The following is a 114063-nucleotide window of genomic DNA, read 5'->3' as shown; positions in this document are numbered from 1 at the left end:
TCCCGCCGAGCGTCGACAGCGCCCGCGCCCGCAGCCGCGGGGGCACCGCCTCGGTCAGATAGGACTGCCGGGCCAGCATGATCACGGCGTTGGACGCCCCGGTGACGGTGACCGCCAGCGCCAGTTGCCAGACGTTCCGGGCCAGCGCGCACCCGCTGAGGGTGACCGCGGTGACGCCTGAGGCGACGAGCATCGCCTTGCGGTCGCCCAGCCGTGCCGCCAGCGCCCCGGCCGGCACGTCGCCGAGGATCTGCCCGACCCCCAGCAGCGCGAGCACGAGCCCCGCGGTGCCGACACCCGCGCCGAGCGCCCGGCCGCTGAGCGCCAGTACCGGCGCGAGCGCGCCCATCCCGGTCTCGAAGACCAGCACCGGCAGGAACACCGCCGGTATGAGGCTTCTCAGCGACACCGGCTGCGCGCTCACCTGCTGATTCCCACCCTCGTGCCGACTGCCTCCGGACCAGGGCCCCGCCACGGGTCGGCCGCGGCCCGTACCTCATTCAACAACAGCCCCCTCCCGCCCCAGGTGGCGGGCCCCGCACGGCACCTTGATCAGAGCGCGGCGACGCTGCCGGGCCCGCCGGGGCCCCCGGCCCCGCCGGCGCGTCCTTCCCGACGGCGGCCACCACCGGCGGGCGACCCGGACGCGGTGCTCGACACCGCGGGTGCGGGTTCGCCGGCCGACCTGGTCGCCCTCGCGGGCGGCCCGGACCGGGTCGTGACGATCGCCGACCCCACCGCACCCGACCACGGCGTACGGTTCTCCCGCACCGCGGGCCCCGGCGCCACCTCGCGGCCGGCCCACGCCGGTCTCGCGGTGGCGGTGGCACTGGCCGCCGAGGGCCGTTTCACCGTGCCGGTGCACGCGGTGTTCCCGCTCGCCTGCTGCGCGGCCGCCCACGAGTCGAGCGCCTGCCGTCTCGGCGCCCGATGCCACGATGACCTCCGCGCCGCGCTCGGGGAGCTGGCCGCCGGGGCCGATGTCCAGGACCCGGTCGACGCCGCCGGGGGCCAGGGCGCGCACGCGGTCCGCGAGACCGTCGCCGTACCCGGTGACCTTCGCGCCGAGTTCGCGCATCGCCGCGGCCTTGCCCGCCCGCGGCAAGATCGTCGTGACCGTGCCCTGACCGCGGCCCCGTGCCGTGCCGGCCGCCCCGCCGTACCGCTCGTACCCGCCGTACCGTTGGCGTTCGGCGGCCGGGGCGTGGAACGGTGCCGGCCGGAGGTCGGGTGGGAGGAACCGGGAGTGACGGATCGGGATGGCGGCGGCTGCGAGCCGTGGCGGAGCCTGCCGAGTGCTTTCGTCGGAGAGGCCGTCGCGGACGAGCCGCTCAGCGGAGGGGCCGTGAACGACGTACGGCGGCTGACGCTCGCCGACGGCACCCGGGTCGTGCTCAAGAGCTCGGAGCAGGCCCCTCCCGACCTGTACGCGCAGGAGGCGGAGGGCCTGCGGGTGCTACGGGAGCAGGGTGGGCTGCGCACCCCGCGGGTGATCGAGGTGAGCGCCCGCCACCTCCTGCTGGAGGCACTGGAGCCGGCGCCCGCCGACGGGGACGCGTTCTGGGCGGAGGCGGGCCGCGCCGTCGCCCGCCTGCACGCCGTCCGGGGCGACCGCTTCGGGTGGCACGCCGAGGGATGGCTGGGCCTCCTCCCCCAGACGAACGCCTGGACCGACGACGGCCACGCGTTCTTCGCCGAGCACCGGGTGCTGCGCTACCTCCGCGAGCCGAAGGTGCGCGCCGCGCTCGACCCCGCCGACCTCGCGGGCCTGGAGCGGATCTGCGACCGCCTCCCCCGGCTGATGCCCGGCGGACCCGCGGTGCTGAACCACGGTGACCTTTACCAGGGCAACGTGGTGGCCGCGTCCGACGGCGCCCCGGCCTTCATCGACCCCGCGGTGTGCTGGATGTGGGCGGAGTCCGAGCTCAGCATGATGTACTGCACCGGCCGGCCGCCGGAGTCCTTCTTCGCCGCCTACCACGAGGTCCTGCCGCTCCCGGACGGCTGGCGGGAGCGGATGCCGCTGCTGCACCTGCGCGAACTCATCAGCACGATCGCGCACTTCGGCGCGTGGGGCGACTGCGTGCCGCAGGTCAGGGACGTGATCCGCCGGTTCGGCTGAGCCCGTACGGCGGCCCGGGCGTTGGGCGGCCCGTACCTGCGGCCGCCTCCCGTACACACTGCCGTCACGAGACTGTCGCAGGCGGACCGGAATGCCCGGGCGCGCGGGGCTCGTTGGACACGGCATGACTGTGGGAGTGACACTCAGCGCGACCGGCACCGGCAACCAGATCGACGCCACCGTACGACTCGCCGAGGAGGCCGCGGCGGCCGGGCTGCGGTCCGCCTGGTTCGGGCAGACCTTCGGCGCCGACTCGCCCCAACTCGCGGCGATCGTCGGGCGGGAGGTGCCTGACCTCCAGGTGGGCACCTCCGCGATCCCCGTCTTCGGGCGGCACCCGCTGATCGTCTCCAGCCAGGCCCAGACCGCCCAGGCGGCCACGCACGGCCGCTACCACCTCGGGCTCGCGCTCGGCACCAAGCACCTGACCGAGGCGGGGTTCGGCATCCCCTTCGAGCGGCCCATCGCCCGGCTGCGCGAATTCCTCACCGCGCTGCGGCAGTTGACCGAGACCGGCACCGCCGACTTCCACGGCGAGCTGCTCACCGCGGGCACCCCGGTCTCCGCGCGGGTGCCCGGTGCCGAGGGCGGCGTGCCGCTGCTGGTGGCCGCGATGGGCCCGCAGGCGCTGCGGGCCAGCGGCGAACTGGCCGACGGAATCCTGCCGTACCTCGCCGGACCCAAGGCGCTGGCCGAGCACATCGTCCCCGCCGTCACCGCGGCGGCCGAGGCCGCGGGGCGCCCGGCACCGCGGATCGTGGCGCTCGTCTCCGGCGTGGTGACCGACGACGTGGACGCCGTGCGCGCGAAGGTCACCGAGAACCTCGCGTTCTACGAGCAGATCCCGTCCTACGCGCGCGTCATCGAACTCTCCGGCGGCACGCGGGCGTCCGACGTGGCCGTGATCGGCGACGAGGAGGCGATCGCCGCCGAGGTGCGGCGCTACCGGGACGCCGGGGCGACCGAAGTGGTGTTCTCGGGCACGGACATCGCCGGGGAGGCGGCGCGGCGGCGCACCTGGGCGCTGCTGGGCGAGCTGGCGGCGGGCAGCGCCGGATAGCGCGCCGCCGGCACTGGCGCCGATGCCGATACCGACTCGGGCGCGGCGCTATCCGGCGGCCGGTGCCGGCGGCGCGGCGCGCACGAAGGGATGGGTGCAGGGAGCCGTCCACCGCGCGCTCTCGCGAGCCCACTCGCCCTCGCGGCGGAAGCCGCACTCGCCCAGGGTGCGGTCGAGGTCGGCCGCGGGGAAGTCGTCGCCGGGGCGCCGCGGGGTGACGGTGACCACGAGCGCGTCCACCTCGCCGCGGTCCGGATGGTCGTCCAGGCTCCGCACGTTCAGGTGCCAGTGCCCGTCGCCGCGCACCGCCTCCGCCCGGTACGGCGGCTCCCCGCTCGCCTCCCCCCGGACCTCGTCCTCCCTCCCGGGCTCCGCTGTCCGGGCCGTCGCCTTCTTCCCTGCCGCTCGGGTCTTCGGCACCGCTGCCTCCTCCGGGTCCCACCGTCCTGACCTCTGCCGCCTTCCCCCGACCGACGCGGGAATTCCCCTCCCCCGCACCGGAGTCGGGAGCCCGGGGCGGGTCCGGGCATAGGCTGCCCGGCGGACAGTGCCGGGTGCGAACGGGGAGGGTGTCATGGGGGTGCTCACGGGCAAGGCGGCCGTGGTGACGGGCGGTTCACGCGGAATCGGCCGGGCGATCGTGGAGCGGCTGGCCCGGGACGGGGCCGAGGTGGTGTTCACGTACGCGCGGAACGCCGAGGCCGCCGCGGAGGTCGAGCGGAGCGTCGCGGACGCGGGCGGCCGGGCGCACGGCATGCGGCTCGACCTGGGCGAAGCCGGCGCCGCGGAACGGCTGATGGAGGACGCGGCGGACCGGCTCGGCGGCCTGGACATCCTCGTCAACAACGCCGCGATGAGCTTCGCACCGGCACCGCTCGCCGACACCGAAGAGGCGCTCTTCGACGAGGTGATGGCGGTCAACGCCAAGTCCACGTTCCTGACCATGCGTTACGCGGCACGGCACATGCGCGACGGCGGGCGGGTGGTCAACATCTCGACGCTCAACACGGTCCGCCCCGCGCCGGGCAGCGCGCCGTACGCCGCGAGCAAGGGCGCGATCGAGCAGTTGACCTCGGTGGGCGCGAAGGAGTTGGGGGCGCGCGGCATCACCGTCAACACGGTCTCGCCCGGCGCGACGGACACGGATCTGCTGCGCGAGGCCAACCCGGGCGCGGACTTCGGCGCGGTGATCGGCATCACCCCGCTCGGCCGGCTCGGCCGACCCGCCGACATCGCCGACGTCGTGGCCTTCCTCGCCGGGCCGGACGGCCGCTGGCTCACCGGGCAGAACCTCCGCGCGACCGGCGGCCTCACCTGACACGACGCGGGCGCGGGACGGCTCCGGTACCCGGGGCCGCGCCGCGCCCGCCTCGACGTCAGGTCCAGGGGCGGAGCTTGGCCGGGTTGCGGACCGCCCACACGTGCGTGACCCGGTCGTCCACGATGTCGAGCGCCAGCACCGCCACGGTGGCGCCTTCGTACTGGAGCAGCAGTCCGGGCCGGCCGTTGACCGTGCGTTCCAGGATGGTCAGGCCGTCCGCCTGACGTACGAGGCCGACGAAGTACTCCGCGACCGGCTCGCCGCCCCGCAGCGGCCGCGGCAGGGCCGCGACGACCCCGCCGCCGTCGCCGATCGCCGTGACGTCGGGGTCGAGCAGGCCGATCAGCGCCTCGACGTCCTTGGCCTCCCACGCCTCCTTGAACTCCCTGACGATCCGGGCGCGTCGGGCGTTCGGCGTGCCCGGGCCGCGCGAGGCGCGGACACGGCGGCGGGCGGATGTGGCCAGTTGGCGGCAGGCGGCCGGCGTACGGCCGACGATCTCGGCCACTTCGGGGAAGGGGTAGCGGAAGACGTCGTGCAGGATGAACGCGACGCGCTCGGCCGGGGTCATCGCTTCGAGCACGACGAGGAACGCCATGTTGAGCGACTCGTCGAGGGTGACCCGGTCGGCCGGGTCCACCTCGGCGCCGCCGGTCCATCCGCTGACCCACTCCGTGCGGTCGGGCACCGGCTCCGGAATCCACTCGCCGACGTAGCGCTCCCGCCGGGCCCGCGCCGAGCCGAGCAGGTCCAGGCAGATCCGGCTGGCGACCTTCGCCAGCCAGCCACCGGTGGACTCGATCGCCGCCCGCTGCAGGGGCGCCATGGCGTACCAGCGGGCGTACGTCTCCTGCACGACGTCCTCGGCGTCGGCGAGCGAGCCGAGCAGCCGGTAGGCGAGGCTGATGAGCTGCCGCCGTTCGCTCATCACCGCGTCAAGGGCCCGGTCGGCGACGAACGGTTCGGCCTGCTCGGCCCGGTCGACGGCGAACGGTTCGGCCTGATCGGGTCGGCCGGAGTGATCGGCCCGGCCGGTGCCGCTTCCACTGCCGCCGTCCGGCCCGGATTCGCTGCTCATGGTCCCGCCGACCTCCTCGATCGCGCCTGCTCCCCCGACTGCCCGCACTCATAAGACGACGCGGCACCCCGGACTGTGAGGTCCACCCGGCGGCCTCACAATCCGCGCGGCTGCTTCGTCGGAGTGGTCGGAAGCACACCGCATCACACGGGGGAGACCCGATGAACGCGTTCCTGTGGGTGGTCCAGGCGGTACTCGCCGCCTCGTTCGCCCTGTCCGGGCTGGTCAAGGCCACCCAGCCGAGGGACCGGCTGCTCGGCTGGTTTCCGTGGGCCGAGGACTTCTCCCCGCCGACCGTACGGTTCATCGGCGCGATGGGACTGCTCGGCGCGATCGGGCTGATCGCCCCGGCCGCGAGCGGCGTCGCCCCCGAACTGACCCCGGCCGCCGCGACCGGGCTGGCCGTCATGATGGCGCTGGCCGGCGCCACGCACGTCCGCCGCAAGGAGCCGCCCGGCGTGGCCGTGACCGCCGTCATCCTGCTGCTCGCCGCGCTCGTCGCCTGGGGCCGGTTCGGCCCGTACGCCTGGTGACCGGCCCCTCGCGGCCGGCGACGGCCCCCGACCGACAAGGAGGAAATCCGATGACCGACATCCCGATGACCGATGTCCTGACCATCGTCGACCGCTGCGCGATCGACGCGCTGCGCGGTGAGTTCACCGACGCGGGGACGACCGGCGACTACGACCGCTTCGCCGCGCTCTTCACCGCCGACGGGGTGTGGCGCATCCCCGACGGCCACATCGAGTTCACCGGCCGCGAGGCGATCCGCGCCGGGATCGAGCGGTTGCAGGCCAACTGGGAGTACTTCATCCAGAACGTGCACCCCGGCACGATCCGGATCGACGGCGACACCGCCACGGGCCGCTCCTACGTGTCGGAGCTCGGGCGGATGCGCGACGGCAGCTCCCACCTGAACCACTCGATCTACCACGACCGCTACCGGCGCACCCCGGACGGCTGGAGGTTCACGGAGCGCAGCTACGAGGTCCGGTACGTCGACTCGACCCCGCTCGCGGGCTCGTCGCCCCACGCGCCGGAACGGGACCACCGGGGGTGATACGGGGCCGCCCCGCCGCACATGGGCGGGGCGGTCGCCGCCGCTCACCGCCCGACCCGATCATCCGACCGCCCGCCGGGCAACGCCGGCCAACGCCGGGCACGGGAGCCCGAACGGGCCCCCGGGCAGGAGCGCGGGGTCACCCCGTCAGCAGGCCACCGGCGCGCCCGCGCCCGCCGTCCGCAACTGGTCGCGGTACTCCCGCGCCGTGACGATGAGCCCGTCGAGCGCCGCGCGGGTCCGTACGAGGTCGGCGATGTGCGCCGAGAGCCGGTCACGCTCCTGCGCCATCCGCTCCAGCGCGACGTCGGAGTTCCGCTCGCTGGGGGCGTCCGCGCACGGCAGCAGCTCCAGGATGGTGCGGCTGGACAGGCCCCCGGCGTAGAGCCGCTGGATGAACGCGACCCGCTCGACCTCGTGGTCCGTGTAGTGCCGCTGCCCGCTGGCGCTGCGGGTGCTGCTGAGCAGCCCCTGCTCCTCGTAGTAGCGCACCGACCGGACGCTGACACCGGACCTTGCCGCGAGTTCCCCGATCCGCACCCTGTTCCTCCCGACCGCGTACGGCTGACCGCTGACCGCGTTGCCTCGTACCGTGTTCCGCCGCGCTCCGCCCCGCCTCACGCGTACCGCGGGTGTGGCGTGCGCAACAGAACTTGCCTCTGACGTCAATGTCAGGTTCTAGCGTAATCGACGGGCCCGAGGTCCGGGCCCGTGGACCGCGAAGGAGTCCCGACGTGACGACCCTTTTCAGCAGCTACCGGCTCGGCGACCTGACCCTGCCCAACCGCACGGTGATGGCCCCGATGACCCGGGTCAGGGCCGCCGCGGGCGGGCTGGCCACGCCGTCGATGGCGGCCTACTACGCGCAGCGGGCCAGCGCCGGGCTGATCGTGACCGAGGGGGTGCAGCCGAACGCGATCGGGCAGTCCAACCCGGGCACCCCGGGGCTGCACACCGACGCGCAGGTGGCCTCCTGGCGCGAGGTGACCGGCGCGGTGCACGCCAACGGCGGACGGCTCTTCGCCCAGATCATGCACGGCGGCCGTGTCTCGCACCCCGACACCATCGGCACCCAGCCGATCGGGCCGTCCGCGGTCGCCGCGGTCGGCGACGTGTTCACCCCGACCGGCCCGCAGCCCGCCCCGGTGCCGCGCGCCCTGGAGACCGCCGAGGTGCCCGAGCAGGCCCGGTCGTACGCCGACGCCGCCCGCCGCGCCGTCGACGCGGGCTTCGACGGCGTCGAACTGCACGGCGCGAACGGCTATCTGATCTCGCAGTTCCTGTCCTCCAACGCCAACCTGCGCACCGACGGCTACGGCGGCCCGATCGCGCACCGCATCCGCTTCGCCGTCGAGGCCGCGGCCGCGACCGTCGAGGCGGTCGGCGGGGACCGGACCGGCATCCGGCTCTCGCCGGGCGCGGACTTCTGGGGCGTGCGGGACACCGACGTCCCCGAGCTGTACACCGCGCTGCTCTCCGAGTTGGCCCGGGTCGGGGTGGGCTACGTCCACCTGGAGGCCACCGCCGACGAGGAGGTGCTGATCGCGCTGCGCCGGGCCTGGTCCGGCCCGCTCATCATGAACCCGGTGCTGCCGATGGGACCGAAGCAGACCGGCCGGGACGACGCCGACCGCTGGCTCGGCCTGGGCGCGGACCTGATCAGCTTCGGCCGGGCCTTCATCGCCAACCCCGACCTGGTGGAGCGGCTGCGCGCCGGGCTCCCGATCGCCCCGGTCGACGAGGCGACGTACTACCAGGGCGGCGACGCGGGCTATCTGACCTACGCCGCCCACCAGTACACGGCCTGACCCCGCTCCCGGCACCCGCTCCCCGCCACTGCCCCCCACGCTGCCCCCGCCTCCGCTCACGGCCGGTCCGCAGGGACCCCCAGCAGGAACGTACGGCCGTCGACGCCGCGCAGCACGGCGTCGGCGGTGGCCTCCGGGGTGAGCCGGGAGCTGTCCAGGACGTGGGCCTCGAACTCCTCGATGGCGGCGAACTGCCGGTGCATCGCGCGGACGGGCTCCGGGTCGGTCAGCGCGTCGGCGCCGCGACCGGTGGCCCGCCGCAGCGTGGTGTCCTGGTCCGGGCGCAGCACGACGTAGTGGAGTTCGGTGTCCCGCGTCCGGGCCGCGGCGCGGAACGCGCCCACGAACCAGGGGCCGATGACGCCGTCGCACACCACCTGGTAGCCGCCGTCGGCGTACCCGAAGGCGGCTTCGGCCAGCACGCCGACGACGACCTCGTTCTGCCGCTGGGCGGCGGGGAGATAGGGCAGGACCGCGCCTTGCACGAGGAAGGACCAGAAGTCGTCGCCGTGCAAATGGACGCTGGGCGTGAGCCTTTGGGTCAGCAGGCGCGCCACGGTGCTCTTGCCCGCACCGGGCGGCCCGGTGAGCACGATCACCCGGCCCGCGGCGGCCGGCGGAAGTGCCGGATCGGGCACGGGAGCGGTGGCGGAATCGAGGGTGGGACCGGCCGCGCGCGCGGAGGCTGGATCAAGGGTGGGATCTGCGGCGGGTCCGGGGGTGGAATCAGGCTCGGGATCGGGCGTCGGCCGGGTCATACGGGGTCCTCTCCTCCGTCGCGGCGTGCCGTCACCGCGGTCCAACAGCGTTCAGCCACGGGCCTTCCGGAGCCCGCAGCGCCCGGCGGCACGCCGGTTTCCGGGTGCTCCCGCGCCCCGGGGGGCGGCTCCGGCGCGAGGGGACAAACATCCCACGCGCCCCTTCCGCTTTTCACCACGGTGATTCTGCTCTCAATTTCAGCCGCCGCCAGATCCGCGCGATCGCGACCCGAAACCTCGGCCAACCGATCAGATTCGGCCATCGTTGAACGGTCAACCGGGCAGGGAACACGGCATCTTCGGGCAGCGACACCACCACGAACCGGGCACTGCGGACGCCCAACGGCCGCCTGGGGCCTGTCCCCAGCGGCTCTCGGCGTGTCCACAGGGGCAAGATCGTCCGGTCCGAACGGGCAACCGTCCACGCCGAGCTGTGACGAGGGCAACTGGCCGGATACGTCGTCGGTGCGGAACTCTGAAACGCTTCAACCCCCTCCTACCGATTACGTCCGCGGTGCGACCGAAGGTGGGTACGGGTTGGTATGGGTTCACATGGCGGAGCATGATGACGCGGGAAACACTGACCACAGGAGTGTGCAACTCCCACCTCTGTGCGGGCGAAAGGACTGAGACCGTGGTGCTCTCCACGCCCTCTGATCTGTCGGGTGCCACCTCCAGAATCCCCGTCACGGTCCACGCTCCGGACCCGATCTCGCTCGCGGGAGTCACCAGCCAGCTCAGCCAGCGGCCGGAGATCCGGTTGGTCGACGCGGAGAGCCGGCAACCGGGGACCGTCGCGGTCCTCCTCGCGGTCGCGCTCGACGAGAACACGCTCTCCCGGCTCCGCCAACTCGTCCGCACCGACGGCGTACGGGCGGTGCTGGTGGCGAACCTGATCCGCGAGGCCGAACTGCTCCAGGTGATCGACTGCGGGGTGGGCGCCATAGTCTGGCGCCATGAGGCCACCGGGCAGCGCATCCTGCAGGCCGTGCTCGCCGCCTCGCGGGGCGACGGCGACCTGCCCTCCGACCTGCTCGGACGGCTCATGACCCAGGTCGGCATCATGCACCGCAACGCCAAACACCTGCCCGGTGACCCGGCGTCGGGGCTGACCCCGCGCGAGGTCGACGTCCTGCGGCTGGTCGCGGAGGGCATGGAGACCGGGGAGATCGCCAGCAAGCTGTCGTACTCGGAGCGGACCGTCAAGAACGTGATGCACAGCCTGACCACCCGCCTGCGGCTGCGCAACCGCGCGCACGCCGTGGCCTACGCGCTGCGCGAGGGCTACATCTGACCGCCACCGGCGGCGAACCGCCCGGCGGCCAAACCGGTCACCGGTCCACCCGGCCACCGGACGGCCGGGCCGACTCGTCGACGTACGAGTACGCAACCCACCGTGCACAGCGAAGGGCTCGACCGTGATACACGAGGTGGACGAAGTCCTCAGGGGGCTGCTCTCCGGCGGCGCCCTGGCCGGAACCGGTGTCGACATCGCCTTCGAGGCACCGACCCGCGACTGGGCCGCCCGGCGCAACGCGCCGACCATCGACGCCTATCTCTACGACATCCGCGAGGACGTCGCCCGGCGGGAGCGGGGCGCGGTCGCGGTCCGCGACGAGCGGGGCATCGTGCTGCGCCGGCGCCAACCGCCGCGCTGGTACCGGTTGTCCTACCTGGTCACCGCCTGGACCAAGCAGCCGCAGGACGAACACCGCCTGCTCTCCGCTGTGCTGTCCACCCTGCTGCCCCACGAGGTGCTGCCGCCCGAGGAGTTGACGGGCGCCCTGGCCGCGCTCGGGCTGACCGTCCCGCTCACCGTCGCCGGCTCCCAGACCGACTCCCGTTCGTTCGCCGAGATCTGGTCGGCGCTCGGCGGCGAACTCAAGCCGTCGCTGGACGTCACGGTCACCGCGCCCTTCCCGGCCTACCCCGAGTACGACGCCGGGCCGCCGGTCACCGAAGGCGCGGGCGTGCGGGTGCGCGGCACCGACGGCACCCTCGAAGGCTCCGCCGAGCGCTACCACCGCCCGCGCCACCTCGCCGACCGCAAGGACGCGGCCCCGGGCGCGGCCGAGTGACCGCCGCGATACCCGCCACCGGTACGACCACCGGCACCGGCACGGACCCGGACCCGGACCCGGACGCCCTGGTCCGCAGGCTCGGCCGGCTGCGCGACCGGGTCGCCCTGCTCGTGGAGCACCGCAGCGCCTCCGACCCGACCGCCGCCGATCCGCTGCGCGGCCTGTACCTGACCGACGAAGCGGTACGGCATCTGCTGCGCCCGGCCGCGGCGCAGGAGGGCGGCGCGTTCGCCGGCGAGGGCGCCGACACGTTCGGCGACGGGTCCGACGGCGCGTTCGGCGATACGTTCGACGACGGGTCCGACGGCGACCGGCTGCACCAACTCGCCGCCCGGCTCGGCCTGTCCGCGCTGGACGCCCGCATCCTGCTCACCGTGCTCGCCCCCGACCTCGACCGCACCTTCGAACCGCTCTACGGCTACCTCAACGACGACGTCAGCCGCCGCCGGGCGACCATCGGCCTCGCGCTCGACCTGTGCGGGGTGCCCGCGCACCGCGCCGAGGGCCGCGCCCGCTTCCACCCGTCGGCACCGCTGGCCGCGCTCGGCCTGATCGTGGTCGAGGAGGGCGAACGCCCCTTCCTCAGCCGGTCGTTGCGGGTCCCGGACCGGGTCGCCGCCCACCTCGTCGGCGATGACACCCCCGACCCCGCGCTCGCCGGCCAGGTCCGGCCGCTCGGCCGGCCGGCCGCAGCGGACGACCCGCTGGTGGAACGGCTCGCCAAACGCCTCGCGACCGGCCCGGCCACGGTCTACCTGCGCGAGCAGCGCGAGGGCGACGGCATCGCCTGCGCCGCCGCCGCGCTCGGCGCGGCCGCGCTGCCCGCCCTGCACTTCACCCCCGCGGGCCACTCCCCCGCCCCCGGCGACGACGGCCGGGGCGACGACCCCGCCGGCCACGGGCCCGGCCCCGACCGCGGCGCCACGGCCACCGCCGCGCTCCCCCAACTGCTGCGCGAGGCACGGCTGCGCGGCCACGCGGTCCTGGTCGCCCCCGTACCGGACGAGCCCGGCGCCGCCGCCGCGCTCGTCCGCGCCCTGGCGGTCGACGACGTCACCGTGATCATGACGGGCACCCGGCCGTACGACCCGCAGTGGGCGGATCGCGACCCGCTCGTGCTCGACGCGCCCCGGCAGCGGGCCGGCGACCTCGACACCTGGACGGCGGCGCTCGGCACGACCGGCCCCGGCACGGACGGCGGGGCCGGCTCCGGTCCCGGGTCCGGTGCGCCGACCACCGGGTCCGGTGCGGCGACCACCGGGTCCAGTGCGGCGACCACCGGGTCCAGTGCGGCGACCACCGAAGCCGGTGCACCGACCACCGAGGCCGGCAAGGAGATCGAGGCCGTCGAAGCCGTCGAGGCCGCCGGCTTCGACCTGGCGCCGGTCGTCGCGCCGTACCGGCTCGGCGGCGACCGCATCCGCCGGGTCGCCCGAGTCGCCCGCGAGCTGGCCGAGTTCGACGGCACCCCGCTGTCCGCCGGGCACCTGCGGCTCGCCGCGCGGCAGCAGTCCGCGTCCGGCCTCGAACGCCACGCCCGCCGGATCAGACCCGCCGTCGGCTGGGACGACCTGGTGCTGCCGGACGGTCCGCTCGCCCAACTGCGCGAGCTGGCCATGCGCGCGCGCCACCGCGACCAGGTGCTCGGCGACTGGCGGTTGAGCGCCGGCGGCGGTCGCGGCCGGGGCGTGCTGGCGCTCTTCGCGGGCGGCTCCGGCACCGGCAAGACGCTCTCGGCCGAGGTGGTCGCCGCCGAACTCGGCCTGGACCTCTACGTGGTGCAGCTCTCCTCGATCGTCGACAAGTACGTCGGCGAGACCGAGAAGAACCTGGAGCGTGTCTTCACCGAGGCCGACCGCACCGACGCGGTGCTCCTCTTCGACGAGGCCGACTCGGTGTTCGGCAAGCGGTCGGAGGTGAAGGACGCGCACGACCGCTACGCCAACATGGAGAGCGCCTACCTGCTCCAGCGGCTGGAGTCCTTCGACGGCATCGCGCTGCTCACCACGAACCTGCGGGCCAACGTGGACGACGCGTTCACCCGGCGGCTGGACATGGTGGTCGACTTCCCGTTCCCCGACCCCGCCCAGCGGCTGGCGCTGTGGCGGCACAGCCTGGCCCACGTGCCGTGCGCCGACGACATCGAACCGGACGCGGTGGCACGGCAGTTCGAGCTGGCCGGCGGTTCGATCCGCAGCGCGGTGGTCACCGCCGCGTACGCCGCCGCCGGCCGCGGCGCCCCGGTCGGCACCGCGGACCTGCTGGCGGGGGCGCAGCGCGAGTACCGCAAGGCGGGCCGGCTGGTGCTGGACGACAACGGCGAGTGGTGACGCCCGGGTTCGCCGGTCGGCGGGGCGATCAGCCGGCCGGCCGGCGCACGCGGCGACCGGTCGGCGAAGGCAGCCGACCGCTCAGACCGTGATCCTGATGGCCTCGAGCGAATTCGTCATGTCCGTGGTACCGCCGAAGATCCAGTCCTGCTTGCTCTGGGCGGGGTCGTTGCATCCCTGGCCGCCCCACCCGCCCTTGTGCAGGAAGGCGTTCCGGCACACCTCACCCGTCTTGACGCCGACGGCGAAGCCGGACAGCCGGATGTCCTTGCCGGTGGTGCCCACGTAGATGTCGGCACCGGCGATCGCGCCCTGCCACGGTGCCTTCCACCCGCCGTCCTCGCGGAACGCGTTGGCGGAACCGCTGGCGATCCCGGCGACCGCGATGTTGATGGACTCGATGGCACCGGCGTCGTCGTCCGTCGAACCCGCCGTGACGCCGTCGCAGGAGGGCTTGCTCCAGCCCTTGTCGCCGACGTAGACGCGGTAGCAGATGTGCCGGCCGCCCGGATCGCTCGCGGCGAGCTTCTGCACCGCGGTCGCCGCCGTGGCCGGCGGTGCCTTCTTCTTCTTCGGCTCGCCACCGCCCCCGGACCCGCCCGACGACCCGGCGGGCGACGCCGGGGGCGTCGTCTGCGCGGGGCTGGTGGTCGGCGGCGGCGTCACCGGCGCCGCCGGGGTGGGCAGGGTGCTCGCGGCCGCCTGCTGGACCTTCTCCCCCGCGAGGCTGGCCACCTGCGGCTTGTAGGCGAACCACAGCGCGACCGCGGCGATCACGAGCCCGACCATCAGCCCGAGGAAGGTGGCCAGGAAGCGCGGCAGCACCCCGCGCTGCACGTACGTCCCGTCGACGTCGAGCGGGTTGGCGCCCGAGCGCTGGACCGCCAGCCGGAAGGGGCGGTTCTCCTTGCGCCCGAACCAGGCGATCCGGCGCGGCTTGAGAGTGGTCTTGACGAACGCGGCCCGGCCGGGCTCGATCTGCACGTTGGCCGGGTGGATCTCGTACGAGACCTGGTCGCCGTTGTCGGCGCCGACGATCGAGGCGGTCAGCTTCGTGTTGCCGAGGTTGTCCACCGCGAGCTTGGAGCGGCCCCGGAAGCGGCCCTTGACGGTGTGCGGCACCAGCTCGGCCCGCACCTCGGTGAAGGGCGTGATGGTGATGTTGCCCTCCGGGACCGTGGTGGCCTCGGGATTCTCGGTGGGCACGATCTGGACGCCGTACGGGTTGGGCCCGGCGACGGCGTCCGGGGTGCGCGGCGGCGCGATGGTGAGATGGACGGTGTCCACGGTGCCCGGGTAGAGCCGCAGCAGCGGCGGCTCGACCGTGATGTACGGAGCGAGGTCACCGACCGGCATGAAGCGGTACTCGTCCACGACGTCGCCGGTGTTGCGCAGGCGCAACCGTACGGTCGTGGCGCTGCCCGGGTCGACCGTGGCGGACGGGGGTTCGAGGGAGGTCCAAAGGCTCACACCCCGACGCTACGGTGCCGGGCCCCGGGCCGGCAGCGGACCGCGAGGCAGGGCTGGTGTCCGTGCGGGCGGGGGGAGTTGCCCCCGAGGGGCGGGCGCGGGGCCGTTCAGCCGTAGGCGGCCGAGTCCCACGCCAGGCCGGGCCGCAGCCCCGCGAGCGCGGCCGGGTCCGCGAACCGGACGTGCAGCACCCAGGACGGCACCCGGTCGGGGTCCTGCCACAACTCGCCCCACTCCGCGCCGAACGCGGCGTTCCAGCCGGCCGCGTCGTCGGGAGACAGACCGCGCTCGCGCAGCCCGTCCTCGATCCGCCGCCGGGCGGCGGCCTCGTCGAACGGGACGTTCCGCCCGTCGCTCACCGCGACCCGCACCAGCACGAGACGGGCGCGGCGGGCCGGCTCCACGTCGGTGCCGTACGGGTCAACGCCGTTGAGGTCGATGCCGCCCACCAGCTCCTCCGCGCCCGGCCAGACGGGAGCGGCGTCCGCCAGCAGCCGCAGCACGAACGGCTTGGTGGCGGACGGCGACCCGGCGTCCGGGTGCACCGCGGCGCACAGCAGTTCCACCGCGTCGCCGTCGACGTGGCGCACGCTCGCGTGCCACAGATCGGACATGGCGGTCCTCCTCCTGGGTCGTCCCTGCCGTCCGTCCGGCCGCGGCGCTCCCTCGGCCGGCCGGCACCTGGAGCCCGGACCCTACGGGCCGGTGCTCAGCGGATGGTGATGGACCCGCCGGAGATCGCGAGCGCCAGGTACTGCAGCGCCCGGTCGGCGCCGGGACCCATCCGGTCGGCGAAGGTGGTCGGCTGGGCGGTGGCCCGCCCGGTGCGGGAGCTCACCCGCGGGAGCGAGAACGGGATGTGGTGGAAGGCGTGCAGCACGGACTCGGCCGGGCCGGTGGCGCCGTAGTGGTCGATGAGGCTCTCGAACTCCCCCCGCCGGGGGCCGCCGAGGTCGTTGAGGAAGTCCAGGTCGTCGGCGTTCCAGCCGCGGTGGTTGCCGGTGTAGCGCCGCAGGTCCGCCAGGTCCAGCTGGGAGATCCGCACGTGCGTGCCGGGGTCGGTGGGCTGGCGGTCCTGGAAGGGGAAGTACGTCCCGTCGTGGTGGACCGTCCACATCCTGTTCGCCCCGTCGTACACGCGGTGGTGGATCGTCAGGCCGTCCACGAAGTCCCCGGCCGCGTCGTACTGCCGCTGTGACATGCCCTGCGGCCGGCGCGACGGCGGGCGGGCGTAGTGGACGTCGACGCCGAAGTAGACGTAGTCCTTCTGCTGCCCGCGCCGCACCGTCCGGTTGGTCGCCCGCACCTGGGCGACGGTGGACTTCAGGTCGGCCTCGATGCCGCGCTCGTAGGTCGAGTTGTCGCGCTTCGAGGCGGGCACGAGGTTGTCGGCGGTTCCGATGCCGCCGGCGATGTTGTTGACCAGGTGGAAGCGAATCCAGAAGTTGGTCAGCCTCAGCGCCCGGATGTAGTCGAAGCCGAACGGGTCCTGGGAGGGCGGGGAGCCGGTCAGGCTCCCGCTGTTCAGCATCTCTATCGACTCGGTGCGGCCGCCGCCGCGCGTCACCGTGATCCCGCTGCGGTTGGGCTCGGCGGTCGGCACCGCGACCCGCTGGATGGCGGGGGTGCCGGTCAACTCGGGCGCGGGCCCGGCGCCCTGGGCCGTGCCCGCCCGCTCCGGCGCGGTCCGCACCGGGACCGGCGCCGACATCGCCCGCTCGGCGTTGCGCTCCGCGGCCCGCTCGTACGCGTCGCCCGGGTCGCTGACCCGCAGCCCGTCCCCGGTGGGCGTGCCGGCGACGGGGCCGGTGCGCTGCTGGATGACGTGGGTGAGTTCGTGGGCGAGCGTGCGCTTGTCGGCGCCGCCGTCGCCCACCACCACGTGGTTGCCCGAGGTGTAGGCGCGGGCGCCCAGCTCCGCCGCCGAGCGCCGGGCGGCGCTGTCGTCGTGGACGCGCACGTCGCCGAAGTCGGCGCCGAGCCGCGCCTCCATCTCGGCGCGCAGCGGGGCGGCCAGCGCGCGGCCGGAGCCGCGCAGCACGCTGTGCACCGCGGAGCGCTGGACGGCCGGGCCGCGCCCGCCGTCCGCGCCGTGCGGGTGCCCGTGCCCGTCGTCCTGGAGCATGCGGGCCACCGCGGAGTTGCCCACGGCGCGCTGCAGGGCCAGGAGTCCGGCGGCGCTCGTGCCGGGTGCCGGGCGCGGCCCGGCGACCGCCGGGCGGGGCAGCGCGGAAGGCCGGGAACGCCCGGCCGCGGACACCTCGTCGACCTTGTCGTGCGCGCGCATGACCGCCCTCTCCGTGGCTGACCCTCCCTGCCTACGGCGAACTCCGGGCCCGGCGCAAGGACTACGGGGGCACTCCCGGGGGCAGACCTCACGCGCACCAAGCGCGCCACCCGCCCCCGAGGACCGGCGAACCGCCCGCGGGGGCACCCGGCGTGCCGCCGGGCACCGGCGCGGGTCCCGCCATGCGTGGACATACGGTGACGAGTCGGGCGGGCGCCGGGGCGTCGCGGCGCGAAGACGGCAGGCACGGCCCGACCCCGGCAGCGGCGCGCTGCCCTCGGGGGCAGCGGAACTGCCCCCGGAAAGGCACCGCAGGACGTTTCGGTCACGGGCCGGGCGAGCGAGGGTGAGAGTCGACCCTTTTCTCGTACCCCGAGGAGATCAGCGCATGCCGTCGTATCTGTCGCCGGGCGTCTACGTGGAGGAAGTGGCCAGCGGTTCCCGCCCGATCGAGGGGGTGGGCACATCGGTTGCCGCCTTCGTCGGTCTGGCGCCCACCGGTCCGCTCAACGAGCCGACCCTGGTGACCAACTGGACGCAGTACGTCGCGTCCTTCGGTGAGTTCACCGACGGCTACTTCCTCGCGCACTCGGTCTACGGCTTCTTCAACAACGGAGGCTCCGCGGCCTACGTCGTCCGGGTGGGCGGCGAGACCGGCGGAGTGTCGGGCCAGGCAGCGGGCGTCACCGGCAAGCAGCCGGCCGCCGTTGCCGGCGGTGGCGCCGGCCCGGCCGCCCTGACCGCCGGCGAGGACACCACGCTCGGCACCTTCAAGGTCGCGGCGCTCGCGCCCGGCGAGGCCGGTCCGCTCAGCGTCGAGGTCGCGGACGCCGAGGGCGAAGGCCCCGCCGAGCGCTTCCGGCTGCTCGTCAAGGACGGCGACAAGACCGTCGAGACCTTCGACGTGACCGCCAAGCGCGGCAACCGCAACTACGTCGTCACCCAGGTGAAGGAGCGCTCCAAGCTCATCACCGTCAAGGAGGCGGCCGCCTCCGGCCAGCTGGTCCGTCCGGAGAACCAGACCGTGGCGCTCGCCGCTCCGGCCTCGGTCCCCGCGACCACCGGACCGGCGGGTTCCGACTCCGGCGAGACGATCGGTGTCGGCGAGTACCTCGGCGACAGCGCCGACCGCACCGGCTTCGGCGGCCTCGAGGCGGTGGACGAGATCTCCATGGTCGCCGTCCCCGACCTGATGGCGGCCTACCAGCGCGGCGCGATCGACCTGGAGTCCGTCAAGGCCGTCCAGCTCGGCCTGATCGCGCACTGCGAGCTGATGGGCGACCGGCTGGCGATCATCGACCCGCCGCCCGGGCTCAACGCGCGGGAGATCCGCGTGTGGCGCCAGGAGACGTCCAACTACGACTCCAAGTACGCGGCGCTGTACTACCCGTGGATCAAGGTCTTCGACCCGGCCGGCGGCCAGACCCGGCTGGTCCCGCCGAGCGGCCACGTGGCCGGCATCTGGGCCCGCAACGACTTCGAGCGCGGCGTGCACAAGGCGCCCGCCAACGAGGTGGTGCGCGGCGCGGTGGACCTGGAGATGCAGATCACCCGCGGCGAGCAGGACCTGCTCAACCCGCTGGGCATCAACTGCATCCGCTCCTTCCCCGGCCGCGGCATCAGGGTCTGGGGTGCGCGCACCCTGTCCTCCGACCCGGCCTGGCGCTACCTGAACATCCGCCGGTACTTCAACTACCTCGAAGAGTCGATCCTGGCCGGCACCCAGTGGGTCGTCTTCGAGCCCAACGACCAGGCGCTGTGGGCCCGGATCAGGCGCAACATCTCGGCCTTCCTGGTCACCGAGTGGCGCGGCGGCGCGCTGTTCGGCGGCCAGCCGGACGACGCCTACTACGTGAAGTGCGACGCCGAGACCAACCCGCCGGAGTCGGTGGACCTCGGCCGGGTGATCTGCGAGATCGGCGTCTCCCCGGTGAAGCCCGCGGAGTTCGTGATCTTCCGGCTCGCCCAGTTCTCCAGCGGCGCGGGCGAGTTGGAGGAGTGACCGTGGCCAGGGATGACCACGACCAGCAGCGGCAGGACCAGCACGGCATGACGTACGAGCAGCGCGACGCGAAGGAAAAGCGGCCATGAGTCTCCAGCCAGGTGATGCGCTCACCTCACACAATTTCGGCCTGCAGATCGACGGGGTGATGGTCGAGTACCTCCAGGAGGTCAACGGCCTGGACATGCAGCAGGACGTCATCGAGTACCAGCAGGTGTCGGCGAACGGACAGCCGGTCACCAAGAAGATGCCCGGCGTGAAGAAGGCCGGCGAAGCGACCGTCGTGCGCGGCATGACCCAGTCCAAGGCGTTCAACGACTGGATCAACTCGTCGGTCCGCGGCGACATGGGTTCGGCCCGCAAGAACGCCAGCATCCTGGTGATGGACTACATGAACAACCCGGTGAAGCGGTACCACCTGCGTCAGGCGTGGTGCAGCAAGATCTCGGCGAGCACGGTGAAGGCCGGTGAGGCCTCGGCGCTGACCGAGACCGTGACGATCACCTACGAAGAAATGATCATGGAGTAATGCGCCGAGGAACGGCTTCCAGGTCAGGCGGCCCCCTGTCCGACGACGCCACGGCGGTCCCCGTGACCGCCGCGGCGCCGTCGGCGTCGGCCACCGCCCTGTCCGCGCCGGTCACCGAACCGGCCCCCGTACGGAGGCAGTTGCGCACCGAGTTCGCCTTCGAGCTGCCCCGCGGCTACGTCGACGAGTCGGGCGCGGTGCACCGCGACGGGGTGATGCGCCTGGCGACCGCGCGGGACGAGCTGATCCCGCTGCGGGACCTGCGGGTGCAGGAGAACCCGGCGTACCTTTCCGTGGTGCTGCTGGGCCGGGTGATCACCCGGCTCGGCACGGTGCCGCACATGCACGACGGCGTGGTGGAGAACATGTTCGCCTCCGACCTAGCCTTCCTCCAGGACTTCTACCGCCAGATCAACGCCGAGGGCCACACCAGGGCCGGCGTGACCTGTCCGCACTGCGAGCAGCCGTTCGAGGTCGAGCTCGGCGGGAGCCGCCTGGGGGAATCGTGACGTACGCGACCGACCGGGTGCACGAGGAGATCGCGTACATCGCCTACCACTTCCACTGGAGCCTGGAGGACATCCTGGACCTCGAACACCGCGACCGCCGTCAGTACGCCGAGCAGATCGCCTCGCTCGTCACGCGTGCCACGGCAGAACGGTGAGAGGACGGGGTTACGGCCATGGGAATCCTTGACCGGTGGGCCCCACGGGCCCGCGCACGCGGACGTATGCAGACAGGTGGCGCGCAGCCGGACGGCACCGCGGCGACCGAGGCGGGGCCGGGCACTGCCCCGGGCGCCGCGTCGGGCTCCGTGCACGGTGCCGGGCCGGCTCCGGCCGCCGGTACCGCCGCCGTGCGGCCGAGCGGGCCGCCCGGCTGGTCCGCGCTGCCGCCGATCCAGCGGGCGAGCGCGCACCCGTCCCGGCACACCATCGCGGCCGCGGACTTCGGCGGCACGCTCTCGGCCTGGCAGAACCCCTCCTTCACCGGGGAGTTGGCGCACGTCGTGCTCGACGACGCGCCGACCGGGCTGATCCGCGACGTGCTCACCCCGGCGCCGGCCGCCGTGCACCGCACCGGCCAGCCGCCGGTCGCCCTGCCGGTCGCCGTGGTCGGCGACCGCGGCAGCGGCGACGTCCCGGCGGAGCCGGCGGCCGGACCCGCGGTGCAGCGCGCGGTGTCGGCGGCCCAGGCCACCGGGCCCCGCGTGGTGCCGCTGGTGTCCAGGCCGCCCGCGCCCACCGCGCTGACCAGGGCGCCGGCCCCACAGGTGGCGCGACGCGCGCTTCCGACCGTCACCCCGGCGCCGAGCGCGCCGGTCACACCGGTCACCGCCCCCACCGCCCCCACCACGTCCACCGGGCCGGCCGGTGGCGGGTCCGCCGGCGGAACGGGCGGGGAGCCGGGCGGCAACAGCCCCGGCGGATCAGGCGGGTTCGGCGGACCGGGCGGGGGCACGCCCCCCGGACCGGCACCCGCGCCTGCCCCTTCGCCTGCGCCGGTCCAGCGGCAGGTGGAGCGCGAGGGCGCCGCCACCGGCCCGCTCCCGGGCCGCGGTACGCCCGGCGGTGACAGCGCCCCGGCCCGTACGGCGCCCCTCGCGGCGCCCGACGCCGGCGCGCCCCAGAACGCCTCGACTTCCCTTCCGGTGGCCCCCGTTCAGCGGACGGCCGCGCCCGCGCAGGGCGGCGCCGGCCGCACCGGCGGACTCGGCGCGCCCCTCCAGGGACCCGCCCCCGTGCACCCGGTGGCCCAGGTCCAGCGGCGGACGTCCGCCGCCACTCCCCCGGCGAGCCCCGCTCCCGCGCGGCAGAGCCCGATCGGGCCGCCGACCGGGCGGAGTTCGGCGGGCACCGGCGGTTCCACGTCGGTACCCGTACCCGTACCCGTACGACCGACCGGCCCGGGTACGCCACCCGCGGCCTCGGCCGCGCCCGGGGCGACGCCCGCTGCTCCCGCGGCCGTTCAGCGCCGTGCGGTGACTCCGGCGAACCCGGCGAACGCGGCGACCCCGGCGAGCGGCACGACCCCGGCGGGTCCGGTGCCCCCGGCGACCGGGCTCGGGGCGCCCATGTCCTCGGCCCAGGGCACGACTTCGGCGCTTCCGGTCTCCGCGCCGCGCGGGGCCGACGGGCCGTCCGTGCCCCCCGGCCCCTCGGCCGCGCCTGCGGGTGCGGGTGCGGGTGCGGCACCCGCCGGACCCGGCGCCGTCCAGCGCCGGGCCGCTGACCCGACGACCCCGTCCGCCGGGCTCGGCGCACCCGTGCCTTCTCCCGGGCAGGCCGCGGGTCCCGCCGCGGCGACTCCCGTCCAGCGGGCGGCCACCGGTCCGGTGGCCGGCCCGGCCGCGCCCTCGGGCGGCACCGGATCGCGGCCCGCCACCACCCCGGGCGGCTCGGCCCCCCGGCAACGGCCGCTGCTCGGCGCCCCGATGTCCGCGCCGCCGCCCGGCGCGGCGCCGCTCACCGGACGCGCGGTACAGAGGTCCGCCGCCTCGGCAGCGGTCCGGCCGTCCGCCCCGCAGGCGGGTACAACCTCCGCTGTCAGCAAGGGTGTTGCGGGCCCGTCCGGCAGCACCCCGGCCGTACCGGTTGTGCCGGCCGCCCCGGCCGGTACGCCGACGCGCCCGCAGACCGCGGTGCCGTTCCCGCAGCCCTCGGCGGCCTCGAACCCGCCCTCCGCACCGGACCGTTCGCCCGGCGGCGCTCCCCCCGTGAGCCAGTCGCCCACCGCTCCCGTCCAGCGCGCGTCCACCGCGCCGAACACGCCGAGCGCGCCGAACGCGCCCTCCCCATCGGCCGGTTCGGCAAGCGTCCCGGCCGGCCCGGCTCCCGTGCAGCGCGGCGCGGCCACCCCCGCCGGCCAGAACAGCACCACGGGCACCGCCGGTGCACCGGTCCCGCCCTCCGGCGGCGACCGCGCGACGACCACGGCGACCACGGCGGCAGCGGCCCCCGCCTCCTCTCCGGCCCCCGTGCAACGCGCGGTGGCCGCAAGGCCGTTGGCGTCCGCACGTCCGGTGCGGACGACCCTGCGGCCCGTGGCGGCCACGGGCCCCCGGCAGCCCGCCACACCGGCGGCGGTGCCCCTGCGCCCCACCGGGCACCCCGAAGCGTCCACAGCCCGCCCCCAGCCGTCGCCCCAACAGCCGTCCGGCGCGAACCCGTTGGGGACGGCGGCCGTCGCGCAGCCGGCCACCGCGCCGGTGCAGCGCCGTACCGCGGCCGGAGGGCCGGCCCCGGCGACCGGAGCCGTTCCGCCCGCCGCCCCCCTACCCGCACCGGCACCCGCACCCGTACGCCCGGCGCCCGCGACCATGTCCACGGCCGCGACCACGGCCGGGCCCGGATTCGTCCAGCGCTCGATGGCCGGACCGCTCGCCACCGCACCCCTCGGCACCGCCGCGCCGCTGACCCCGGTGACCGGCAACCCGCCGGCGGCCCGCTCCGCGCACCCGCTCCCCGCCGTGCAGCGCATGGCGGTCCCCGGGGCCGCGCCGACCGCCGCGCTCCACGCGCCGGTTCCCGCGCCCGCACCCGCGCCGAGCCCGGACGTACGCCCCGACAGCACAGGACCGGTCCGGCACGGCACCGACGCGCTGCCGCTGAACGGCGTCGCCGAGGCGTTCCCCGCCGCAGCGCCCGCGACGCCCGCGCTCGGCGTGTCCGGCGCGCCCACCGGGCAGTTGCCGGTGCAGCGCGCGGTGCTCGCGCCCGTAGCGGCCGGCACGGCCACCGGCGGCGTACCGGCCGCCGTACAGACCGCCGTACAGGCCGCCGTGCACCAGACGGTCCCGACCTCGGCGCAGGCCGCCGTCTCCCTCGCCCCGGTCACCTCCACGTCCGCCGCGGAGCTGCCGGTGCAGCGCGCACCCGCCACACCGTCGCTCGCCTCGCGGATGACGAAGTTCGTCTCCCCGCAGCGCACCGCCGAGGCGCGGGTCACGCCCGTCACGGTGGGCCGGGACGACGGCGGAAGCAGCGGCGGCTCCCGCGCCGCCAAACCACCGGCCGACCCGCCACCCGCGTACAGCCGTTACGACACCCGCCGCACCAACCCGACCCGCGGGAACGGCGGGAACAGCGGGAGCGGCGGCAACGACGCCGCGGGCGGCGCCGACTTCGACGCCCGCACGCTCTCCGACGGCCAGGTGGACGAGTTGACGCACCGGCTGATCGGCCCGCTGACCCGGCTGCTGCGCACCGAACTGCGGCTGGACCGGGAGCGGATCGGCAGGTTGCGTGACTCCCGCCGCTGACCGCGCCGCCCGGCGGGCGGCCCCCGCCGGGCCGACCCGTCCGCCCGCCCGCGCCACTTCGGCCCGCACCCCGGGCCCACCCGACTCGTCCGCAGAAAGGCAGTGATCGATGGCCAGCGACCTTGACCCCGGCTCCACCATCTTCTTCAACCTGACCATCGACGGCGAGAACCTGGGCACGTTCAACGGCTGCGAGGGGCTCAGCTCCTCCGTCGAGATCCACCAGCACCAGGAGGGCGGCAACAACGGCTTCGTGTGGAACCTGCCCTCCCGCGTGACGTTCTCGAACATCACGCTCACCCGGCCGCTCACCAAGGACACCTCCAAGGTGGCGGCCTGGATCACGTCCATCACCACCGGGGTGACCCGGCCCACCGCGCAGATCGCCGCGCTGCGCGCGGACGGCTCGATCGTCGCCCGCTGGGGGCTGATCGACGTGCTGCCGGTGAGCTGGCGCGGCCCGTCGCTCGACCCGTCGAGCCCGTCGGTGGCCACCGAGGTGCTGGAGATCGCGCACCACGGCTTCACGGACGCGGGGGCGGCGTAGATGGCGAGCAGCAGCGGCGGCGCGGGCAAGAGCCTGGTACGGGCCTCGCTCGCCATCCACCAGGCGCCGATCGGCTACAGCACCACGCCCGGCGGGCTGATCAAGACCTTCGACTTCGACTTCAACCCCTCGGAGCTGTCGCTCAGCCGGCGCGCGCAGTGGAAGACCACGCCGACCGCCGCCGTACGGGACGGCGCGGTACCGGAGTTCATGGGGCCCGAGCCGCGCGAGCTGTCGGTCGAGGTCTTCCTGGACCGCTCCGACGACCCGAACAGCAACGACGTGCGCAAGAACGTGGAGGCGCTCTTCTCCTGCTGCGAGGTGACCTCGGCGAGCATCGAGGCGAAGCAGCCCTCGACGCCGTGGGTGGTCTTCCAGTGGGGGTCGTTCTCCACCGCCCGGTTCACCGCGTACGTCAGCTCGGTGGACGCGTCGTACACCCTCTTCGGCACCACCGGCGTGCCGATCCGGGCCACCTGCCGGCTCCAGCTCAACGAGATCCCGAGCAACACCCTCGGCCAGAACCCGACCTCCGGCGCGCTCACCGCCCGCCGGGTGCACCGGGTGGTGGCCGGCGACTCGCTCCAGTTCCTGGCCTGGCGGGAGTACGGCGACGCCACCGTCTGGCGGGCGATCGCCGAGAGCAACGACATCGACGACCCGACCCAGCTGGTGCCGGGCACCGAACTCATCCTGCCGGCAGCCGAGGAGGTCGGCCTGCGATGACCAAGATCGGCTACTCCAACGTCCTGCACGTCACCATCGCCGGCCGGCCGCTGCTGCCGTACCACGCCACGCTGCTGGTCGGCGGCTGGGTGGACTTCGGCGTGGGGGTGCCCGGCGCGTTCCAGCTCACCTTCCGCGACCCGAAGCGGAAGCTGCTCGGCGAGGCGGGCGCCAAGATCGGCGCGGACGTGGTGCTGGCGCCGGTCTCCGACGGCCAGGGCGCGCAGTCCCCGCTGCTCACCGGCGAGATCACCGGCCTGGAGACGGACTACGACGGCACCGGCACGTTCAGCGTGATCCGCGGCTACGACCTCGGGCACCGGATGCTGCGCCAGCGCCGGGTGGTCGCCTACCGCAACATGACCGCCTCGGACATCGCCCGCAAGCTGGCCGGCCAGGACAAGGTCCCGATCGGCCAGGTCGAGTCCACCAGCACGCTCTATGAGTTCATCACCCAGGCCAACGTCACCGACTGGGACTTCCTGAACCGGCTCGCGGACGAGAACGACATGGTGATGTCCCTGAGCTCCAAGGGGAAGTTCCAGTTCGTCAAGCCCGACCCGGCATCGGGCGCTCCCCCGGTGAGCACGCCGAGCGACAAGAGCCCGTACGTCCTGGAGGCCGGCGTCGACATCCTGCGCTGCCGGGCGGCGGTGACCTCCGCCGACCAGGTGGCCCGGGTCGAGGCGCGCGGCTGGGACGTGACGACCAAGCGCGACCTGGTCGGGCGGTCCACGGCCGCGGACAACCCCGGCATCAGGATCGGCACCAGCCCGGCCGCGGCGGTCGCCGCGTTCGGGACCGCGACGCTCGTCGAGACCGACATCCCGTACGACAAGCAGGGCGAGGTGAAGAACGCCGCCGACTCGCTGGCCGCCGACGTCACCGGCTCTTTCGCCGAGCTGGAGGTGACCGTCCACGGGAACCCGAAGCTGCGGCCCGGCGTCCCGGTCGCCCTCGCCGACGTCGGCACGCCCTTCGAGGGCAAGTACACGGTGACCGCCGCCCGCCACACCTTCGGCGAGGGGCGGCACTACGAGACCTGGCTGACCGTCAGCGGCCGGCAGTGGCGCTCGCTGTACGGGCTCGCCTCCGGGGGGTCCGGCGGGTCCGGCGGCGGCGCGGGCGCCGCAAGGCTGCCGGGGGTCGCCAACGCCCTGGTCACCGACATCAAGGACCCGCTCAAGCAGGGCCGGGTCAAGCTGCGGTTCCCGTGGCTCGACGACACCTACGTCAGCGACTGGACCAGGACCGTGCAGTTCGGCGGGACCAGCGGCGGCGGGCTGATCGGCCCGGACGTCGGCGACGAGGTGCTGGTGAGCTTCGACCGCGGCGCCCTGGACCACCCGTTCGTGATCGGCGGGCTCTACAACGGCAAGGACAAGCCCGGCACCGTGGACGTCCCGCCGTACGACGGGACGTCCGGCAAGGCCGTGCGGCACACGCTGGCCGACCGCAGCGGCAACCGGCTGGACCTGCTCGACCAGCGGACCGGCGGCAAGCGCGGGGTGCGGCTGAGCTCCGGCGACAACCGGCTGGTGGTCAACCTGGACCGCACCCGCACCGAGATCACCGTGGACAGCAAGGGCTCGGTGAGCATCAAGGGCACCCGGTCGGTGTCGATAGAGGCGGGCGGGAGCCTGTCGCTGAAGGCGGGCGGGAACCTGTCGCTCAAGAGCGGCGGGGTGCTCAACATCGAGGCGTCCACCATCAGTGCCCGCTCGCTGGGTGCGGTCGCCATCAACGCGCTGGCCGCGCTGGAGCTGAACGCGGTGGGCGTCACGACAGTGTCCGGCGAGGGCGCGCTCATGCTCAGCTCGCCGCTGGACGTCACGGTGGACGGCACCAGTGTCATGCTGCTGGGTGTGGTCACCGCCAACGGGATGCCGGTGGTGTGATGGCAGAGCAATTCGTCGGTACCGGCTGGGCGTTCCCGCTGCGGATCGGCCCGGGCGGCGGCATCGCCATGGTCAGCGGGCAGCAGGAGGTCGAGGAGGCGATGCGGCTGGTGCTCGCCACCGCGCCGGGCGAGCGGCCGATGCGGCCCGAGTTCGGCTGCGCCATCCACGACATGGTCTTCGCGCCCGTCAACGAGGCGACCGCCGGTCGAATCCAGCACGAGGTGTATGCCAGTCTGGACCGCTGGGAGCCGCGGATCGAGGTGGAGGACGTCGAGGTCACCGCGGGGGACGGCCAGGGCGTGCTCTACATCGACGTGCGCTACTCGGTGCGGGGCACCAACAACCCGCGCAGCCTGGTCTTCCCGTTCTACACCATCCCCTCGCACGACTACCCCGACCTGCCCGATTCGTCCAGTTCCGCCGGCTTCCCCGGTTCCGCCGACTTCCCTGGCGGGTCGTCCGCGGACTCCCGGCCGGCCCCCGAAAGCGACCGCTGATGGCCCTGCCCTCGCCCAACCTCGACGACCGCCGCTTCCAGCAGTTCGTGGACGACGCCAAGCGCTACATCCAGCAGCGCGCCCCCGAGTGGACCGACCACAACGTCTCCGACCCCGGCATCACCCTGGTCGAGACGGTCGCCCACATGGCCGACCAGGTGGTCTACCGGCTCAACCGGGTGCCGGAGAAGAACCACCTGGCCTTCCTCGACCTGATCGGGATCACCCTGTTCCCGCCGACGGCCGCCCGCACCGACGTGACGTTCTGGCTGTCCGCGCCGGTGGGCGAGCCGGTCCGGCTGCCCACCGGCACCGAGGTCGCCACCGCCCGCACCGAGAGCGAGGAAGCGGTGGTCTTCGCCACCGAGGCCGAACTCACCGTGGTGCCGTGCGAGTTGGAGTACCTGGTGGTGCAGCACGGCGAGAAGGCCGCGGTGGACCGCACCTCGGACCTCGCCGAGGGCGGCGACCTGATGTGCTTCAGCGAGTCGCCGCGCCCCGGTGACTGCATGCTGCTGGGCCTGAGCTCCGCCGTCCCGCACTGCGCGGTCGCGCTGACCCTGGACAGCCGGGTCGACGGTGTCGGCGTGGACCCGCGGCAGCCGCCGCTGGTCTGGGAGGCGTGGACCGCGGACGGCTGGACTCCCTGCGAGGTCGACCGGGACGGCACCGGCGGCCTCAACCGGCCCGGCGAGGTGGTGCTGCACGTCCCCGGCGGCCACACGCTGTCCAGGACCGGGCGGCGCGAGGCGGGCTGGCTGCGCTGCCGGGTCACCGAGCCGCTGGCCGGCCAGCCCTTCTACACCACCTCGCCCACCGTCCGGTCGGTCGAGGCGTTCACCATCGGCGGCACCACCGGCGTCGTGCACGCCGAGACGGTCCGCGACGAGGTGCTGGGCGAGTCCACCGGGCTGCCCGGCCAGCGGCTGCGGCTGGCGCACTCCCCCGTGGTCGGCGACGTGCCCGCGCTGCTGCTGCAGGTCGCGGGGGACAACGGCTGGACCGACTGGGAGGCCGTCGGGCACTTCGCCGCGTCCGGCCCGTACGACCGGCACGTCACGCTCGACGCGGCCACCGGGGAGATCGCCTTCGGCCCCGCCGTCCGCGAACCCGACGGCAGCCTGCGGCAGTACGGCGCGGTGCCGCCGATGGGTGCCGCGATCCGGGTCCGCCGCTACCGCACCGGCGGCGGCCGGGCCGGGAACGTCGCACGCGGCGCCATCCAGGTGCTGCGCAACTCCGTCCCGTACGTCGCCGAGGTGGTCAACCGCGAGGCCGCCAAGGGCGGGGTGGACGGCGAGACCGTCGAGGAGGCCAAGGCCCGCGCCCCGATCACCCTGCGCGCCCAGGACCGCGCGGTGACATTGCGGGACTACGAGGAACTGGCCCGCCGCGCCGCGCCCGAGACCGCCCGCATCACCTGCCTGGCCGCCGACCCCGACGAGCACGGCGCCCACGCGGTGCGGGTGCTGGTCGTCCCGCAGGCGGTCACCGACCCCGGCGGGCGGCTGCGGTTCGAGCAACTCGTCCCGGACGACGCCCTGCTGGAGCGGATCACCGACTACCTCGACGACCGGCGGCTGATCGGCACCCGGCTCGCGGTCGGCCCGCCCTACTACCAGGGCGTGACCGTGGTGGCCACGCTGCACGCCTTCCGCGGCACCGACACCGAGCTGGTCAGGCAGCGCGCGCACGACGCCCTCTACCGCCACCTGGACCCGCTCACCGGCGGGGCCCGCGGCACCGGTTGGGCCTTCGGCCGCCCGGTGCAGGCCGGCGAGGTCTTCGCGGTGCTACAGCGGGTGCCGGGCGTGGAACTCGTCGACCAGGTGCTGCTGCACCCGGCCGACCCGCTCACCGGCAAGCGCGGCGACCCGACCGAGCGGATCGACCTCGAACCGCCGTCCCTGGTCTTCTCCTTCGACCACCGGGTGCGCGTGATCGGGGGCCAGGAGTGACCGCGGCGGCGGACCTGGGGCAGGTGGCGCCCGGCGGGCGCGGCTCGATCGACGGGCTCGGCTCGTCCTCGCCGCTGGGGGCGATGCTGCCCGCCGTCTTCGCCGAGGACGACCTCGCGCAGCGCTTCGTCGCCGGGCTCGACGAGGTGCTCGCCCCGATCCACAACGTGCTGGACTGCCTGGACTCGTACTTCGCGCCGTCGCTGGCGCCCGCGGACTTCACCCGCTGGCTGGGCGACTGGGTGGGCGCGGAGACCGATGGCGTCGAGGACATCGCCGCGCTGCGCCGGGCCGTCGCCGCCGCCGCGCACCTGCACCGCATCCGCGGCACCCGGCGCGGCCTGGCCGAGGTGGTACGGCTCGCCTTCGGCGTGGAGCCCGAGATCAGCGAGAGCGGCGCCGTGGCCTGGAACGCCAGGCCCCTCGGCCCGGTGCCCGGCGAGCGCCGCCCGCACCTGCACATCTCCATACGGCTGCCCGACCCGCACCCCTCCGACCAGGTGCGGCTGGACCGCCTCGTCGCGGCGGCCCGCCCCGCTCACATGCCCTACACGGTCCAGGTGACCGCGGTTGAAAGGACCTCCGAAGGTGACCGGACGAAGCTATGACGCCGAGCCGCCCCGGCCGCGGGCGCGGACCTGCGCGGAGTGCGGCACGCAAGCGGGTCCCGACCAGTCGTTCTGCGACGGGTGCGGGGCAGTGCTCGGCTGGGCGGAGCCGCCGGCCGCAAGCTCCGCGCGGCGCCCGTCCGAGGCGCCGCTGAGCGCGGCGGCCGGTCCCGCGCCGGCTCCCGCCGCGGCGGGAGCGGGCGCGGGACCGCTGCCGCCGGCGGCGAGCGAGGGCGCGGGTGCGGCGGGCGCCGGCGGCTTCCCGCCGCCGTCCTCCGGCGGCGGCTCTCCGTACGCCCCGCCGGGGTCCGGCGCGGGTTCGGGCGCGGGCGCGGGCCGTCCAGGAGCCGAGGGCGCGGGGCCGACGCCCCCGCGCGCGGGCGAGGGGACCGGCGGCCGCGGCTTCGGCGGCGGCGCGGGACAGGACGTGATCGAGGACCCGGGCGCCAAGTCCGCGGCGCCGATCGGCGGGACGGGTGGCGGCCAGGAGTCGTGGGGCGAGGTGCCACGGCAGGGGCAGCCCCCGGTCGCCGAGTGGCAGGCCGCGGCCGCCGGGCCGGCCCCGGACGCGGGTGCGGGTGCGGGCGTCCCGGGCCCGGGCCCAGGTCCAGGTCCAGGTGGCCCGGGTGCCCGTACGGACCCCATGGAAGACACCCTGGAGCAGCCGCCCGCCACCGACCCGCAGTACCCGCAGGCGCAACCGCCCGCCACCGACTCGCAGTACCCGCAGTACCCGCAGGCACAGCAACCGCCGCATGCGCAGCAACCGCCGCAGCCCCAGCAACCGCCGCAGTCGCCCTCCGCCGAGGAGCGGGCCCGCGCCCTGCTCATCCCGGTCGCCGACCCGCAGCAGCGGCCGGCGGCGGCCCCGTCGGTGGGCGCGGTCATGCCCGGCCGTCCGGTCGCGGCGCGGCCCCTGGTCCGTACGCCCGGCGAACTGCCCGACGACGACGGCCCGGCGGGCTGCCCCTGGTGCCAGACCGGCAACCGCGTGGAACGGCACTTCTGCCGGCGCTGCGCGATGCCGATGTCGGGGCGGCCGCAGGACGACCTGGTCCGCCGGCCGTGGTGGCGGCGGCTGCTGGACTTCTTCCGCCGGCGGGAGACCCCGTGGGCCGGGGACCGGCCGCGGCTGGGCCGCAACCTGGGCCGGGTGGTGACCTGGCTGGTCGGCGCGGGCGCCGCCGCGCTGGTGGTGGTGGGCGCGATGCACATCGACGACGGGGTGCGGGCGACGCAGGACCACTTCGCCAAGCGGGCCTCGGTCGTCCCCGACTCCATGTCGGCGTCGCACTCCTACCCGGGCCACGGGCCGAAGCTGGCGTTCGACGAGTACAACAACACCTGGTGGGGGCCGGGCATCTCGGAGTCCGGGGCCGGGGAGTGGCTGGAGGCGAAGTTCATCCAGCCGGTGCACCTGCTGGACCTCGTCATCACCCCGGGTGAGTCGACCCAGCCGGCCGACCTGCAGAAGTCCGCGGAGCCGCACCAGCTCGACGTCACCGTCACCACCGCCGACGGCCGCACCATCGTCCGCCACATCACCCTCGACCAGGGCAGCGGCGGCCAGACGGTCTCCTTCCGCGCCACGAAGGTGACCTCGGTCCGGTTCACCGTGCGCTCCTCCTACGGCATCGACAAGAAGAAGCAAGTGGCCATCGCCGAGATCGAGTTCTTCGGCCCGAAGCACTCCAACTGACGGCCGCGCGCAAGCCGACGGGCCCGTCCCCCGCCCGGGGGCCGGGCCCGTCCGCGCGCCAGCCGCCGCCCGGGACCACCGCCGTCCGCGCACCGTCCGGCCCACCGGCCACAGCACCCACCGGCCACGCACCCTTCGGCCCACCGGCCGCGCACCGTCACTGCGACGGCAGCGGCCTGCGCAGCAGATACGCCGCCACGGTGCCCGACATCGCGATCACGCACGCCACGAAGATCAGGCCGGCGCTGCGCAGTCCCACCCCCACCGCCACCGCGCCGATGCCCACCACCGGCAGCGCGATCCCGACGTAGGCGGCGACGAACAGCGCCGAGATCGTCGCGCCGCGCTGCTCCGCGGGCGCGACCCGGCTCACCGTGGCCACCGCGCCGCGGAACGCCAGGCCCTGGCCGACACCGCTGACCACCGCGCCCGCGACGAGCAGGCCCAGCGACTCCGCCAGCAGCGAGCAGCCGATCAGCACCAGACCCGCCATCAGCACCAGGCAGCCGAGCGGCAGGGAGCGTGCGGCGCCGAACCGGCCCATCAGTGACTGCCCGACCATCGAGGCGAGGAAGACCGACAGCACCACCGCCCCGGAGACCGCGAGGTTGTGCACGCCCAGGTACTCGGCGACGAACGACGGGGCGACCGCGGTGAACAGGCCCAGCACGGAGAACCCGGCGAACGCGGCGAGCGCGGCGGGCGCGAAGACACCCCGCACCTGGGCCGGCACCGCCATGCCCTGCGGGCGCAGCCGGGGCCGTGGATCGCGGCGGCGCACCGTCTCCGGCAGCCGCCAGACGATCGCGCAGCTGACGGCGAGCAGGCCCAGGTGGACCAGGTACGGCAGCCGCAGCGGGTAGGGCGCGTACTGCGCCAGCACCCCGGCGAGCATCGGCCCGCAGCCCAGCCCGCCCATGTTGGCGGCCGTCGCGGCGAGCGCGGCCCGCCCGCGCTGGGCGGGCGCGGCCAGTTCGGTGACCGCGGCGGTGCCGGCGCCGCTGAACAGGCCGGCCGAGAAGCCCGACAGCAGCCGCCCGACGAACAGCAGCGGCAGCCCGCCCTCGGACACGAAGCACACCGCGCTCAGCGCGGAGAAGCCGAGCCCGGCCAGCAGCACCGGACGGCGGCCCAGCAGGTCGGAGAAGTCGCCGGCGATCAGCAGCGCGGTGATCACCCCGCAGGCGTAGACGGCGAAGACCACGGTCACCATGAACTCGGAGAACCCGAGTTGCTGACGGTAGAGCCCGTACAGCGGCGTCGGCAGGGTGGTCCCCGCCATGCCCACCGCGAACACCACGGCGGCCAGGGCGTACCAGGGCCGGACGGGGCGCGCTCCGGCGCCGGGGGTCGTCATGCTCACAACCTAGGCCCGCGCCCGGCGCCAGGGCCGTCGCCGCCACCGCCCGCGCGCCGCGGACGGGTGCCGGGGATGCCGCCATGTTCACGCAACATCCCTGTCGTAATCCGCCTGCATGGTTGTTCCTTGAGTCGGCGTGAAGATCGTCGGCCGGACAGGGCGACGACGGGAGACGCGAGATGACGTTCAGCCGCAGACGACTGCTCGGTGCCGGTGGCGGCCTCGCCTTCACCGGCGCGCTGACCGCGGCGTGCGGGTCCGACACCGGGCGGGGCGACGGCGGGGGCGGCAAGGGGGGCGAGGTCACCCTCCAGCAGTGGTACCACCAGTACGGCGAGGCGGGCACCGAGCAGGCCGTCCGCCGGTACGCCGCCGCGTACCGCCCGGCGAAGGTGAAGGTGCAGTGGCGGCCCGGCGACTACGACCAGCAGACCGCCGCGGCGCTGCTGACCTCCTCGGGCCCGGACGTCTTCGAGGGCAGCCCGACGCTGGACCAGATCCAGGGCGGCCAGGTGGCCGACCTCACCGACCTGGTGGCCGCGGTGAAGGCCGACTTCAACCCGGCGGTGCTGGCGCCGAAGACGTACGACGGGAAGATCTGGGGCGTCCCCCAGGTCATCGACATGCAGATGCTCTACTACCGCAAGAGCCTGCTCGCCGACGCGCACGTCCAGCCGCCGACCAGCCTGGACGAACTGATCGACGCGGCCGGCGCCTTGACCACGAAGAAGGTCAAGGGCCTGTTCCTCGGCAACGACGGCGGCGCCGGGGTGCTGGGCGGCACCCCGCTGTACGCCGCCGGGTTGAGCCTGGTCACCGCGGGCGGCCAGGTCGGCTTCGACGACCCGGCCGCCGCCCGCACCCTCGGCAAGTTCCACCACCTGTACGCCGACAAGTCGCTGCTGCTGGGCGCGCCGGCCGACTGGTCCGACCCGTCGGCCTTCGTCCAGGGGCTCACCGCGATGCAGTGGTCCGGGCTGTGGGCGCTGCCCGCGGTCCAGAAGGCGCTCGGTGACGACTTCGGGGTGCTGCCGTTCCCCGCGGACGGCGCGGCCGGCAAGCCCACGGTGCCGGTCGGCGCGTACGGCTCGGCCGTCAACGCGCGCGGCAAGCACCAGGCCGATGCCAAGGCGTACGTGAAGTGGCTGTGGGTCGACCGCACCGACTACCAGGAGGACTTCGCGCTCTCCTACGGCTTCCACATCCCGGCCCGGATCTCGCTGGCGAGGAAGGCGGCCAAGCTGCGCCAGGGCGCGGCGGCCGACGCCGTGTCGTACACCACGGACCACGGCTACGCCCAGCCGCTGTTGTGGACGCCGGCCAGCCAGACCTCGTACCAGGACGCGCTGAGCCGCATCATCAAGGACGGCGCGGACCCCGGCTCGGAGCTGAAGGCGGTGGTCCGCACGACCGCCGCGGAGCTCCAGCGGGTGCGGAAGAAGCCGTGAGGCACCGCACGCTGTGGTTCTGGGCGTTCGTCGGACCGTTCGCCGCCGGGCTGGCGCTGTTCACCTACGTTCCGCTGCTGTGGAGCGTGTACCTGAGCTTCTTCGACGCGCACAACACGGTCTCCCCGCACCACTTCGTGGGCCTGGACAACTACGCGTCGATGCTCCGCGACCGGGCGTTCACCGACAGCCTGGGCACGTTCGGGCTGTTCGCGCTGCTGATCGTGCCCGCCACCTTCGCGCTGTCGCTGGGCCTGGCGCTGATGGTCAACCGGCTGCGGTACGCCCGGGCGTTCTTCCGCTCGGTGTTCTTCCTGCCGACCGCCTGCTCCTACGTGGTGGCCGCGCTGATCTGGAAGATGTCGATCTTCAACGGGGTGCGGTTCGGCCTGGCCAACACCGTGCTCGGCTGGTTCGGCGCCGACCAGGTCGCGTGGCTGTCCACCACCCACCCGCCGTGGTACTGGCTGGTGATCGTGACCGTGCGGCTGTGGCTGCAGGCCGGCTTCTACATGGTGCTCTTCCTGGCCGGCCTGCAACGCATCCCGGCGCCGCTGTACGAGGCGGCCGCCGTGGACGGCGCGCGGCCCGGCTGGCAGGTCTTCCGGCACATCACCTTCCCGCAACTGCGGGCCACCTCCGTGGCGGTGGCGCTGCTGCTGGTCATCAACGCGTTCCAGGCGTTCGACGAGTTCTACAACCTGCTCAGCGACTCCCGCGGCTACCCGCCCTACGCCCGGCCGCCGCTGGTCTACCTCTACTACCTCGCGCTCGGGCAGGGGCAGAACCTCGGCGAGGGCAGCGCGGGCGCGGTGATCCTCGCGCTGATCATCGCGGTGGTCACCGTCGGCCAGGCGCGCTGGTTCGGGCTGGGCAGGAGGGAGGACTGACGTGGACAAGGCCCTGCTCGCCCTCGGGCGCGCGATACGCGTGGTGCTGCTGGTGGTGCTCGCGCTGCTCTTCCTGATCCCCTTCTACCTGCTGGTGCGCAACGGGCTGTCCACCGAGCAGGACATCACCTCGCCGGAGTGGACCTTCTTCCCGGCCCACCTGCACTGGTCCAACGTCACCGAGGTGTTCGACGATCCGGCGCTGCCGATGGCCCACGCGCTGCTCACCTCGGCGCTGATCGCGGTCACCACCACCCTCGGCACGGTGCTGCTGGCGTCGCTGGCCGGCTACGGCCTGGCCCGTATCCCCTACCGGTACGCCGACCAGGTCTTCTACGCGATCCTCGGCACCATGATGGTGCCGGCGGCCGTCACCTTCCTGCCGAGCTTCGTGCTGGTCTCCTCGCTCGGCTGGATCTCCACGCTGCGCGGCCTGATCATCCCGACGCTCTTCTCCGCGTTCGCCTGCTTCGTCTTCCGGCAGTACTTCCTCGGCTTCCCCGGCGAGTTGGAGGACGCCGCGAAGGTGGACGGGCTGGGCTACTGGCGGACGTACTGGCGGATCGTGGTGCCCAACTCGCGGCCGGTCTTCGCGGCGGTCGCCACGATCGTCTTCATCGGCGCCTGGAACTCCTTCCTGTGGCCGCTGGTGATCGGGCAGGACCAGTCGACGTGGACCGTCCAGGTCGCGCTGTCCACCCTGACCACCGCCCAAGTGGTCAACATCCACGAGCTGTTCGCCGCGTCGGCGGTGTCGATCCTGCCGCTGCTGCTGGTCTTCCTGCTGCTCCAGCGGCACATCGTGGCGGGTGTCGAGCGCTCGGGCATCGACGACTGACGCCCTGGGCATCATTCCCCTGAACCACCGGACCCCCTTCACCGACAGCGCCCGACCCCTCACTCTGCGCCCACGCGGCGCCCCGCCGGAGCCGCCGCCGCGGGGCGGGCCCGCGGTGGTGTGGGATCGCTCACGTGGGCCCCGGGCGCCCGGCGGCGATCGGGGGCCGGATCGGCAGGCGGGGCCCGGGATTTGCGCGCCCCGGGCGGCACCCGGTCTTCACCGCGGGGAGGCGGGGAGTTTCGACCGGCTATAGGGAGACGTGCCCCTAGTGTCGTACTTTGCCTGGAGGCCAGAAGGTACGAAACGGGCCCCCGACGAGGGCCCCGGAGGGAGCGACCGTGTCGGAACGGAGAATTCCGGCGCCCTCGGGGCCCGGTGCGTCGCGCGGCCTGAACCGCCGGGCGCTGCTTCAGGCGGCCGGCATGGGGGCCGGGGTGCTCGCCGCCGGCGCCGCCACGGTGGGACGGGTGGTCGCGGCGACCAACACGTCGGACAGCGCGGCGCCCGCGCCCGCCGCCGACCTGCCGCTCACCGGCGGACCGGACTTCCCGATCGGCCTGTACTGGCCGCCGCACCCGTACCAGACCACCCTCGCCCGCTACCGGGAGATCACCGACGCGGGCTTCACCTTCCTGATCACCGGCAACTACCAGCTCGACGAGGCCAGCGCGAACCAGGCGCTGGGCATGGCCGACCAGGTGGGCCTGAAGGTGCTGGTCGCCGGGGACCCGCGGGTGAGCGTGGTCGCGCAGCACATGACCGTCACGGACGACCGCAGCGTGCCGACCTCGATCACCACCGCCGACGCCACCGAGTGGATACGGTCGGCCACCGGCAGCTACGCGCGCCACCCGTCGTTCGCCGGACTCAGCCTCTACGACGAGCCCGGCACCGACCGCTTCCCCACCGTCGGCGCGCTGACCGGCATCGTCCGCACGGCCACCCCCGGCCTGCTGCCGTACGCCAACATCAACCGCGGCAACGGCGCGCACTACACCCGCTTCGTGCAGAGCTACCTCGACACAGTCAAGCCCGCGCTGATCTCCTTCGACCGCTACCCGTTCCTCACCGAGGGCCTGGACACGGACTACTTCGAGACCTGGGCGATCGTCCGCAAGGCCGCGATGGCGGCGGGCGTCCCGGCCTGGACGTACATCCAGTCCGCCGGCTTCAACGGTCATGTCACGCCGACGGCCGCGCAGATGTCGTGGCAGGTGAACGTGAGCCTGGCGTACGGCTGCAAGGGCATCCAGTACTTCACCTACTGGACCCCCGACCCGGCCCGCGGCGAGGGCTACACCCAGGCCCTGATCACCACCGACGGCGAGCGCACCCCGCTCTACGACGCCGCCACCAAGCTCAACGCGGGCTGGCTGCGACCCGTCGGCCGCCAGCTCAAGCCGCTGGTCTCGGAGTCCGTGCAGCACCTCAACGACGCCCCGGCGCCGACCGGCACCACGCCGTTCGCGCCCGGCGCGCACCTCACGAGCGCCACCGGCGACCCGGCGATCCTCGGCGTCTTCAAGGGCGCCACCGACGACGGCACCCGCCACCTGCTCGTCGTCAACCGCGACCCGGACTCGTCGGCCACCGTACGGATCGGCCTGAACTCGTCGACGGTGGAGGCGGTCTCCCGCTTCGACCCGTCCACCGCGACCTATCCGCGGGCGAGCCGCCCGGCGGACCTCTCCCTCACCCTCGACGGCGGGGCCGCCGCCCTGTACCGGCTGTCGCCGCACCGGTCGTCCTGACCGCCGCGGGGCCGCCGGGGGCGGGTACGGGCGCTCCCGCGGATCGCCGGCCGGCCTCAGGAGGAGGTGAGCGCGGCCGCGCGGCGGAGCTTCAGCGTGTTGTCGCGGCGCATCCGGGTACGGCCCTCGGGGTCGGTGAACTCGCGCTCGTACTCGGTGGCGACCAGGAGTTCCCACCCGCCGGGCGGCAGCTCCAGGCTCGCGTGGACCTCCTCCGGGGTGGGGAAGTGCACGTCGAGGTCCGGGGGTTCGTCCCCCGCGGGCCAGCCCGCGTGCCCGACGACCAGCAGCACCCCGCCGGGGGCCACCGCGGCCGCCGCCGACCGGAGGATCGCCTCGCGCGGCATCTCGACCGGTGAGTGCAGGAAGTGCGCGGACACCAGGTCGAAGCGGCCGGCCGGGAAGTCCACGGCCAGGTCGTGCCGGCGCCACTCCACCCGGTCGGCCACCCCGGCCCGCTCGGCGTGGCCGGCCGCGCGCTCCAGCGCCCGCCGGGAGACGTCCGTCCCGACCACCCGCCAGCCCTGCCCGGCCAGCCAGATCGCGTCCCCGCCCTCCCCGCACCCCAGGTCGAGCGCCGTACCCGGCGCCAGTCCGGTCACCTCGCGGACCAGCGCCACGTTGGGCCGGCCGCTCCAGATCCGTTCCGTGCCGCCGTACCGCTCGTCCCAGTACTCCTCCGCCGATGCCACCTCGCCCATCCGGACGGCTCCTCTCCCTGTCGCGAGCACCGCTTCCGGTGCACCGCCGAGCATGGGTCGCCCTCTGCCGTAACGCCAAGCTTCGTTGCCGGAACGGCAAGCGGGGTGAGAGGTGTGCGCGGGAGGGGTGCGTGGGATCGGGGAAGGGATCGCCGGGACGAGGAGCGCACGAGGACGCGCGGAGACGTACGGCTGCGGCGGGCGATCAAGGGCAGACGGTTCCGCAGCAGCCCGCCCGGCCGCCGCGGCCGAAGCGGAACCCGGAACCAGGACGAAGAGGTGGACGCGTGAGCGGCTTGAGGGTGACGACCACGGCCGAGGTCTCGATGGAGCTGAGCACCTACGACGCCGAGCGGCAGCGCGAGATCCACGAGGCGCTGGACCGGCTGGCGGACGCCTCCGCCCAGGGCGCGGGCACGCCCGACGGGGTGGGGCGGCGCGCGGAGCTGCTGCCCGGGATGGCCTTCCACTGGGTGGTGCTGGAGGCGCCCCGGCTGGCCATCGTCTGGCAGATCGTCCTACGGAGCTGACCTGGGCGTTCGGCGCTCCGCCGCCCTTCAGGACGGGTCGTCGTTGAGGTGGTCGACCAGGCGGAACAGGGCGGGGAGCGCGGCGCGTACGGCGTCGCGGTCCGCGTCGTCGAGGGCGCCGAGCGCGCTGTCGAGCCGCCGCTCGTGGGCCCGGGTCCACGCGGCGAGCTGCTCGCGGCCGGCGTCGGTGAGCGCGACGGCGGCGGCGCGCCGCTCGCCGGGGTCGACGTCCCGGGTGACCAGGCCGGACGTGATCATCTGGCCGACCAGGCCGCTGACCGTGCTGTTCGCCAGCCGCTGCCGGGTGGCCAACTCGCTGACCCGGGCCGGCGAGCGCTCGGCCAGCACCTGGAGGAGTTCGACCTGCGCCATCGGCAGCGTCTCCCACGGGTAGTCGGTGCGGATCGACGCCCGCAGGGCGCGGCGCAGCCGCGTCACGGCCTCGGTGAGCCGGCGGGCGTCCGAGGCGTCACCGGACGCGGCGAGTTCGGGGGTCGGCTGCGACGACATGGCCCAAGCCTACGGCGCGGGCCGGTGGTTCGGATCACCGTGCCCGGAAGGAAGCACGCCATCGGCACACCCGGGTACGGCGCCCGGCGCGCCGCACCCGCACGCGCCCGGCCGGAACCGCCGCCCGCCGCTCCTCAGCGCCGCGGCGCGCCCTCGCCCGGCACCCTCCCCGCGCAAGCGGAACCGCCGCGCGCCCCGTCCGCATCCCCGGCCTCGTTTCCGTTTCCGTCCGGGCGCCGGCCCGGCGCCCGCGGGCCGAACCACGCGGCGGCCGCCGCCACCGCCGCGGCCGCCACCAGGACCGCCGCCGCCCAGCGCGCCGCGCCCGTACCGCCGGCGAGGGCGCCGCCCGCGGGGCCGTACCGCTCGCCGAGGTGCAGCGCGAGGGTGACCAGGGCGACGCCGAGTGCGGTGCCCAGCCCACGCGCCATGTTGACCAGGCCGCCGCCGGTGCCGGAGGACCGGCGCGGGATGGCCGCCATGATCATCGCGTTGTTCGCCGGGGTGAAGGTGCCCAGACCCAGGCCGACGACGGCGAGCACCACGGCCAGCAGGCCCGCGGTCAGCGGCACCACCAGCAGCGCGGCCGTCGCGGCGGTCAGCACGCCCGCGCCCAGCACGCACCGGCCGCGGTCGGACAGCCCGCGCGGCAGGACCCGGTCGCCGCCGGTCGCGGCGGCCGCGAACCCGGCCGGGAGCGCGGTGAGCACCAGCCCGGTGATCAGCTCGGACGAGCCGGACCCGGTGAGCACGACGGGCACCAGCACCAGGGGACCGAAGAGCACCAGATACCCGCTGAGCGCGCCGACCAGCCCGAGGGAGACCGTACGGCCGCGGACCAGCGCGAGGTCGAGCAGCGGGGTACGCGCCCGGCCCTGCCGCACCACGAATCCCCAGCCCGCCGCTGCCGCCACCGCGAACAGCGCCACGACCGCCCAGCCCGGCACCGGCAGGCCCGAGGCCGCCGACACCCCCAGCAGGCCGCCGCCCGTCGCGGCGGCGAGCAGCGCGAGCCCGGGCCAGTCGAAACCGCCGCTGCCGCGCCGCTCCCTGGTCCGCGGCAGCAGGTAGTGCCCGGCGACCAGCGCGAGCACGCCGATCGGGACGTTCACCCCGAACACCCAGCGCCAGCCCAGCGTCGAGACCAGCACGCCGCCGACCGTGGGCCCCAGCGCCAGGCCCAGCGCCTGGGCCGCCGCCTGCACGCCCAGCGCGGCCCGCATCCGCTCGCGCGGCGCGCTCGTGGTCACCAGCGCCACGCTGTTGGCCTGCATCAGCGCGGCACCCACCGCCTGCACACCGCGGAACACCACCAGCATCAGCAGCGAGGGAGCCAGCCCGCACACCGCCGAGGCCGCCGTGAACACGGCGAACCCGTAGAGGTAGAGCAGCTTGCGCCCGTGCGCGTCCGACAGCCGTCCGGCCGGCACCAGCAGGGCGATCAGCACCAGCAGATAGGCCAGGGACACCCACTCCACGGCGGCCGGCGAGGCGTCGAACCGCTGCCGCAGCCCGCCGTAGGTGAGCGTCACGATGCTCGCGTCGAGCTGCCCCATGAACGCGCCGAAGCAGACGGTCGCGACGGCCAGCCGCCATGCGTACGGGCGGCCGCGCACCGCGTCCGGCCGGGCCCGCTCGTGCAGCAGCAGCGCCGGCCAGCGCGTACGCCCGTCCGCCGGCCGGGTCCCCGCACGCGTCGTCATACGGCCGAGCATACATCGGTCACCGAACTGTTCGGAGACCGTCCTTGGCCGGGGCCGAGGCGGCTACCCTCGGCACATGAGCGGTACATGGGAGCCGGCGGCCACCGGCGTGCTGAGGCTGCCGTCCGGGCGACTGGTGCGCGGCCGGGGGCTGCGCAACGCGCTGCCCGAGGGGCCGCCGCCGGACTTCGCCGTCCATCTGCTCGGGCGCCGGCCGCCGCCGGTGGAGTGGGAGGCGCGGTGGGTGCGCTGGCCGGACTTCCGGCTGCCGTCGGACCGTACGGCGTTCGCCGAGGCACTGGCCGAGCTGTGGCGGCGGGCGGAGGACGCACGCGTGGAGATCGCCTGCGGGGGCGGGTTCGGGCGCACCGGCACCGCGCTGGCCTGCCTCGCGGCGCTCGACGGCGTCCCCGGCGACGAAGCCGTCGGCTACGTCCGCGCGCACTACTCCCGCCGGGCCGTCGAGACGCCGTGGCAACGCCGCTTCGTGACCGCCTTCGCCCGCTCCCGCCGACCCTGACGCCCCTCCCACCAGCTCCGACGCCCGCTCCCCCTCGGCTCCGACGCCCGTCCCCGGCGGCTCCGACGCCCGCTCCCGGCGGCCTCGGTACCGAGCCCCGCACGCTCGGCTCTCCGCGTCCGGCGGCGCTGTCCGGTTACGATCCTTCGGGGAATCGAACAGTCGGACGGAGGAGAGTGCGCGTGAGCAGCAAACCTGACCTGGTCGGCGTCGTCGGATCGGCCCGGGCCCTGGGCTCGCTCGCGGTGCTGACCGGTGCGGCCGGGGCGCTGCCCGTGCTGCTCGGGCACACCAAGGGGCTGAGCGGCGCGGTGGTGGCCGTGATCGGGGCGCTGCTGTTCGCCATACCCTGCGCGTGGTCCGCCGGGCCGCGGCGCGCCTGGTACCGGACCCGGCTGGAGGCGGCGGTACCGGCGCCCGACGAGTCCGTGGTGACCGCGCCGGAGGAGACCTTCGAACGCGTCACCCGCCCGATGACCTCCACGGTGATCGTGTCGATCGGCGTCGGGCTGCTCATCGCGTACACCACCGGCATCCCCGCGGGGCTCGTGCTCAGCGGTGTCGGCGCGGGCATGCTGAGCCAGGCCCGGTGGGTCGCCCGGCAGGAACGCGCCCAGGGCGTACGGCTGCTCTGCCCGGCCGCCCCGAGCCGGGTCTCCGCGGACGACCCGAACCTCGCCGCGTACCAGGAAGTCCCCTTCTACACGCTGCCCCCGCGGGCCTGACCCCGGCGGCGCCGCCGCGCGCGGAACCCCGCGCGGACGCGCCCCAGGCGGACCCGACCGTCGCGGGCATGGCGTCGCCCCGGCCCCGGCACGACCGGGGGCGGGGCGACGCCGGCCGTCACTCGGAGTCGCCCGGCGCGGAGCCGCCCCCCTTCGTCCCGGTGACGATCTCGCTGATGGACTCCAGCGGCAGCTTCGGGGTGCCGTCGTCGAAGAGCAGCCCGTTGGTCTCCTGGGCGGTGTCCATGAACTGCGTGTAGCAGAAGCCCGCGACGAGCGGGCTGCGCAGAAGCGCGCCGAACATCTCCCGCAGCAGCGCCGCGTACTGGGTGTCGGAGCTGGTGTACGTGTACGCGAAGTCGCCCTCGTCGGCGCGCAGCGACAGCCCGCCGAACTCGGTGACCATCAGCGGGGCGTCGCCCGCGGCGAACCGTTCGGCCTGCGCCGCGGTGAGCGAGAGGACACGGCCGGACGGGCCCGGGCCGGCCAGCACCGCGTCGAAGGCGGCGGCGTCGCCGTAGCGCGCGGTCAGCCGGGCCGGGTCCGCGGTGTAGTCGTGCACGCCGAGGATGTCGCTGTCGGCGTGCTCCCAGCCCTCGTTGGAGACGACCGGCCGGGTCGGGTCGAGGGCGCGGGTGAGGTTGGCGAGCGCGACCGAGAAGTGGCGCTGCGCGGGATCGCGGGCCAGGTCGGTGATGCCCCAGCTCTCGTTGATCGGGACCCAGGTGACCACGCTCGGGTGGCTGCGGTCGCGGTGGACCAGGTCCAGCCACTCCCGGGTCAGCGTCTCGACGGCCTCGCCGCAGAAGTCGTACGTCGCGGCGGTCTCGCCCCACACCAGCAGGCCGAGCCGGTCGGCCCAGAACAGGAACCGCGGGTCCTCGGCCTTCTGGTGTATCCGGGTGGCGTTGAAGCCCATCGCCTTGGTCAGCTCGACCTCGCGGCGCAGTTCCCCGGTGCCGGCGTTGGCCAGCAGGGTGCGCGGGCGGTAGCCCTGGTTGAGCACCGAACGCACGTAGTAGGGGTGGCCGTTGAGGAGGAAGGCGCCGCGCCCGACGCCGACGGAGCGCACCCCGACGTAGCTGTCCACCTGGTCCACGACGGCCCCGGCCGAGGCGCCCGCCCCGGCACCGGCCCCGGTCCCGGCCTCGTCCGGATCGCGCACGGTGACCCGGGCGTCCAGCAGCACCGGGTGCTCCGGGCGCCACACCAGCTGCTCCCGGTCGATGCCGTTGCGCAGCGCGGGAATCTCGACGTCGATCCGGGCCCGGCGGCCCCGGAGCACGGCCGAGGTCTCGGCGAGCACCTGGTCGCCGCGGCGGATCACCACGTCCACGGCGAGCGGGGTGGCCGGCGGGCGGGCGAAGGTCACTTCGGCGGTCACGCCGCGCGCGGGGTCGGTGGTCCACGCCAGCTCGGCGATGTGCCGCGCGGGCACCGACTCGGTCCACACGCTCTGCCAGATGCCGGTGGTCCGCTCGTACCAGACCGCGTGCGGCCGCTCCTGCCAGTCCTGCTTGCCGCGCGGCTGCGCGAGCTCGACCGGGTCGTCCTCGGCCCGGACCACCAGGACGTGCTCGGCGGCGCCGGGCCGCAGCGCGTCGGTCACGTCGGCGGTGAACGGCGCCTGCCCGCCGACGTGTTCGGCCACCAGCCGCCCGTCGAGCCACACCCGCGCGCGGTGGTCCACGGCGCCGAAGTGGATCAACGCCCGCCGGTCCGCGGCGCTTTCGGCCGGGCCGTCCGGCACGAGGACCGCGTGCGGGACGCGGCGCCGGTACCAGACGACCGGGTGCCGCCCGGTCTCGCCGACACCGGAGGCCGGCGCCTCCGGCGGGAACGGCACGGTGATCCGCCGGTCGAACGGGTCGGCGCCGGCGCCCGGACCGCCCTCGGCCGGATCGCCCTCGGCCGGATCGCCCTCGGCCGGACCGCCGGCCGCGAACCAGGACTCGCGCTCGCCGACCCCCGCGTCGTCGTACCCGAAGTCCCACTCGCCGTCCAGACTGCTCCACTGCTCCCGGCAGAGCATCGGCCGCGGATACGACCCGTCCTGCTCGCTCGCCCTCACGGCTCCTCCTTCTGCCTGCCCGGCAACGGGCGTCGTCACGACCTGGGGTCGTAAGATTCGTGTGATCAAGGTCGGCGTCCAGCTTGGGCGATAATTTGCATCGATGCAAGAGGCAGCATCCCGAGCGGACCCGACCGTTCCGACCAGAGGGGAACGCCCGGTGGCCAGAGTGAGGATGCGCGACGTCGCCGAGCACGCCGGTGTGTCGGTGCGGACCGTGTCCAACGTGGTCAGCGGATACACGCACGTCAGCGAGGCGACCCGGGCCCGGGTGCAGCGCTCGCTGGACGAGCTGGGCTACAAGATGGACTACCTCGCGCGCGGCCTGCGTTCGGGCCGCACCGGGTTCGTCGCGCTGGCCGTGCCGTTCGTGGTGGAGCCGTACTTCGCCGCGCTCGCGCAGGCCGTCATCCAGGCCGCGGCCCGGCGCGGGATCACCGTGCTCGTGGAGTCGACCGGGGGCGACCGCGAGGTCGAGCGGCGCATCCTGGCGGGCGGCCTGACCAACGTCGCCGACGGCGTGCTGTTCAGCGCGCTCACCGTGCCGGCCGCCGACGTCCCGCCCACCGGACCGGACTTTCCGCTGGTCATGCTGGGTGAGCACAATGTCGGCGACCACCTGCCGCGGGTCGGCATCGACAACGTGGCGGCTGCCCGCACCGCCGTGGAGCACCTGCTCGCGCAGGGCTGCCGGCGGATCGTCGCGCTCGGCCTGAACGGCAGCGAGAACGGCCGGCAGCGCGCCGAGGGCTACCAGCAGGCGCTCTCCGCGGCCGGCGTGCGGCGGGTGAACTGGCTCGTCGAGCCGGTCGCGGACTGGACCAGGGCGCACGGCTACGCGACCGTCCGGCGGCTGCTGGAGGGCAGCGGGCCGCTGCCCGACGCGATCTTCGCCTTCAACGACGCGCTCGCGGTGGGCGCGTTGCGCGCGCTCGACGCCTCGGGGGTGCGGGTGCCGGACGAGGTCGCGGTGGTGGGCGTGGACGACATCCCCGAGTGCGCGTACACGCACCCCCCGCTCACCTCGATCGCACCCGACCTGGACGTGATCGCCGAACGCGCGCTCAGCCTGCTGGACGCGCAGACCCGAGGCGCCGGCCGGCCGGGCGGCACCGACACCCGCACCGGCACCGGCACCGGCTCCGGCCCCGACACCACCGGTGTGACCTGCGACGACGCGGCGGACGGCGGGGACCCCGGCGGCCGGGAGGGCGCCCGGGAGGACACCTCGGAGGGCGCCCAGCACTGGGCGGGCGCCTCGGAGGCGACCCCGTTCCGGCTCGTGGTCCGCGAGTCCTCGCAGCGCCCGCCGACCGCGAAGTAGCGTCCGCCGACCGTGAAGTAGCGCGCGCCGGAAGCGAACCGGCGCGGCCCCGGCCCCGGAGCGGCACCCCGCGCCGGCGGCGCCCGCCCCTCCCCCGCCCCGCCCCCGCGCGCGCCCGTACCCGGCTTCCGCGCCGGCCCGGTGTGCACCGGTCCACCGTTCCCGCGCCCGTCCCGGACCGGGCGCGCGGCGGCGCGGGCCTGCCGTACGTCACCGACCTCCGGGTATGTCCCGCCTCGCCCTCGAAGGGACTTGCCGCCGATCTATTGCAACGTTGCAAATCCTATGCCAAGGTCTCCGGCATCGAGTTCACATCGAATTAACGAGGTGAATACGCCCATGAGCGGAGCGTTGGGGCGCCGCCGGTTCCTGGCGCTCGGTGGAGGGCTGGCCCTGTCCGGAGGACTCGCGGCGTGCTCTTCCCCGTTGGCCACGGGTCTGGCCGGCACGCAGCCGGACACCGCGGACGTCATCTTCTGGAACCTGTTCACCGGTGGTGACGGCGCCAACATGGTGCTGATGGAGAACGCGTTCCGCAAGGCCCACCCGGGGCTGTCGGTCGAGGCGACCATCCTGGGGTGGGGGAACCCGTACTACACGAAGCTGGCGCTGGCGACGGCGAGCGGCACCCCGCCCGACGTCGGCATCGCGCACCTGTCCCGGCTGCCGCTGCTGGCCGCGGCCGGGCTGCTGGAACCGGTGCAGGACGCGGGCGTCGGCGAACTCGGCATCACCGCGGACAAGTTCACGCCCGCCGCGTGGAAGAAGGCCACCGTGGACGGCACCGTCTACGCGGTGCCGCTGGACACCCACCCGTTCGTGCTCTTCTACAACACCGACCTGGCGCGCAAGGCCGGGCTGCTCGACGCGGCCGGCGACGGCCTGAAGCCGATGAAGGACGGGGCCGCGTTCACCGACGCGCTCCGGGCGATGAAGGACGCCGGCGCGCAGTACGGCGCGGTGATGTCGACCACCGCCGACCCGTCCACCTGCTGGCGCTACTTCAGCATGATCTACTCCGGCATCGCCGGGCCGGTCGTCACGGACGCGGGCACCAAGGTCGACGTGGACGACGACGCGGCGCGGTCGACGTTCGCGTTCATGCAGAGCCTGACCGCGGGCGGCCTGATGCCCAAGAGCCTGACCGGCTCAGGGGTGAACGCCCTGTTCTCCACCGGCAAGGCGGGCTTCCTCTTCGACGGCGAGTGGCAGATCCCCACCTACCGCGGGGTCAAGGACTTCCACTTCAACGTGGTGCCCTTCCCCGCGCTGCTCGGCCCCAAGCCGGTCGCCTACGCCGACTCGCACTCGCTGGTGATCCCGCGCAGCGGCAAGCGGTCCTCGGCGCGCACCGCGCACGCGGCGCTGTTCATCAAGAGCCTGCTCGACAACAGCGCGATCTGGGCGCACGGCGGCCATGTGCCGGCCTGGCTGTCCACCCAGCGCAGCACGGCCTTCCTCGACCAGACCCCGCAACGCAACTACGTGCAGGCCGCGTTCAACGCGGTGTACGACCCGGTCGCCTGGTACACCGGCGCCGGCTCGGACTTCCAGACCACGGTGGGATCGACCGTCATCGAGGTCATCGCCGGGCGGCTCAGCCCCAAGTCGGGTGTCTCCCGGCTGCGTTCGGACCTGAAGCGCTACACCACCGCCCGACCGCCGGTCACCATCGGATAGGAGGCCGCCACCATGACGACCATCGCCTCTGAGCGGCCCGCCGAGCGGCCCACCAGCCGCGTCACGCTGCGCACGGACCGGGAGCGCGCGCCGCGCTCCGACCGGCGGGCCGGGCTGCTGCTCAGCTCCCCCTTCCTGATCATCTACCTGCTGTTCATGATCGGCCCGCTGCTGGTCGGCGTCGTGGTGAGCTTCTTCAACACCACGACCGTCAAGAGCGGCCTGGGCGGCTGGGTGGGCCTGGCCAACTACCGTGCCGTGCTGGAGGATTCGCTCTTCTGGTCGGCGATGTGGCACTCGGTGCTGTTCACCTTGCTGACCACGCCGCTGCTGGTGGTGCTCGCCCTCGCCTTCGCCGTCCTCGCCTCCCGGATCAGGCGCGGCACCGTCTTCTACCGGCTGGCGTTCTTCGCGCCCTACGTCGTGCCGTCGTCGGTGGTCGTGCTGGTCTTCCTGTGGATGTACACCCCGCAGGTCGGGCTGGTCCCCAAGCTCTTCAGCGCGGTCGGGCTGACCTCGCCGGACTTCATCGGCTCCACCTCGGGCGGCTGGACCGCCGTGGTGCTGATGACCCTGTGGTGGACCTTCGGCTTCAACTTCGTCCTCTACACCGCGGCCATCCAGGACGTGCCGCCCGAGGTGTACGAGGCCGCCGCCATCGACGGCGCGAGCCCGTGGCAGCAGATCCGCTTCCTGACCGTGCCGCTGCTCGGCCGCACCACCAGCCTGGTGCTCATCCTGCAGATCCTGGCCTCGCTCAAGGTGTTCGACCAGATCTACCTGCTGCTGGGCGGCGGCCCGAACCAGTCCACCCGGCCGGTCATCGAGTACATCTACGACACCGGGTTCACGTCGTACCGCGGCGGCTACGGCGCCGCCGCCACCATGGTCTATTTCGTCATCATCGTCGCGATCTCGGCGGTCTGGTACGGGCTGCGCCACCGCCGTACGACCGTCGCCGAACGGGCCGCCGAACGGCCGGCACCGCGGGCCGAACGGAGGACCTCATGACCACCCTTGCCCCCGTGCGGCGGCGCCGCACCCCGGCGCCGGCGGCGATCGCGGACCGCTCCAACGGAGCGAAGCTCTTCAACCGGCTGTGCGCGGTGTGCGTGACGCTGTTCGCGCTGATCTGGCTGGTGCCGCTGGTGTGGGCGCTGATCACCTCGCTGCGCTCGGACGGGTCGATCACCGCCAAGCCCACCTCGCCGTTCGCGGGCGGCTGGTCCTTCCACGCCTACTCCTACGCGTGGGACAACTACCCGCTCGGCTACTGGTACCTCAACAGCCTGGTGATCGCCGCGCTCGCGGTGCTGTTCACCGTGACGTTCTGCTCGATGGCCGGCTTCGCGCTGGCGCTGCTGAAGTTCCCCGGGCGCAACGTGGTGATGGCGCTGGTGGTCGCCGGGCTGATGCTGCCCACCGAGGGGCTGGTGCTGCCGCAGTTCATCGAGTACCGCTCGCTCCATCTGCTGGGCACCTACTGGGCGTTGGTGCTCCCGTCGGTCGCCGCCCCGGTCTCGGTCTTCGTCTTCCACTCCTTCTTCCAGGGCATCCCGACGCCGCTGATCGAGGCCGCCCGGCTGGACGGGGCGAGCTGGTGGCGGATCTACCGGTCGGTCTGCCTGCCGATCTCCCGCCCGGCGGTCGCCACCGTCGCCATCCTCACCTTCATCAGCTCCTGGAACGCCTTCCTCTGGCCGCTGCTGGTGCTCAGCCAGACCAAGTCCCAGACGGTGCCGGTCGGTCTGGCATCGCTGGTCAACCCGAGCAACATCCAGTACGCCGAGGTGATGGCGTCCTCCGTGCTCGGCTTCCTCCCGCTGATCGCCGTCTTCCTGGTCTTCCAGCGGCAGATCGTGCAGGGGGTCGCGACCACCGGCCTGAAGTAGCGGCGCGGCGGCTCCGGCCGGGGTGGCCCCGGTCAGTCGGGCGGAGGCACGGCGGGAGCCGCGTACGACCGTACGGACACGGTCTGTTCGGGGCTCCAGCGCTGCTCGGTGGTGGCCAGCAGGCGCCAGCCGAGCCGTTCGTAGAGGGCGGCGGCGGCCGTGTCGGTGGCCACGACGTCGAGCACCGGGTGCAGGCCGAGGTCGTGGGCCGCCCGGGTCGCCTCGGCCATCAGGCGCGCGCCGATCCGGTGGCCACGCGCGGCCGGTGCCACGAAGAGCCGGTTGACGACGGCGGCCTGCCCCGCCTCCGCGCCCGCCTCCGCCGCCCACAGCGCCGGCGCGAGGTCGTCCGGGCCGCTGCGGGAGAGCACCACGTGGCCGGCGACGGCGCCGTCCAGTTCGGCCACCCAGGCGGCGAGCAGCGTGGACGGCGACAGCCAACCCGCGGGTTCGGCGGGCCAGTTCACCGGATAGCCGTCCTGCCGGTGCACCGCCGCGAGCACCCTCGCGCAGCCTTCGAGGTCGGCCGCGACGCGCGGGCGTACGGACACCCTGACGTCCCGGCCGCGCCCCCGCACCGGCCCCTGCGGTACTCGCTCCTGCCGCATTCCGCCTCCGTCGCTCCGCCCGCCACCGTCCGCGACCCAACGTACAGGGCCGTCCGCCGGGGCCCGCAGGTGCGACCATGGCGAGCATGGAAACCGACGAGGCACGCCGTACAGCCGTTGCGCACTTCACCGAGGGCGGCTCGAAGAACGCGGGGTGGACCGTCACCGGACCCGCCGTGCAGGACGTACAGACCGCGACCGGGTCCCGGCCGTCGCTCGTCTTCACCTTCCGCGCGCCGGCCAGCGACGCCTGGAACCGGAGGTCGTTGCCGCTGCGGGTGGCCGTCGACGCCGAGACCGGCACCGCGGAGACGCTGCGCTGACCTTCGCCCGCCCGGCGGCGCGGCCGGCCCCGGTGCCCGTATCGCCGTGAATCGGTGCGCTTCGCCGTGTTGGCGCCTTTTCCCATGCTATGCAGGGGTGTGGAAGAACACCGGCGGCAGCCCCGCGGTATGACGGTCGATCGGTCCGAGGGTTTCGGAGAGCGCCTGCTGGGCCTCCTGCTGGACCGGGCGCACGAGATGCCGCCCGAGCTGATCGCCCCGCTCGTCGCGGAGGAGGTCACCCGGATCGGCGGGCGCGACGTGTCGGTCCTGCTCCAGGACTACGAGCAGTTGATGCTCATGCCGCTGCGCGGCCGGCGGCTCTTCGTCGAGGAGCCCCAGCCGGTGTCCGGGTCCCACGCGGGCACGGCCTTCCTGGAGGCGAAGACGATCGAGGTCGAACAGGACGGCGGGACACGGATGTTCCTGCCGCTGCTGGACGGCAGCGACCAGGTGGGCGTCATGGCCGTGACCCTGGACGTCGTGGACGACGACGACCGCCGGCTGCTGCGCCGGCTGGCGGGCCTGGTCGCCGACATGGTGGTGACCAAGGACAGCTACACCGACGTCTTCACCCTGACCCGGCGCCGGGCCCCGATGAGCGTGGCCGCCGAGATCCAGTGGTCCCTGCTGCCGCCGCTGCGCATGGCGGTGCCCCAGGTCGAGCTGGCGGGCATCCTCGAACCCGCCTACGACGTCGCGGGCGACAGCTTCGACTACGCCCTCAACGAGGACGTCCTGCACGTCGCCATGATCGACGCGATGGGGCACGGACTGAGCGCCGCCGTGATGGCCACCGCCGCGATCGGCGCCTACCGGCACTCCCGCCGGAGCGGCGTCGGCCTGTCCGGGATCTACGCCTACATGGACGAGGTGATCGCCGCGCAGTTCGGGCCCGAGCAGTTCGTCACGGCCCAGATGATGCAGCTCGACGTCAGGACCGGACGGCTGCGGTGGGTCAACGCCGGCCATCCGTGGCCGCTGCTGATCCGCGGCCACGACGACATCCGGCAGTTGCACGGCACCACCACGCTCCCGGTGGGCTTCGGCGGCCAGGAACCCGTGGTCAGCGAGCAGACGCTGCGCAAGGGCGACCGCGTGCTGTGCTTCACCGACGGTCTCGTCGAGGAACACCGCTCGGGCGGGAAGGAGTTCGGACTCGACCAGCTCACCTCGGTGATCTCCGAGGTGAGCCTGCGGCACCACCGGGTCCGGCCGATGGTGCAGGACCTCTCGCACACGCTCAAGCAGGCCCGCGGCGGAGTCACCACCGACGACGCGACGATCCTGCTCATCGAGTGGCGCGGCGGGACGGCCGACCACCTGGCGACGTTGGACTGACGGCACGGGCCGTACACCGGGCCCGCCATACGCCGCACGCCATGCGCCGCCGACGCCTGTCGCGCACCGCGAACGCCCGCCGTAGGCCGCCGGCGCCCGCCGGACGCCACCACGCCGGCTTGCGCCACACGGGCTATGCTGCTTCTACGACGTCCTGGACCCCGGCGGCAAACGCCCTCCCGTACGTGTTCCGCGTACGGATGCCCGTCGACGCGCACCGGTCCTCCGGTCCGCCGGCGCCACACCCTTCCGAGGAACCCGCGCTTCCCCGCCGACCCGACGTCCGTCGCCCACGAGCCGCCGGAACGGCACCTCGCCCCTCCGCCGCCTGCCGACGTACGACCGCACCCGGACAGCCCGGGGCGGTCCCGTGAACCGAGGCACATCATGTCCCTGCCGCACGCGCTCCACGCCCACCGCCACGACACGGAGAACCGCGCGATGATCACGCTCACCGGCGAGGTGGACCTCGACTCGGCACCGCTGATACGCGAAACCCTGGGACGGTGCCTGCTCGACGGCATACGCACCATCGACGTCGACCTCACCGCCGTCAGCTTCTGCGACTGCAGCGGCATCAACGCCTTCCTGGCCGTCGCGCTGCGCACCACCGAGGCAGGCGGGGTGCTGCGCTTGCACCACCCGGCGCCCGCGGTGGCGCGGGTGTTCGCGCTGACCGGGTCGGCCGCCCTCCTTCTCGACGAGCCCGCCGCGGTCCCCGTGCCCGGACCGGCCGCGCGCGCCGCGTGAACGGCGGCCGTATGACGGCGGCTGCATGACAGCGGCTGCATGACGGCACCGGCTCCCGGACCGGCCGAAGAGTAGGGTTGAGCCACCGAGGGTATTTCGCGCACGGGCGACCACGCTTGTGTCGTTTTCGGCGATCGACGACGCCGGGACCGGTCCAGCACCGTCCCGGACCAAGGTTCGCGCCATGCACACGCTCACTCCGACCATGCGGAACTCCCACGACGGCACGACGACTCCCGACCCGGCCGCTTCCGGCCCGGCCTCCGACCGGCCGACCGCCGAGCGGTCCGCGGGTCCCGCGCTGCGCCTGGCACTGGCCCGGCCCGGCTCCGCCCGCGCCCTGCTCGACGGCGCCTGGTGGCCGTACTCCCGCGACCTGACGGCGGAACTCCCCGGGCTGATCGAGGCCCTCGACGCGCGATGGGACCGGATCACCCGGGTCACCGTCAACCCGACCTACTGGCCGGTCGTCCCGCACAAGGTCCCGGTGCCGGGGCACGTGGTGAAGGTCGGCTGGTTCGCTGAGCAACAGGACCCGCACAGCGTGATGTTGCTCTCCTACCAGGTGGGCCGCTGGGACCTCCTGGTGATCCCCCCGGAGACCGACCCCGACACGGCCGACCGGCTGATGGCGGCCACCTCCGACCCGCAACGGCCCATGACGGCGAGCCAGTTGATGGCAGAGGCGGGCCACGTGACGGAAGGCCCGGACGCCGCCGCGTCCACCGACCAGGACATGGAGGCGGTGTGGACCTCCGAAGGGGGAACCGTCGCCGACGGCCTCCCCTCGGTCGCGGGCGCGCACGACTGAGCCCTCGAAGCGGCCGAACCGTGTGCACGGCCGAGCCCTCGACGCGGCTGAACCGCGTGCACGGCCGAGCCCTCAGCGCGGCGCCGGGGGCGCCCAGCGGCGGGCGATGGCGGCGAGTTCGCGGGCGGCGCCGGAGAACTCCTGGCCGGTGCGGTGCACCACCCGCAGCGTGCGGGTCAGGTCGAGCCCGTCGACCGGGACCGCGACGACGGTGCCGGCCGCGAGGTCCCGCTCGACCGCGAGCGAGCTGAGCACGGCCGGCGCCACCCCCTCGGCCACCGCCGTCTTGATCGCGGTGGTGGACGAGACCTCGATGACCGGCGCGGCCAGCGGGCGGGAGGTCCTGGCCCGCAGCGCGCGCTCCAGGTAGAGCCGGGTGCCGGAACCGTGCTCGCGGCTGACCAGGGAGGTCGCGGCCAGCTCGTCCGGGGTGACGGCGGCCGGCGGCCGGCGGCGGGCCCACGGGTGCTCCGGGTGCACGATCACGGTCAGCTCGTCCCGCCCGACCGGGTCCGCGGTGATCCCGCGCGGAACCGCCGGGCCCTCCACGAACCCGATCACCGCGGCGCCGCTCAGCACGGCCGCGGCCACCTCGTCGGAGTTCCCGGTGGTCAGCGCGACAGCGGTGCCCTCGACCGCCGTGTGGAAACGCACCAGCCAGTGCGGCAGCAGGTACTCGGCGATCGTCATGCTCGCGGCCACCGGCAGCCGCGCCTCGGCGCTGAGGTGCAGCGAGGTGAGGCCGGCCTCCAGCGCGGCGGCCGCGTCGAGCGCCGTACGCGCCCAGTCGGCGACCAGCGAGCCCTGCGCGGTCAGCCGCGAGCCCTGCGGCGAGCGCTCCAGCAGCGTGACCCCCGTACGCCGCTCCAGGTACCTGATCCGGGAGCTGGCCGCGGGCTGGCTGATGCCGTGCTCGCGCGCCGCGGCGCCCAGGCTGCCCAGGCGCGCCACGGACAGCAGCAGGTCGAACGGGCCCAGGTCGCTCACCCGGCTGGTCAAAGGCATAAGTCGAGTCTATGGCGCCATGCCGTATTGCTCCCTACCGGCGGTCCCGGCCCGGCCCGAAGGTGGGGACATGACCACCTCGCTCGCCGCATCGCCGCGATCCGGCGGACCCCGGCCGGCGCACCGCCTTCCCTGGGGCCTGCTGCGCGAACTCGACCACCCGTCCGACCTGTTCCGGCACCTCGGCCCGAACTGGTACGCCTCGGTCATGGGCACCGGCATCACCGCGAACGCGGCGGCGACGCTGCCGGTGCACGCGCCGGGGCTGCGGACGGCCGCCACCGTCGTCTGGGCGCTCGCCGCGTTCCTGCTGGTGGCGCTCACCGCGGCCTGGGCCGTGCACTGGACCCGGCACCGCGAGCAGGCCAGGGGGCACGCGCACCACCCGGTGATGGCGTACTTCTGGGGCGCCCCGCCGATGGCGCTGCTCACCGTGGGCGCGGGCACGCTCTCCCTCGGGCAGGACTGGATCGGGCTGCACACGGCCGTCGTCGTCGACGTCGTGCTGTGGTCCGCGGGCACCGCGCTCGGGCTGGTCACCGCGGTGTGGATTCCGTACCGGGTGATGACCGGCGGCAAGGCGTCCGCCGACTCCGCGTTCGGCGGCTGGCTGATGCCGGTGGTGCCGCCCATGGTCTCGGCCGCCACCGGCGCCGCGCTCGTCCCCCATCTCGCTCCCGGCCAGGGCCGGTTGACGCTGCTGCTGGGCTGTTACGCGATGTTCGGCATCAGCCTCTTCGCGAGCGTGGTGATCATCACCCAGATCTGGGGGCGGCTGGTCCACCACTCGGTCGGCCCGGCCGCCATGGTCCCCACCCTGTGGATCGTGCTCGGCCCGCTCGGCCAGTCCGTCACCGCCGCCAACCTGCTCGGCAACGTCGCGCACCTCGCCCTGCCCCGCCCGTACGCCGGCGCGGCGGAGGCGTTCGGCTTCCTCTACGGCGTCCCCACCTGGGGCTTCGCCATGATGTGGCTCGCGCTGGCCGCGAGCGTCACGGTGCGCACCTTCCGCACCGGCCTGCCCTTCTCGCTGACCTGGTGGAGCTTCACCTTCCCGGTCGGCACCTGCGTCACCGGCACCAGCGCGCTCGCCGTCCACCTCGGTTCGACGCCCCTGAAGACGGCGGCGGTCGCGCTCTACGTCCTCCTCGTCGCCGCCTGGCTCACCGTCGCCGCCCGGACCGCCGCGAACAGTGCCCGCGGCGGCCTCTTCCGCCCCGCGCCGCTGCCGGGAGCGGCAGCGGGCGCGGGTACGGGGGCAGGCGCGGGGGCCGGTGCGGGCGCGGGCGCCATGGCCGGCCGGTCAGCCGGGCGTTAGCAGTCGAACGCCTCGCGCACCGAGCCGCCGACGACGGCGCACCACGTGCTCAGGTCCACCTTGCCGTCGGGGGTGAGGCCGTGCAGGCGCTGCATGCCCTGCACGGCCTTCATCGTCGCGTGGTCGTAGGCGCCGCTGACGGTGACGTCGCCGTAGCCCTTGCGGCTCAGCATCAACTGGAGCGCGCTGACGGGGAGTCCGGTGGCGTGCTTGTCGAGGCGGGGGGCGAGTGCCTCCCAGGTGGTGGCGTCGAAGGTGCAGTCCGCGGTGACCGGTATGCCGTGCGTGGTCTGGAAGTCCGCGACCGCGTCGTTCATGTCGAGGCCGAAGTTGCCGTCGGTGGCCAGGGCGTAGCCGGCGTTGTCGAGGAGGTACTGCGCGACCTCGACCACCGGGCCGTCGACGAACCGCCAGATGTCCGGCCAGCGGCGGGCCGGGATCTGCGCGTGCGGGGTGTGCATCGCCTCCAGGACGCGCCTGCGGACCATCGGGAACTGCGCGTAGAACGCGATGCCGGGGCAGTCCGTGGTGTAGAAGTCCCAGTGCCCGAAGATGTCCCAGGCGTTCAGGCCGAACTGCCGGCACACCGCGACGCACAGCTCCACCAGCGAGTCCAGCAGCGCCTCGGGCGGGGTCTCGGTGATGTACGTGCCCTCGTTCTCGATGCCGATCGCGTTGCCGTTCTCGCCCGGGCAGTGCGCGGCGATCACCTGGTGCTCGCCGGTCTCCAGCGTCGAGAGGCTCTGGTGCCGGCCCTCCAGCACGTATCCGCCGCGGCTGACGGTGAAGTGCTGGCCGGTGTCCGCCCAACCGTTGGTGTCCATGTGCAGGTTCTGGCAGTCCTTGGCCAACTGGATCGCGTGGTCACGCGAGTAGTCGGTCACGTTCGGGAACGCCATGTGGTGCAGGATGATCTTGTTGGTGGCGTTGCCGGTGATCTGGATCGGGCTCGACGGCGGGCGGGCGCCCCAGGTGTCGCAGTCGATGATCCAGGGGAACTCCGCCGAGGGCGTCTCGGGCGCGGCGCCCGCGGCGTGCGCGGCGCCGGGGAAGGCCAGTTCGGTGCCGACGACGGCGGCCACGGCCCCTCCCAGGCCGACCTTGAACAGCGTGCGCCGATCGACCTCGTGCTCGTGGACGGCCATGCAGTCTCCCGTGACGAACGTGGCGGCCTCTCCCGGCCGCCAGTGGCACCCGGAGAATATGCGGCCGACTGACGCTTCACCAGAAACTCTTCGAGATCGTCACGACGACCGCCGCCGGATGTCCCGGAAAGGCCGTGCATGCGCGGCTTTTCGCCCCGCGGCGGAGGGTCGGTCCGTATACGGCGGAGCGCCGGGTGCGCGCCGGGAGGACGGAGGGGTGCGCGCCGGGAGGACGGAGGGGTGCGTGCCGGGAGGACGGAGGGCGGGGCCGCGTTCGCGGAACGTGCATGCCGCACGTCGGGAGGGCGGACGGTGCCACGTCAGGAGGGCGCGGGGGCCGCTCGCCACATGCGCGGCGAACGCGCGTGCGGCGCGGCTGGAAACGTTCGATCCGGCACCGCGCGGAACTCGCAGGATGCGCGCGTGCGATGTGACGGTTTTATCATGGACTAATGCGACTTGTGGCTTGGTGGGCGCTGATCTCGTCGAGCTGTGCCCCTGTTCTGCTGGTCGTGGGATTCACCACGGCCACACTCCTGGAAGAGCCGGGATACAACCCTGTCACGCAGACGATCAGCGTGCTCGCCGCCGGTAACCATCGCGGATACCTGGTGCTGACCGGCACGCTGATCGCCGTCGGAACCTGCTACATGGCGACCGCGTGGGGGTTGCGCGCCGCCAAACTCTCCGGACGGCTCTGTCTGGCCGGCGGCGGGGTGGCGGCGATCCTGCTGACGGTGTTCCCCGCGCCGCGCACCGGCGGCTCGATGTCGCACGGTGCCGTGGTCGGCGTCGGATTCACCCTTCTGGCGCTGTGGCCGGTCTTCGCCACCCGCCGCGGCCGGCGCGCGCCATGGGGTCTGCGGTTCGTGCCGTCGGTGGTGGTCAGCGCGCTGATGTGGGTGGGGGCGGCCTGGTTCCTGTTCGAGGTGGAGAGCGACGGCGCGGCGGGTGTCGCCGAGCGCGTCGTGACCTCGGTGCAGGCGGTGTGGCCGGTCGTGGTCGTGGCGTCCTGCCTGTGGCAGGCCCGGCGCCAGGCCCGCCACCGTGCCGCGGTGGCACAGGCGCGGACGTAGCCCGAGCCGTTCTCTCCACCCGGGGGTGGAACGCGGATCTCCACCCGGGTTCAGCCAGGTTCAACCCGTGGGTTGGTCCGCTCGCGGGGGCGAATCGGCAGCATGGAAGGCGTTCTCCTTCCGCTGACTGTCGAAGGGCGGGTTGACCCGTGGGTTCCAACGGTCTGATCAATGTGGCCGTCGCCGTGGTGGTCCTGGTCTGGCTGCTGAGCCGGCAGCTGTCCACGCGCCCGGTGCGCGAGAGGTCCCGGCTCGGCTTCGTCCTGATCGTGGTGGGCGTGATCGAGACCGTCTCCTTCACCTCGAAGCACAGCCTGTCCGGCCGGGACGTCTCGCTGCTGGCGCTGAGCCTGGCGATCGGGGTGGCGCTCGCCGCCGTCCGCGGTTTCACCCTCACCGTGTGGCAGGAGGGCGGCCAGACCCTCCGCAAGGGCGGCCCGCTCACCGCGGTGCTCTGGATCGTCGGCATAGGGCTCCACCTGCTGATCGACGACGTGATCAGCTCGGGCCTCGGCTCGGCCAGCGTCCTGCTCTACTTCGGGATCGTGCTCAGCGTGCAGCGCCTGGTGCTGCTGGGCCGCGTGCAGACGGCGGTGGCGCGATGACCTCCCCGACGACCTCGCCGGCGGTGCTCTCTCCGGCTGCCCCGCTGCGGGCGCGCCGCCCGCGGGGGCGCACGGCCGGCGCTCTCGCCCTGTTACTCGCCGCGGGGTGCCTGCTCGGCGCCGGCACCGCCGCCCCGCGCCAGATCCTCCGCGCCTTCGGCCACCGCGCGGCGATGGTCACCGTGGACGCGGCGGGCCACGGCGTGGACACCTCCCACGGCCGCGTGGCGGCGGACTGACCCCTCCGCCGGGCGGCTCGACCGCCTGGCGCCTGGCGCCTGGCGCCTGGGTCAGCCGACCTCGCCCAGCACCGACCGCAGGAAGTCGAGCTGGTGGACCACCTGATGCTGCCCGCCGCCTTCGTGACGGTTGTACGGCCAGACCCGGATGTCCTTCGGCCCCGCGTAGTGGTTGTGGGCGGCGAAGACCGTCGAGGGAGGGCAGATGTCGTCCATCAGGCCGACCGCGAAGAGCGCGGGCGCGGTGGCGCGGGCGGCGAAGTTGACGCCGTCGAAGTAGGACAGGGTGTCGAAGACCTGCTCCACCTGGTCGCGGTGCGTGCGCAGATAGGTCCAGATCTCGCGGTAGGCGTTGCCCTCCACGACGGACAGCGCCCGCCGGTAGTGGCACAGCGACGGCTGGTCGATGACGGCGGCCCGTACCCCGTCGGCCAGTGCTGCGGCCGCGAGCGCGATGCCGCCGCCCTGGCTGCCGCCGGCCACCACGACCCGTTCCCGGTCGACCGCCGGGTGGGCGCGCGCGGCGTCCACGGCGCGGACCGCGTCGGTGAACACCCGGCGGTAGTAGTAGTCCTCCGGGCGCTGGATGCCGCGGGTGACCATGCCGGGTGAGGAGGAGCCGGCGCTGCCGTGCGGGTCGCCGGTCGCGCCGGGCTGGAGCGAGCCGCCCTGCCCGCGGGTGTCCATCAGCAGGTGGACGTAGCCGGCGGCGGGCCAGGTCAGCCACTCGTACGGAAAGCCGCGCCCGCCGCCGTAGCCGAGGTAGCCGACGACGCAGGGGCGGGGCGTGCGGGCGGCGGCGGGCACCAGCAGCCAGCCGGCCACCGGGTCGCCGCCGTACCCGGGGAAGCGCACGTCGTAGACGCGCACCTCGCTCAGCCGGGCGTCGTACGGCGTGAACTCGGCCGGGCGGTCGTGGCTGCGGGCCTCGGCGAGCGTGGTGGCCCAGAACGCGTCGAAGTCCGGCGGCTCCTGACGGTCCGGCAGGTAGCGGCGCAGTTCGTCGAGCGGCAGGTCGGTCTCGGGCACGGGGCTGTCCTCCTCCGTGGGGCGGGGTCGGGGTGCGGCAGGGCGTCAGGACCGGGGGGCCGCCCGGTGGGCGCCTTCCAGCGTGAGGCTGTCCGGGGCGGTGACCTCGGCGCGCCCGTCGGCGTCGAGCCGTACCGAGAGCGGGGCGCCGGCCACCCGCAGTCCGCTGACGTGCAGCGGGCCGAACGCACCGGCGGCGGCGGGGTCGATCCGCAGCCGGCCGCCGGGCACGTCGGCCGACAGCCCGAGCGCGGCCTGGAGCAGCAGCACGCCGGCGGCGGCCGACCACGCCTGGGGGCGGCAGGCGGCGGGGTAGGGGGCGGGGGCCTCGTCGTAGCCGCTGCCGTGCCCGCCGTACAGCTCGGGCAGGCGGGCCTCGAAGCCGACCGAGGCGGCGACGATGCCCTTGGCCAGCGGTACCGCCTGGGCCGGGAAGCCGGCCCTGACCAGGCCGTGCACCGCTATCGCCGTGTCGTGCGGCCACACCGAACCGACGTGGTAGCCAAGCGGGTTGAAGCCGGCGTTGCGGCTGCTGAGGGTGCGCACTCCGAAGCCGCAGTCGAGGTCGGGCCCGGCCAGCCGGTCGGCGAGCAGCGCGCTCTCCTCGTGGTCCAGCAGCCCGGTGCCGAGCAGGTGCCCGAAGGCGGAGGTGGCGGAGTCGACCGGGCGCTTGTCCACGTCGAGCGCGACCGCCGGGTAGCGGCCGAGCGCGTCGGAGACCCAGAAGCTCTCCCGGAAGCGGCGCCGGACGGTGGCCGCCCACTCCTCCCAGCGGTCCGCGCCGGGCCGGTCGAAGGCGCGCAGCAGGGCGGCGCCGGCGAGGGCGGCCTCGTAGGCGTACGCCTGGACCTCGCACAGGGCGATGGGCGGCGCGGCGAGCCGTCCGTCGCGCCAGCGGATGGAGTCGCCGGAGTCCTTCCAGCCCTGGTTGGCCAGGCCGCTGCCGGTGCTGTCGACGTACTCCAGCAGGCCGTCGCCGTCCGCGTCGCCGTAGCGGGCCAGCCACTCCAGCCCGGCCTCGGCGTGCGGCAGCAGCTCGGCGACCTCGGCGGCGGGCATGCCCCAGCGCCACGCGTCGTGCAGCAGCGTGATCCACAGCGGGGTGGCGTCCACGGTGCCGTAGTAGACGGCGGGCAGCGCGCGGGAGTCGGCCAGCCGCAGCGGCTCTCGGCGCACCTCGTGCAGGATCTTGCCGGGCTGCTCCTCGGTGTGCGGGTCGACGCGGGTGCCCTGGCGGCGGGCCAGGGTGCGCAGGGTGCCCGCGGCCAGCTCGGTGCCGAGCGGCAGCAGCATGCGGGCGGCCCAGAGCGAGTCGCGCCCGAAGAGGGTGAGGAACCAGGGGGAGCCGGCGGCGAGGAAGGTGTCGCCGGGGTGGTCGGGGTCGGTGAGCAGCAGCCGTTCCAGGTCGCCGACCGAGCGCGCCACGAGCCGGTCCAGCCGCTGGTCGGCGGAGGCGAGCCGGGGGTGCGGCCAGTCCACGCTGCCGGGGGCGGGGGCCGGGAAGGGCGCGGGCAGCGGGTCGTGCACGGTGCATTCGAGGACGGCCTGCCAGGAGGCGCCGGGGGCGAGCGCGACGCGGTAGCGCAGCTCGCCGTCCTCGGGGCGGACGGCCGGGGCGCCGGCGAGGGTGGCCGGCGCGGCACCCGGGTCCGGGTCGGTGCCGTCGGCGTCGGCGTCGGCTGCGGCTCCGGCGTCGGCTGAGGCTCCGGCGGGGCCCGTGAGCGGGCGAAGCACCACCCGCAGCCCGTCCTCGTCCTGCCAGATCAGACCGGTGGCCGCGGCGTCCGCGTCGTCCGCGGCGGTCTCGACGCTGTCAGGTGCGCCGGTGCCGCCGGACGTGCCGGAGTCGCCGCGGCCACCGGGGTCGTGGGGTCCGAAGTGCTCGGCGGAGGCCGCCGCCGCGGGCCAGGGCCGCGGGAAGCGGCCGCTCTTGACGTCGTCCATCCGCGCCAGGTCGGTGCCCGCGGCCACCACCATGGTCAGTGAGACGCGCAGGGCACCGGAGTTCGTGATCCGCAGCGTCTCCCGCAACCGGCCGGGCGTCAAGCGTCGGACCCGATGGAGCGTGACCGCCGGGTCGGCCGTGACCTCGCCCACACCGCGCAGCACCGCGCGGTAGCCGGTCTCGTCGGCCGCCCGCAGCGTGTGTCCGAGCGGCGCCAGCAGCACCGGCACGGCGCCCGCGTCCCCATCCGTATCGGCGTTCCCGCCCCCGTCCGCGTCCGTCTCGAAGCGCACCTCGAGGCGGGACAGCGCGCGCCGGTCACCGTGGAAGAAGCCGTCCGCGCCGCCGGCCAGATCACCGCTGCGACGGGAGAGCGCCAGGCTCGGCGCGTACACGGTCGTACAGGCGTCGTGCAGGAACGGCTGGAGCCCTTCTGCTGCACCCGCGGAAGACGGGGGTTCGGCGGCGGAGCGCCCCTGGACAGCCATGTTCACGGTGCTGTGCCTCTCGTCGTGACGACGGTTGGTCGATGGTGGGACCGATACGTTGATCATCGTTTGGATCGATCAAATAGCACCTTACCCCTTGCCAACCAGCACCTGAAGGGGATTTTATCGTTCCATAAAACGCAGCGCTGCGTCGGTAACGTGGTGCCGCGGGGACTTCGGAGAACGAGGGAGGCCGTAGGTGGCGCGTGGCAAAGCCGCAGGTGGCAACGGGGGCAAGCCGGTAACGCTGGCCATGGTGGCGCAGCGGGCCGGGGTGTCGGCGCAGACCGTTTCCAATGCGCTGAACTCCCCCGGCCTGCTGGCCGGCGAGACCCTGGAGCGGGTCCGCCGGGCGATCGCGGACCTCGACTACCGGCCGAGCCAGGCCGCCCGCTCGCTGCGCACCCGCTCCAGCCGGCTGATCGGCTACGGCCTCGCCCCGACCCCGCCGACCATCTCCACGTTCGTGGCCGACCGCTTCCTGCACGCGCTGTCGGACTCGGCCGACCGGGCCGGTTACCGGGTGCTGCTCTTCGCCGCGCCGTTCGGTACCGAGGACGAGCAGGAGCGCTACGACCAGCTCGTGCGCGACCACTCGGTGGACGCGTTCGTGCTCAGCAACACCCACCGGGGCGACCGCCGGCCGGGCTGGCTGGCCAAGTGGGAGATCCCGTACGTGGCGTTCGGCCGCTCCTGGGCCGCCCGTGACGCCGGCGACTGGGTCGACGTCGACGGCGCGCACGGCACGTCCGAGGCGGTGGACCACCTGGTCGCCGCCGGGCACCGCCGGATCGGCCTGCTCGGCTGGCCGCGCGGTTCCGGCGTCGGCGACGACCGGGCCCGCGGCTGGCGCGAGGCGATGGAACGGCACGACCTGCCGGTACGCGGCCTGCGGCGGTTCGCCGAGGACGACGCGAAGGCGGCCCAGGAGGCCGTGGCCCCGCTGCTGGACAACGGCAACGGCGTCACCGCCGTGGTCGCGGTCAGCGACACCCTCGCGCTGGGTGTCTACCGGGCGCTGCGCGAGCGCGGCCGTACCCCCGGCACCGACGTGGCCGTGGTCGGCTTCGACGACTCGCCGGCCGCCGCGCTGCTCTCGCCGAGCCTGAGCAGCCTGCACCAGCCACTGGAGGAGGTCGGCCGGGCCTGCACCCGGCTGCTGGTGAACCGGATCGAGAACCCGCGGGCCGATCCGCAACAGCTTCTGCTCGCACCGGAACTGGTGGCCCGGGAGAGTTCCGCGCCGCACCCGGGCGAGCGGTCGGAGCTGCCAGAGCGGCCGGAGCCGCACCCGGCCTCCCGCCCGGACCCGGAATGACCCCCGGCCCCGCCCCCGGGCCGGGCCCCCACCCGCTTTCGCTTTCGCACCCGCACACCGCTATCCGTACAGCCTCGGAGAGATGATGAACGTACGCAGAGCCGCCCCCGCCGCCTTGTGCGGCGCCCTCCTGCTGGCCGGTTGCTCGTCGAATTTCGGCAGCGACTCCAGCAGCAAGCAGGACAGCGGAGGTAAGCAGCACCTCACGGTGATGATCGGCTCGTCCGGTGACGCCGAGACCAACGCCGTGAAGGCGGCGGCCGCCGCCTGGGCGAAGAAGACCGGCAACACCGTCACGGTGACCCCGGCGCAGAACCTCGACCAGCAGCTCGGCCAGGCCCTGGCGGGCGGCAAGCCGCCGGACGTCTTCTACGTCGGCTCCAACACCTTCGCCAACTACGCCAAGGGCAACTCGCTGTACCCGTACGGTGACCAGCTCTCGTACCAGGACGACTTCTCCGACTCGCTGCGGAAGTCCTTCTCCTACAACGGCAAGTTCGTCTGCGCGCCCAAGGACACCTCGACGCTGGCGCTGGCGATCAACACGGACATGTGGAAGAAGGCCGGCCTGACCGCGGCCGACTACCCCACCACCTGGCCGCAGCTGGAGAAGGTCGCGAAGAAGCTCACCAGCTCCAAGACGACCGGGCTGGTGGTGGACGCGTCCTACAACGAGCTGGGCGTCTTCATGAAGCAGGCCGGCGGCTGGATCACCAACCCCGGGCAGACCGCGATGACCGCCGACAGCGCCGCGAACGTCGAGGCACTGACGTACGTCAAGAAGCTGCTGAAGGAAGGTGCGCTGAAGTTCCCCAAGCAGGTCGACACCGGCTGGGGCGGCGAGGCGCTGGGCACCCAGAAGGCCGCGATGACCATCGAGGGCAACTGGCTGACCGGCGCGATGCAGTCGGACTACCCGAAGGTCGGGTACAAGGTGCTGTCGCTGCCTGACGGCCCGGCGGGCAAGGGCACGCTGTCGTTCAGCACCTGCTGGGGCGTCGCCAACAAGAGCGCCCACCACGACGCGGCGGTCGACCTGGTGAAGGCGTTCACCGCCGTGCCGCAGGAGCTGTCCTTCGCCGGCGCCTACGGCGTGCTGCCCTCCCGGACCAGCGCGCTGGCCGCGTACAGCGAGAAGTACCCCGCGAACAAGGCGTTCGCCGACGGCGCGTCCTACGGGCAGGGGCCGGTGACGATCCCCGGGTTCTCGAAGGTGCTCGCGCAGTTCGACACCGATCTGAGCGGGCTGGCCACCGCCGACCCGAAGACGATCCTGTCGAGCCTGCAGAAGAACGGCACGGCGGCGCTCAAGTCGGGCGGCTGATCCCCGACGCCGGCGGCAGCCGGCCGTAGGCGGCATCGAACGGTCCGATCGACCGGCAGCACCCGATCAGCGGGCAGTGTGAAGGGAAGGAACATGCGCAAGGAGCAGCAGGGCGGCGCGGCAGCCGTCGCACTGCCCGCGGTTCGCCGGACGGGGCCGAACGGACCGGGCGGCGAGAAGGAACCGGCCGGACCGGGAGCAGGGAAGGCGCCGGCCGGGAAGGCGGGCAGAGCGGGGAAGGCGGGCCGGACCCGGGGCAGCCTCATGAGCCGGCGACACGGCCGCTGGGGCTGGCTGTTCGTCAGCCCGATGGTGATCGTGCTCGGGCTGTTCCTGCTGCTCCCGATCCTGATGGCGCTGTGGGTCAGCCTGCTGCACTGGGACGGCCAGTCCAACCCGTTCAGCTCGGCGGCCGACTTCGTCGGCGTACGCAACTACACCGACCTGTTCGGCAGCAGCGGCGGGCTCAACCACCAGCTCTTCATGATCTCGCTGCGCAACAACCTCTACTACGTGGTGCTGGTGGTGCCGCTCCAGACCGTGCTGGCACTGGGCCTGGCGCTGGCGGTCAACAGCCGCCGGCTCAAGCGCAAGGGGCCGCTGCGCACGGCGTTCTTCTTCCCGTCCGTCACCAGCTCCATCGCGATCTCCACCGTCTTCCTCTTCCTCTTCCAGGGCAGCGGCGCGGTCAACGCGCTGCTGAAGTGGGTGGGCATCACCGGGCCCAAGTGGTTCACCGACGCGCACGGCCTGGTCTGGACGGTGCTCGGCGGGCTCGGCCTGGTCGACCCGAACAAGCCGGTGCACGCGCTCGCCGCGCACAGCGTGCTCGGGCTGTCCTGGTGGGACTGGCTGGCCGGGCCGTCCATCGCGATGTGCACGATCATCGTGCTGGCGGTGTGGACCACCTCGGGCACCTTCATGCTGATGTTCCTCGCCGCGCTCCAGGACGTGCCCGCCGAACTGGAGGAGCAGGCCCGGGTGGACGGCGCCAGCCGCTGGCAGTCGCTGCGCCACGTCACCCTGCCCGCGCTGCGCCCGGTGATCTTCCTGGTGCTCACCCTCGGGCTGATCGGCACCTGGCAGGTCTTCGACGCCGTGTACGTGATGAGCCAGGGCGCCCCCGGCAACACCACCCTCACGCCCGCCTACCTGTCGTACACCTCCGGTTTCCAGGACAGCGACTACGGCCACGCGGCCGCGATCGCGTTCATCCTGCTGGCGATCATCATGCTGATGACGCTGGTGCAGCGGGTGCTGCTGCGGGAGCGCGGTGAGCACCCGGGCCGGGCCCGCCGACTCCTCGGGAGGAACCGATGAGCATCATCCGAAGGAATCCCGAGCACGCCGAGGGTCCTGCGACCGCCCGGAACCCCGAGCACGCCGAGCACGCCGAGCACGCCGCACCGCGGCCGCGGCGCTCGGTGAGCACCGTCCTGGTGCTGGGCGTGGCCGGGCTGCTGGGCGTGGTGTACGTCCTGCCGTTCGTGATCCAGCTCGTGACGTCGTTCAAGACCGACCCCGACGCGGCGGCCCACCCGCTGTCGCTGCTGCCCGACCCCTTCACGCTGGACTCCTACCGGCGGCTGTTCGGGTTCGGCGGGGGCGAGTCGATCCCGTTCACGCGCTGGCTGGGCAACTCCGTGCTGGTCACCGTCTTCATCACCGGCGGCCGGGTGTTCTTCGACTCCCTCGCCGGATACGCGCTGGCCCGGCTGGACTTCCGCGGCCGCAACCTGCTCTTCAACGGCCTGCTGACGGTGATGTCGGTGCCCGGCGTGGTGCTGCTCATCCCGAAGTTCCTGGTCCTCAACCAGCTGGGCATGTTCGACACCTACGCGGGCATGATCGTGCCCCTGCTGGTCGACGCCGCCGGGGTGTTCATCATGCGGCAGTTCTTCCTGTCGGTGCCCAAGGAGGTCGAGGAGGCCGCGCGGATCGACGGCGCCGGGGTCTTCCGCACCTTCTGGTCGGTGGTGCTGCCGATGGCCCGCCCGGCCCTGATCACCCTGACCATCCTCTCCTTCCAGTCGTCCTGGAACGAGTTCACCCACTTCCTCGTGGCCACCCAGTCCCCCCAGTACGAGACCCTGACCACCGGCCTGGCGCGGTTCGTCTCCGGCAGCCTCAGCGCCGGCACCCAGTACCCGCTGAAGCTCACCGCGGCCCTGCTCGCCACGATCCCGGTGGCCGTCCTGTTCTTCGTCTTCCAGCGCCACTTCGTGCGCGGCGCCAACTCCGGCTCCGTCAAGGGCTGAGCGCGGAACCGGGACCGCCCCGCCGCCATGGCCGCGCCGAGCCGCTGAGCGGCCGTGCGGCCATCGGGACGGCGTGAGGGGCCGGCCCGACGGCGTGAGGGGTCAGCCCCTCGTGGCGAAGACGCCTGCCGGGAAGGCGCCGTTCGCCACGGCCGTACGGGTCAGGCGGGCGCCGATCTCGGTGAGCCGGGCCGTGCCGGTCTCGCCGAGGTGGCGGTAGGGGTCGGCGGCCAGCCGGTCGGTGGTCTCCTCGATGTCGTGGCGCAGCGCGGTGCCCGCCGGGGTGAGGGCGTCGTCGGCGTCGAGCAGGCCGCGCTCGCGCAGCCGCTCGCAGCCGGCGGTCCACTCCTGCCGGCTCCAGCCGCGGCTGGCGCACGCGAACTCCCGGGTCATGCCCTGGCCGGTCGCGGTATGGGTGATCAGCGCCTCGATCCCGTCGAGTCCGGCGCCGGCCAGCGCGGCGATGTGGCCGTCGCCGCGGTGCTCGCGCAGCAGCGCGGCGCAGTGCCACAACGCCAGCTGCGGCGCCTTCGGCGCGTCCAGATCGGCGTGGGCGGCGTACAGCGGGCGGCCGGGGGCGGCGCACGCCTCGGTGGCGGTCGTCGCCAGCGCGGCGGCCTCGGCGACCTCGGGGTCGTCGGCGGCGTCCTCGCCGAGCACCCGGCGCAGCGCGGCCTCCACCGCCCGCCACCGCGCGTCCAGCACGGCCGCCGGCGCGGCGGCCTGCCACGCCCGGGGGATGTGCCGGGCGATCAGCGCGGGGTTGAAGTTGTAGAAGGTGGCCGCCACGACGCCCGCGCCCACGGCGCCCATGGCCGCCGACCGGCTCGCGAGGTACGCCATGCCGCCCGGTTCCAGGCCGATCGCGGTGAACTCCCGCTCCGCCTCGGGCGCGAAGTAGATCAGCGAGTGCAACGGGTTGAGCGCGCTGTTGCAGTGCCGGGCCGCCGTCAGTGTCATACGGCCATCGTAGGCACGGCGGGCGGAAAATCTACCCGCGAGTACGACTGTGGCCGGTTCCCAACTCCCGCCCGCCGAAAGGCCATGCGCGAGCCCCCACCCGAGCCCCGTACGCCTCGTACGCCCGCGCCCCGTACGCCTCGTACGCCCGCAGCCGCAGCCGCAGCCGCAGCCACCATCGACCGCCGCACCAAGGGCCGACCGCCGCGGGCTCACCCCGCGATCAGCGCCGCCACCGCGTCGGTGACCACCTTGCGCCGGCGTGCCGTCCCGCCCCCCGCCAGGCTGGCGTCGAGCTCCGGGGTGTTGGAACTCCAGAAGCCGGACAGGTGCAGCACCAGGCCGAGCAGTTCCTCCGCGCTGAACCGGGTGGGCAGCAGGCCGTCGCGCTGCGCGCCCGCGACCGCCTCGATCTTGGCGGCGTTGCTCTGCATGACCACCGGGATCGGGGCGCCGGTGCCGGACCGCTCCAGCCGGTACCAGGTCGCAAGGCGCTGCACCCACGGCCGCGCCTCGTACGAGTCGAAGAGCCGGCCCGCGTACTCGGGCAGGTCGGCCGGGTCGATCGGCACGGCGTCCACGGTCTCGCGGCACATGGCGTCGAAGACCGCGTCGAACAGGCCGTCCTTGCTGCCGAAGTAGTGGTAGATCTGCGCCTTGTTGCTCTTCGCCGCCGCGGCGATCCGGTCCACCCGGGCGCCCGCGATGCCGTACGCGGCGAACTCCTCGGTCGCCGCGCGCAGCAGCCGGCGACGGGTCGCCTCGGCATCCCTGTTCATGGCACTCAGCCTATCTACTAACCAGATAGTTGACAAAGGGCGGGTGGAGGAGTCGGATGGAGTTGCTAATCAACCGGTTAGTCAGCAACCCGTCCCGGATCGGAGCTCCGCCATGCCCTCACCGTCCGCCACCCCCTCGAACGCGAACGCCCCCTCGCACCAGTCCGCCGTCTTCCTCGTCAGCGGCGCCTCCCGCGGGCTGGGCCGGGAGATCGTGCGGGCCGCCGCGGAGGCCGGGCACCGCGTGGTGGCCGGCGTGCGCACGCCGGCATCGCTGGACGACCTCGCCGAGCGCTACGGCGACCGGATCGCCGTCGTCCCGCTGGACGTGACCGACGACACGCAGGTCCGGGCCGCCGTGCGCACCGCCGTGGACCGCTTCGGCCGGCTCGACGTGCTGGTCAACAACGCCGGGTACGCCAACGTCGGGGCCGTGGAGGACGTCGCCTTCGACGACTTCCGCGCGCAGATCGACACCAACCTCCTCGGCGTGGTCCGGCTCACCCAGGCCGCGCTGCCGGTACTGCGCGAGCAGGGGTCGGGGCACGTCGTGCAGGTCTCGTCGGTCGGCGGCCGGCTGGCCACCCCGGGGCTGGCGGCCTACCAGTCCGCGAAGTGGGCGGTCGGCGGGTTCTCCTCGGTGCTGGCGGCCGAGGTCGCGCCGCTCGGCATCAAGGTCACCGTGCTCGAACCGGGCGGGATGTCCACGGAGTGGGCCGGCTCCTCGATGCGGGTCGACCCGGTCCGGCCCGCGTACGAGCCGACCGTGGGGGCGATGGCCGCCCTGCACAGCGGCGGCTCCGCGACGGCGGCGAGCGACCCGGCCAAGGTCGCCCGTCTCGTCCTCGACGTCGTCGCCCTCCCCGACCCGCCGCTGCGGCTGCTCGTGGGCGCCGACGCCTTCCGCTACGCCACCGCCGCCGGCCGCGCCCTGCTCGCCTCCGACGAGCAGCACAGGGCGCTGAGCGAGTCCACCACCTCCGACGGCGCCACCGACGCCCACCTCGACCCCCTCGGCCACGACGAGCCGCGCCCCTGATCCCCGGGCCTCGACCGGGAAGTACCCCCACCCGCCCCTGGTTTGTGCGGCCCCCTCCGCGGAAAGAGGGTCACCAACCAAGGGGCACGTGGGGCCCAGGAGGCGGCATGACGACCACCGAGCAACCGCGCGTTCCGGGTCTGGAAGTCCGCTCCATCGACTACGTGCCGCTGCGCGAACGGCACGGGAAGCTCTGGCACCTGGGCCCGCTGTGGTTCATGTCGAACGCCCAGATCGCCACCCTCGCCGTCGGCCTGATCAGCATCACCGGCGGCGGCAACCTGATCTGGTCACTGATCTCCATCGTGCTGGGCACCGCGCTCGGCACGTTCTTCATGGCGTTCCACTCCGCGCAGGGGCCGCAACTCGGGCTGCCGCAGATGATCCAGTCCCGGCCGCAGTTCGGCTACGTCGGCGCGCTGCTGGTGTGGCTCTTCGCCTACGTGCAGTACGCCGGGTTCAACGTCTTCAACACCATCCTGGCCGGCCAGGCGATGAGCCGCACCGCGCACGGCGGGGTGAAGTGGTGGGTGGCCGGCGTGACCGTGCTCGCCCTGCTGGTCGCGCTCGTCGGCTACGACGTCATCCACCGCGCCGAGCAGGTCCTCACCTACGTGTTCCTGGCGGTCTTCGGCGTCTTCACCGTCGGGGTGCTGGTGACGCTGCACTACCCGGCGGGGTCGTTCGACCTCGGCGGCTTCAGGTGGACCCCGTTCCTGGCGCAGTTCGGGGTGGTGGCGGGCTACCAGATCAGCTGGGCGATCTACGTGTCCGACTACTCCCGCTACCTGCCGCCGGGCGTCACCGTGCGCAGGACCTTCTACTGGACGTACTTCGGCTCCGCGCTCGGCGGCGCGTGGCTGATGGTGCTGGGCTCCCTGCTCGCCGCGTGGGCGGGCCAGGACTTCGACACGATCGCCTCGATCGACGCGGCCGGCGACAAGGTCTTCGACGGCTTCGGCGCGGTGGTGCTGGTCTTCTCGGCGCTCGGCCTGGTCTCGGTCACCGCGCTGAACATGTACGGCGGTTCGCTGACGCTGATCAGCGCGGCCGACTCGATCCGCAAGGTCCGCCCGACGATCAGCGCCCGGCTGCTGACCCTCGCCTTCACCGCGGCCCTGTCGCTGGCCGGCGCGCTCGCCGCGACCTCGCACTTCCTGACGAACTTCAACAACTTCCTGCTGCTGGTGCTCTACCTGTTCATCCCGTGGACCGCGGTGAACCTGATGGACTACTACGTGGTGCGGCGCGGGCACTACGCCATCGCGGAGATCTTCAAGCCGCACGGCATATACGGACGTTGGGGCTGGCGCGGGATCATCGCGTACCTGGTGGGCTTCGGCGCGATGGTGCCGTTCTTCTCGGTGGGCACGCTCTTCACCGGGCCCGCCGCGAAGGCGCTGAACGGCGCGGACATCTCCTTGTTCATCGGGCTGCCCGTGTCGGGACTGCTGTACTGGTGGCTGGCCCGCACCATCGACGTGGCCGCGGAGATCGAACTCGCCGACGCCGAGGCCGCGTCGCTGGAGACGGCCGGGACGGGGTGAGAACGGGGGCGGCGCCGCGGGCCGCGGCACCGGATGTGATGACCGCATCATCCGACGTGAACCGGCCGTTCGGCGTGCGGATGGCGTCCGCACCACCGCCTTCCGCCTCCTGTGCGACCCTCCACTCCGACACGCGGTGGTTCCCCGCCGGGAAACGGTCGTCCGCCCCGCGGGCGGTTGCTTCACTGAGTCATGGACCTGAACACCGTGGTGGAGATCCGGGACGCCCGGCACGCCTCCCCGTGGCGGCCGGGCGACGCCTGGCTCGCCGGCGGGACCCACCTGTTCTCCGAACCGCAGCCGCACCTGCGCCGGCTGCACGACCTGAGCCGTACCGGCTGGGAGCCGCTGCGGCACCTGCCCGACGGCTCGCTGGAGATCGCGGCGACCTGCACGATCGCCCGGCTGTCCCGCTTCGGCCGGAGCCTGGACCCGGCCGCCCACCCCGCCGCGCCGCTGATCGAGCAGTGCTGCCGGGCCTTCCTCGCCTCGTTCAAGGTCTGGAACGTGGCCACCGTCGGCGGCAACCTCTGCAACGCCCTGCCGGCCGGCCCGATGATCTCGCTCACCGCCGCGCTCGACGGGGTGTGCCTGCTGCTCGACCAGGCGGGCGGGCAACGCGGTTCGCGGGTGGCGGACTTCGTCACCGGCGCCGGGCTCAACGACCTCGCCGAGGGCGAGTTGCTGCGCGCGGTGACGCTGCCGCCGCGCGCGCTGTCCGCGCGCACCGCCTTCCGCCAGGCGTCCCTGTACGCGCTGGGCCGCTCCGGCGTGCTGCTGGTCGGCACCGAGGAACCGCCGGACCCGGCCGATCGAGCCGAGCGAGCCGATCGAGCCGAGCGAGCCGAGCGGGCCGCGCGCACGGATCACACGGGCCGCACCCACCGCACCTGGGCACTGACCGTGACCGCCTCGACCGTACGGCCGTTCCGGCTGGCCTTCGCCGGGCCGCCGTCCGCCGACCGGCTGCGGGCCGCGCTGGACGCGGCGATCGGTGACGGCGACTGGTTCGACGACATCCACGGACTGCCCGCCTGGCGGCGGCACATGACGTACCGGCTCGCGGAGGAGATCCGCGCGGAACTGGCCGCACGGCCCGGCGGAGACGCGACGGAGGCCGGTGCGCGATGAGTTACCGGATCGAGGTCAACGGCCGGCCGTTCGACGTGGAGCCGCGGCCGGGCCAGTGCCTGCGCACGTATCTGCGGGACCGGGGCTGGTTCGGCGTCAAGAAGGGCTGCGACGCGGGCGACTGCGGCGCCTGCACCGTGCAGGTCGACGGCGAGCCCGTGCACAGCTGCCTCTACCCGGCGGTGCGCGCCGAGGGCCGCCGGGTCACCACCGTGGAGGGCCTGGCCGGCGCCGACGGCGAACTCCACCCCGTACAGCGGCGGTTCCTCGACGCCCAGGGCTTCCAGTGCGGCTTCTGCACCGCCGGGTTCCTGATGACCGCCGCCGCCCTGGACGAGGAGCAACTCGACGACCTGCCGCAGGCGTTGAAGGGAAACCTGTGCCGCTGCACCGGCTACCGGGCGATCGAGGACGCGATCCGCGGGGTGCGGCACGCCGAGGCGCCCGGGGCGGGCGCGGCGGTCGGCCGCAACCTGCCCGCGCCGGCCGGCCCGCAGGTCGTCACCGGCACCGCCCGCTACACCTTCGACGTCGACGTGCCGGGGCTGCTGCACATGAAGCTGCTGCGCTCCCCGCACGCGCACGCCCGGATCACCGCGATCGACACCTCCGCCGCGCTCCAAGTTCCCGGCGTTCAAGCGGTGTTCACCCACCACGACGCCCCCGACCGGCACTTCTCCACCGCGCGCCACGAGCACCCCGAGGACGACCCGGACGACACCCGGGTGCTCGACGACACCGTCCGGTACGCCGGCCAGCGGGTCGCGGCCGTCGTCGCGGACAGCGAGGGCGCCGCCGAGGAGGGCTGCCGCCGGATCGAGGTGGCCTACCAGGTGCTGCCCGCCGTGCTCGACCCGGAGCGGGCGATGGAGCCCGGCGCCCCGGTGGTCCACGACAAGGACGCCCGCACCGCGCGCATCGCCCGGCCGCGGCAGAACGTGGTCGGCGAGCTGCACGGCGAGGTCGGCGACGTCGCGGCCGGGTTCGCGGCGGCCGACGAGGTCTACGAGGAGACCTTCCGCACCGTCCGGGTCCAGCACGCCAGCCTGGAGACGCACGGCGCGGTCGGCTGGATCGACGACGGCGGACGGCTGACCGTACGCACCAGCTCGCAGACCCCGTTCCTGACCCGCCGGGCGCTGTGCGCGCTGTACGACCTGCCGGCCGATCAGGTGCGGGTGGTGGCCGGCCGGGTCGGCGGCGGATTCGGCGGCAAGCAGGAAATGCTCGTCGAGGACGTGGTGGCGCTGGCGGTACTGCGGCTGCGCCGGCCGGTGAAGCTGGAGTACACCCGGGCCGAGCAGTTCTTCGGCGCGACCACCCGGCACCCGTTCAGCGTCCGGGTCAAGGCCGGCGCGCGCCGCGACGGCACCCTGACCGCGCTGGAGCTGCGGGTGGTGGCGAACACCGGCGCCTACGGCAACCACGGCCCGGCAGTGCTCTTCCACGGCTGCGACGAGTCGCTGTCGGTCTACCGCTGCCCGAACAAGAAGGCCGACGGCTACTGCGTCTACACCCACACCGTGCCGGCCGGCGCCTACCGCGGCTACGGCCTCGGCCAGGTCACCTTCGCGATGGAGTCCGCGCTCGACGAGCTGGCCCGCCGGCTCGGCCTGGACCCGCTGCTGCTCAGGGCCCGCACCGTCATCGGCCCGGACGACCCGCTGGTCACCCCCGTCAGCGAGCCGGAGGAGGACCTGCGCCTCGGCGGCTACGGCCTCGACCAGTGCCTGGACATCGTCCGCCGCGCGCAGGCGGAGCCCCGCACGGAGCAGGTCCCCGACGGCTGGCTGGTCGGCGAGGGCAGCGCCCTGTCGATGAACGCCACCGGGCCGCCCGGCGGCCACTTCGCCGACGCGCGGATGCTGCTGCGCCCCGACGGCGGCTACGAACTGAGCGTCGGCACCGCCGAGTTCGGCAACGGCACCACCACCGTCCACCGCCAGGCCGCGGCGGGCGAGCTCGGCACCACCGTCGACCGGATCAGCGTCCGCCAGTCCGACACCGACGTCGTGGGCCATGACACCGGCGCCTTCGGCTCCACCGGCGTGGTGGTCGCCGGCAAGGCCACGCTGCGCGCCGCCCGGGCGCTGGCCGACGCCGTCCTGGACTTCGCCGCCGCGCGGCTGCGGGTGCCCCGCGCGCAGGTCAGGCTCACCGAGGACGCGGTGCTCGCCGACGCCGCCGGGCTGCGGCTCACCCTCGAGGAGGTGCACGCCGCGGCCCGGGCGGTCGGCGTCACCCTCGCCGCGGACGGCCACTTCGGCGGCACCCCGCGCTCGATGGCCTTCAACGCGCAGTACTTCCGGATCGCCGTCGACCCCGGCAGCGGCGAGATCCGCGTCCTGCGCAGCGTGCACGCCGCCGACGCCGGGAAGGTGCTGAACCCGATGCAGTGCCGCGGCCAGGTCGAGGGCGGCGTCGCCCAGGCGCTGGGCGCGACCCTCTTCGAGAACGTCCGCGTCGACGGGAGCGGCCGGGTCGAGACCGCCACCTTCCGCCGCTACCGGCTGCCCGCCTACGCCGACGTGCCGCGCACCGAGGTGCACTTCACCAGGACCGCCGACGCGACCGGCCCGCTGGGTGCCAAGTCGATGAGCGAGAGCCCGTTCAACCCGGTCGCCCCCGCCCTGGCCAACGCCCTGCGCGACGCGACCGGCATCCGCTTCACCGAGCTGCCCTTCACCCGCGACCGCGTCTGGCAGCGCATCGACGCGGCGGCACGGAAGGTGAACTGACTCGCCGTCAGATCTTCAGGCGGTACGGCAGCAGGCAGACGACGACATCGGTACGGGCCCGTAGCACCGTGGCCAGCAGGATGCCGCGCTGGTTCTGCAGGATCTGGTAGCGACGGTGCCGCGGCTCCACCTCGGGGATGAGGACCGCGATCTGCCGGCCGTCCGCCGCGAGCCGTTTGACGTAGGCGACCACCGGCTCGACCAGCGAGCGGTGCGGGCTGTCCACGATGTCCAGGCGCACCCCGGGCTCCCACCGCGCCCAGGCGTCGCGCAGCGCCCCGGCCCGCTCCGGGTTCGAGTGCACGGCGACCGCGACCACCTCGTCGCCCAACGCGAGGGCGGCGGTGAGGGCGTACCGGGCGACCTCGCTGATCTCTCCGACCGGCACCACGACGAGCCCGATGCCGCCGCGCCCGGGCGGTGCGGGGATACGGCCGAGGCCGAGCTCCCTGCCGACCTCGGTGTAGTAGCGCTGCACCCGGCTGAAGAGCAGCATCAGCAGCGGCACCGCGACCACCACCACCCAGGCGCCTTCGAGGAACTTGGTGCTGAGCAGCACCACGCCGACGATGGTGGTGAGCACCGCGCCCAGGCCGTTGACCATGGCCCGGCGCAGCCACTTCGGCGGCCGGTCGCCGGCCCAGTGCCGGACCAGGCCGATCTGGCTGATCGAGAAGCCGATGAACACGCCGATCGCGAAGAGCGGCAGCAGCTTGTGGGTGTCGGCGTCGACCGCGATGAGCAGCACGGCCGCGAGCGCGGCGAGCGCGAGCACGCCGTAGCGGTAGACCGGGCGTTCGGCGCGCAGCCCGAAGATGTGCGGCAGCCGGTGGTCGCGGGCGAGCAGGCTCATCAGGACCGGCAGCCCGCCGAAGCTGGTGTTCGCGGCGAGCGCGAGCACGAGGGTGACCACGAGGTTGGTGGCGATGTACGGCCAGCCGGTGCCGTACGCCCCGGCGGTGAGCTGGGCGAGCACCGTCACGCCGCCGCGCGGGACGACGTGGTCGCGGTGGATCAGCACCGACAGCCCGACCAGCATCAGGCCGAGCAGTCCGCCGAGCATCAGCTCGGTGCGCTGGGCGCGCCGCACCCGCGGGGTGCGGAAGGTCGGCACGCCGTTGGCGATGGCCTCGACGCCGGTCAGCGCGGAGCAGCCCGCCGAGAACGCCTTGAGCAGCAGCAGGATGCCGAGCGTCTCGGTGACGTGCACCGGCTCGTGGGTGCCGACCTCGGCCGCGGGGTGGCCGCGCAGCAGCCCGATCACCACGACCCCGAGGATGCCCAGCACGAACAGCGCGGTGGGCAGCATCAGCACCCGGGCGCTCTCGGCGACCCCGCGCAGGTTCACCGCGGTGAGCAGCAGCAGGCCGAGCAGGCACACCTCCAGCAGGTGCGAGTTGAGCGCGGGGTAGGCGGAGGCGAGCGCGGCCGCGCCCGCGGCGAGGCTCACCGCGACGGTCAGCACGTAGTCGACGACGAGGCTCGCCGCCGCCAGCAGGCTGACCCGCGTCCCGAGGTCCTTCTTGGCGACGGCGTACGCGCCGCCGCCGTCGGGGTGCACCGCGATCACCTGGCCGTAGGAGACCACCAGCACCACTAGCAGGGCGGTGATCACCAGCGTGATCGGGAGCGTCGCGTCGATCGCCCCGGTGCCGGCCGTCACCAGCACCAGCACGATCGCCTCCGGCCCGTACGCGACCGAGCTGAGCGCGTCGAGCGACAGCGCGGCCAGCCCCTCCAGGCTGGTCAGCCGGTCCTTCTCGGCCTTGCGGTGCCCCTCGCCCGGGCGCACGGGCACCCTCGGCCGCAGTTGGCGACGGGCCAGGCCGAACGTCATGGACACCTCGTGAGGGGCGATACGGTCCTTTTGTCCGTTCAGTGTGACCGCCGGGCCCGCCCGCACGCCCGGGACGCGCGGGCGGCGGTCGGCGGCGATCACCGGCGTGGCACCATGGCCCGGTCGGAGGCCGGACGGACGGACGCGGAGGGCGGTAGCGAGGTGGGCGGGATACCGCGAGCCGAGGCGGAGCCGGGCGGAGCCGAAGCGGACGGCGCCGAAGCGGAGCGGCGGGCGGAGGCCGAGCGGCGCGAGGTGGCGGCCTTCCGGCAGTCGCTCGGGCTGGACCACCTGGTCGACGTCCACACCCACTTCATGCCGCAGCAGGTGCTGTCCAAGGTGTGGGCGTACTTCGACGCGGCCGGGCCGCTGGTGGGCCGGCACTGGCCGATCGCCTACCGGATGGAGGAGCAGCGCCGGGTGGAGGTGCTGCGCGGCTTCGGCGTGCGGGCCTTCACGTCGATGCTCTACCCGCACAAGCCGGGGATGGCCCGCTGGCTCAACGACTGGTCCGCCGACTTCGCCGCCCGCACCCCGGACTGCCTGCACACGGCCACCTTCTTCGCCGAGCCGGGCGCCCTCGCCGACGTGCGGCGCGCGCTCGGCCAGGGCGCGCGGGTCTTCAAGTGCCACGTCCAGGTGGGCGGGTTCGACCCCAACGACCCGCACCTGGACGCCGTATGGCGGCTGCTCGCCGACGAGGGGGTGCCGGTGGTGACGCACTGCGGCTCCGGCCCGGTGCCCGGCGCCCACACCGGCCCGGCCCCGATCGCCGCGCTCCTGGCCCGCCACCCCCGGCTGCGGCTGGTCGTCGCCCACCTCGGCATGCCCGAGTACGAGGACTTCCTCGGCCTCGCCGAACGCCACGGCGACGTCATGCTCGACACCACCATGGCGTTCACCCCCTTCGTCGAGTCCGCCGCCCCCTTCCCCCGCGCCGCGCTCCCCCGCCTCGCCGCCCTCCAGGACCGCGTCCTGCTCGGCACCGACTTCCCCAACATCCCCTACACCTACACCGCCGCCCTGACCGCCCTGCGCACCGCCGACCTCGGCACCCCCTGGCTCCGCGCTGTCTGCCACGACAACGCCACCCGGCTCTTCTCCCTCTGACCCGGCCCCCTGAAGAGACCGGCGGCGAGCGGTGGCCGGAAGGCGTCGGTGGGTGTGGACAGGGTGGGGTGGAGAGGCGTTAATCGGGGTAAGTGTGGCGGCCCATGACGGGGCGTCGGGGTGGAGGCATGGGATGAACGGCCTCAGCAAGGGGATCGAGCGGGTCGAGGTGCGGTTGAAGTGGGACCCGAGCCCGCTGGGCGCCCCGCCGAGCGATCTGGACCTGATCGCGGCCACGTACTCGGCCGGCGCGGAGCAGGGTGATCCGGCCTACCTCGTGCACTTCGACAGCAGGGCGCCCGACGGGACCATGTGGCTCAACCGGGACAGCAAGAACGGCCAGGGCTTCGGCTTCGACGAGGTGATGACGCTGGAGCTGGACCGGCTCGGCGACGGGTACCGCCGGGTCGTGGTCGGCGCGATGATCCAGCAGAGCTTCGGACGGCTGGAGTTCGGCGCGGTGGCCAACCCGGCCTACCAGATCGTCACCGGCTGGACGGTGCTGGTGGAGGGCGGCCTGACCGAGCTGGGCGGCACCACGGCCGCGACCTTCGCGGAGTTCACCCGGAGCGGGTCCGGCGCCTGGTCCTTCCACTCGCTGCTGCGCGGCTACGACGAGGACCCCGACACCTTCGGCCACTCGATGGGCCGCCCGCCGTCCTGACCGCGTCCCGATCCGCGGCCCGCCCGCCACCCGACCCGCACACCCCGGTGAACCACCGGCGCCACCCGCGCCGACGTGGCCTTTTCCCCGCGCGCGCCGAACTGCCCGGCGCCACGGCCGCGTACGCGCCGACCGGAGAGACCGTGATGGCCCGCGCGTCCAGCGCCGGAGCTTCGCACCCCTCTGTTCCAATAGCGCATATGGGGCATCACCGAAGCAAAGCCACACCCATGGAGGCAGTCATGCGGGACGCCGGGCAGGGCGTGCGGGGACGTACGGGCGTACGGAAGTCGGCGCTGGGGATCGGGTGCGCGGCGGTCGCGGTCGCCGGAGTGCTGGCCGCGCCCGCCGGGCCGGCCGAAGCGGTCGGCGGTGCGCCACACGTACGCGGCGCGGTGCTCCACCCCGAGCAGGACTGGATGGGGTCGTCCGTCGCGGCCCACGAGGGCCGCTCCAGCACCACCACGGCCACCGGCGGCTCCTCGAACGTCACCCGCACCCCCGGATTCGACGTCAGCAACTGGCAGGGCACCATCGACTGGGCGGCCCAGTACCACAAGGGCGCCCGGTTCGCGTACATCAAGGCGACCGAGGGCACCACGTACAAGGACCCGAAGTTCGACGCGAACTACACCAACTCCTACTACGCAGGCTTCATCCGCGGTGCCTACCACTTCGCCCGCCCGGACAGCTCCGGCGGCAAGGCGCAGGCGGACTACTTCGTGTCGCACGGCGGCGGCTGGTCCAAGGACGGCAAGACGCTGCCGCCGGCGCTGGACATCGAGTACCCGTCCGGCGCGGCCTGCTACGGCCTGAGCAAGAGCGCGATGGTCAGCTGGATCAGGGCGTTCGTCGACGAGGTGCACGCGAAGACGACCCGCTGGGCGACCATCTACTCCACCACCGACTGGTGGACCCGGTGCACCGGCAACACCTCGGTCTTCGCCGCCGACGACCCGCTGTTCGTGGCGCGTTACGCCTCCAGCGCCGGCAAGCTGCCGGCCGGCTGGCCGTTCTACACCTTCTGGCAGCACGCCGACTCCGGCACGTTCCCCGGCGACCAGGACTACTTCAACGGCCCCCTCAGCGGCCTGCGCAACCTCGCCAACAACACCTGAGGCGGACGCGGCAGGAAGCCGCTGGTGCGGGCGGCGTACGCGGCGTAGCCGGGCCGGTCGGCCATCTGCCGCTCCAGCAGCCGTTTCCCGCTGCCGAAGACCAGCAGGGCGGTCATCAGCAGCGGGCCCGGCGCCGCCACCGCGGCGGCCTGCGGGCTCGCGCACGCCATCGCGTACAGGCCCCACCACACCAGGCAGTCGCCGAAGTAGTTGGGGTGCCGGGTCCAGGCCCACAGGCCGCGGTCCATGATGCGGCCGCGGTTCGCCGGATCGGCCTTGAAGCGGGCGAGCTGGTGGTCGCCGACCGCCTCGAAGGCCAGCCCGGCCGCCCACAGCGCGCCGCCGGCCGCCGCCCAGCCGCCGAGCCGCTCGGGGGCGTACTGCGCGGCCTGCACCGGCAGCGAGACGACCCACACCAGCGCGCCCTGGACCAGGTAGACGGTGCGCAGCGCGTACCCGGCGCGGCTGCCGGGCGCCTTGGCGAGCATCCGGTCGTAGCGCGGGTCCTCGCCGTGGCCGCGGCCGCGGCGGGCGATGTGCACGGCCAGCCGCAGCCCCCACCCGGCGGTGGCGAGCGTGACCAGCAGCCGCCGCCCGTCGTCGCCGTGCCCGGCCGAGGCGGCGTACGACGCGGCGGCGACCGCGGTGAAGGCCACGCCCCACGCGACGTCCACCACCCGGTGCACGCCCTTGGCGAGGGCGACCGCGAAGGTGGCCGCCATGACGCCGAAGGCCGCGAGCGCCGCCCAGCCGAGGCCCTCGGCGAACGCGGCCCAGGGGAAGCCGGTCACGGGCGCACCGGGACGTACCAGTCGTGCGGGGTGGCCGGCAGGCCCGAGCCGCCGAACGGCTCCGGGCGCACCGCGAGGATCTGGTCCACGCCCATCCGGCGCTCGGCGAAGGTCAGCATCGACCCGGCCAGGTAGAGCTGCCAGACCCGGACCGTCGGCTCGCCCGCCAGCGCGGCGAACACCGGCCGGCGCTCCTCCAGGGTGCGGTACCACGCCGCGATCGTCCGGACGTAGTGCTCGCGCATCGCCTCCACCGACCGCACCTCCAGGCCGGCGTCCTCCAGCAGGTCCACGGTCCGGCCGACCGGGCGCATATGCATGTCGGGGACGATGTACGACTCGATGAACGCGCCACCGCCGGGCGCGTCGGCGCCGCGGGACATCTGCTGGACCAGCAGCCGGCCGCGCGGGCGCAGCAGGGCGTGCAGCCGGGCGGCGAAGTCCGGGTACTGCTCCTCCCCGACGTGCTCGCCCATCTCGATCGCGCTCACCGCGTCGTATCCGCCGTCGGCGGCGCCGAGGTCGCGGTAGTGGCTCAGCCGCACCTCGACCAGGTCGTCGAGGCCCTGCTCCGCGATCCGGGCGGCCACGAAGTCGCGCTGCTCGCGGGAGAGGGTGACGGCGGTGACACGGGCCTTGAACTCCCGCGCCGCGTAGAGGGAGAGGCTGCCCCATCCGCAGCCCATGTCCAGCAGCCGCGCGCCGGGGGTCAACGCCAGTTTGCGGCAGACCAGTTCGAGCTTGTCGCGCTGCGCCTCGGCGATGCCGTAACCGGCGCCGCCCGGTACGTCCCCGGGCTCGGACTCCAGCTCAGGATCAGGCTCGGTCCCGGGCTCGGTCCCGGGCTCGGTCGCGGGCTCGGTCTCGGGCTCGGTCCAGTAGCCGCAGGAGTACGCCATCGACGGGTCCAGCAGTTCGGCGTACCAGTCGTTGGACAGGTCGTAGTGGTGGCTGATGGCGGCCCGGTCGCGGCCGGTGCTGTGCAGCGCGCCGCGCTGCTTCGCCTTCCGGACGCCCGGCGGCGCCGGGCGGGGGCCGAGCGCGCCCAGCCGCAGCGCGGTCGCGGCGGCCGCGGCGAGTGCCCGCGGACGGGGGCGGCCGGGTGCCGAACCGCGCTCCCGCACCGCCCGGGCCACCCGGCCGAGCCCGTCGGGCAGGTCGCCCTCGATGTCGAGTTCCCCCGCGATGTACGCCTCGGCCAGGCCCGTGCCGCTGGGCTGCCACAGCAGGCGGCGCAGCGCGCGGCGGCTGCGCACGACGATCACGGGCGCGTCGGCCGGCCCGGTCTCGCTGCCGTCCCAGGCGCGCAGCCGCACCGGCGGCCGGTCGCCGAAGTACCCGTCGAGCAGCCGCCCGAGCCGGTCCGCCACTGTGCTCATCGGTCGTCTCCGTCCGTACGGCCGGGGTCCGTCCCCGTGCCGGTTCCGGCCATGGCGCCGGGGCTCGAGGCGCCGTCCGCGGGCCCGGCGCCGTCCGCGGCGCGGGTCAGTAGCGTCTGCCGCACGTCCAGGTAGCGGGAGCGGAACCCGGCCTCGGAGTAGGCGAGGTAGAACTCCCACATCCGGCGGAAGGTCGCGTCGAAGCCGAGCGCGGCGACCTCGCCGGCGTCGTCGGCGGCGGTGAACCGCTCGCGCCACAGCCGCAGCGTCTCCGCGTAGTGCGGGCCGAAGCCGTCGTCCCCGGTGACCCGCAGGCCGTGAGCGGCGGCCTCCCGTTCGATGGCCTGGGACGAGGGGATCAGGCCGCCGGGGAAGACGTACTTGCCGATCCAGGTGTAGGTGCCGTGGGTGGCGAGCATCCGGTCGTGCGCCATGGTGATGGCCTGCAGGGCGATCCGGCCGCCGGGGGCGAGGACGCGGGCGAGGGTGCCGAAGTACTCCGGCCAGAACTCGGCGCCGACCGCCTCGATCATCTCCACGCTGACCACGGCGTCGAACCGGCCGCGCACCTCGCGGTAGTCGCGCAGTTCGACCGCGGCCTTCCCGGCGAGGCCCGCGGCGGCGATCCGCGCCTGCGCCAGGTCGCGCTGCTCGCGGGAGAGCGTCACGGTCAGCACCCGCGCACCGCGCCCGGCCGCCCGCAGCGCCAACTCGCCCCAGCCGGTGCCGATCTCCAGCAGCCGGGTGCCCTCGCCGACGCCGGCCAGGTCCAGCAGCCGGTCGATCTTGCGGTGCTGGGCGGCGGCGAGGGTGGCCTGCTCGGCGGGGAAGCCGCGGAACAGCCCGGCGGAGTACGTCATCGTGTCGTCGAGGAAGAGCGCGAACAGCGCGTTCGACAGGTCGTAGTGCCGGCGGATGTTGTCGCGGGCGCCGTCGGGGGTGTTGCGCTGCCGATCCGGGGTGGCGTGCACCCAGGCCCGGCGCAGCCGCTGGAGGCCGTGCGGGACCAGCGCGGTGGCGTTCGCGGCGAGCACGGTGAGCACCCCGACCAGGTCGTCCGCGTCCCACTCGCCGGCCATGTACGACTCGCCGAAGCCGATCAGGCCGTCGACGGCGATCCGGCGGTGGAAGGCCCGCGGGTCGTGCAGCCGCAGCACCGGTCCCCGGTCGCCGCTGCCGGAGCCGTCGGGCAGCCGCACCCGCAGCGGCAGCCGGGCGAACGCGCGGCCGACCAGCAGCCGGGCCACCGCGGTGCGCGGCGGCGAACTGCGCGGCACCCGGGCCGCGTCCGGCCACACGGCGGGGTCCACGCCGGCTCGCGGCGCCGGGGCGGGGATGCCGGGAGCGGTGGCGGTGGTGCGGTCGGAGACGAGTCCGCTCACTTCAGGCCCTCCTGGGTGCGGTGGTGCGGGCGGGGGAGAACGGGCAGGCCGCGCAGGTACAGGCGGATGCCGTGCAGGCGGATCGCCGCGGAGACGGCGAGCGTGGACCAGGGGTGCCGGGCGGCGGCGGCCAGCAGGGCGCGGGTGCCGGCCGGACGGCGGGTGCCGCGCACCGTCGCGGTGAACGGCCGGCCGCCCTCACGCTCCAGGTGCACGGCCAGTTCCAGCTTCTCGCCGGGTTCGGGCAGCCGCATCCGGTAGGTGCCGTCGACCGGGAAGAACGGCGAGACGTAGAACTCCTTGGGCACCTCGGCCCGGCCCCGCTCGTCGGTGTGCAGCAGGTAGCAGTGCCGCTCGCCGTAGGTGTTGTGCACCTCGGCGACGGTGCACAGCGGCGAGCCGTCCCGGCGGTGGCACCAGTACACGGTGAGCGGGTTGAAGACGTGGCCGAGGACGCGGGCGTGCGCGAGCATCAGCACCCGGCCGCCGTCGAGTGACACGCCCTGCGCGTCCAGGTAGCGCTCCAGGCCCGCGCGCAGGGTGGGTGCGGTGCCCGCGAAGTGGTCGCGCGCGGCGAACCGGGCCAACGGGCGCAGCGCCCGGGGTTGCACCGGAAGGTGGTCGAGGTCGACCAGCCACATGTAGGTGCGGTGCCGGAAGGTGCGGCGGATCGGCCGGGTGCGCACGTGGGTGATCGCGCAGGCGTACAGGCTCGCGGTGCCGGGGGCGCGGTGCGCGCCGGTGTGCGGGACGCCCGCGACCGCGGGTGCGGAAGCCGTGTCGGAGGACGCCGTGTCCGCGGGCGCCGTGTCCGCGGGCGCCGTGTCGGCGGACGCCGTGTCCGCGAGCGGCCGGGCGGGGTTCACCAGCGCACCCCGAGCGCCGCGGCGGCCGCCACCCCCGCGCGGCAGCCGTCCTCGTGGAACCCCCAGCCGTGGTACGCGCCCGCGAACGCCGTCACCGCCGTGTCCAGCTCCGGCAGACGCCGCTGGGCGGCCACCGACTCCGGCGTGTACAGGGGGTGTTCGTAGACCATGCGGGCCAGCACCCGGCCGGGGTCGACCGCCTGCGACGCGTTGAGCGTGACCACGTACTCCTCGGCGGCATCGAGCCGCTGCAACCGGTTCATGTGGTAGCTGACCTGCACCTTCTCGGCGGGAGCCGCGCACGAGGGCATCAGGTAGTTCCAGGAGGCGCGGGCCCTGCGGGCGGTGGGCAGCAGCGACGCGTCGGTGTGCAGCACCGTCTCGTTGCGCGAGTAGCGGAACGCGCCGAGCACCCGCGCCTCGGCGTCGGTGGCGTCGGCGAGGACGGCGAGCGCCTGGTCGGGGTGGGTGGCCAGGACCACCGCGTCATAACCGCGGGTAATACCGTCGGCGGCGGTGACCTCGGCGCGGTCGGGGAAGCGGCGCACCGCGCGGACCGGGGTGCCGGTGTACACCGTGGTCAGCTGCTTGCCGATCCGCCGCACGTACTCCGCGGAGCCGCCGGTGACCGTGCGCCACCGCGGTGACCCGCCCACCGACAGCAGCCCGTGGTGGCGCAGGAAGCGGAAGAGGTAGGCCGCCGGGTACCGCATCGCCTGGTCGGGGGCGCAGGACCACACCGAGGAGACCAGCGGCACCACGAAGTGCGCGGTGAAGTACGGAGTGAAGTCGCGCTCGGCCAGGAAGCCGCCCAGCGTCAGGCGGTCGGCCCGGCCCGAGGCGAGCGCCGCGCGCGCCGCCCGGTGGAAGGACGGCACCTCAGCGAGCAGGCCCAGGTAGCGGCCGCGTATCGCGCTGCCGGGGTGGGCGAACAGGCCGCCGGGGCCGCGCGCGCCCGCGTACTGCAGGCCGCAGCCGTCGCACCGCACGGACAGGCTCATCTCGGAGTCCTGGGTGGCGACGCCGAGTTCGCGGAAGAGCCGCAGCAGCGTCGGGTAGGTGCGGTCGTTGTGCACGATGAAGCCGGTGTCGATCCGCAGCGCCTGCCCGCCCGGGTCGGCCACGTCGTGGGTGTGCGCGTGGCCGCCGAGCCGGTCGTCGGCTTCGTAGAGCGACACCTCGCACACCTGCCGCAACACGTAGGCCGCGGTCAGGCCGGCCACTCCCGAACCCACCACCGCGATACGCCGCCGCACCTCGTCGCCTCGTCTCCGCGCCTTCTTCGCGCCTCGCCCGCTCCCTGTCGACCCCCGTCACCAGTGATTCGGCGCGGCGGCCGAAAAGGATTGGTGGAGGGGCCGGGGTCTGGCGCGGGGCGGGAGTGAGGGCGCGGGCCCGGATGCGGCGATCGCCCGGTTCCGACCGGATATGAGCCGCCGGTGATCGTCGGTTTTCGGTAAAGCGACACCGCTGAGCGCCATACGGTATTCCCACAACGCTCACGTGGCGTGCACACTACAGGCCGGGTGTGGGTCGTGAACGAGCGTGCGGTACAAGGCCCGTGCCTGTCGTTGCCCTCTCACGGACCATCATGTTGGAGTCGTCATCACCCACATACACACACCCCGTAGCGGCGCAGGCCGTACCGGAGTGGTAGCGGCCGCCTCGCTGGCCCTGCTCTCCGGTTCGCTGCTGCTGGCGGCCACGCCTTCGCAGGCGTCGGCGCCGGCCGCGTCCGCCAAGACCATCACCGGCTCCCACCCCGCGTGGGCCACCGCCTCCGCGGACGCCGGTTCGGTGTCGTCCTCCGCCGAGATCACCGGCACCGTGTACCTCGCGGGCCAGGACCCGGCCGGGCTCACCTCGTACGCGACGGCCGTATCGGACCCGAGCAACGCCAGTTACGGCAAGTTCCTCAGCCCCGCGCAGTACCAGGCCCGGTTCGGGGCCACCAAGGCGCAGATCGCCGCCGTGCAGAAGTGGGCCGAGGACTCCGGCCTGAAGGTGCTGGGCACCACCTCGCACGCGATCACCGTCAAGGGCACCAACTCCGCGCTCACCAAGGCGTTCGGCACCGGTGAGCACCAGTACAAGGTGTCCGGCGAGCTGCGGCACGCGCCGGCCCGCGACCTGAAGGTGCCGGCTTCCGTCTCCAGCGCGATCCTCGGCGTCGACGGCCTCTCCTCGGTCGGCAGCAACGTGGTGCGCCCGGACTCGCACAAGGTCACCTCGGACACCGCCACTTCGGCGAAGGGCGCCAAGGCCGACAAGAGCCTGCCCACCACGCCGACCTGCTCCGCGTACTGGGGCCAGAAGACCGCCAAGGGCGCGCCGGCCGGCTTCACCAAGAAGGACGTGGCGTTCGACCAGTGCTCGCTGTACCCCTCGCAGATCCGCAAGGCGTACGGCATCACCTCCACCGGGCTGACCGGCAAGGGCGCGACGATCGCCATCGTGGACGCGTACGGCAGCTCCACCATGGAGGCCGACGCCAACCAGTACGCCACCAACCACGGTGACAAGGCGTTCAAGAAGGGCCAGTACTCCGAGGTCGTCGACTCCTCGCAGTGGACGGACCAGGACCTGTGCGGCGGCCCCGAGGGCTGGGCGCCCGAGGAGGCGCTGGACGTCGAGATGGCGCACGGCCTCGCCCCCGACGCCAACGTGGTCTACGTCGGTGCGAACTCCTGCAACGACGACGACCTGCTGGCCGCGATCACCAAGATCGTGGACAACCACCTCGCCGATGTCGTCTCCAACTCGTGGGGCGAGATCATGCACACCACGGACAACGCGGACGTCACCGCGTCGGAGATCGCGGCGTACGAGCAGATCTTCCAGCAGGCCGCGATCGAGGGCATCAGCGTCGGCTTCTCGGCCGGCGACTGCGGTGACAGCAGCCCGCTGGCGGCGGCCACCGGTGCCAACTGCCAGACCGACACCGCCCGTGCGCAGGCCAACTGGCCGGACTCCGACCCGTGGGTGACCTCGGTCGGCGGCACCGCGCTCGCCCTGGCGGACAAGAGCGGCAAGTACGGCTTCGAGACCGACATGGGCACCACCCGCTCCGCGCTGTCGGCCGACGGCAAGAGCTGGACCCCGGCCCCGGCCGCGGCGCCGTTCTACTTCGGCGGTGGCGGCGGCACCAGCGAGGACTTCGCGCAGCCGGGCTACCAGCGCGGCGTGGTCCCGGACACGCTGTCGCACACCCTGATGACCGGTCAGAAGGTGGGCGCCGCCAAGCGGGTCACCCCGGACATCTCGATGGTCGGCGACCTGTACACCTCGGTGCTGGTCGGCATCTCCGACGGCGCCGCGTACAGCGAGGGCGGCTACGGCGGCACCAGCGTCTCCTCGCCCGAGTTCGCGGCGGTGCAGGCCGACGCGATCCAGGCCGGCCACCACGCGATCGGCTTCGCCAACCCGGCGATCTACGCCCGCTCGCACCTGACCACCGACGTGGTGGACAAGCAGGCGCAGCACTCGAGCACCCCGCTGAGCAGCGTCTACGACGCCGGTGTGGTCAACGGCAACCTGCTGGTCCGGCTGATCGGCTTCGGCCAGGACACCTCGCTCAACGCGGTCCGCGGCTACGACGACGCGACGGGTGTCGGCTCGCCGAACGCGAGCTACCTGAAGTCGTACCGCTTCTGACGGTTCGCCGGCAGGACGGATCGACGCTTGACGCGTTGACGTTTTGACGCGTTGACGTTTTGACGCGTTGACGCTTTGACGGATCGACCGATCAGCGGATCGACCGATCCACGGGTGTGACCGGGCGGGCTCCGGCGGAGGACGACTCCTCCACCGGGGCCCGCCCGCACGTTTGATCGGATCAACTGAATAATGGGTCCCGGTACGCCCGTGGGTGGCGTGCCCTTGGGGGGGACGCGCACCGATGGTGAAGCTCAAGCGAGGGGCGGTGGCCGGGCTGGCCACCGCGGGTGTGGCGGCGGCGTTAGCCGGGACGCTGATCGCGGTCGGCACCGGAGGCGGCGGCTCCGGGCACGCCAAGGCGGCCGGGCACACCACCGCGCAGGCACCGGTCCGGCACGCGCCGACCGCCTCCACCACCCCCGCGTGGGACGGCAAGACGAAGGTGATCGGCGACGGCTCCACGTCGTACACCGGGCCGCAGCCGCACCAGCCGAAGTGGCACAAGCTCAAGCCGGGCGAGAAGCCGCCGCAGTTCGTGGTCTTCTCCTGGGACGGCGCGCTGGAGGGCGACGACCACGACTTCTCCCGCTTCCGCACGCTGGCCGAGAAGTACCACGCCAACATGACGTTCTTCCTCAGCGGCATCTACCTGCTGCCGAAGGACAAGCGCACCCTCTACCACCCGCCGCAGCACGCGCCGGGCTCCTCCGCGATCGACTTCCCCACCGACCAGCACATCAAGTGGACCCTCCAGCAGCTCCGGCTGGCCTGGGAGGACGGCGACGAGATCGGCACCCACTTCAACGGGCACTTCTGCAAGCCCGACAAGGGCGCGGGCGCGGACTGGAGCACCAAGGAGTGGCTGAGCGAGACCAGCCAGGCGTACTCCTTCGTGCAGAACTGGAAGACGAACACCGGCGACACCGACATCCCGCCGCTGCCGTTCGACTACGCCCAGGAGCTGGTCGGCGGGCGCGCGCCGTGCCTGGAGGGCCAGAAGAACCTGCTGCCGGCCGAGAAGCAGCTCGGCTGGCGGTACGACGCCAGCTCGCCCGGCGACTTCCAGCTCTGGCCGCAGAAGCAGGACGGGATCTGGAACTTCCCGCTGGAGCTGGTGCCCTACCCGGGCAAGAGCTTCCAGGGCCTGACGATGGACTTCAACTTCCTCTACAACCAGTCCGGCGGCGACGTCACCGAGGGCGACCCGGCGAAGTACCCGGAGTGGGAGAAGCAGACCCGGCAGGGCTACCTCGAAGGCTTCCAGCGGGTCTACAACGGCAGCCGGGCACCCCTGTTCATCGGCAACCACTTCGAGGACTGGAACGGCGGCATCTACATGCAGGCCATCTCCGACGTGGTGAAGGACGTCTGCCCCAGGAAGGGCGTGGAGTGCGTGTCCTTCAAGGAGCTGTGCGACTGGCTGGACATGCAGGACCCCGCGGTGCTGGCGAAGCTGCGCAACCTGGACCCGGGAGAGTCGCCGGACTGGTCGACCTTCCTCACCAAGTAGTGGCCTTGCGGGCGGCGTCGGGGCCGACCGGCGTGCGCGTCGCCGACTCCGATCCGCCCGGCGGGAGGGTCGCCTCGGCGTAGTGGGCCCAGATGTCCGTCGGGGCGTCGCTGCCCGGCTTCTTCACGGACCGCCCGCCGATCCCGGTCAGCGGCTGCAACTGCTGCGTCTTCGGGTCGATCCGGAACAGGGTGACCGCGGTGGCCATCTCCGCGTCGTAACCGACGAACGACGCCGAGGTGTTGTCCTGCGCGGTGCCCGGCAGCCCGGCCAGCCCCGGCCCGGCCTTCGCCACCGCGTGCGCGGCGCCGGTGTCGACCGCGTCGCGCAGCGCGTCGTCCACCTCCCCGGCCACCTTCGGGGTGAACGGGTGCGTGACGGTGGGTTTCTGGAGCGGCACCGCGGCGCCGTCGCGGGTGATGCGCAGCACCGAGTACGGGTCGGTGTGGGTGCCGCCGGCCGCGAAGGTGGCGTACCCGTCGGCCATCCGGATCGGGCTGGGCGTGGACGTGCCCAGCGAGAAGCTCGGCACCTGCTCGGCGAAGCCGCTGTCCGGCAGCAGCCCGGCGTCGATCGACGCCTGCCGCACCTGGTTGAGCCCGACGTCCACGCCGAGTTGTGTGATCGGCCCGTTCACGCCCTTCGCGACGGCCTCGCCGAGCGGGATCTTCCCGTACGAACGGCCGTCCGCGTTGGCGGTCTTGACGACCTTCCCGTCCCGGCTCCAGTACGGGCCCTCGGGCGTCTGTATCGGCACCTTGTTGTCGCCGTCGTAGCGGGACTGCGGGTCGACCCGGGCCCTCGGCGCGTCCCGGGTGCGGACCACGCCGTCGCGCAGGGCCGCCGCGTACACGAACGGCGCGTAGGTGGTGCCGGCCGGCACGATCGCGATGTCGGCGTCGTCGAAACCTTGCTTGACGTAGTCGGGGCCGCCGTAGAGCGCGAGGATGCGGCCGTCGGTCGCGACCGATGCGGCGCCCACCCGCACATTGCGATCGGCGGGGCGGTCCTTCGGGCGCAGCCGGGAGATCTGCTGCTTGACGGCGGCGGCCAGCGCGTCCACCTTCGGCTTCTGGAAGGTGGTGTAGATCTGGTAGCCGCCGAGGTCGAACCGCTGGTCGGAGATGCCGCTGTGCGCGGAGACGTAGGCGCGTGCGGTGTCCACGAGGTAGCCGGTCTGCCCGCTCAGCCCGGCCGGCTTCGGCGGCGCGATCGGCTCGGGGAACTTCGTGTACGTGGCCCGCTGCGCCGCCGACAGCTTGCCGGTCTTCACCATCCGGTCCAGCACCCAGTTCCAGCGCGCCACCGCGCGGTGGTGGTTGGCGGCGCTCACCGACGGGTCGAACTGGCCGGCGCCCTTGAGCAGCGCGGCGAGGAACGCGGCCTGGCTCGGGTTGAGTTGGGAGACGTCCTCGCCGTAGTACGCCTTCGCGGCGCGCTGCACCCCGTAGGCGCCGCGGCCGAACCAACTGGTGTTGAGGTAGCCGTCGAGGATCTGCTTCTTGCTCATCTTGCGGTCGAGCTTGATCGCGATGAAGATCTCGGAGATCTTGCGGGAGATCGTCTGGTCCTGGTCGAGGTACACGTTCTTGACGTACTGCTGGGTGATCGTGGAACCGCCCTGCGTCTGGCCGCCGGTGGCCATGTTCGCCACCGCCCGGGTGATGCCCCGAGGGGAGACGCCGTGGTCGGAGTAGAACGACGCGTTCTCGGCGGCGAGCACCGCGGACTGCACGGCGGTCGGTATACGGTCCAGCGGCATCGCCTGCCGGTCGACCGGGCCGACCCGGGCCATCTCGGTGCCGTCGGCCCAGTAGTAGACGTTGTCCTGCTGGGTCGCGTAGGCGTTCAGGTCGGTGGGGATCGCGGTGCGCGCATAGGCCCAGCCGACCAGCGCGATCAGGGCGAGCACGCTCCAGGTGCACAGCAGCAGGGTCTGGCGCAGCGAGGGGACCCACCGGCGCCAGCCGGTGCGGTTCGGCCGCGGGTACCGCGGGCGCAGCGGCGCCCACCACCGCTTTCCGTCCCCGACGGCGCCGGTACGGTCCGAGGGTGCCTCGGGGTTCGCGGGTGCCTCAGGTGTCTCGGGTGCCTCGGTCTTCCCGGTGCCGCGGTGCGGCTTCGGCAGCCGGGCCGCCGCCGAACGTGCCGTCCGCAGCGTCCGCACGGCTAACTGCCTCGGCCGCAGCCTCCGTTGCTCACCGCTTCGCCGCGCGAACATGTCCCTCCTCGACGCCCCTGGACAGGGACGTCCCCCGCGCCCCGAACACGGCTTCGACCCTATGTCGGGTGCCCACCTCCGCAGGGGTCCCGATCTCCACAGGTCTGTAACAAACCCCGCACCAGTCCGACACCCCCGTGTTGCCGACCCCCGCCAACCCGCGGCCCCCACCCCGTGCCACGGCCCCCGCCGGCACGAGCCGAACCCACGGTCCCCCGGCCCGCCGCGCACGCTCAAGCCCCGGGCCACACCGCGCCACCACGACGGCTGAGCGCGCAGTTCCCCGCGCCCCTACACAGCACCTGCCGGTGGCTCACCACCCCGCCGCGCAGGCTCAGGCCCCGGGCCACAGCGCGCCACCACGATGGCTGAGCGCGCAGTTCCCCGCGCCCCTACACAGCACCTGCCGGTGGCTCACCACCCCGCCGCGCACGCTCAAGCCCCGGGCCACAGCGCGCCACCACGACGGCTGAGCGCGCAGTTCCCCGCGCCCCTACACAGCACCTGCCGGTGGCTCACCACCCCGCCGCACATGCTCAAGCCCCGGGCCACAGCGCGCCACCACGACGGCTGAGCGCGCAGTTCCCCGCCCCCCGGGGGGCGGCACCCGGCGGTGACACAGCGCCCCGTGCGGGATGGGTGGGGTGGTCAGGGGCGCCAGGAGGGGGAGCGGCCGCTGAGGGCGATGAGTTGGTCGAGGAGGGGGGCGGTCGGGGGGAAGGGGAGGGCGGGGCCGAAGGGGCCGCCGGCGGGGCGGTCGGCGGCGGAGGGGGCGAGGAAGTCGCGGCAGGTGGCGAGCTCTTCCGGGGTGGGCTGGTAGTCCTGGCCGGTCGCGCGGGCCAGGTCCCATCCGTGGACGACCAGTTCGTTGAGCGCGACCACACCGGCCTGGGCGGCGGGGAGGGTCACGCCGCCCACCTGGGTCATCTCGGTCCAGGCGGCCGGCTCCCGCCAGGCGGCGGCCAGCTCGTCCAGCGCCGCGGGCAACTCCGCCCGCCAGGCGCCTTCGTCGTCGATGTCGGGAACGGTGGTGAAGGGCGGTGTCGAGGTGGCGGCGCCCAACTCCTTGCGGCCCGCGGCGCGAAACCCCTGGCTGAGGCCGATGACGTGGCCGAGGAGGTTGCGTACCGCGCTGTCGGGACAGGGCGTCGGCGCGGCGAGCTGATCGTCGCCGACGCCCTCGGCAAGCGCCGCGACCCGGGCCGCGGCCGGCCCCAGGTCGACCATCCGCACTGCGTCGTCCGTCATGGGTGACTCCCTCGTTGGTTCCGCGACCGCACTCCGCACGGCACGGTCCGATGTCTCACCCAGGGCAGACCACCCGGACCCGCGGAACTCATCGGTCCGGTCCGGTTCCGCCCGGTCCCCTCCGGTCCCGCTCTGTCCCGTCCCGCCCCGGACACACCAGCGCCCCGGGTCCCGGACGAGGAGTCCGTGGCCCCGGGGCGAACGACGTCGGCCCGTACGCCGGGCGCTTCAGCTCTGGTACGGGTTCGCGCCCTGCGGCGGCACCGGCTGGCCGGCGGGCGGCGCCGGCTGCGGCGACGCGGCGATCTGCGCCTGGAGCTGCTCGGCCTGCTCCTTCGGCACCGCCGTCTGCGCACCGCAGAAGGTGCACTGCGTGGAGTACTTGGAGCTGATCGGGAACAGCGGGATGAAGAACAGGGTGAACTTCATGACCCGCCGGCGCAGCGCGTGGGCGGACGGGTTGCCGCACCGCCCGCAGAGCAGCGTGATCATCGCCAGCTGGTAGATGTAACTTCTGGTACCCCAAATGATCATGGTGGTTCGCCTTCCCCCTGGAGTGCCCGCCCCTGCGACGGTCTCGGTGTCAAGGAGCACAGTGTGCCCCACCCGGTCGACGGGACGGCAGCCGGGCGGCGGAATTTACCTATCCATGCCATGCCGGAGTGCCCTGCCGAAGCTCCGAGCCGGCCGCGCCGCCCAGGCCGACCCACCGCTCAGGCCCGCCCGCCGGGAAGGGGCGGCCGGGGTATGCCCGGCCCGGTGGTGGCGTAGAGGGCCACCGCCAGCGGCCGGACGCTGGCCAACCGGTGCTCGCTCTCGCCGGGCACCAGCGGCAACTCCCCGATCAGGTCCCGCTCCAGCAGCGGCTCGGCCGCCCTGATCCGCGACCGCACCGTCTTCGCCGCGATCCCCAGCGACGCCGCGGCCGGCTCGTACCGGCAGCCGTGCCGCACCCACTCCCGTACGGTGCGCAGCAGGTCGCGGCGGTCGTCGGCGAGCGGCCGCAGCACCTTCTCCGCCCAGGCCCGCAGCGCGGGTTCGGAGAGCAGGGTGTGCAGGTCGGGCACGGTGCCCGCGTCCGCGTCGCGCCCGCCGCGGTCGGCGCTGCCGTACCGCGCCACGATCTGCGCGGCCAGCGACAGCACCACCCGGTCGAGGATGGCGTCCTGGTCGAGCCCGACCGCGTCGAACACCTGCCTGACCCGGCGGGTGACGGTGTTGCGGTGCACCCCGATCACCCGCGCGGTCGCGGACATCTCGAACTCGACGGCCATCGCGGTGGTTTCGAGGATCTGCCCGCCGCCGCGCGGCATCGCCAGTACCGGCCGCAGCAGGTGGGTGGCCCAGGCGAGCGCGGCGTCGGGGGCGAGCACGTCGACGATGCCGGTGCTGCGGGTGGCCATCGCGATCCGGTCGGGGTTGCGGCCGGCCCGGGTCAGGCAGTCCAGCGCCTCGCCGTAGGCGTCGGGGACGTCGTCCAGCGGGTGGGCGAGGCTGCCGCCGAGCAGCACGCGGGCATCGGCGAAGGTATCCATCAGCCGGTGCAGGCCCTCCTCCGCCCGGGCGCTGGTGCGGTGCGGCGCGAGGAAGATCAGGTGCCGCCGGTAGGCGGGGCAGCGGATGGCCAACGCCTGCTCGGCGAGGGTGTGTTCGGCCTCGGCGAGCACCGTGTCGCGGGCCGCCCGGGCGCAGTCGAGGATGAACACCCGCGCGGTGTCGCTGTCCATCAACGAGCCCTCGATACCCGCCACGACGCGCTGCGCGGCCACGGCGTGCCCGGTCATGAAGAGTTGGAACGCGGACAGCCGCACCCCGCGCAGCGCGTCGCCGACCGCCCCGTTCACGCGCCGCTCGCGCAGCCCCGCGACGGCCAGCCGGAGCGCCTTGGCGGTGTACGCGACCAGGACCCGGTCGGGCGCGGGCTCCGCGGTGGCGACCACGAGCATCGCGTCGCCGGCCGGGGCGAGCATGACGGTCTGCGCGAAGTCGCCCGCCGCGGTGGGCTGCCGGCTGCCCGGAGGCGTGCCGAGCAGCGGGGCGAGCGCGGCGGCGGCGCTCGCGGGCTCGGCGGCGAGCACCTCCCCGTCGGCGTGCACCAGCACCCGCGCGTCGAGCGCCTCGGCAAGGTAGCCGGCCAACTTCCGCACGGTCGAGCGCTCGTCGGCACCGGGCACCGGCAGCCGGTCCAGCAGACCGGCCAGCCGGGCGTGCCCGCGCCGTACCGCGTCGGCGCCCATCGCCGATACGCGTGGGGCCAGTTCACGCCAGGCGGCGACCGGGTGCGGGCCGGCCAGCACCGGCACTCCGGCGGCCGCGACAGCCGAGGCGACGGCCGCCGCGACGGCAGTCTCGGCAGCCGCCGCCGGCTGCTCGGCCGGCGGGCCCGCGGTGCCGGGGAGAAAGCCGGGGTCAGTGCCGGGGTCAATGCCGGGGTCGACGCGGGTGCCGGTGTCGGTGCCGGCATCGGTGCCCGCCAGCACCAGCCCGGCCGCGCCGCCCTCCGCGAGGGCCCGCGCCAGCCGGTCCGGGCGGCCGATCCGGCCGGGGTCGGCGACCACGAGCGCCCGCTCCATCGGCGTGCCGCCCCACTCCGCGTCCGGGTCGGCCGGAACCAGCACCTGCTCCACCTCGGCACCACCGTCGCCGGAGACAAGGGTCAACCCGAAATCGGGCACGGCGACGAGGTCGTGGAGAGTGAGCACGCGGGTTCCCGGGGTCGGTGGAGGGCGAACCGCACACGACCGCAAGCCGGCACCGGGTCCGGCCCCCCGGACGACCGTCCCCACCCGCCGACGACAACGGCCCCGCGCGGCGGGTCGTCAACCTCCACCCTAAGCCGCACGCACCGCGTCCAAGAAGAGCGCACGCACGCGCACCGCCCCGGGCGCGATACCCACGAGGCGGTGCGGACGGTCGGCGATCCCCCTCCCCCGGCGAGCCCGCGCGACCGGCCGGCGGTCCCCTCCCCCGTACGCGGACTCCCCCGTTCACGCGGACCGCCGACCACCTCGACCGTACGGCGGCGCGCCCGCACCGCACCACGGCACGCGTGCACCATTTCCGCCCGGCACACGGCACCCGTGCACCACGGCACGCGCGGCATGCGGCCGGCGTATCCGCCTGTCACGGCCGGCACCCCTCACACTGGCAGTCGGGTCCGCCCGGTCCCCCGCCGGCGCCGGACCCGTACGACCCGTACGACGCATACGAACGCCACGCCCGCCACGACCACCGACGACCGCCGCGCTCCCCGGCGACAGGAAGGCCGCACCTCACCCCATGAACGCCTCCGTATGAACACCGCCCGATGAACAGCGCCGCCGCCGAAACGCTCAGCGCCGTCCTGCTCGTCCTCGTGCTGGGCTGCGCGGTGGTGCGCCCGTGGGGCCTGCCCGAGGCGGCCGTCGCGGTGCCGGCCGCCGCCGTACTGATCGGCACCGGGGCGATCTCCCTGGACCACGCGCGGGCCGAGGCGCAGCAGCTCGGCCCGGTGATCGGGTTCCTCGCCGCGGTCCTGGTGCTGGCCCAACTCTGCGACGAGGAGGGGCTGTTCACCGCGTGCGGCGGCTGGATGGCGAGCGCGGCCGGCGGCAGCCCCTACCGCCTGCTCGGGCAGGTCTTCGTGCTCGCCTCGGTGATCACCGCGGTGCTCAGCCTGGACGCGACCATCGTGCTGCTCACCCCGGTGGTCTTCGCGACGGCCGCCCGGTTGGGCGCCCGCCCCAAACCGCACGTCTACGCCTGCACGCACCTGTCCAACACCGCGTCCCTGCTGCTGCCGGTCTCCAACCTCACCAACCTGCTCGCCCTGGCCGCCAGCGGGTTGAGCTTCACCCGGTTCGCCGCGCTGATGGCGCTGCCGTGGCTGGCCGCGATCGGCGTGGAGTACGTGGTGCTGCGGCGGTTCTTCGGCACCGACCTGGCCGCCGGCGCGCACCCGCAGCAGTCCGACGACCGGCCCCCGCTGCCCCGGTTCGCCCTCGCCACGGTCGGCTGCACGCTCGCCGGTTTCGTGGTGGCCTCGCTGCTCGGCGTCAACCCGGCGTGGGCGGCCTTCGCCGGGGCCGCGGTACTCGCCGTACGCGCCCTGGTCCGGCGCCGGACCACCCCCGGCGCCCTGGTCCGGTCGGCCGCTGTCCCCTTCCTCGCCTTCGTGCTCGCGCTCGGCATCGTGGTCCGCGCGCTGGTCGACCACGGGCTCGGCTCGGCGCTCGGCCACGCGGTACCCGGCGGCACCGGACTGCCCGCGCTGCTCGCGCTCGCCGCACTGGCCGCGGTGCTGGCGAACCTGATCAACAACCTCCCCGCGGTCCTGGTCCTGCTCCCGCTGACCGCGCCGCACGGCGCGGGCGCGGTGCTCGCCGTCCTGCTCGGCGTCAACATCGGTCCCAACCTCACCTACGCGGGGTCTCTCGCCACCCTGCTGTGGCGGCGTATCGTGCGGGCCCACGAAGCCGAGGTGGACCTCGGCGAGTTCACCCGCCTCGGCGCGATCGCCGTGCCTGCCTCGCTGCTGGTCGCCGTGGTGGCACTGTGGCTCTCGTTGACCGTGATCGGAGGGTGACCCCCATGCCAACGCCCCCGCCGCCGCCCCCGCATCGGCCGGGTCCCCGGGGCCCGGGCGGACCGGACGGGCCAGGTGGACCCGGTGGACCCGGTGGACCCGGCCGGCCGCGCGAACCCCGCCCGCCGTCCGTCCCGCACGAACCGTACGAACCTCCGGAGCCGGGCCGCGCTCACCGGGCCGGCGGCGCCGAGACCGTGGTCGCCTGGATCGTCGAGGGCACCTGGCCGGCCTGCGTGGACGCGGTCCGCAGCCACGCGTCCGACAGCGCCGACATCGTCCTGGTGCACGTGCCGGAACCGGAGGTGGCCGGCGCCGCCCACGGCGCGTTCGCCGGACTGCTCGGCCGCGGCCGCCCGGCCCGCGACCCCGGCCTCGCACTGTCCGAACAGGCCACCTCCGCCGGCCAGGCGCTCCTCGCCGAAGCCGCCGCCCGCCTGGCCCGCCCCTGCACCACCCTCCAGCGCACCGGCCGGGTCGAACGCGAGATCGTCGCCGAAGCGGAGGACGCCGCCCTCCTCGTCCTGGCCCGCGACGGCGACCACACCCGCCTCGGCCCCCACAGCCTCGGCCCGCACAGCCGCTTCATCGTCGACCACGCCCCCTGCCCCGTCCTCCTCGTCTGGCCCGAGCCCCCGCCCAGCCCCAGCACCCTTCCCCCACCCCCGCACTAGGACCGCCTCACCAGGACCGGCGCGGGGCCACCTCTACAGCGCCGGACGCCCTTCCCGCAGCCCGGCGCAGCGCGCTCCCCTGAACGGCCCATCCATACGCGCCAGCCCGTTTCCACCGTGCTTCCTTGAGTAGGAGCAGAAATGCGAATACGAGCCAGAGCCGGTCCGGTACGACCGGCGGGAAGCAGGCTGACATGGCGCCACGTTCACGCGGCTCAGGGCTGATCGGCGAGTTGTCCGCGGAGTTCGCCGGCACCCTGATCCTTCTCCTCTTCGGCATCGGCGTGGTCGCCCAGGTCGTCGCCGGTGGAGCCCTGACCACGCCCCCGGGCGGTCTGGGAAATCACGACAGCATCTCCTGGGCCTGGGGACTCGGCGTGACGCTGGGCGTCTACCTGGCGGCCCGGCTCAGCGGGGCCCACCTCAACCCGGCTGTGACGCTGACCCTCGCGACCTTCAAGGGATTCCCCTGGAGGAAGGTCGCGCCGTACATGGCGGCCCAGGTCCTCGGCGCGTTCTGCGCCGCGCTGCTGGTGCGCTGGAACTACACCGAAGTACTCGCGCGGGCCGACCCCGGCCACACCATCAAGACCCAGTTCATCTTCTCCACCCTGCCGGGCAACGGTAACCCCGCCGCCGGCGTGCACGAGTGGGGCGCGTTCCGCGACCAGGTGATCGGCACCGCGATCCTGCTGATCCTGATCCTGGCCCTGACCGACCTGCTCAACAACCCGCCCGGCGCGAACATGGGCCCGTTCATCATCGGCCTGGTGGTCGTCGCGATCGGCATGGCGTTCGGTACGGACGCGGGATACGCGATCAACCCGGCCCGTGACTTCGGGCCCCGGCTGGCGAGTTACATCACCGGTTACCGCCACGCGTGGCGGGACGAGTGGGGCAATCTCTACTTCTGGGTGCCGATCGTCGGCCCGCTGGTCGGCGGCCTCGTCGGCGGCGTCGCCTACAAGCTCTTCGTCGGCCGCTTCCTGCCGGGCGCGGCGCCGGAGCCCGAGGGCCGCACCCCGATCCCGCAGAGCTGACCCCGTAGGACCGGTCCCGCGGGGCTGATCCCGCAGGACCGGTCCCGCGGGGCCGATCCCACGCACGTGAGCCCGGGCAGCCGAGGCGACTCGGCTGCCCCACATGTTCGTTGACCCAGGAGCTCCAGCAGATCCAGGAGAGGCAGCTAGCCATGGCGGACTTCGTCGGCGCGGTGGACCAGGGGACCACCAGCACCCGGTTCATGATCTTCGACCACGACGGCAACGAGGTGGCCCGGCACCAGCTGGAGCACACCCAGTACCTGCCGCGCCCCGGCTGGGTCGAGCACGACCCGACCGAGATCTGGGAGCGCACCAACGTGGTCATCCAGACCGCGGTGCGCAACGCCGGGATCACCGCGGCCGACCTGGCCGCCATCGGCATCACCAACCAGCGCGAGACCGCGGTGGTGTGGGACCCGCGCAACGGGCGGCCGTACGGCAACGCGATCGTCTGGCAGGACACCCGCACCGACTCCATCGCCAAGGCGCTGGAGCGCGACGGCCACGGCGACCTGATCCGGCAGCGGGCCGGTCTGCCGCCGGCCACGTACTTCTCCGGCGGCAAGATCAAGTGGATGCTGGAGAACGTCGACGGGCTGCGCGAGGCCGCCGAGCAGGGCAACGCGATCTTCGGCACCACCGACTCGTGGGTGCTGTGGAACCTCACCGGCGGCCCCAACGGCGGCATCCACGCCACCGACGTCACCAACGCCAGCCGCACCATGCTGATGGACCTGGAGACGCTGGACTGGGACGACGAACTGCTGGGCATCTTCGGCATCCCGCGGTCGATGCTGCCGAAGATCAACCCGTCCTCGCATTCCGAGGCGTACGGCAAGACCCGCACCTCCCGGCCGCTCTCGCAGGAGGTGCCGATCTGCGGCGTGCTCGGCGACCAGCAGGCGGCCACCGTCGGCCAGGTGTGCTTCGCCCCCGGCGAGGCGAAGAACACCTACGGCACCGGCAACTTCCTGCTGCTCAACACCGGTACGGAGGCGGTGCGCAGCGAGCACGGCCTGCTCACCACGGTCGCCTACAAGTTCGGCGACGCCCCGGCGGTCTACGCGCTGGAGGGCTCGATCGCGGTGACCGGCTCGGCCGTGCAGTGGCTGCGCGACCAGCTGCACATCATCAAGGCCGCGCCGGAGAGCGAGCGGCTGGCCAAGACCGTGGACGGCAGCGACGGCATCTACTTCGTGCCCGCGTTCTCCGGGCTGTTCGCGCCGTACTGGCGTTCCGACGCCCGCGGCGCGATCGTCGGCCTGGCCCGCTTCCACACCGACGGCCACCTGGCCCGGGCGACGCTGGAGTCGATGTGCTACCAGAGCCGCGACGTGGTCGAGGCGATGGAGCAGGACTCCGGGGTGCACCTGGACGTGCTCAAGGTCGACGGCGGTGTCACCGCCAACGACCTGTGCATGCAGACCCAGGCGGACATCCTCGGCGTGCCGGTCAGCCGCCCGGTGGTCGCCGAGACCACCGCGCTCGGCGCCGCGTACGCGGCCGGTCTCGCGGTCGGCTTCTGGCGCGACACCGACGAGCTGCGCGAGCACTGGCACGAGTCGAAGCGGTGGCAGCCGCAGTGGTCCGACGAGCAGCGCGACACCGGCTACAAGGGCTGGAAGAAGGCGGTCGAGCGCACCCTGGACTGGGTGGACGTCGAGTAGCCGACACCCGCGCGAGCAGCGGGCGTCCCGCGCCGAGGCGGTCCTGACCGAGGGTCAGGGCCGCCTTCGCCGTGCCCGGCGGATCACTTGTGGACGTACCAGGCGGTGACGTCGAGCTTGCCGGTGTTGCCGAGGTCGACGTGGAGCGGGACGCGCTGCTTGGCGCCCGCGACGGTGAACTCCAGGGTGGTGGCGAGCGCGGGGGGGTCGTTCGACTCGGTGTAGGTGTTCCGCCAGGCCAGGATCGCGATGAGCTGCCGGCCGGGGCGCAGGGTCGTCGTGGCCGGCCCGGGGTCGGTGACGCTGTCGACGATGTCGTCGCCGTGGTGCACCCGGACCTCCACCGTACGGCCGTGGTCGTCCAGCAGCCGCAGCTTCGGATAGCCGCCGACGGCAAGGGACTTGGCCCCGCAGTTGGTGAGGGTGACCGTGGTCTGGCGCAGCCCCGTCGCCGCGTCCGTCGCTTCGACGCCCACCCGCAGACCCGAGGCGGGACAGGGGCCGGCGGGGGGTGCCGAGGTGGTGGCACCGGGCCCGCCGGTCGGCGGCACACCGTACGACGGGACGCCGGTGCCGCCGGAGATGCCCGGCGGGAGGGTGTCGGCGTGCACCCTGAAGTCGCCCGTGCCCGCCGGCGCCGGCATCGACGCGCCGCTGCCGCTCTGTGTCCCGCAGCCGGCCGCCACCACCGCGGTTCCGGCCACCGCCAGCGCCGCCACCGCCGTCCTCACGCGCCGCGGTCTCCGCGAGGTCACTGTCGTCCGCATCGCGCGATCATCACATAATCCGCGTCTCAACGGTCCGTCCGGCGCCCGGTGCGACAAGAATGGGACGCTCCAGACCACGCAGCAGGGGGAGGCAGGCCATGGCCGGCGCCATCGCACTCACACCGGGCGGCAACACGGCCCTCGACGGCGGCCGGGCCCGCGCCGAGGTCACCGCGACCGGCACCGCCGTCGACGTGTCGGCGGTGCTGCTCGCCGAGGACCGCAAGGTGCGCGGCGACACGGACCTGGTCTTCTACAACCACCCGGCGCAGGACGGCGTCACCGTGCAGGGGCGGGCCATCGGCGTCGAACTGGCCCTCGTGCCGGCCGCCGTGCACACGGTCGCGGTCGTGGTCAGCGTCGACGCCGACGAGCCCGGCACGGTCTTCGACAGCGGCAGCGGCCTGCGCCTCGGCGTCACCTCGGGCGACCGGCTGGTCACTTTCGAGCCACCGCCGTGCCGGCTCGGCGAGACCGTCGTGGTGCTCGCCGAGTTCTACCGCCGGGCGGGCGGGTGGAAGGTGCGGGCGGTCGGGCAGGGATACGCCGACGGACTCGCCGGGCTGGCCCGGGACTTCGGGGTGTCGGTGGACGACGCACCCGCCGCGGCTCCCTCGCCCGCCCCGGTGGCCGCCGCGGAGCCCGCGCCGTCGCCGCCCACGGTGCCCGACGCCGTGCTCGCGCCGCCCACCCTGCAAATGCCTTCGCCCGCACCGGCGTTCGGGCCGCCGCCGCCCGCGTGGGCGCCACCCGTACCGCCACCGCCCGCGGCTCCGCCGACCGCTCCCCCGCCGATGCCTGCGCCTATGCCCGTGCCCGTGCCCGTGCGAGCTTCGGCGCCCCCGCCCCCGCCCGCGCCGGCACCCGCGATCAGCCTGGAGAAGGTCGAGCAGGCCGCGCCCGCGCTGGTCAACCTCTACAAGCAGGCCGGGATCTCCCTCCAGAAGCAGGGCATCACCGGTCAGCGCGCCGCGGTCTACCTCGTCCTCGACCACTCCGCGAGCATGAAGTCGTACTACCGCAGCGGCACCATGCAGCACCTCGCCGAGCAGGTGCTCGGGTTGTCCGCGAACCTCGACGACGACGGTGTGGTGCCCGTGGTGGTGTTCGGCAGCCAGGTCAACCTCGTCTCCGAGATCTCGCTGGACAACCACACCGGCCGGGTCGAGGCGCTCCAGCGCAAACTGCCCTGGGGCGGCACCTGTTACTCCCCCGCGATGCGCGCGGTGATCGACCACTACCAGCGGTGCGGCGCCACCGACCCGGCGTACGTGGTCTTCCAGACCGACGGCGAGCCCTTCGACCGCGGCGCCACCAAGCGGCTGCTCCAGGAGTGCTCCACGCTGCCGATCTTCTGGCAGTTCGTCGGCTTCGGCAGCCCGCGCGGCCTGAAGTTCCTCCAAGGGCTCGACACGCTCAAGGGGCGCACGATCGACAACGCGGGGTTCTTCGCGGCCGGCCGCGACCCCCGCCAACGGGACGACGGCGAGCTGTACGACCTGCTCATGGCGGAGTTCCCGACGTGGCTGAAGTCTGCGAGGGCAGCGCGGATCATTCGGTGAGCGGACCCTCCGGGGTGGGTGGTGCTGTCGGTTCCGGGACCACCTGCCGGTGGGGGGTTCTCGCGCCGTTCTCCCCCAGAGCTTCGCCTGGGAGGTGCCCCCACGCGCCCCTGAGTCAGCTGCGGGTACTCCCTGAAAGGAAGCTCCCCTGTCGGGGGTGGTGATGCTTGTTTGGGGATCACCGGTCGGCGGGGGTTGCTCGCGCAGTTCCCCGCGCCCCTGGGTTGGCTCGGGTACTTCGTGGATGGGGTTCTGTGGGTGGTTGGCTATACGGCAATAGTCGACCTTTGGGGCAATTCGGACCCTGGGGCGGCATAAACACAAGGGCTGCCATGTTGTTATGTGGTTCGGCGATTGCCGACACAGCTTCATCGGCCATACTGCTTGCCGTGGAGCAGCAGCGCATAGGTTCGATCACCCCGTCCGTGCCCGCCGCCGGCCTCGACCCGGCGTACGTGCCCGGCCTGACCCCGCCGCGCTCCGACGCGGACGGGACGGCCGACGCCGTACCGGAGCAGGCGGAGGCTCCCGAGGAGCCGAAAGCGGAACTGAAGGCGGAACCGACGGCCGAGCCGGAGGTGGAGCCCGAGGCGGACGCTGAGGTCGAGGCGGAGGACGACGCCGAGGCGGAGGACACGGAAGCCGCGGAGAAGGACGAGGACGCGGGGGACGGCGACGACGACGGCCCCGTGTTCGACGTCTCGGACCGGCGCGGTGCGATCGTCGCGGACCGGGTGGGGGTGCGTTTCCGCCTTGACGAGGAGGAAGCGGAGTTCACCTGGGACGAGATCGCCGCGGTGGAGATCGACACTCCGCGGTTCGGGCGGCGCTTCTCGGTGACCGTGTACACGCCTGAGCGCCGGTGGTACGACGCGCAGGTCGAGGCGACCTCGCGGGGCCTGCTCAAGGAGTGGACCAGCCGGCTCGACACGGTCCTCGACACCTACTTCGAGGCCGAGGAAGAGCCGGAAGAAGCCGAGGAGACCGCCCCGGAGTCGGCCGAGGACGCCGACGCGGAGGCCACGTCCACGGACGAGGACGCCGCCAAGGACGACGCGGGGCCCGACACCTCGGAGGACGAGACCTCGGACGAGGCGGAGCCCGCTCAGAAGTCCTGACGCCACCGCCAGGTGGTCCCGGCGCCGACGGCACCGGGACACCTGGGGGTCAGGCCCACCCGTAGAGCTCGCGGAGCCGGTTGGCGACCAGGTTGAACCGCCCGCGGTCCAGCGCGCACGCCTCCCGCCGCATCCCCTTCTCGTACAGCCTCAGCACGCGGTCGAGCACGACCCACGAGTCGCGCCCCTCCCGGTCCCACGGCCCCGCCCCGAGTGCGAGCCAGTCCCCGCCGTCATGCCGCTTGCTGGTGAGCTGCACCGCGAGCAACGTGCCGCCCTCCTCCCGCGCCACCACCAGAACCGGCCGGTCCTTCCCCCGCCCGTCCCGCTCCTCATACGGGACCCACGTCCACACGATCTCCCCCGGATCAGGGTCCCCGTCATGCACCGGCGCGTACTCCATCCGCACCCGACCCACCCCCCTCGGCTCCGCCTCCGTGGTGGCATACGGGCCCGCGGCCCCCGGAAACTCAGGCTGACTCTCGGTAAACGTCGTCACCCACCCGACCGTAGTGCCCCCACCACCGCATCAGGCAACCCCGGGCGCCCCATGCGCGAACCCCAAACCAGCCCACAAACCGCAAGGGCAACAGCTTCTTTTCAAGGAAGGGCCGTCGCATACCCAGGGGCGCGGGGAACTGCGCGAGCAACCCCCGCCGACCGGTGATCCCCAAACAAGCATCACCACCCCCGACAGGGGAGCTTCTTTTCAAGGAGTACCCGCAACGAACCCAGGGGCGCGGGGAACGGCGCGAGAACCCCCCACCGGAAGGTGGTCCCTCAACCGACAGCACCACCCACCCCGGAGGGTCCGCTCACCAACGCCCGTGAACCTGCTCCCGCACCCTCCGCTCGTACAACTCCCTCACCCCGCCCACCACTTCCTCCGGCAACTCCGGCAACTCCGCAGCCGCCGCGTTCGCCCGGGCCTGTTCCACCGACCGCGCTCCCGGGATGACCGAGGTCACCCCGGGCTGCTGGACGACCCACCGCAACGCGGTCTGCGCGGGTGTGGCGCCTTCGGGCGCCAGCTCGGCGAACTCCGCGGCCGCCTGGAGCCCGGTCGCGAAGTCGACCCCGGAGAACGTCTCGCCCTGGTCGAACGCCTCACCGTGCCGGTTGTACGTGCGGTGGTCGTTCGCCGCGAACACCGTCTCGCGGGTGTACTTGCCGCTGAGCAGCCCGGACGCCAGCGGCACCCGGGCGATGATGCCGACCCCCGCCTCGGCCGCCGCCGGCAGCACCTCCTCCAGCGGCTTGAGCCGGAACGCGTTGAGGATGATCTGCACGCTCGCCACGCCCGGCCGGGCGATCGCCGCGAGCGCCTCGGCGCAGGTCTCCACGCTGACCGCGTAGTTCGCGACGCGCTTCTCGGCGACGAGCGTGTCCAGCGCGTCGAAGACCGCGTCGGTGGAGTAGACGGCGGTCGGCGGGCAGTGCAGCTGCACCAGGTCGAGGGTGTCCACCCCGAGGTTCGCGCGCGAACGGTCGTTCCACGCACGGAAGTTGTCGAGGTTGTAGTTCTCCGGGAGCTGGTCGGCGCGGCGCCCCATCTTCGTGGCGACGAACACGTCCAGCTCGGGGTGCGCCTTCAGGTAGCGCCCGATGAGCTGCTCGCTGCGCCCGTCGCCGTAGACGTCCGCGGTGTCGAAGAAGGTCACCCCGGACGCCACGGCCGCGTCCAGCACCGCCACCGCGTCCTCCTCCCGCACCTCCCCCCAGTCGGCCCCCAGCTGCCACGTCCCCAGCCCCACCACGGACACTTCCCGGCCGGTCCGGCCCAATACGCGCTGTTCCATGCCCCGAGCCTACGAGCCGGGCCGCCCGCGACCGGTCACCAGGGGTCGCCCGGCCCGCCCCCGTCGAGCCCGCCGGGGTCGAGCACGGCCAGGTCGAGAACCGCCAGGTCCAGCCGGCGCAGCCGGTCCGGGTCGGCGATCACCTCGTACCCGGCGATCAGGCCGTCGTCCGCGAAGGCGACGGTCAGGGCGAGCAGCAGCCGGCCGTGCGGGGCCACCACGATCCCCACCGCGCCGTCGACCAGGGCCGGCTCGGCGTACCGCGCCCGGTGGGCGAGGAGGGCGGTGCCCTCGGCGACGGCCCGCGCCCCGCGTACCACCGCCGCCGCCCCGGGTGCGAGCGCGATCGGATCGGTGCGGCGCACCACGTCGGGGGCGAGCACGGCGAGGATCGCGTCGAGGTCACCGGCCCGCATCGCCGACAGGAACGCGGTGACGACCCGGCGCCGGCGGGCGAGTTCCTCCGCCGGGACGGCGGGGGTGCCGCGCACCTTGCGGCGCGCACGGCTGGCCAGCTTCTTGGTGGTGCCGGGCGTACGCGCCACCAGGGGCGCGATCTGCTCGAAGGGCACGGCGAACACGTCGTGCAGCACGAACGTGATCCGCTCGTCCGGGTCCAGGGTGTCCAGCACCACGAGGAGCGCGCCGCTCACGGCGTCCGCGAGCACCGCCTCGTCCTCCGGCCGGCCGCTGCCGCCGCCGCGCGCGGGGCCCGGAACCTCGTCGAAGGCGTGCTGCTCGGTCAGGTCCTCGCGCCGCGAGCCGCGGGCACGCAGCATGTCGAGGCAGATCCGGGTCACCACCGTACGCAGCCAGCCGGACAGGTTCGCCACGTCGGCGACGTCGGTACGGCCCAGGCGCAGCCATGTCTCCTGCACGGCGTCCTCGGCCTCGCTCGCGGAGCCGAGCATCCGGTGGGCGACGGCGTGCAGGAGGGGGCGGCGCGCCTCGAACCGCTCCGCCAGTGCCTCCGGGTCCGCGGGCCCGGCCGCTTCCACGGGCCCGGCCGCTTCCGCCGGTTCACCCTGCTCCGCTGCCGCCACCCGCTCGCCCCGCTCCACCCGCTCCACCCGCTCGCCGCCGTACTCGGTCACCGGTCCCCTTTCCGCGCCCTGATCCGTCACTGCTCCTGACGAAGACGACACGGCGAAAGTGACGGGAGACGTAGTGACGGAAGACGTGAGGGCGTCCTTGCTGCACCTGGACTCCGGTGCCGACGGTTCCGACGGCTCGGTCAGCAGGCGGCTGACCGCCCTGTTCGCGCGGACCTGGCGGGCGCGGCACGACGCGGCCGGTCTCCAGTACGAGTACCGGTACCGCGATCTCGCCGCCGATCCGGTGCCGCCGCTGGACAGCGCCTACTGCGCGCTCGGCCGGCGGGTGGAGAGGCACGGGTTCTGCCCGCCGGACGGCGTGGCCGCGCTGATCGGGGACCCGGCCGAGCGGCGCGCATGGGCGCTGACCCGGCCGCTGATCGACGACGTGCTGGCGGCCGGCACCGTGCTGATCGGCGCGCCGATGTACAACTACACGGTGCCCGCGCTGCTCAAGGCGTGGATCGACCGGGTGAGCTTCCCCGGCGCCTTCACCGCCCCGGGCACCCGGGCGCCACTGCTCGCCGCCACGCGGGTCGTGGTGGTCGCCACCCGTGGCGGCAGCTACCGGCCGGGCACGCCCCGCGCCGCGTACGACTTCCAGACGCCTTACCTGCGGGCGTACTTCGGCAAGCAGGGGGTGGCCGACGCGAACGTCCGGGTGATCAGCGCCGAGTCGACGCTCGCGGACCTCGTGCCGCACCTGGCCGGGCACCGCGCGCAGGCCGCCGCCTCGCTGGCCGCGGCCCGCGCGGCGGTGGTCGCGTGCGCCACCGATGACGTGGACGGCGACGGCACCTGGACCGGTGCGGGCGCAGGTAGCGGCGGGGCCTCCTCCGGTGGAGAAGCGCCGCTTACAAGCGCGGCGGATGCAGATGGGAGAAACGGTCGACCACGGACACCAGCGCGACCCGCTGGCCGGGGCTGATGTCACCGGCGAGGTCGGTCTCACGGATGTGTGCGCGTCGCAGGAATTCGTGCGCGTCGAGCGCGGTGAGCGGTCGGACCGAGCGGACGAGGGCGGATACGGTGATCGCCGCCGCGTCCTCGTCCCCGGAGGAGGCCCGCCGCAGGACGCGGGAGAGCCCGCTCGCCCCGTCCGCGGCGACCTCGCTCAGCACAAGGGCCCTTCGATGGGTCGTCTCAGAGCTGTACAGCGCCATATGCCCACCTCGATCTACACCATCGGTTTGTCCCGATTCGCCCCCCACAGATGAGCGTACGCCCGGAATCGCGCAACACCATACCTGGTAACGATTTTCACTTTCCGCGATGTGGGTGCCCGGTCCGGGCCCCTACGGGTGCAGCACGATCTTCCCCACGTGCCCCCTGCGGGCCAGTTCCTCCTGGGCCCGAGCCGCCTGGTCCAGCGGGAAGGTCGCCGCGACGACGGGCCGGATCGCGGCCCGCCGGGCCAGGTCCATCAGGAGCCCGAAGTGCGCGGGCGTGTGCATCGAGGAGCCGATCAGCCGCGTGTTGTGCAGGTAGAGACGGCGCACGTCGAAGGTCACGTCGTACCCGCCGAGCGCGCCGGCCACCACCCACCGGCCGCCCTCGCGCAGCAACGGCAGTCCCTCGCCCACCAGTTCACCGGCGACGACGTCGAGTGCGACATCGACGCCCTCCGGGGCGGCGGCGCGGACCTGCCCGGCGACGTCCCGTGCGCGGTCGACGACCTCGTGGGCACCCGCCGCGCGTACCGCGTCGATCTTGGGCCCGCTGCTGACGGCGAGCACCCGCGCGCCGCGCGCCCGGGCGAGCTGCACCAGCGCGAGACCGACACCGCCGGAGGCCCCCGAGACGAGGGCGGTCTCGCCCGCGCCCAGCCGGCCCCGTTCGATCATGCCCAGCGCCGTGCCGTAGGCGGTCGGCAGCGTCGCGAGCTGGTCGTCCGTGAGCGGGGACTCCGTCATGTCGTGCACCCGCTCGGCCGGCGCGGTCACGTACTCGGCGTACCCGCCGTCGCGCTCGCTGCCCATCAGGCCCACCGGGTTCGCGTCCGGGCCGTCACCGTCGTAGATCGCCGGGTCGACGACCACCCGGCGGCCGATCAGGCGCTCGTCCGCGCCGGCGCCGACCGCCACGACCCGGCCGGCCACGTCGGCGCCCTGGATGCGCGGGAAGTCGATCGGGCCGCGCCAGCCCGCCGCCGCCTTCGGGTCTCCCGGGCGGCCGTAGGCGCCCTCCCGGGTCCACAGGTCGGTGTTGTTCAGCGCGACCGCGCCGACCCGGACCAGCACCTCCCCGGCCTTCGGGGCGGGCACGGCCACCTCCACCGGTTCGAGGACCTCCGGCCCTCCGTGCCGTGCGATCCGCACCGCGCGCATCCGCTCGGGAACACCCATCGCCTGAACCTCCTCGCAGGTATACTGATCTGTGAACTTCGACCCACGGTACACCGCTCAGCTACACCGATCAGTGAAGGAGCGCCCGATGCCGGAGACGCGGCCCATGACACCGGCCGGCCGCCGCATCGTGGCGGCGGCCGAGGAGCTGTTCTACGACCGCGGGATCACGGCGGTCGGCGTGGACCTGATCGCCGAGCGCTCGGGCGTGACCAAGCGGACCCTGTACAACCGGTTCGGCTCCAAGGACCACCTCGTGGCGGCCTACCTCGCGGAGCGCGACCGGCGCTGGCGGTCGCTGGTCGTCGCCGCCGTCGACGCCTGCGACGACCCGGTCCGAGCCGTCACCGCACCCTTCGACGCGCTGCGGACCTGGAGCGGGACCAACCGCCGCGGCTGCGCGTTCGTCAACGCGCTCGCCGAGCTTCCGGACCCCGCGCATCCCGCGCACCGGGTCGCCGCGGAGCAGAAGCTCTGGCTGCTGGACCTGTTCAGGGGCCTCGCCGCGGAGGCCGGGTGCGCGGAGCCCGACACCCTTGCCACGCGGCTGCTCGTGCTGCACGAGGGTGCGCTGGCGACGCAGCCGCTCGCGGTCGACACGCTCGGGGTCGACACGCTGGCGGGGAGTGCGGAGCTGGCGCGGGCGCTGGTGCGGGCCGCCGCGCCGCCTCGGGGGTAGGGCGCCCGGGCGCCCGGGCGGTTCGCGGGTTCGCGGGTTCGCGGGTTCGATCCGCTCGCATGTTTCCGTTCGCGAATACGGGCAACCCGGGCAGGACAACTCCCTGGAGCCGGAGGTGAAGGTCGTGGCGCATGCGAACGGGTCCGCCAGGTCGGTGGGCACACTGGTCAAGGAGGGCACCGAGCAGCTTTCCGACCTGGTCAGACAGGAACTGAAGCTGGCGCAGGCCGAACTGACGCAGAAGGGCAAGCGGGCCGGGATCGGCGGTGGGCTGTTCGGCGCGGCCGGGCTGATGGCGTTCTTCGCCCTCGCCGCCCTGATCACGGCCGCGATCGCCGCGATCGCGATGCCGCTGACGCTGTGGGCGTCCGCGCTGATCGTGGCGGGCGGGCTGCTGCTCATCGCCGGGATCGCGGCGCTCATCGGCCGCGGTGAGGTGAAGCGGGCGGTGCCACCCGTGCCGGGGGAGACCGTGGACAGCGTTCACCAGGACCTGGTGATCCTGAAGGAGAGGGCCAAGCGATGACGCCCCGTACCGACCCCCACCTCGCCGAACTCGAACGGCAGATCGCCGAGACCCGCGAGGCGCTGGGCCAGACCGTCGAGGAACTCGCCGCCAAGGTGGACGTCACGTCCCGGGCGAAGGCGAAGGCGCGGGACACCGCGGGCCGGCTGCGGTCGGCGGAGGACCGGACCCGGACGAGGGCCGCGCAGGCGGCGAGCAGCGTCAAGTCCCGGCTGCCGGGGGGCTCGACGGGCGGGCCCGACGGCGCGGCGGAGCTCTCCGCGGGGTCAGGCTCCCACCGTGCGGAGATCCCGGCCGCGCCCGTATCCGTGCCGGAGGCCGCGCCGGACGCCGAGGCCGCTGCCTCCCCCGCCGCCGGATCAGCGTCCGGACCGGCGTCCAGGTCCGTGTCCGCGTCCGCCGCGACCGCCGTGTCCGCCGTCCGCTCCTACGCCCCCGCGGTCGCGGCGGCGACCCTGTCCGCGGCGGCGGCCGCCGCCCTCGTGTGGGCCCGTCACAACGACCGCACCTGACCCGTCGCTCCGGCTCGGCCCGGCCCGGCCCCCGTCGGCCGGCGCCGGGCCGAACCCGTACGCCGAACCCGTGCCCGTACGCCGGTCCCGTACGCCCGTACCCGTACGCCGGTCCCGTACGCGGGGGCTTGCCATCGAGTGCGCTCCAAGGTGTTCGCTGGCGCCATGGAATACGTGCAGCTCGGTCGGACGGGGCTCAGAGTGAGCCGGGTCGTACTCGGAACCATGAACTTCGGCGAGGAAGTGACGGAAGAGGGAAGCCATGCGCTGATGGACGCGGCCCTCGACGCGGGGGTGAACTTCTTCGACACCGCGAACGTCTACGGCGTGGACGAGAACAAGGGCTACACCGAGGAGATCATCGGGAACTGGCTCGCCCGGGGCGGTGGCCGTCGGGACAAGGTCGTGCTGGCCACGAAGGTCTACCTGAACGACACGAACGACGGCTCGACGCTGTTCGACCGGGCGTGGCCCAACCACGACCGGCTCTCCGCGCTGGGCATCCGCCGCGCGGTGGAGGCGAGCCTCAGGCGGCTGCGTACCGACCACATCGACGTCTACCAGTTCCACCACGTGGACCGCGCGACACCGTGGGAGGAGATCTGGCAGGCGATCGACGTCCTGGTGCGGCAGGGCAAGATCCTCTACGCCGGGTCCAGCAACTTCGCCGGCTGGCACATCGCCCAGGCCAACGAAGCAGCGGCCCGGCGCGGTTCGCTCGGCCTGGTCAGCGAGCAGTGCCTCTACAACCTCTTCGAGCGGAGCGCCGAGACCGACGTGATCCCCGCGGCGCAGGCGTACGGGCTCGGCGTCATCCCCTGGTCGCCCCTGCACCAGGGGCTGTTGGGCGGGGCGCTGCGCAAGGAGCGCGAGGGCGGCGGGTCCCGTACCTCCGTCGGCCGCTCCGGCGCGGGCCTGGCGAAACCGGCGGTCCGCGCACAGGTCGAGGCGTACGAAGCGCTCTGCGACAAGCACGCGGTCGAGCCCGGCGAGGTCGCCCTCGCCTGGCTGCTCACCCGCCCCGGCGTCACCGGCCCCATCGTCGGCCCGCGCACCCCGCACCACCTCGAATCCGCCCTCCGCGCATCCGAGTTGACCCTCACTCCGGAATTCCTCGCCGAACTCGACACCATCTTCCCGAGCCCCGGCCCCGCCCCGGAATCCTTCGCCTGGTAACCCCACCCCCGCCCGCCCACCCGCCCCGCGCCCCCGAGTTGCCGTCCGTCACCCCGGGGCCGCGCGACGCCCCTCACGGGAGGGCGGGGTGTACGGAGGTCACCGCACGGCGACTTCGGGTGTTCTAGGAGGGGGTGGAGGTGGGGCGTTGGGGGAGGAGGGGTTTGCAGGTGGCGTAGGCCTTGGCGGTTTTCGGGTCGGCGGTGTTGAGATTGCGGATGGCGCCGAAGCCGCCGTAGCCGCCGCGGCCGTTGCCGGCGGAGGGGCTCGCGTCGGGTGAGGGGGTGGGGAGGGTGACGCCGTGGTCCTTGAGGCAACTGGTGAACGCCTGGATCGCGCTGGCGTCGGCCCCGCCGTTGGCGCCGCCGGGGCCGCCGCCCGGGAACTTCGGCTGCTTGGAGGCGCACGCCTTGAGCGCCTTCTGGGTGGCCGCGTCGGGCGAGGCCCCGCCGATCCCGCCGAAGCCGCCGCCGAAACCGCCGCGGTACCCGCCGCTGGGACGTCCGCTCGGGTCACCGCTGGGGCGGCCGCTGGGCCGCGCACCGCCCGAAGGGCGTTTGAAGGTGGGCAGGTTGACACCGTGCTGCGACAGGCACTGCCGATACGCCTCCATGTCCTGCCCGCCCCCGCCGCCCGAGGCGGCCACGGACGCGGAGGCGGACGCGGAGGACTTCGCGTCCGAGGAGGAGGAACCGCCGGAGGAGCACGCGGTGAGCGCGAGCGCGCCCGAGGCGAGTACGGCGACGAACGCCCCGGCCCGCACCGCGATGCGCGCCTCGGGCGGCCGGCTGGTGGTCCAGTTCATGACCGTGGTCTCCTCGGGGAAAGCCGGACACCGCACCACCGGATCGGCGTCCGGTGGCGAGGTGCCGCGGCACGTTGCCGTATGGCTGTCAGCCGTACTTGGGGCCGCCCGCGCGCACGCACG

At 73.8% G+C, this 114063-nt stretch carries 100 protein-coding genes and 1 pseudogene (1 of these 101 cut by a window edge); 65 read left to right on the top strand and 36 right to left on the bottom strand.

All coding sequences use genetic code 11. The features are described from left to right. Positions 1-424, bottom strand: partial view of an MFS transporter gene (locus ACIPAE_RS02535; protein ID WP_402442379.1) — the start only. It extends 920 nt beyond the left edge of the window; only the first 424 of its 1344 coding nucleotides appear in the window; its start codon is at positions 422-424; the stop codon falls past the left edge of the window. Positions 425-643: 219 nt separating this feature from the next. Here ACIPAE_RS02535 and ACIPAE_RS02530 point away from each other — a divergent pair. The 3 genes and pseudogenes from ACIPAE_RS02530 to ACIPAE_RS02520 all read left to right on the top strand — a co-directional run. Beyond that, positions 644-910, top strand: a pseudogene (locus ACIPAE_RS02530) (zinc-binding dehydrogenase); the annotation flags it as partial. A gap of 294 nt (positions 911-1204) precedes the next feature. Beyond that, positions 1205-2122: a fructosamine kinase family protein gene (locus ACIPAE_RS02525; protein ID WP_402442651.1), complete on the top strand. Its 918-nt coding sequence runs from the start codon at positions 1205-1207 to the stop codon at positions 2120-2122. A 124-nt stretch (positions 2123-2246) separates the two neighbouring features. After that, positions 2247-3182: a TIGR03564 family F420-dependent LLM class oxidoreductase gene (locus ACIPAE_RS02520; RefSeq protein WP_402442377.1), complete on the top strand. Its 936-nt coding sequence runs from the start codon at positions 2247-2249 to the stop codon at positions 3180-3182. A 48-nt stretch (positions 3183-3230) separates the two neighbouring features. Here the strand turns inward: ACIPAE_RS02520 and ACIPAE_RS02515 are convergent, their stop codons facing one another. After that, a complete protein-coding gene (locus tag ACIPAE_RS02515) occupies positions 3231-3602 on the bottom strand; it encodes a hypothetical protein (protein ID WP_329366620.1) in 372 nt (123 codons plus the stop codon). 154 nt (positions 3603-3756) lie between these two features. Here ACIPAE_RS02515 and ACIPAE_RS02510 point away from each other — a divergent pair, with 154 nt between their 5' ends. After that, positions 3757-4500, top strand: coding sequence for an SDR family NAD(P)-dependent oxidoreductase (locus ACIPAE_RS02510; RefSeq protein ID WP_402442376.1), 744 nt, complete (start codon positions 3757-3759; stop codon positions 4498-4500). A gap of 58 nt (positions 4501-4558) precedes the next feature. Here the strand turns inward: ACIPAE_RS02510 and sigJ are convergent, their stop codons facing one another. Beyond that, positions 4559-5431, bottom strand: a complete 873-nt coding sequence (gene sigJ, locus ACIPAE_RS02505) for an RNA polymerase sigma factor SigJ (RefSeq protein ID WP_402442650.1) — start codon at positions 5429-5431, stop codon at positions 4559-4561. A 311-nt stretch (positions 5432-5742) separates the two neighbouring features. Here sigJ and ACIPAE_RS02500 point away from each other — a divergent pair, with 311 nt between their 5' ends. Beyond that, entirely contained in the window at positions 5743-6114 is a 372-nt protein-coding gene (locus tag ACIPAE_RS02500) for a DoxX family protein (RefSeq protein WP_402442375.1), read from the top strand. A 50-nt stretch (positions 6115-6164) separates the two neighbouring features. Next, complete coding sequence (locus tag ACIPAE_RS02495) at positions 6165-6641, top strand: nuclear transport factor 2 family protein (RefSeq protein ID WP_329366626.1); 477 nt, start codon at positions 6165-6167, stop codon at positions 6639-6641. A 147-nt stretch (positions 6642-6788) separates the two neighbouring features. On the opposite strand, the gene ACIPAE_RS02490 is transcribed toward ACIPAE_RS02495, so the two are convergent. Continuing rightward, complete coding sequence (locus ACIPAE_RS02490) at positions 6789-7181, bottom strand: MerR family transcriptional regulator (RefSeq protein WP_328467075.1); 393 nt, start codon at positions 7179-7181, stop codon at positions 6789-6791. A 194-nt stretch (positions 7182-7375) separates the two neighbouring features. On the opposite strand from ACIPAE_RS02490, the gene ACIPAE_RS02485 reads away from it, so the two are divergent. Then, entirely contained in the window at positions 7376-8449 is a 1074-nt protein-coding gene (locus ACIPAE_RS02485) for an alkene reductase (protein WP_329366628.1), read from the top strand. A 56-nt stretch (positions 8450-8505) separates the two neighbouring features. Here ACIPAE_RS02485 and ACIPAE_RS02480 read toward each other — a convergent pair whose 3' ends face one another. Beyond that, on the bottom strand, positions 8506-9207 hold the full coding sequence (locus tag ACIPAE_RS02480) for an AAA family ATPase (RefSeq protein ID WP_402442374.1): 702 nt from the start codon (positions 9205-9207) through the stop codon (positions 8506-8508). 634 nt (positions 9208-9841) lie between these two features. Between ACIPAE_RS02480 and ACIPAE_RS02475 the strand changes: the two genes are divergently transcribed. From ACIPAE_RS02475 to ACIPAE_RS02465, 3 genes are all read left to right on the top strand, one after another. Then, entirely contained in the window at positions 9842-10501 is a 660-nt protein-coding gene (locus ACIPAE_RS02475) for a response regulator transcription factor (RefSeq protein ID WP_328467069.1), read from the top strand. Positions 10502-10625: 124 nt separating this feature from the next. Beyond that, complete coding sequence (locus tag ACIPAE_RS02470) at positions 10626-11285, top strand: DUF4255 domain-containing protein (RefSeq protein WP_329366633.1); 660 nt, start codon at positions 10626-10628, stop codon at positions 11283-11285. After that, entirely contained in the window at positions 11282-13618 is a 2337-nt protein-coding gene (locus ACIPAE_RS02465; RefSeq protein ID WP_402442373.1) for an ATP-binding protein, read from the top strand. The genes ACIPAE_RS02470 and ACIPAE_RS02465 overlap by 4 nt, the downstream gene beginning before the upstream one ends. An 81-nt stretch (positions 13619-13699) precedes the next feature. On the opposite strand, the gene ACIPAE_RS02460 is transcribed toward ACIPAE_RS02465, so the two are convergent. The 3 genes from ACIPAE_RS02460 to ACIPAE_RS02450 form a co-directional block, all read right to left on the bottom strand. After that, complete coding sequence (locus ACIPAE_RS02460; RefSeq protein ID WP_329366635.1) at positions 13700-15088, bottom strand: hydrolase; 1389 nt, start codon at positions 15086-15088, stop codon at positions 13700-13702. Positions 15089-15195: 107 nt separating this feature from the next. Next, positions 15196-15702 (bottom strand): hypothetical protein, encoded by a 507-nt coding sequence (locus tag ACIPAE_RS02455; protein WP_402442372.1) that lies wholly within the window; start codon positions 15700-15702, stop codon positions 15196-15198. A 95-nt stretch (positions 15703-15797) separates the two neighbouring features. Then, positions 15798-17375 carry a DUF4157 domain-containing protein gene (locus ACIPAE_RS02450; RefSeq protein ID WP_402442370.1) on the bottom strand — a complete coding sequence of 526 codons (1578 nt, stop codon included), beginning with the start codon at positions 17373-17375 and terminating at the stop codon, positions 15798-15800. 388 nt (positions 17376-17763) lie between these two features. Between ACIPAE_RS02450 and ACIPAE_RS02445 the strand changes: the two genes are divergently transcribed. The 12 genes from ACIPAE_RS02445 to ACIPAE_RS02390 all read left to right on the top strand — a co-directional run bounded on the left by ACIPAE_RS02445 (position 17764) and on the right by ACIPAE_RS02390 (position 32103). Further along, a complete protein-coding gene (locus tag ACIPAE_RS02445; protein ID WP_329366639.1) occupies positions 17764-19377 on the top strand; it encodes a phage tail sheath subtilisin-like domain-containing protein in 1614 nt (537 codons plus the stop codon). A gap of 85 nt (positions 19378-19462) precedes the next feature. Continuing rightward, positions 19463-19906: a phage tail protein gene (locus ACIPAE_RS02440; RefSeq protein WP_329366641.1), complete on the top strand. Its 444-nt coding sequence runs from the start codon at positions 19463-19465 to the stop codon at positions 19904-19906. Further along, on the top strand, positions 19906-20415 hold the full coding sequence (locus tag ACIPAE_RS02435; RefSeq protein WP_328467057.1) for a hypothetical protein: 510 nt from the start codon (positions 19906-19908) through the stop codon (positions 20413-20415). The genes ACIPAE_RS02440 and ACIPAE_RS02435 overlap by 1 nt, the downstream gene beginning before the upstream one ends. Beyond that, positions 20412-20570 carry a DUF6760 family protein gene (locus ACIPAE_RS02430; RefSeq protein WP_328467055.1) on the top strand — a complete coding sequence of 53 codons (159 nt, stop codon included), beginning with the start codon at positions 20412-20414 and terminating at the stop codon, positions 20568-20570. Before ACIPAE_RS02435 ends, ACIPAE_RS02430 begins: the two co-directional genes overlap by 4 nt. Before the next feature lie 66 nt (positions 20571-20636). Continuing rightward, positions 20637-24167, top strand: coding sequence for a hypothetical protein (locus ACIPAE_RS02425; protein WP_402442367.1), 3531 nt, complete (start codon positions 20637-20639; stop codon positions 24165-24167). Positions 24168-24276: 109 nt separating this feature from the next. After that, positions 24277-24714, top strand: coding sequence for a phage tail protein (locus tag ACIPAE_RS02420; protein ID WP_328467052.1), 438 nt, complete (start codon positions 24277-24279; stop codon positions 24712-24714). Next, positions 24715-25440, top strand: coding sequence for a LysM peptidoglycan-binding domain-containing protein (locus ACIPAE_RS02415; protein WP_328467050.1), 726 nt, complete (start codon positions 24715-24717; stop codon positions 25438-25440). It abuts the gene before it with no gap. Further along, positions 25437-27338, top strand: a complete 1902-nt coding sequence (locus tag ACIPAE_RS02410; protein WP_366411893.1) for a VgrG-related protein — start codon at positions 25437-25439, stop codon at positions 27336-27338. The genes ACIPAE_RS02415 and ACIPAE_RS02410 overlap by 4 nt, the downstream gene beginning before the upstream one ends. Next, the gene (locus tag ACIPAE_RS02405; protein WP_329366648.1) at positions 27338-27838 is read left to right on the top strand and encodes a GPW/gp25 family protein; all 501 of its coding nucleotides are present in this window, start codon (positions 27338-27340) and stop codon (positions 27836-27838) included. Before ACIPAE_RS02410 ends, ACIPAE_RS02405 begins: the two co-directional genes overlap by 1 nt. Next, a complete protein-coding gene (locus ACIPAE_RS02400; protein ID WP_366411892.1) occupies positions 27838-29796 on the top strand; it encodes a putative baseplate assembly protein in 1959 nt (652 codons plus the stop codon). Before ACIPAE_RS02405 ends, ACIPAE_RS02400 begins: the two co-directional genes overlap by 1 nt. An 83-nt stretch (positions 29797-29879) precedes the next feature. Further along, a complete protein-coding gene (locus ACIPAE_RS02395; protein WP_329374100.1) occupies positions 29880-30404 on the top strand; it encodes a phage tail protein in 525 nt (174 codons plus the stop codon). After that, the gene (locus ACIPAE_RS02390; protein ID WP_402442363.1) at positions 30385-32103 is read left to right on the top strand and encodes an NADase-type glycan-binding domain-containing protein; all 1719 of its coding nucleotides are present in this window, start codon (positions 30385-30387) and stop codon (positions 32101-32103) included. Before ACIPAE_RS02395 ends, ACIPAE_RS02390 begins: the two co-directional genes overlap by 20 nt. 157 nt (positions 32104-32260) lie before the next feature. Here the strand turns inward: ACIPAE_RS02390 and ACIPAE_RS02385 are convergent, their stop codons facing one another. Next, a complete protein-coding gene (locus ACIPAE_RS02385) occupies positions 32261-33460 on the bottom strand; it encodes an MFS transporter (RefSeq protein WP_329366655.1) in 1200 nt (399 codons plus the stop codon). A 182-nt stretch (positions 33461-33642) separates the two neighbouring features. Here ACIPAE_RS02385 and ACIPAE_RS02380 point away from each other — a divergent pair, with 182 nt between their 5' ends. The 4 genes from ACIPAE_RS02380 (at position 33643) to ACIPAE_RS02365 (ending at position 38393) form a co-directional block, all read left to right on the top strand. Next, a complete protein-coding gene (locus ACIPAE_RS02380) occupies positions 33643-34911 on the top strand; it encodes an extracellular solute-binding protein (protein WP_402442360.1) in 1269 nt (422 codons plus the stop codon). Continuing rightward, positions 34908-35801: a sugar ABC transporter permease gene (locus ACIPAE_RS02375; protein WP_329366659.1), complete on the top strand. Its 894-nt coding sequence runs from the start codon at positions 34908-34910 to the stop codon at positions 35799-35801. The genes ACIPAE_RS02380 and ACIPAE_RS02375 overlap by 4 nt, the downstream gene beginning before the upstream one ends. A 1-nt stretch (position 35802) precedes the next feature. Further along, a complete protein-coding gene (locus tag ACIPAE_RS02370) occupies positions 35803-36639 on the top strand; it encodes a carbohydrate ABC transporter permease (protein WP_366411889.1) in 837 nt (278 codons plus the stop codon). Between the two features lie 341 nt (positions 36640-36980). Continuing rightward, positions 36981-38393, top strand: a complete 1413-nt coding sequence (locus ACIPAE_RS02365; protein WP_402442358.1) for a hypothetical protein — start codon at positions 36981-36983, stop codon at positions 38391-38393. Positions 38394-38449: 56 nt separating this feature from the next. On the opposite strand, the gene ACIPAE_RS02360 is transcribed toward ACIPAE_RS02365, so the two are convergent. Beyond that, the gene (locus ACIPAE_RS02360; protein WP_402442357.1) at positions 38450-39094 is read right to left on the bottom strand and encodes a class I SAM-dependent methyltransferase; all 645 of its coding nucleotides are present in this window, start codon (positions 39092-39094) and stop codon (positions 38450-38452) included. Between the two features lie 287 nt (positions 39095-39381). Here ACIPAE_RS02360 and ACIPAE_RS02355 point away from each other — a divergent pair, with 287 nt between their 5' ends. Further along, positions 39382-39624, top strand: coding sequence for a hypothetical protein (locus ACIPAE_RS02355; protein WP_328467034.1), 243 nt, complete (start codon positions 39382-39384; stop codon positions 39622-39624). Positions 39625-39651: 27 nt separating this feature from the next. On the opposite strand, the gene ACIPAE_RS02350 is transcribed toward ACIPAE_RS02355, so the two are convergent. Further along, positions 39652-40134: a MarR family transcriptional regulator gene (locus tag ACIPAE_RS02350; RefSeq protein ID WP_329366667.1), complete on the bottom strand. Its 483-nt coding sequence runs from the start codon at positions 40132-40134 to the stop codon at positions 39652-39654. Positions 40135-40268: 134 nt separating this feature from the next. Then, on the bottom strand, positions 40269-41837 hold the full coding sequence (locus ACIPAE_RS02345; protein WP_402442355.1) for an MFS transporter: 1569 nt from the start codon (positions 41835-41837) through the stop codon (positions 40269-40271). Positions 41838-41913: 76 nt separating this feature from the next. Between ACIPAE_RS02345 and ACIPAE_RS02340 the strand changes: the two genes are divergently transcribed. Beyond that, entirely contained in the window at positions 41914-42357 is a 444-nt protein-coding gene (locus ACIPAE_RS02340) for a protein-tyrosine phosphatase family protein (protein ID WP_329366670.1), read from the top strand. A gap of 182 nt (positions 42358-42539) precedes the next feature. Further along, positions 42540-43082, top strand: a complete 543-nt coding sequence (locus ACIPAE_RS02335) for a hypothetical protein (RefSeq protein ID WP_328467026.1) — start codon at positions 42540-42542, stop codon at positions 43080-43082. 118 nt (positions 43083-43200) lie between these two features. On the opposite strand, the gene ACIPAE_RS02330 is transcribed toward ACIPAE_RS02335, so the two are convergent. After that, complete coding sequence (locus tag ACIPAE_RS02330; RefSeq protein WP_402442354.1) at positions 43201-45153, bottom strand: glycoside hydrolase family 2 protein; 1953 nt, start codon at positions 45151-45153, stop codon at positions 43201-43203. Between the two features lie 160 nt (positions 45154-45313). Here ACIPAE_RS02330 and ACIPAE_RS02325 point away from each other — a divergent pair, with 160 nt between their 5' ends. The 4 genes from ACIPAE_RS02325 (at position 45314) to ACIPAE_RS02310 (ending at position 50049) form a co-directional block, all read left to right on the top strand. Continuing rightward, complete coding sequence (locus ACIPAE_RS02325) at positions 45314-46477, top strand: LacI family DNA-binding transcriptional regulator (protein WP_402442352.1); 1164 nt, start codon at positions 45314-45316, stop codon at positions 46475-46477. A 339-nt stretch (positions 46478-46816) separates the two neighbouring features. After that, a complete protein-coding gene (locus ACIPAE_RS02320; protein WP_402442351.1) occupies positions 46817-48157 on the top strand; it encodes an extracellular solute-binding protein in 1341 nt (446 codons plus the stop codon). A gap of 12 nt (positions 48158-48169) precedes the next feature. Further along, complete coding sequence (locus ACIPAE_RS02315; protein WP_328467018.1) at positions 48170-49168, top strand: sugar ABC transporter permease; 999 nt, start codon at positions 48170-48172, stop codon at positions 49166-49168. Continuing rightward, positions 49165-50049, top strand: coding sequence for a carbohydrate ABC transporter permease (locus ACIPAE_RS02310; RefSeq protein ID WP_329366679.1), 885 nt, complete (start codon positions 49165-49167; stop codon positions 50047-50049). The genes ACIPAE_RS02315 and ACIPAE_RS02310 overlap by 4 nt, the downstream gene beginning before the upstream one ends. A gap of 32 nt (positions 50050-50081) precedes the next feature. Here ACIPAE_RS02310 and ACIPAE_RS02305 read toward each other — a convergent pair whose 3' ends face one another. Further along, positions 50082-50657 carry a GNAT family N-acetyltransferase gene (locus tag ACIPAE_RS02305; protein WP_402442348.1) on the bottom strand — a complete coding sequence of 192 codons (576 nt, stop codon included), beginning with the start codon at positions 50655-50657 and terminating at the stop codon, positions 50082-50084. 77 nt (positions 50658-50734) lie between these two features. On the opposite strand from ACIPAE_RS02305, the gene ACIPAE_RS02300 reads away from it, so the two are divergent. The 4 genes from ACIPAE_RS02300 (at position 50735) to ACIPAE_RS02285 (ending at position 53882) form a co-directional block, all read left to right on the top strand. Then, entirely contained in the window at positions 50735-50980 is a 246-nt protein-coding gene (locus ACIPAE_RS02300; RefSeq protein WP_329366683.1) for a hypothetical protein, read from the top strand. Positions 50981-51109: 129 nt separating this feature from the next. Continuing rightward, the gene (locus ACIPAE_RS02295) at positions 51110-52321 is read left to right on the top strand and encodes a PP2C family protein-serine/threonine phosphatase (RefSeq protein ID WP_366411880.1); all 1212 of its coding nucleotides are present in this window, start codon (positions 51110-51112) and stop codon (positions 52319-52321) included. Positions 52322-52708: 387 nt separating this feature from the next. Next, complete coding sequence (locus tag ACIPAE_RS02290) at positions 52709-53071, top strand: STAS domain-containing protein (protein WP_329366687.1); 363 nt, start codon at positions 52709-52711, stop codon at positions 53069-53071. Positions 53072-53255: 184 nt separating this feature from the next. Then, positions 53256-53882, top strand: a complete 627-nt coding sequence (locus ACIPAE_RS02285; protein WP_402442344.1) for a DUF5994 family protein — start codon at positions 53256-53258, stop codon at positions 53880-53882. Between the two features lie 72 nt (positions 53883-53954). On the opposite strand, the gene ACIPAE_RS02280 is transcribed toward ACIPAE_RS02285, so the two are convergent. Continuing rightward, complete coding sequence (locus ACIPAE_RS02280; protein ID WP_402442342.1) at positions 53955-54887, bottom strand: LysR family transcriptional regulator; 933 nt, start codon at positions 54885-54887, stop codon at positions 53955-53957. 70 nt (positions 54888-54957) lie between these two features. On the opposite strand from ACIPAE_RS02280, the gene ACIPAE_RS02275 reads away from it, so the two are divergent. Beyond that, entirely contained in the window at positions 54958-56205 is a 1248-nt protein-coding gene (locus ACIPAE_RS02275; protein ID WP_402442341.1) for a TDT family transporter, read from the top strand. Here ACIPAE_RS02275 and ACIPAE_RS02270 read toward each other — a convergent pair. Beyond that, positions 56202-57350 (bottom strand): N-acetylmuramoyl-L-alanine amidase, encoded by a 1149-nt coding sequence (locus ACIPAE_RS02270; protein ID WP_329366691.1) that lies wholly within the window; start codon positions 57348-57350, stop codon positions 56202-56204. The genes ACIPAE_RS02275 and ACIPAE_RS02270 overlap by 4 nt on opposite strands. Before the next feature lie 452 nt (positions 57351-57802). Here ACIPAE_RS02270 and ACIPAE_RS02265 point away from each other — a divergent pair, with 452 nt between their 5' ends. From ACIPAE_RS02265 to ACIPAE_RS02255, 3 genes are all read left to right on the top strand, one after another. Then, a complete protein-coding gene (locus tag ACIPAE_RS02265) occupies positions 57803-58426 on the top strand; it encodes a DUF998 domain-containing protein (protein ID WP_329366693.1) in 624 nt (207 codons plus the stop codon). 149 nt (positions 58427-58575) lie between these two features. Then, positions 58576-59031: a hypothetical protein gene (locus ACIPAE_RS02260; protein ID WP_402442339.1), complete on the top strand. Its 456-nt coding sequence runs from the start codon at positions 58576-58578 to the stop codon at positions 59029-59031. Next, positions 59028-59270 carry a hypothetical protein gene (locus ACIPAE_RS02255; RefSeq protein ID WP_402442337.1) on the top strand — a complete coding sequence of 81 codons (243 nt, stop codon included), beginning with the start codon at positions 59028-59030 and terminating at the stop codon, positions 59268-59270. The genes ACIPAE_RS02260 and ACIPAE_RS02255 overlap by 4 nt, the downstream gene beginning before the upstream one ends. Positions 59271-59321: 51 nt before the next feature. Here the strand turns inward: ACIPAE_RS02255 and ACIPAE_RS02250 are convergent, their stop codons facing one another. Both ACIPAE_RS02250 and ACIPAE_RS02245 read right to left on the bottom strand, forming a co-directional pair. Beyond that, positions 59322-60299 carry an acetylxylan esterase gene (locus ACIPAE_RS02250; protein WP_329366698.1) on the bottom strand — a complete coding sequence of 326 codons (978 nt, stop codon included), beginning with the start codon at positions 60297-60299 and terminating at the stop codon, positions 59322-59324. Between the two features lie 45 nt (positions 60300-60344). Then, positions 60345-62732 carry a glycogen debranching N-terminal domain-containing protein gene (locus tag ACIPAE_RS02245; protein WP_402442335.1) on the bottom strand — a complete coding sequence of 796 codons (2388 nt, stop codon included), beginning with the start codon at positions 62730-62732 and terminating at the stop codon, positions 60345-60347. A gap of 199 nt (positions 62733-62931) precedes the next feature. Between ACIPAE_RS02245 and ACIPAE_RS02240 the strand changes: the two genes are divergently transcribed. The 4 genes from ACIPAE_RS02240 to ACIPAE_RS02225 all read left to right on the top strand — a co-directional run bounded on the left by ACIPAE_RS02240 (position 62932) and on the right by ACIPAE_RS02225 (position 67632). Then, positions 62932-64050, top strand: a complete 1119-nt coding sequence (locus tag ACIPAE_RS02240) for a LacI family DNA-binding transcriptional regulator (protein ID WP_402442333.1) — start codon at positions 62932-62934, stop codon at positions 64048-64050. Positions 64051-64132: 82 nt separating this feature from the next. Then, complete coding sequence (locus ACIPAE_RS02235; protein ID WP_402442331.1) at positions 64133-65374, top strand: extracellular solute-binding protein; 1242 nt, start codon at positions 64133-64135, stop codon at positions 65372-65374. A 264-nt stretch (positions 65375-65638) separates the two neighbouring features. Further along, complete coding sequence (locus tag ACIPAE_RS02230) at positions 65639-66694, top strand: sugar ABC transporter permease (RefSeq protein WP_329366707.1); 1056 nt, start codon at positions 65639-65641, stop codon at positions 66692-66694. Continuing rightward, complete coding sequence (locus ACIPAE_RS02225; RefSeq protein ID WP_402442329.1) at positions 66691-67632, top strand: carbohydrate ABC transporter permease; 942 nt, start codon at positions 66691-66693, stop codon at positions 67630-67632. Before ACIPAE_RS02230 ends, ACIPAE_RS02225 begins: the two co-directional genes overlap by 4 nt. Before the next feature lie 102 nt (positions 67633-67734). On the opposite strand, the gene ACIPAE_RS02220 is transcribed toward ACIPAE_RS02225, so the two are convergent. Together ACIPAE_RS02220 and ACIPAE_RS02215 are read right to left on the bottom strand one after the other, a co-directional pair. Further along, positions 67735-68592, bottom strand: a complete 858-nt coding sequence (locus ACIPAE_RS02220) for an SCO6745 family protein (RefSeq protein WP_366411871.1) — start codon at positions 68590-68592, stop codon at positions 67735-67737. Between the two features lie 212 nt (positions 68593-68804). After that, positions 68805-69371 carry a TetR family transcriptional regulator gene (locus ACIPAE_RS02215; RefSeq protein WP_402442328.1) on the bottom strand — a complete coding sequence of 189 codons (567 nt, stop codon included), beginning with the start codon at positions 69369-69371 and terminating at the stop codon, positions 68805-68807. Between the two features lie 112 nt (positions 69372-69483). On the opposite strand from ACIPAE_RS02215, the gene ACIPAE_RS02210 reads away from it, so the two are divergent. From ACIPAE_RS02210 to ACIPAE_RS02195, 4 genes are all read left to right on the top strand, one after another. Further along, a complete protein-coding gene (locus tag ACIPAE_RS02210; protein WP_402442326.1) occupies positions 69484-70410 on the top strand; it encodes an SDR family NAD(P)-dependent oxidoreductase in 927 nt (308 codons plus the stop codon). A 107-nt stretch (positions 70411-70517) separates the two neighbouring features. Continuing rightward, the gene (locus ACIPAE_RS02205; RefSeq protein ID WP_366411870.1) at positions 70518-71957 is read left to right on the top strand and encodes a cytosine permease; all 1440 of its coding nucleotides are present in this window, start codon (positions 70518-70520) and stop codon (positions 71955-71957) included. Between the two features lie 192 nt (positions 71958-72149). Then, positions 72150-73088 (top strand): FAD binding domain-containing protein, encoded by a 939-nt coding sequence (locus tag ACIPAE_RS02200; protein ID WP_402442323.1) that lies wholly within the window; start codon positions 72150-72152, stop codon positions 73086-73088. Beyond that, positions 73085-75826, top strand: coding sequence for a molybdopterin-dependent oxidoreductase (locus tag ACIPAE_RS02195; RefSeq protein WP_402442321.1), 2742 nt, complete (start codon positions 73085-73087; stop codon positions 75824-75826). Before ACIPAE_RS02200 ends, ACIPAE_RS02195 begins: the two co-directional genes overlap by 4 nt. A 7-nt stretch (positions 75827-75833) precedes the next feature. On the opposite strand, the gene ACIPAE_RS02190 is transcribed toward ACIPAE_RS02195, so the two are convergent. Next, positions 75834-77663: an APC family permease gene (locus ACIPAE_RS02190; RefSeq protein ID WP_402442319.1), complete on the bottom strand. Its 1830-nt coding sequence runs from the start codon at positions 77661-77663 to the stop codon at positions 75834-75836. Between the two features lie 114 nt (positions 77664-77777). On the opposite strand from ACIPAE_RS02190, the gene ACIPAE_RS02185 reads away from it, so the two are divergent. From ACIPAE_RS02185 to ACIPAE_RS02175, 3 genes are all read left to right on the top strand, one after another. Next, positions 77778-78773 (top strand): amidohydrolase family protein, encoded by a 996-nt coding sequence (locus ACIPAE_RS02185; protein ID WP_402442317.1) that lies wholly within the window; start codon positions 77778-77780, stop codon positions 78771-78773. A gap of 133 nt (positions 78774-78906) precedes the next feature. Then, positions 78907-79437 (top strand): TerD family protein, encoded by a 531-nt coding sequence (locus ACIPAE_RS02180; protein WP_329366726.1) that lies wholly within the window; start codon positions 78907-78909, stop codon positions 79435-79437. Positions 79438-79679: 242 nt separating this feature from the next. Beyond that, complete coding sequence (locus ACIPAE_RS02175) at positions 79680-80555, top strand: lysozyme (RefSeq protein ID WP_402442315.1); 876 nt, start codon at positions 79680-79682, stop codon at positions 80553-80555. Here the strand turns inward: ACIPAE_RS02175 and ACIPAE_RS02170 are convergent. The 5 genes from ACIPAE_RS02170 to ACIPAE_RS02150 all read right to left on the bottom strand — a co-directional run bounded on the left by ACIPAE_RS02170 (position 80504) and on the right by ACIPAE_RS02150 (position 86229). Then, positions 80504-81346, bottom strand: a complete 843-nt coding sequence (locus ACIPAE_RS02170) for a DUF1295 domain-containing protein (protein ID WP_402442313.1) — start codon at positions 81344-81346, stop codon at positions 80504-80506. The two genes, ACIPAE_RS02175 and ACIPAE_RS02170, sit on opposite strands and share 52 nt — an antisense overlap. Next, positions 81343-82725, bottom strand: a complete 1383-nt coding sequence (locus tag ACIPAE_RS02165; RefSeq protein WP_402442311.1) for a class I SAM-dependent methyltransferase — start codon at positions 82723-82725, stop codon at positions 81343-81345. The genes ACIPAE_RS02170 and ACIPAE_RS02165 overlap by 4 nt, the downstream gene beginning before the upstream one ends. Continuing rightward, positions 82722-84107: a class I SAM-dependent methyltransferase gene (locus tag ACIPAE_RS02160; protein WP_402442309.1), complete on the bottom strand. Its 1386-nt coding sequence runs from the start codon at positions 84105-84107 to the stop codon at positions 82722-82724. The genes ACIPAE_RS02165 and ACIPAE_RS02160 overlap by 4 nt, the downstream gene beginning before the upstream one ends. Continuing rightward, positions 84104-84817, bottom strand: a complete 714-nt coding sequence (locus tag ACIPAE_RS02155; protein ID WP_329374102.1) for a DUF1365 domain-containing protein — start codon at positions 84815-84817, stop codon at positions 84104-84106. Before ACIPAE_RS02155 ends, ACIPAE_RS02160 begins: the two co-directional genes overlap by 4 nt. 152 nt (positions 84818-84969) lie before the next feature. After that, positions 84970-86229, bottom strand: coding sequence for an FAD-dependent oxidoreductase (locus tag ACIPAE_RS02150; protein ID WP_366411862.1), 1260 nt, complete (start codon positions 86227-86229; stop codon positions 84970-84972). A 394-nt stretch (positions 86230-86623) separates the two neighbouring features. Between ACIPAE_RS02150 and ACIPAE_RS02145 the strand changes: the two genes are divergently transcribed. Both ACIPAE_RS02145 and ACIPAE_RS02140 read left to right on the top strand, forming a co-directional pair. Next, positions 86624-88627 (top strand): S53 family peptidase, encoded by a 2004-nt coding sequence (locus ACIPAE_RS02145; RefSeq protein ID WP_366411861.1) that lies wholly within the window; start codon positions 86624-86626, stop codon positions 88625-88627. Positions 88628-88871: 244 nt separating this feature from the next. Further along, a complete protein-coding gene (locus ACIPAE_RS02140) occupies positions 88872-90140 on the top strand; it encodes a hypothetical protein (RefSeq protein WP_402442307.1) in 1269 nt (422 codons plus the stop codon). Here the strand turns inward: ACIPAE_RS02140 and ACIPAE_RS02135 are convergent. From ACIPAE_RS02135 to ACIPAE_RS02120, 4 genes are all read right to left on the bottom strand, one after another. Further along, positions 90130-92307 (bottom strand): transglycosylase domain-containing protein, encoded by a 2178-nt coding sequence (locus ACIPAE_RS02135; protein WP_329366740.1) that lies wholly within the window; start codon positions 92305-92307, stop codon positions 90130-90132. The two genes, ACIPAE_RS02140 and ACIPAE_RS02135, sit on opposite strands and share 11 nt — an antisense overlap. 702 nt (positions 92308-93009) lie before the next feature. Continuing rightward, the gene (locus ACIPAE_RS02130) at positions 93010-93609 is read right to left on the bottom strand and encodes a TIGR03086 family metal-binding protein (RefSeq protein WP_402442304.1); all 600 of its coding nucleotides are present in this window, start codon (positions 93607-93609) and stop codon (positions 93010-93012) included. 228 nt (positions 93610-93837) lie between these two features. Further along, entirely contained in the window at positions 93838-94143 is a 306-nt protein-coding gene (locus tag ACIPAE_RS02125; RefSeq protein ID WP_328466947.1) for a zinc-ribbon domain-containing protein, read from the bottom strand. Between the two features lie 179 nt (positions 94144-94322). Further along, positions 94323-96311: a helix-turn-helix domain-containing protein gene (locus ACIPAE_RS02120; RefSeq protein WP_402442302.1), complete on the bottom strand. Its 1989-nt coding sequence runs from the start codon at positions 96309-96311 to the stop codon at positions 94323-94325. A gap of 605 nt (positions 96312-96916) precedes the next feature. Between ACIPAE_RS02120 and ACIPAE_RS02115 the strand changes: the two genes are divergently transcribed. The 4 genes from ACIPAE_RS02115 (at position 96917) to glpK (ending at position 101557) form a co-directional block, all read left to right on the top strand. Continuing rightward, complete coding sequence (locus ACIPAE_RS02115) at positions 96917-98173, top strand: SLC13 family permease (protein ID WP_366411857.1); 1257 nt, start codon at positions 96917-96919, stop codon at positions 98171-98173. Between the two features lie 197 nt (positions 98174-98370). Then, positions 98371-98847, top strand: coding sequence for a universal stress protein (locus ACIPAE_RS02110; RefSeq protein ID WP_329366746.1), 477 nt, complete (start codon positions 98371-98373; stop codon positions 98845-98847). A 194-nt stretch (positions 98848-99041) separates the two neighbouring features. Beyond that, positions 99042-99887 carry an MIP/aquaporin family protein gene (locus tag ACIPAE_RS02105; protein WP_366411855.1) on the top strand — a complete coding sequence of 282 codons (846 nt, stop codon included), beginning with the start codon at positions 99042-99044 and terminating at the stop codon, positions 99885-99887. A gap of 152 nt (positions 99888-100039) precedes the next feature. Then, entirely contained in the window at positions 100040-101557 is a 1518-nt protein-coding gene (gene glpK / locus ACIPAE_RS02100; RefSeq protein WP_329366750.1) for a glycerol kinase GlpK, read from the top strand. An 83-nt stretch (positions 101558-101640) separates the two neighbouring features. Here the strand turns inward: glpK and ACIPAE_RS02095 are convergent, their stop codons facing one another. Next, entirely contained in the window at positions 101641-102288 is a 648-nt protein-coding gene (locus tag ACIPAE_RS02095; RefSeq protein ID WP_402442300.1) for a DUF4232 domain-containing protein, read from the bottom strand. 134 nt (positions 102289-102422) lie between these two features. Between ACIPAE_RS02095 and ACIPAE_RS02090 the strand changes: the two genes are divergently transcribed. Together ACIPAE_RS02090 and ACIPAE_RS02085 are read left to right on the top strand one after the other, a co-directional pair. Further along, positions 102423-103886 (top strand): VWA domain-containing protein, encoded by a 1464-nt coding sequence (locus ACIPAE_RS02090; protein ID WP_402442298.1) that lies wholly within the window; start codon positions 102423-102425, stop codon positions 103884-103886. Positions 103887-104275: 389 nt separating this feature from the next. Next, entirely contained in the window at positions 104276-105004 is a 729-nt protein-coding gene (locus tag ACIPAE_RS02085) for a hypothetical protein (protein ID WP_402442296.1), read from the top strand. Positions 105005-105053: 49 nt separating this feature from the next. On the opposite strand, the gene ACIPAE_RS02080 is transcribed toward ACIPAE_RS02085, so the two are convergent. From ACIPAE_RS02080 to ACIPAE_RS02070, 3 genes are all read right to left on the bottom strand, one after another. Further along, entirely contained in the window at positions 105054-105503 is a 450-nt protein-coding gene (locus ACIPAE_RS02080; protein ID WP_329366756.1) for a type II toxin-antitoxin system PemK/MazF family toxin, read from the bottom strand. Between the two features lie 316 nt (positions 105504-105819). Then, a complete protein-coding gene (locus ACIPAE_RS02075; protein WP_366411851.1) occupies positions 105820-106803 on the bottom strand; it encodes an aldo/keto reductase in 984 nt (327 codons plus the stop codon). Positions 106804-106838: 35 nt separating this feature from the next. Then, positions 106839-107801 (bottom strand): sigma-70 family RNA polymerase sigma factor, encoded by a 963-nt coding sequence (locus ACIPAE_RS02070; protein WP_366411897.1) that lies wholly within the window; start codon positions 107799-107801, stop codon positions 106839-106841. Between the two features lie 169 nt (positions 107802-107970). On the opposite strand from ACIPAE_RS02070, the gene ACIPAE_RS02065 reads away from it, so the two are divergent. Beyond that, entirely contained in the window at positions 107971-108825 is an 855-nt protein-coding gene (locus ACIPAE_RS02065; RefSeq protein ID WP_402442293.1) for an FMN-dependent NADH-azoreductase, read from the top strand. 367 nt (positions 108826-109192) lie between these two features. Here the strand turns inward: ACIPAE_RS02065 and ACIPAE_RS02060 are convergent, their stop codons facing one another. Beyond that, entirely contained in the window at positions 109193-110242 is a 1050-nt protein-coding gene (locus ACIPAE_RS02060) for a zinc-binding dehydrogenase (protein WP_402442291.1), read from the bottom strand. A gap of 88 nt (positions 110243-110330) precedes the next feature. On the opposite strand from ACIPAE_RS02060, the gene ACIPAE_RS02055 reads away from it, so the two are divergent. The 4 genes from ACIPAE_RS02055 (at position 110331) to ACIPAE_RS02040 (ending at position 113135) form a co-directional block, all read left to right on the top strand. Continuing rightward, positions 110331-110921, top strand: coding sequence for a TetR/AcrR family transcriptional regulator (locus ACIPAE_RS02055; protein ID WP_402442289.1), 591 nt, complete (start codon positions 110331-110333; stop codon positions 110919-110921). A gap of 124 nt (positions 110922-111045) precedes the next feature. Continuing rightward, entirely contained in the window at positions 111046-111447 is a 402-nt protein-coding gene (locus ACIPAE_RS02050) for a phage holin family protein (RefSeq protein WP_328466920.1), read from the top strand. Beyond that, a complete protein-coding gene (locus ACIPAE_RS02045) occupies positions 111444-111959 on the top strand; it encodes a DUF3618 domain-containing protein (RefSeq protein ID WP_402442287.1) in 516 nt (171 codons plus the stop codon). Before ACIPAE_RS02050 ends, ACIPAE_RS02045 begins: the two co-directional genes overlap by 4 nt. Positions 111960-112124: 165 nt before the next feature. After that, on the top strand, positions 112125-113135 hold the full coding sequence (locus ACIPAE_RS02040) for an aldo/keto reductase (RefSeq protein WP_366411846.1): 1011 nt from the start codon (positions 112125-112127) through the stop codon (positions 113133-113135). Between the two features lie 124 nt (positions 113136-113259). Here ACIPAE_RS02040 and ACIPAE_RS02035 read toward each other — a convergent pair whose 3' ends face one another. Next, positions 113260-113940, bottom strand: coding sequence for a hypothetical protein (locus tag ACIPAE_RS02035; RefSeq protein ID WP_366411843.1), 681 nt, complete (start codon positions 113938-113940; stop codon positions 113260-113262). Between the last annotated feature and the right edge of the window lie 123 nt (positions 113941-114063).

The sequence above is a fragment of the Streptomyces sp. NPDC087270 genome (genome assembly GCF_044744625.1).
In the GTDB taxonomy this organism is placed as follows: Bacteria; Actinomycetota; Actinomycetes; order Streptomycetales; family Streptomycetaceae; genus Actinacidiphila.
Note: the sequence above shows the minus strand (reverse complement) of the source record. Positions and strands in the feature narration are given on the sequence as shown.

Coding starts and splice junctions, on each gene's coding strand:
- ACIPAE_RS02520 (WP_402442377.1), top strand. CDS start 2,247: ATGACTGTGGGAGTGACACTCAGCGCGACCGGCACCGGCAACCAGATC.
- ACIPAE_RS02510 (WP_402442376.1), top strand. CDS start 3,757: ATGGGGGTGCTCACGGGCAAGGCGGCCGTGGTGACGGGCGGTTCACGC.
- sigJ (WP_402442650.1), bottom strand. CDS start 5,431: ATGAGCGAACGGCGGCAGCTCATCAGCCTCGCCTACCGGCTGCTCGGC.
- ACIPAE_RS02500 (WP_402442375.1), top strand. CDS start 5,743: ATGAACGCGTTCCTGTGGGTGGTCCAGGCGGTACTCGCCGCCTCGTTC.
- ACIPAE_RS02495 (WP_329366626.1), top strand. CDS start 6,165: ATGACCGACATCCCGATGACCGATGTCCTGACCATCGTCGACCGCTGC.
- ACIPAE_RS02480 (WP_402442374.1), bottom strand. CDS start 9,207: ATGACCCGGCCGACGCCCGATCCCGAGCCTGATTCCACCCCCGGACCC.
- ACIPAE_RS02455 (WP_402442372.1), bottom strand. CDS start 15,702: ATGTCCGATCTGTGGCACGCGAGCGTGCGCCACGTCGACGGCGACGCG.
- ACIPAE_RS02450 (WP_402442370.1), bottom strand. CDS start 17,375: ATGCGCGCGCACGACAAGGTCGACGAGGTGTCCGCGGCCGGGCGTTCC.
- ACIPAE_RS02445 (WP_329366639.1), top strand. CDS start 17,764: ATGCCGTCGTATCTGTCGCCGGGCGTCTACGTGGAGGAAGTGGCCAGC.
- ACIPAE_RS02440 (WP_329366641.1), top strand. CDS start 19,463: ATGAGTCTCCAGCCAGGTGATGCGCTCACCTCACACAATTTCGGCCTG.
- ACIPAE_RS02435 (WP_328467057.1), top strand. CDS start 19,906: ATGCGCCGAGGAACGGCTTCCAGGTCAGGCGGCCCCCTGTCCGACGAC.
- ACIPAE_RS02425 (WP_402442367.1), top strand. CDS start 20,637: ATGCAGACAGGTGGCGCGCAGCCGGACGGCACCGCGGCGACCGAGGCG.
- ACIPAE_RS02420 (WP_328467052.1), top strand. CDS start 24,277: ATGGCCAGCGACCTTGACCCCGGCTCCACCATCTTCTTCAACCTGACC.
- ACIPAE_RS02415 (WP_328467050.1), top strand. CDS start 24,715: ATGGCGAGCAGCAGCGGCGGCGCGGGCAAGAGCCTGGTACGGGCCTCG.
- ACIPAE_RS02410 (WP_366411893.1), top strand. CDS start 25,437: ATGACCAAGATCGGCTACTCCAACGTCCTGCACGTCACCATCGCCGGC.
- ACIPAE_RS02405 (WP_329366648.1), top strand. CDS start 27,338: ATGGCAGAGCAATTCGTCGGTACCGGCTGGGCGTTCCCGCTGCGGATC.
- ACIPAE_RS02400 (WP_366411892.1), top strand. CDS start 27,838: ATGGCCCTGCCCTCGCCCAACCTCGACGACCGCCGCTTCCAGCAGTTC.
- ACIPAE_RS02395 (WP_329374100.1), top strand. CDS start 29,880: ATGCTGCCCGCCGTCTTCGCCGAGGACGACCTCGCGCAGCGCTTCGTC.
- ACIPAE_RS02385 (WP_329366655.1), bottom strand. CDS start 33,460: ATGACGACCCCCGGCGCCGGAGCGCGCCCCGTCCGGCCCTGGTACGCC.
- ACIPAE_RS02380 (WP_402442360.1), top strand. CDS start 33,643: ATGACGTTCAGCCGCAGACGACTGCTCGGTGCCGGTGGCGGCCTCGCC.
- ACIPAE_RS02360 (WP_402442357.1), bottom strand. CDS start 39,094: ATGGGCGAGGTGGCATCGGCGGAGGAGTACTGGGACGAGCGGTACGGC.
- ACIPAE_RS02350 (WP_329366667.1), bottom strand. CDS start 40,134: ATGTCGTCGCAGCCGACCCCCGAACTCGCCGCGTCCGGTGACGCCTCG.
- ACIPAE_RS02345 (WP_402442355.1), bottom strand. CDS start 41,837: ATGACGACGCGTGCGGGGACCCGGCCGGCGGACGGGCGTACGCGCTGG.
- ACIPAE_RS02340 (WP_329366670.1), top strand. CDS start 41,914: ATGAGCGGTACATGGGAGCCGGCGGCCACCGGCGTGCTGAGGCTGCCG.
- ACIPAE_RS02320 (WP_402442351.1), top strand. CDS start 46,817: ATGAGCGGAGCGTTGGGGCGCCGCCGGTTCCTGGCGCTCGGTGGAGGG.
- ACIPAE_RS02315 (WP_328467018.1), top strand. CDS start 48,170: ATGACGACCATCGCCTCTGAGCGGCCCGCCGAGCGGCCCACCAGCCGC.
- ACIPAE_RS02310 (WP_329366679.1), top strand. CDS start 49,165: ATGACCACCCTTGCCCCCGTGCGGCGGCGCCGCACCCCGGCGCCGGCG.
- ACIPAE_RS02305 (WP_402442348.1), bottom strand. CDS start 50,657: ATGCGGCAGGAGCGAGTACCGCAGGGGCCGGTGCGGGGGCGCGGCCGG.
- ACIPAE_RS02300 (WP_329366683.1), top strand. CDS start 50,735: ATGGCGAGCATGGAAACCGACGAGGCACGCCGTACAGCCGTTGCGCAC.
- ACIPAE_RS02295 (WP_366411880.1), top strand. CDS start 51,110: ATGACGGTCGATCGGTCCGAGGGTTTCGGAGAGCGCCTGCTGGGCCTC.
- ACIPAE_RS02290 (WP_329366687.1), top strand. CDS start 52,709: ATGTCCCTGCCGCACGCGCTCCACGCCCACCGCCACGACACGGAGAAC.
- ACIPAE_RS02285 (WP_402442344.1), top strand. CDS start 53,256: ATGCACACGCTCACTCCGACCATGCGGAACTCCCACGACGGCACGACG.
- ACIPAE_RS02280 (WP_402442342.1), bottom strand. CDS start 54,887: ATGCCTTTGACCAGCCGGGTGAGCGACCTGGGCCCGTTCGACCTGCTG.
- ACIPAE_RS02275 (WP_402442341.1), top strand. CDS start 54,958: ATGACCACCTCGCTCGCCGCATCGCCGCGATCCGGCGGACCCCGGCCG.
- ACIPAE_RS02270 (WP_329366691.1), bottom strand. CDS start 57,350: ATGGCCGTCCACGAGCACGAGGTCGATCGGCGCACGCTGTTCAAGGTC.
- ACIPAE_RS02265 (WP_329366693.1), top strand. CDS start 57,803: ATGCGACTTGTGGCTTGGTGGGCGCTGATCTCGTCGAGCTGTGCCCCT.
- ACIPAE_RS02255 (WP_402442337.1), top strand. CDS start 59,028: ATGACCTCCCCGACGACCTCGCCGGCGGTGCTCTCTCCGGCTGCCCCG.
- ACIPAE_RS02245 (WP_402442335.1), bottom strand. CDS start 62,732: ATGGCTGTCCAGGGGCGCTCCGCCGCCGAACCCCCGTCTTCCGCGGGT.
- ACIPAE_RS02235 (WP_402442331.1), top strand. CDS start 64,133: ATGATGAACGTACGCAGAGCCGCCCCCGCCGCCTTGTGCGGCGCCCTC.
- ACIPAE_RS02230 (WP_329366707.1), top strand. CDS start 65,639: ATGAGCCGGCGACACGGCCGCTGGGGCTGGCTGTTCGTCAGCCCGATG.
- ACIPAE_RS02225 (WP_402442329.1), top strand. CDS start 66,691: ATGAGCATCATCCGAAGGAATCCCGAGCACGCCGAGGGTCCTGCGACC.
- ACIPAE_RS02220 (WP_366411871.1), bottom strand. CDS start 68,592: ATGACACTGACGGCGGCCCGGCACTGCAACAGCGCGCTCAACCCGTTG.
- ACIPAE_RS02215 (WP_402442328.1), bottom strand. CDS start 69,371: ATGAACAGGGATGCCGAGGCGACCCGTCGCCGGCTGCTGCGCGCGGCG.
- ACIPAE_RS02210 (WP_402442326.1), top strand. CDS start 69,484: ATGCCCTCACCGTCCGCCACCCCCTCGAACGCGAACGCCCCCTCGCAC.
- ACIPAE_RS02205 (WP_366411870.1), top strand. CDS start 70,518: ATGACGACCACCGAGCAACCGCGCGTTCCGGGTCTGGAAGTCCGCTCC.
- ACIPAE_RS02200 (WP_402442323.1), top strand. CDS start 72,150: ATGGACCTGAACACCGTGGTGGAGATCCGGGACGCCCGGCACGCCTCC.
- ACIPAE_RS02195 (WP_402442321.1), top strand. CDS start 73,085: ATGAGTTACCGGATCGAGGTCAACGGCCGGCCGTTCGACGTGGAGCCG.
- ACIPAE_RS02190 (WP_402442319.1), bottom strand. CDS start 77,663: ATGACGTTCGGCCTGGCCCGTCGCCAACTGCGGCCGAGGGTGCCCGTG.
- ACIPAE_RS02185 (WP_402442317.1), top strand. CDS start 77,778: ATGGCCCGGTCGGAGGCCGGACGGACGGACGCGGAGGGCGGTAGCGAG.
- ACIPAE_RS02180 (WP_329366726.1), top strand. CDS start 78,907: ATGAACGGCCTCAGCAAGGGGATCGAGCGGGTCGAGGTGCGGTTGAAG.
- ACIPAE_RS02175 (WP_402442315.1), top strand. CDS start 79,680: ATGCGGGACGCCGGGCAGGGCGTGCGGGGACGTACGGGCGTACGGAAG.
- ACIPAE_RS02165 (WP_402442311.1), bottom strand. CDS start 82,725: ATGAGCACAGTGGCGGACCGGCTCGGGCGGCTGCTCGACGGGTACTTC.
- ACIPAE_RS02140 (WP_402442307.1), top strand. CDS start 88,872: ATGGTGAAGCTCAAGCGAGGGGCGGTGGCCGGGCTGGCCACCGCGGGT.
- ACIPAE_RS02130 (WP_402442304.1), bottom strand. CDS start 93,609: ATGACGGACGACGCAGTGCGGATGGTCGACCTGGGGCCGGCCGCGGCC.
- ACIPAE_RS02125 (WP_328466947.1), bottom strand. CDS start 94,143: ATGATCATTTGGGGTACCAGAAGTTACATCTACCAGCTGGCGATGATC.
- ACIPAE_RS02115 (WP_366411857.1), top strand. CDS start 96,917: ATGAACAGCGCCGCCGCCGAAACGCTCAGCGCCGTCCTGCTCGTCCTC.
- ACIPAE_RS02105 (WP_366411855.1), top strand. CDS start 99,042: ATGGCGCCACGTTCACGCGGCTCAGGGCTGATCGGCGAGTTGTCCGCG.
- glpK (WP_329366750.1), top strand. CDS start 100,040: ATGGCGGACTTCGTCGGCGCGGTGGACCAGGGGACCACCAGCACCCGG.
- ACIPAE_RS02090 (WP_402442298.1), top strand. CDS start 102,423: ATGGCCGGCGCCATCGCACTCACACCGGGCGGCAACACGGCCCTCGAC.
- ACIPAE_RS02075 (WP_366411851.1), bottom strand. CDS start 106,803: ATGGAACAGCGCGTATTGGGCCGGACCGGCCGGGAAGTGTCCGTGGTG.
- ACIPAE_RS02060 (WP_402442291.1), bottom strand. CDS start 110,242: ATGGGTGTTCCCGAGCGGATGCGCGCGGTGCGGATCGCACGGCACGGA.
- ACIPAE_RS02055 (WP_402442289.1), top strand. CDS start 110,331: ATGCCGGAGACGCGGCCCATGACACCGGCCGGCCGCCGCATCGTGGCG.
- ACIPAE_RS02045 (WP_402442287.1), top strand. CDS start 111,444: ATGACGCCCCGTACCGACCCCCACCTCGCCGAACTCGAACGGCAGATC.
- ACIPAE_RS02040 (WP_366411846.1), top strand. CDS start 112,125: ATGGAATACGTGCAGCTCGGTCGGACGGGGCTCAGAGTGAGCCGGGTC.
- ACIPAE_RS02035 (WP_366411843.1), bottom strand. CDS start 113,940: ATGAACTGGACCACCAGCCGGCCGCCCGAGGCGCGCATCGCGGTGCGG.